This window comes from Leptothoe sp. LEGE 181152, from assembly GCF_032906605.1.
GTDB classification, from domain to species: Bacteria; Cyanobacteriota; Cyanobacteriia; order Phormidesmidales; family Phormidesmidaceae; genus Leptothoe; species Leptothoe turfae.
Genome location: NZ_JASATU010000066.1, coordinates 1 through 115,343 on the forward strand (window position 1 = coordinate 1; position 115,343 = coordinate 115,343).

The window sequence follows — 115,343 nt, forward strand, 5'->3', positions numbered from 1 at the left end:
GCTATTTGACACCCAGCGAATTTGAGGAAAAGTGGAGGAAGGAATTGTAGGATGTCTCAGATTGATACATGTCAGTCTAGACTTGCTATCATCTGATTTTACTGTCCAAATTCAGGGGTTCACTTCACACTTTCAAGACCGGTGAGTTTGCAGTTCTATTTCAGCAGGCTTCAAACACGATCGATCTCATTTTCAAAGACGGCATCAATTGGCAAGTGTTTTACCAGACTTTTCAAAGCCTTTGCAGTCAATACGCTGACAATAATTTGTCTATTCAGGCTATCGAAAGAAAACAAGGTAGGGCTTTTGTTATTCGCTTAGAAGGAGCTGAAGGTGCTGATAAGCCAGCTATAGAAAGCAGTGCGAAAGAAATCTATGAAACCAAATTAGCGTTCATTGAGGAACGCTACCGAGCTGAACTACAAACCAAAGACGGCGAGATTGTCGCTTACCGAGAACAGAGTGCAAATTTGATGAAGATAACTGAGATGTTAGCTGCGAGGCCCCCTATGTCTGAAAGTCCTAAGTATGATTTTCGTGGTGCTCAATTTGCTGGTGGTTATATCGGCGGCAATGTTGAAGGTGACCAAACTGGCGGGACCATTAACAACTATGGTTCCAGCGCTGCGGATATTACTCGTTTAATTACGGCTCTCCGAGAGCATGCCCAGGCTTTCCCTGATGAGCAAAAGGATGACGTCCTCGATACGCTGGATGATTTAGAGGGTGACCTGGCTAAGGCAGAGCCGGACCCAGGCCGTATTGGTCGGCGTTTGAAACGATTGGCTGCGATCGCAACTGCCCTCACCATTGATACTACAGGTTTTGCTGCTGACCTAGCCCAACTAGCTGAAACCCTAAATGTGCCACTACCCACAATCCAAGTAGAACAAGCCCAGCCAGAGCAATTACCACCAAGTAATTAGGCTAATCAACATTTTCATTGAGCGATTATGGCGTTCTGTTAAATTAAATCCCCCAGCACTGTGACCTGAGATCTATGGGCCAAAAACGGGCATTCAAAGCGAGTGCAAAAAGGCTAACTCAGGCTGGAGAGGATTGATGCTAATAAGAACTCGGCCAAAGGTAGAACCGGATGAAATGCCGAATCCCTGTTCTGGGGGAACGATTGAGCGTCCGGCACTGCGTTACTTCGGTGGAAAGTGGCGATTGGCTCCATGGATTTTGCAGCATTTTCCAGAGCATCGGATCTACTGTGAGCCGTATGCGGGCGCTTTTAGTGTTGGCTTACGCAAGCGCCCAGCTGCTGTAGATGTACTTAACGAGCGCAATCTGGGGGTGACGAATTTCTTTGAGGTTTTGAAAGATTGGCCACAGGAATTAATCGCAGCGCTGAATGCGTCGCCTAAAACACGGGATGAGTTCAAACGATGCATGGTAATCGAAGGAAATGCTTTCGAGCGAGCGAGGCGTTTCTATCTCTTTTGTCAGATGAGTTTTAGCAATGGGGGCGGGCGCTGGAGCAGTGGCACGAGTGAGGAACGATTGCGCCTGGTGCAAAGCCAGGACTGTGATTATCTGATGGCCGTTTCTCAACGGTTGGCAAATGTACAAATCACGCATGATTTAGCTGAGGTTGCGATCGCAGTATACGACAGTCCAGAAACACTGTTCTATATTGATCCGCCCTATGTGCAGAGTACGCGCGGCAGTAAGGACACACGCCACATTAATGGAGCCCCCAGACGGCAGTATGCCTATGAAATGGATGATGACGGCCATCGGCATCTAGCTGAGCAGCTACATGATGCGCAGGGGATGGTGGTACTCAGCGGCTATGAATCTGCTCTTTACGCTGAGCTGTATCCAGGCTGGCGCTGTGTCAAGAAACAAATCCAGACTAGTCAGGGGTTACGGACAGAATGCCTTTGGCTTAAGCCCACTGCAGGTGAACGGATTTATGTGCCTTTATCCTTTGGCAACAAGTGTGTTTGGGCTCCTAGCTTAGTTAGATCTGACGGTTTGATTGAGATTCACGCTCATACAAACGGGGAGCCGATCACGGCGTACCACCTCTGGAATGCTGTGACATCAAAAAACTGTCGACAGCAGCCTCCGACTACAGCAACGTCGGTAATCACTGACAGCAGTAAGTCTAAGCACAGAAAGCATAATCAGAAAGGGCAAGCTAGCGGCTGGCTGGAGACTCGCACTGGCAATCGAAAACGGAAGACGCCGAGTATCAGCTACTACTATCGGTGGGATTCTCCCCAGGGTCGGATTACCGAGTACGTAAGTACTTCAAAACTGTCTGAAGTGTCCCGAATGCTGGCGGAGAACTGCCCAGCGCTGGAGATATTGAGATATGTGGTGAAGGGCAAGAAAAAGCTTTCAAAATCAGTTCAGAGCTTATTAGGTAATAGTAGAACTGGAGGAGTGTAGACAGCTTTTTTAGATTCTATCCAGAACAAACAGAATTATTTTTGTTAATTACCTACGGATTTATTGCCATTCATAATTAATATTATGAGAAAACTTTTTTTCTGGTGATTCACAGAATCTTTACCAGAATTCGGGGAAATGGCTGTGACTTTTTTTTCTCAGAGCTTTTCATAATATGGGAGCTGAGAAAAGAAACTTTTTCCATGACTGAGCAGAATTCTACCGTTGAGCACCAGATTCGTCCGACTGTTTTGCAGGACCAGCTTGGTATTAAAAAGGATGATTACTATGCTTATCTGAAGCATTTGGGTATCACGGCTGAGAAGGATTCTACGGGTAAGGCATTTCTAAATTCTGAGCAGGAAAATTTAATCTGATCGCTCCGTAAGCATGTGGTTGCTGGTGGAAAGATTGAGGCTTTTGAGGTTGATGAGCAACCGGCGGCGCTGGCTGTTGCCGATGGTGGCGAATTGGGACAGGTCACTGAGCAAACCGTTGAGGAAATCAATCCAGCCCAGGGGTTAGATATGGAAGCGCTGTATCTGGAGGCTTCTGAGCTTGCGGCTCAGCGGCTCACGGCAGGGCAACAGGTGGTGATGGCGATGGCTAGCCGCATGACCTATGAGGATTTGCATCCTACCGCTAAGGCTAAGGTTGACCATGTGCGGACGGTCACTGTCCCAAAGTTCAATGCTCAGGAGGTGGCGGAAAACCTTCTGAATCAATGCCGCCAGCAGATGCAGGTGGCTTAGGGCAGACAACCGAGGGGTTTAAGCATGTGTGCGCTGCTATCGATTCGGGTAGCAGCGTTTTGGTACTGGCTGAGTTGGGCATGGTGGGGACGATGCCCCAGGACCTGGCCAAGCATTATGGGGGTGAGTATGAGATCGCAACCGCTATTTATAAGGGCAGTGGTAAGAAGTTTTTCGTCTCCATAGCTGAACAGTTAGATATCCCAACGACTGAGCCGAGGTACAACAAGGAGGGTGAGCCAGTTGGTGAAAAGGCAATGACCATGGATGCGCTCAAGGATGAAATCGCTGAAAATATTGGCTCTCAGACGTTGCTGATTTTCCCTGAGGCAAAGCGGTTGACGACGGGGGTGAGGTATTGGTTGGAGGATGCGATCTCAAATGGCGTAAAGGTCATCTGCTTTGCAGCGGCGAATCCTGGCCGGGATATTTTCTTGGAGATGCTGGAGGTTGAGTTAGAGCTGCCCAGCGATAAGTTGATCCGCGAGACGATGCAGGCCGAGGCGGAGCGGATGGGGTTGCAGTTGAGTCGGTCTCGGTTGGCGGAGCTGCAGCCGTTGGCCGGACGGAATCCGATGCTGGCGCGTAAGGTGATCCGTAATGAGCGGCTTGGATTGAATCGTGGGGCTAGTCCTCAGCACACTCAGTATGTGGTGATTATGCCGATTCTGATCGCCTGTTTGATGGCGTTTGGGGTGGTGCGATTTATTGGAATGGGAACGCGGAATAAGAGTTTGTATATCTTTGGTGGTGTGGCATTGATTGCGGGGATGACGTTGAAGCAGGTTGGTCAGGTGCGAGGTGCGAGGAAGCGGTTAGGACAATAAGACACACTCTCATGTTTCTCAAATTTCTGATTAAAAAGTAAAGACTATCTGGTGTGTTTTTCGGTTTCCGGGTTGATGCCTAGTCGTTCGCAGTCGCGATTGCTGTCTAAGAATTTGAGAAAAAAGGATTTTGGGAGAGTTGTACGGCATAGTTTGGCCATCTCAAGACCACCACCACTTCCTCCAACTTTAGCTCCGCTAAGGTTAGCGTTACTGAGATTTGCGTCGAACAGGAAAGCATCTCTAAGGTCTGCACCTCTGAGGTCTGCATAGCTAAGGTTAGCTTCCATTAGCCCAGTGTCTCTGAGTTTGGCATAGACCAGGCTGGCATTACTTAGGTCTGCTCCACCGAGTTTAGAACCGCTCAGGTCTGCCCCACTGAGTTTAGTCCCGCTCAGGTTAATGCCACGAAGATTAGCATTGCGAAGATTGGCAAATTCTAGGTTGATATCGCTGAATTGAGCCTTGCCAGTGTCTAAGAATACGAAATTTATCCCACTGAGATCGGCATGGCTTAGATTAAATATGGTTTTGCCCAAAATATCAACGTCTAACAAAAACTGGATGACAGCTTCTTTTCTCACTGGATCATCTTTAAGTCTTCGAAGGATAGATAATGTTCTAGCACGAATGACATCCATAGCAGTCGTTACTAACTCCCGTTCTTCATCTGTTGGGATGGGATGCTTGACCTGTAGATTTTTATAAGGGGCGATGGTAACTAATGTTTTGGGATTCTCATAAACTCTCGTTGATATTGCTAATAGGTTTTTTTCTATTATCAAAGATGACAAGCGGTCATAGTAGGTTTGTAAAATCTCCTCTTTTTCATTATCGGCAATACGCTTTTGTTCCTTCCGTTGGTAGTAAATACCAAGTACCGCAATGGATAATGGCACTCCCAGTAAACTGAGCCAGTCCCAAAGTGTTTTTCCTGGTTCTGATGTTGCAATGGAAACAATGTCTCCGCTCTTATCCCTTTTGATGCCAATTTCTATTGCGTCTCCCTTTCCAAATCCAGTCCAATCAGCCCAGTTATCTACGATTACCATCACTACTAAAACCTGGATGCTAATTGCAATAAGGCCAAAGATAATTGGTGTTCGATGTTTATTTATAAAATCCTGAAACTTTTCCTCAAGAAACTCTCCCAGGAAAAATAGCCTTACCAGTACTTCTGCAAACAGTTTTCCAAACATTGTTATCCTTGCTCAAAGCCATATATTTCTATCTGTAGCATTACTTCTATTTGTGTTGTAGGCATGTAGGTGTGAATGAAAACCGGAGCATAGCAACACGGAAAAATTGTTTAGCTACCAGTTGCTAGATTTTTACTATCAGCCGTCACTTATTGCAATATCGCAACTCCCTCAATCCCAACCTAACCCTCATCCCTGGGCAACTTAGGGCTGTCCCACACCGACTGCGACGATGGAGCCCTACGACGATTAAGATCGACTATCCCGAGTGGATGAGTGACGCAGAAAAACAGGCGATGGACGATAGCTCAACGCTCTGTTGGAGCATCGTCAGTTTGCCAGTGAAGCGAAAATGAACCAGGCGATTCAGGAAGCGGTGAAAACGCTGGGTATGGCTCTACATTTTGCCCCGTCACCAGCGCCGCTCTGGCTAGAGCGGTTGCCGTTGATTATCAGTGCGATGATTTTGGTGGTGGGGCTTTCCTGGCGCTATGGTTTAGGCCAATGATGGCGATTACCCATGCTGCGTTGGCAAAGCCTCTCCCCTGGAGAATCGCAACCGCAGGCGTATCCCTATTCCTAGGTACAGCGGCTCCTCTACCGTTAGGGTTGGCAGTATTAGGCTCTCAGCTGCCCGATATCGATACCACCACCAGTCTGATCGGCCAAATCTGCTTTCCCATCAGCTCATGGATTGAAGACCGCTATCCCCATCGATCCATCACCCATTCCTTAGTGGCCACGGTCACGCTCACTGCGATATCCCTAGGAATAGGGTTTGCGCTAGGGGCAATAAAACCATGGCTAGCGTTGCCATTGGGTCATGTGTTGGCCTGCTTTGCCGATTGCTTCACCCGTCAAGGAGTCCAGCTATTTTGGCCGGTTCCAGTGTGGGCTATCAGCATTGGCAATCCTAAACGCAGAATCTGTACAGGTGGCCCCGGTGAATATTGGGTACTCTCCATTGCCATCGCGATTTTGGTCACTGGCCTATGGCTGGCAGGTGCAGGTAGTGTGCAAACCCAGGTAAATCAAGGTTTGGGACTGCGAGATGGTGCGATCGCAACCTATAACCATAATGCAGCCACCGCCGAGGTGTATGCCGATATTATCGGCGTATGGAGTCATGACCGTACAGACGCCACTGGCAGCCATTTGATTCTCGGCAATGAAGGCTCGGAATTTATCGTCACAGATGGTCAAGGTGTTTATAAAACAGGTGAAAGTATCATTGCTGAAAAGCTCACGACTAAGGCAGGTGAACTAATACAGCGATCAACAAAGACTCTCACACTGAATGATCAAGACATAGCTACAGCGTTGGGAAATCTGATGAATTCCTATCCTGGTAACAGCATTTATCTCAGCGGTTCGATTGTTGTTGATTTTCCAGAGGAGATCCAGATTGTTAGCGACGGGCGGCAGCTGGAAACCATAGCCGTATCTGGTGAATCCGTGACTCTTATTATCACCTTAGGAAATAGGCGTCCCCTGAGCGGAGTCGAAGGGGGCGCTGGTTGGGGTGTAGCTTCGACTTCGCTCAGCTAGCAGAACATATTGAGCATCCAACTATCTAGACAGCCAACCATTCAAATAGCCGACTAAACCTTCTCCACCCGCCAGGATGTTGCGCGACAAGCTAGAATCCAGGCCGAGCTAGATACCTACGGCCATCTAAAACAGCGCCGCCTGGAAGGGGGCCAATCTTGAACGTCAACCGCGATACCCACGGCATCATTACTAACAAAGACTTAAACGCCCAGGGATAGGTCCGTTAGCATAGACCCACACCCCACAAACTAACCCCATGACCAGCATCACCCTCAACCTTCCTGACACCGCCTTCTCGGCCCTACGCAAAACACCTGACGAATTTGCCCAAGAAATGCGTATCGCTGCCGCTGTCAAATGGTACGAACTGGAACAAGTTTCCCAAGGCAAAGCTGCCGAAATCGCAGGATTAACCCGTGCTGACTTTATCCAGGCACTTTCCCGCTATCAGGTATCCCCGTTTCAGTACACCGAAGCTGACTTAAGCCAAGAACTCAGTAATGCCGATTAAACACGTCATCATTAATGCATCTCCTCTGATTACCCTCTACAAAAGCCAGCTCGCTGACCTATTGCCTCAGCTATTCGGTCAGGTAAGCGTCCCTCCTGCTGTATGGCGTGAAGTAACCGCTTGCAAAAACGACATTGCAGCCCAAAGCTTACCTCAAGCGACTTGGGCTAATCGACTGGAAACCATCACTATTGCCCCAAAAGTATCGGCTTGGGATCTGGGAGCTGGTGAGTCAGAAGTCCTCAGCTATGCCCTGGCCCATTCTGATTACACCGCCCTCCTCGATGACGCCGCCGCTCGTCGCTGTGCTGTAAGCCTCAAAATTCCCACACTGGGAACAGGCGGAATAATCGTACTTGCCAAACGCAGAGGCATTATTCCATCTGTTGCAGAACCGATTCAATCTTTGCAAAATGCTGGCCTATGGCTTTCTGAGAGTTTAGTCCAGTTGCTCAAACAACAAGCTGGTGAATAAGGTTTATCGATGATGTCCCTTTCTGAAATTAATCGAATCGGCTACGAAGCCCTAGTCAACGCCCTAGGCTTTGACGGCATGATTCGATTTCTGCGCCAATTTGACACTGGCTCCGGTGACTATACCCAAACCCGCCATCAACTGCTGGATAACTTCACCGTTGATGACATCTTTAACCAAATCGAGCAACGACGCAGTCAGGACAGCGGCATGTCTGGTTCGTAAGACTCAGCACTGCTACACAATAGTTCTCAAACCGCTATGGCAATCCCAAAACTAACGGTATCCTAGAGCCAAAGCCAACTTACGTCACGATGAAGCTGCTCGAACTAAAAAAACGAGTTTGGAACGCCTGGACCCGGTTTAACGAGGCCAGTGGTGTGGTGACGCAGTCCAAAAACTACGTTCAAGACGTCAAACAATTTGGGGACCGTCGCTATAAAGTCACCTGGATTAAGGCATTAGCTCATTTCTCTGCCCAGGTCAGCTACGAAAGCTGTTTAGATGCCTACATGCTGGTATTAAACAGTTTTAATTTCACCCCAGACCGTTGGGACTACGAATCTCGTGCCGGTATTCTAGATGCGTTTTTGATGTATCCCGATGGTCTAGAGCTAATCAAAACAGGATTAGAACAACTTTTAGGATTTACACCCCAGGAACAGAACGAAGCCCATGGCTTTTTTGAATTGGTGGAAGAACGAGGCACCCAACCAGGAAGAGACCGCCTCCCAATTAGATTTGAGCGGAAACTCACAGGCGCTTATTCCGCCGCGTAAGCGGGTGGATGGGGCCCTGGTAAATCGGCGGTTTAATAAGTCGTTACAAGCTATCTTGTTGTATTCGTGGGGGAGTAGGAAACCTATGGAATATTCCTAGCAGACGTCCTCCAAAAACAGGCTGGCTGATGATTGGTGGAACACTGCTTGTTGGATTACTATCCCTAGGATTTTTTGCAGGCGCTATGCATTTTGGAATCATTTACTCTGCTGAACACACATCTCTTGCGAGTGTTCGTAGCTGTCTCTTTTGAGGATATAACACCTTTATTTTATCAGCCATTATTGGGGCGTATACCTGTTTCTCAGCGATGCGAGCGCGTCAATAAACTCTTTTCACAACAGTAGCTCTAGTCATGATTAAAATTAATCATCAGGTCCAGATACAAGAGTTGCAACAGGTGATGCGCTATATTTTGGCAGCAGCGAACAACGCTCTGGTCATCTAAATACAAAGATAGGGCGTCATGATACTTCGCAACAATTTTCTGTCAAGTTATGTCAATCAACAAAAATATGTCAGCATCCAATTTAATGACAGAGGAATTATTGAAAATTAGCGGTTGCTAAATAGCGATTGCCTCCTTATGCGACCACACCATTCTAACGTTAGTTATCAAACTAAAGAAAATATTTATTCAACTCATGTTTAATTTTACATTAGATATCTTAAATGAATTCATATACGACATAATTAGTGGAAGAAGTGCTGACAATAAAAACACATCCATTCGAACTTTGATATCTCTATATGACTCAATCAAACATATTGAAGTCAAATCAGAAAAATTACTCCTAGTATTTGAAAAATATAGCAAATCGCCTCAAAATAATTTTGACGTTTCTATGCTCAGGGTAGCAATTCGAAATTTTTCATCGGTGACATGTGACTTTTCTGAACGCTTTCGAAGAGTTGAGAGATCGCTGCCACTCTCTGCTACAGAATTAACTAAAACCTTTCGAAATATTGGTCATAAAACAGTTACTTGTAGAAGTTTAATAGAAATCACAACTCCTGATATTTGCTTTGATAGTTCATTACCTTTAGCACAGCAAAAGTATCTATTTAGGGCATTAGACTACGCAAAGTATAACTTCTCTACCCATAAGGTTCAGCAACAATGGAGTGAGTTGCTGACACAAGCAAGAGCAGAAAAGAAACCGCTTTGGAAGTTAGATGATGAAGCCTCAAAAGAGGTTAATCAACAAAAATGGACAAGTGAGTCACGCACATACTCACGGTATGAAGGTACACAAAGAGATAACACGATGCGTTACGTCGTTCCCTTGGTGAAAATTAATGAGAATGTAGTAAGAACCGTATTCGGCTTCAAGATTTTAAGTTTTACTGATATTGAGAAATTAAACCAAGAAATTCAAACTGGGAGAGAAGGATTAGAAAGTTTACGAATAAGAATAAAAGAATTAGAATATTTTCTGTCAGAGAACTACAGCATATCCGATTTTTTCTGATACTTTTTTGTAGACGGTAGTGGATAAGCCACATTTGCTAGCGGCACGGCTGTCGGAACCGGCGCTGCGGTTTATTGCGTTGCGGGATGTAGTGGTGCCGTTTTAGGGGTGGGGGGTGCATCGCACTTCCCAAAGGCCTTCTGTCCACTTAAGCAGCCGCTGTATAGAAAGGTGATGGTAGTACAGGGTAAACCTTGAAAACATGTCGAAAGACTTTCTCTGCAGTTTCCTTAACCTCGTCGTCGGTATAGCTATCAACAGGTAGGCCAGTCTTATCACTCCACAGAAAATCTTCATTCGCAAATACGGCAATCGCCTCTACAGCGAATACCTCCAATGGCTAGAAGGCCAACACCAAACCCAGCAAAAGTTAGAACCCATCAACCCAGAACCCGAAACCCCAGACCAGCGCCTGCAACGTTACCAAATGCTCTGGCAAAGTCCCACCTGCCGCAAAGGCGTCCGCACCGCCATCCAAAATCACCCCGAATGGCATCTAGAAATCGGCCCTGATGGTCCACGGTTCCAGCAGTCCAAGACCCAAGCCCCATAAAATCCCGTTATCATTTGAAAGCCACATATATCAAGACAACCGACCAGGCCAGTGCTGCGGAGTATCCCATGAATACCCAGCTGATCGACTCCCTCATCCAAGTCATTGAATCCCTCACCCCCGAGGAAAACAAGCTGCTGCGCACCAAACTCCATGCCCGCACCATTCAACAAACACCTGGCGTCTGTGGCGGCCAAGCCCGCATCCGCAACACCCGCATCCCCGTCTGGACTCTCGTCTCCTTCCATAAACAAGGAGCCGACACCGAAGAACTCCTACGCAACTACCCCAGCCTTATCCCTGCAGACCTCGACGCCGCCTGGGCCTACTATCAAGAAAACCAAAACGAAATCGACCAAATTATCCAGGACGACCTAGTCCATGGTTGATCTCTACTCCAACGAAAACTTCCCCATCGACATGGTGGTCCTCCTCCGCAATCTCGGCTACGACGTCCTCACCTCCTACGACGCAGACCAAGCCAACCAAGGCATACCCGACGCAGACGTCCTCACCTACGCCACCAAAAATAATAGACAATCCTGTAATGGAACCATCAAGAATGCTTGTTCGTCTTTCCATACAGTTGCTATTTACTGCAAAACAATGCAAAGACTAATAAAGTTTGGCCTAGCTGCTCTTGGAGTAGCTACGGCTAGTGGTTTTTCAACTCAAGCTCAAGCAGGCGTAATTTTTGATAATGGCGTGTTGGGTGATAATGGCTTCCTCGACAGGGGGAGTGTAACTAATGCGCTAATAAGCGATTTTAATTTTGGCCTTTCAGCAGCCGATGATTTCCGCTTAAGTGACGGCAACAACATTATTACGGATATTCATTGGTTTGGCATCTACAATGAAATTCCAGAAGTAGATAACTTTACGATTGAAATCTATGAGGAGGATGCGGCCCCTGGACCTACCCCCTTCTTTTCACTCAATCTCGGTGATGTGGGACGACAACAAGAGACTGAACTGAGTTGTTGCGGTCTAGCCGGCTTTGATCCTGTATTCAAGTATTCGGCTAGGATTCCAGCTTTAGAACTCACCCCGAATGATACTTACTGGCTTTCGATTAGAAATGTGAATTGGGCCTGGTCTTCTCCCTTTGGTATCCCTGGAAATGCTCATAGCCGACGGGACGGTAAGGAGTGGGTAAATAGTGGTTCAGAAGCAGCTTTTTTCCTGACCGATGATTTTGTGGAGGACGGCCCTACGTCTGTTCCCGAGCCTCTCGGTTTAGTTGGCATGACAATTTTGCCGTTATTAGGGCTGAGCCTGAAACGTCAAAAGTGAGTAAGGTTTCTGTTTCTGAAGACTGCTCAGAATTAATGATGTAATTCGCAGTATATGCCAGAAAATGGGGGACATCGCCGCCACCAGGGGCGTTGGCTCATAAAGGAATAAACAGCATTTCGAAGGAGATGTGTTGCTCTTCGCTAAGCGTTTCTTGATGGCTCTGTTGCTTCATTGGCCACGCAGTTAGTTTTTGCTCTACTTATATTGCTCTACTTATATTTTATCGAGAAGACATCATCGATACTTTCGATGCTGGCAAATTGTGCGGGTAAACGACGCAATCGGAAAAAACAATCCAATACCGCAGAGGATCGGTAAAAGCGATTTTTATTCGCTAGCACGGGGTATGCCTAGACAAGAATGAGATCGCTCAATGACGGCTGGCACTGTTTAGCACGCTACAAGCCATAACAGCAATCCTTAAATTCCAGTCAATACCTAGCAAGCTACCCATCTAAAGCAGTGAGCCTGGCTTGCCACGATGTTGCACGTCAATCCATAGCCTTGATGCAAATTTCTAACAAAATCATTTTTGTCAAGCTAATTTGCAATTTGTAATAATCTGCGTTACATTGGTTTACATAAGAACAGCCACTTAAAGGACATCGCATTATGTACACCACCATTAACGAATCCGGGCAGCTCAATAACTACGCCACAGAGCCTGAAATGTACCTAGCTTCCTATCCCGCACCTGAGCAACAGCGTCGTTACATGCTCCAGGGGGGTATAGCCGTCTTACTGATCAGCGTACTGATGCTGACTGCACTAGGCGTTAGCTAGATCACGTAAACAGTATTGATAGTCAACGTGTGATTGATAGTCAACGCTTGACTACTTCACGACACACTTTCAAGTAAGGAGACAAAATTATGTTTGGTATCTTATTAGCTGTCATTATTGTTGGTTGGGTAGCCGCATCCATTATTGGAACCCAAGCCTACTTCTTCGGAGAGCAGTCTAAGCCTATCCACGAACGCAACTGGAACTCTGAAGGCTTTGAGAATCTGGCCAAACTGGTCACCGGTCGGGAAACTGATTTCAACGAACGTGTTTATCAATTTGGTGGTGATGCTTACACTAGCAAAGCTGCTAACAGCTAATTATGCTAATTTCAAGTTTCACTAAAGTTTAGTTTGAAGGGCATTAGCAAACAGGAGATTTCCTGGGCTAATGTCCTAACTTTTTACAGAATGTCAAACAACCTTTAATTTATGATCTGAGGTAGTCGCCTTGGAGCAATGACATTGTAGAAAAAGTGAGCCTGGCTAGTCTTATTCCTTGGACTCACTACAGTGAGTATTCTGATTAGCCATAAGGTTAAGCAAGGATATTAGGTCTCTACAGAAGTTCTTCTAACTGGCCCAGAACAACCTGTCACAGAAATTCCTCAACGATTCGTAGAGTTTGTCTACGGTGAGAGAATGGCATTACTTTTATCAACAATGCCCCTATTCAACTTGAGCTAAGTCAAGACAGTAGACATTGGGAAGGGATGGTACGCCCTGATGATCAAGGCCTTCTGGTAATGGCTGACAAGCTTTCCGAGACTATTCTTGGCTTTGTTGCCATGCCCCCTGTGGAGGAGTAATAGTCGCGATATACAGGAGCGCAGGTATCACAGAGCGGGGGCAGTGCGGAGAGGTGGCGACAAACATTATCGGGCGTGGCTCATGCTGGGAGTTAAGCATCGGGCAATGACTGTTCGCCCTTCGTGACCATGAACGCGCTCTACCATGGCAACACTCTCATACCAAAATGTAGAGCCGTGGGGGTCAAGCCAGTGGAGCATCACCCAACGATCAAACTCAAACCCTACAGCCACTAAGCCTGTACCACTGATACCGCTCCAGTCTTCATTACGCTGTAGATAGAACGTTCTCGCATAGCCGGCTGTGGTTAAAGGGGCATCCATTGTTTCAACAGTTCGCCCAGGACGTTTATCCTGCATTGCCTTAAAGATTTCAAAGCTAGGAAACACCCCATGACTATGACAAAGACCAAACCAGCTGAGGGCAAACTGACCTGACGGTAATTTTACCCCTGCTGCTATGGGTCTATTGTCCTGGAACACTTGAACGTACTCTAGATGCTGCATACGGATAGTGCACTCCGAACTCATATCAGATTCACAAACTAGGACAGCAACACTGGCTACCCCAGTTCGTCCCAAAATGCCCATAAAGCGTCAAAACATAACAACTTGATATGAATGAGAATCAAGCTTAAGCATTTCTTTCTACTGTGCTCAATCTAGTAGCTCTCTGAATGCTGGCTCAGAATTTATGGATTGGTACCCATAGTTCACAACATCGGGTATTGCTGAACGCTATAAATAGCAATAGCTATATGCGCAGCCCATGGCTGAAGAGAGTTTTAGCCAAAATAAAACGGTATAGCTTTAATAGCTACACCGTTTTAACTGAAGCTTTGGTCTCAGACTACAGCCTTTGACCTGAATCGGATTTTTCTATCTTAGGCAGCAACTTTTTCCTTGAATGCTTTACCTGCAGAGAAGGCAGGTACTGTTGTCGCGGGGATGGTCATAGTTTCACCAGTCTTGGGATTGCGACCTTCCCGCTGTTTGCGATCGCGAGGTTCAAAGCTACCGAACCCCACTAGGGTCACCTTATCACCGCCGGAAACAGCCTCCATAATGGAATCAATGGTTGCGGATACAACAGCATCTGCAACCTTCTTTGAAACACCGGCCTTTTCAGCCACAGTATCTAACAGTTCACCTTTGTTCATAGCAAGAGAAATCAATACTTCCAGGTATTTTTAGCACAGGTCCAAATCGAACACAAGTACTAAACCAACTAAAACGTCCATGATACAGAGGTTTCCGCATCATAAACGCCTTCGTTTTTTAAACTGAGCCTACATTAGCTCAAATTAAACCGGGGTTTTCTGTAAATCAGGTTTTTCTTCAGGTAATATCGCGCCTTCTACGGGGCAAACCTGCAGACAGATACCACAATCAATGCACACATCGAAGTCGATCCAGTACCAGTCAGTCCCTTTCTTATTTTTCTTGGGACCCTCGTGAATACAGGCTACAGGGCAGGCATCAACACAATCAGCAACGCCTTCACAAACGTCAGTAACAATAGAATGGGCCACGGCGCTCCTTGGAATAATTGTTCTTAAAAACGTACATCCATCCAGGCAACAGACTTGAAGGATCTACGGATAAATAGTTACATTTGTTTATCTTAAAGGGCGATTGGACTGAGTGCTGGGTGAGTTAGGGTTAATCGGTCAACTTCTCTACCTTGACATCCCCTTGAGCTGATACCCATGCAATATTGGCAACTCTACATTCGGTAGCAAATTGACGTAGCTGATCCTCGGGTAGGGATGGATCCAGGCTCAGCTCTACTCGGGTAAGGGTATCTGTCTGCCGCAGGGTTTGGGCATGGGTAATGGCAGCTGCGGCAGCTGAGTGGTTAATGGGAACCACTAGCCACTCACTCTCGGCCACTACAGCGGGTAAGTGTGGTTGCAGAATCTGTTGTAGGGTTTCACCATTGAGCACAAAGCCCACACCTGGATAGGACTTGTGGTCAGGGTGGAAGAGGCTCAGTAAGTTATCATAGCGACCCCCCTGACCTACCACTTCACAGGTATGCTCGGTGCGGACCACCGCTTCAAATACAACACCTGTGTAGTATTCAAAGGTTTGCATTAGGCTCAGATCGAGCACGAGCCGAGGCGGATTCTCTAGGGTGTTTTCCAACAGGTCAATCAGATTCTTTAGAGAGCTGACGCTCTGTCGTTGCTGAGCGCTGAGATCAAGCTGGCTAACTTTAGTCAGCACTGAACGGGGCTCCCCGCGTAAATCCATGATATTGAGGGCTAATGCCTTCAGATCATTGGATAGAGATAGGGTTTCTAAGGTGACCCGGTCTAGATTTGCGATCGCCACCTTCACCTGCTGCCGCACCCCAGGCGGAAACGGCTCTAGCAACGAGCTGGTTAAACTCGCTTCACTTAATAACAAATGCCAATGCTCCAGCCCTAATGCCTTCAGGCAATCGGCCATAATCAGCAAGACTTCTACATCGGCCAGGGAGCCGCTCGCGCCCAACAACTCTACCCCCGCCTGGTAAGCCTCGTGCTGCCCGCCCTGGCTACCCGTGGACGACCGTCGAAACACATTGGCATGGTAATAAAGCCGCTGGGGGTAGTTACTAATGCGGGTAACTGCAGCCCGAGCAATCGACGCTGTAAGCTCAGGTCGCAATCCCAATCGTTCACCTCGACTGTTGAGCTCGATCACTTCAGACTGTTGAATCGCACCGCCCGCCATCAGTGTATCCATGCTTTCAACGGTCGACGTAATAATCCGTTGATAGCTCCACCGTTGAAAAACGGCCTCAATACGATCTTCAATCCAGCGCTTTTGCGCTACATCTACCGGGAAGAGATCGCGTCCACCCGTGGGGGGTTGGTAGGTCATAGCTTTACTAGCTGCGGTTTCTGAGTGCTATACCAGCTTAAAGCTTTAAGGGGATGACAGACTAGCGCTCCAAACTACTTACGTTTCTTGCCGCCAAACAAACCACCAAACAGGCCACTGCCACCACTGGGCTTTTTAGGTCCCTTACTGGGGCGCTTACCAGTCGAAGGAGCATCCGGGGGAGGATTTCGCCTATTGTAGGTATCTAGTTTCTTTTTCACATCGGCGGCCATCTCGTTATCGGGTTCTAACTCTAGCGCTCGTTTAGCGTGGATACCGGCCATTGTGAGTTGCTTACTACGCATGTACATTCGTCCTAGCTCAGCATGGCATTTGGGATTTTGAGGATGGGCTTTAACGGCTTCTCTCAACTCAATGATTGCCCTTGAGAAATTTCCCTTATACTCAAACTCCTTCGCCCGGTTGATAAAGCTTTCAATCAGCTGGGCACGACGCTCACGGGAAGACATCACCGTTACTGAGCTTTCATCGTTGGCAGCCACTCCACCCTCTTGGGTGGGGGGCTGGGGGTCTTTACCCGCCTCAATTTGACCAGGAGCCCCCCCCTGGCGCATTACATAAATAGCGTTGAGTTCGCTAATCTCACCGATGGCATCAACGACATCCTCCAGGGACTCATACTGTTCAAGAGCCAACGGTTTTAGAGCATTACTATAGGCATATTCAATATTGTTACTACTGGCAACTTTCTTAAGGTGATCTGTGGAAAGTGCCAGCAAAGACGGCTGAGATTGAAGCTGCTGCCCCTTGAGTTTCAAACTCACCTTATGTTCCACTGAGGACTTTTCTTGACTGAGGACCTCATAGGCTGGGTTGACCAGCTTAGATAACAATTCGCTAGCCTGCTGCTTCTGTTCGTCAGTGGCAGTTCGCAAACTATCGGGGTGTAGCTTACGCGCAATCTTGAGATAACGCTTTCTCACCTGCTTCGCATCAGCATCTAGAGGCACCCCTAAAATTGCGTGGTGGTCGACTAGATCTAATTTGAATAGTCCGCGGTTTACCTGCATCTTTGCGATCGCTGTTTGTGACAACTTATTTTAGTTTATTCGTCTTGGCATTTAATACCTGTGATGGGATTGACGCCAAACATATGCAGATTGTGTCTAGAAAAACTCATAAATATGAAGATTAGAAATATGAAGGCATTATGCTGGCTTAAACTGCGGCAGTGGCTGTACCTTGGCCAATTCCTGAACAATCAGCTGGTGCAACGGGCCATTGGTAGCCACCAATCGACCGGAATAAATATCAAAGGGACTGCCATCATAGGCACTTAATTGTCCACCCGCTTCTTCCACTAGGACAGCGCCTGCTGCCAGGTCCCAGGGAGATAACCCCCGCTCCCAATAGCCATCCAAACACCCACAGGCCACATGGGCCAAATCAATGGATGCCGACCCTCCTCGACGCACACCCTGGGTGAGATGGGTTAAGTGACAGAATTCCGCATAGTTATTGTCACTAGTTTCTCTACGATCGTAGGCAAATCCGGTCACCAATAAACTGTCTGACAGCTGAGCCGTCGCCGATACTTGCATGGGCTGACGATTGTGGGTCGCACCCAATCCTTTGGCGGCCCGATAGAGGTCATTCAGAATTGGGTTATATACCACACCCACCGTGGGCACCCCAGCCACCAGCAAACCAATGGAAACCGCACACAGAGGGTATTGATGGGCATAGTTGGTGGTACCATCTAGCGGATCAATGGCCCAGAGAAAACGATTATCACACTGCCCAAGTTGACCAGACTCTTCGGCCAAAATGGCATGGTCAGGAAAATGACGTTTGATCACGTTCAGTACGTCTACTTCAGACGCCCGATCTGCTTCAGTCACCAGATCGCCGGACCGTCCTTTTTCTTGGACCGATGACAGATTGCCCCAATATTTCTGCAAAACAGCACCACCAGCCATGGCTGCTTCGGTGGCGACATCGAGAAAACGCCGCAAGTCTTCGGGGGCAGGGGTAGTGCTCATGGGTGGTTTTAGGAATTATGGGGTCGGGCTCTGATGCTCTAATGCGGCTCTTGGGAATCGATAAAGGCAGCGATGTCCGTCTTCGCTAATCATCGTCTAATGGCAAGCCAACCCGCACCTTACCTTTGCCAAAGTAACGGCCAAACTGCTGCTCATAGACTTCGTCTTCGTCTTGGGTTTCAACCTCTAGGTCGGTACGAGGATAGCTGACACAGAGAAGGGCATACCCTTTTTCTCGCAAAGCGGGAGATAGGCCCATGGCTTCTGGCTGATCCACTTCCCCGGACAAGATTCGCACAGCACAGGTAGTGCAAGCGCCATTCCGACAGGAAAAGGGGAGATCCACACCCTGATTTTCTGCTGTATGTAAGATGTAGTGATCGTCAGGCACTTGCGCTGTGTAATGGCAATTTTTCTGACGGTGATGGATAGAAATATTGTGAGTTTGGGTCATTGAACAAAAAAAGAAGCGGTGCCTTGCAATCGTCCCATGAAATACGTCCCACTTTCTGTTAGTATATTTTGGCTACAAGGAATTAATCCTCGTGGCCAAAATATCCCTGGAGAGATGGCCGAGTGGTCGAAGGCGCAGCACTGGAAATGCTGTAATGGGGTGACTCATTCGAGGGTTCGAATCCCTCTCTCTCCGTTGTCTAAATTTTATCTAAATTTGCTTAGAAATTTGCTTAGTAGTTATCTGCAGGCAATTGCTGTAGACAATTGTAGGCAATTACTGTCTGTAAACAATTACTGTCGACTTAGCCGATCCAACGCTAATGTCATGCCGCCAAGGGTAATAAGAATAATGCCAGGCCACTGAATTATCTGTAGAGAAGGCTGGTTAATGAGCGTGAATATCGCCAGCAGGGCAGTCACAATCGGGGTAGCCGCAGCGACTAGGGCTGTCCGTAAACCCCCCACGAGCCTTAAGCCCGTGTAGTGGAAAAAGTAACTAACACCAGCCACCAAACCTAAGGCCAAACCACCTAGCACAAACTGACCGGTGAGATCTTGAGTCACGGCCATAGGGCGTATTAATAGAATAATGCTGCTCAGGATAGCCATGATGCAGTGCTGGATCAGGCCAGCCGAGATGGGGTGGCTCTGGCGACTGTTGAGGCTATTGGTAACTACATACAAAGAAAAAGCGACTGCCGACAATAGGGCCGGACCGGCATTAGCCAGCGTTAAAGGACGCAGAATTAACACCACACCCATGGCAATGGCCAACATCACCACGCTTCTCAACAAATTGGGGCGATCGCCATTAAGCCACCACAACAGCGGTACTGCCAATAGTGGATAGGAAAACAACAGTGGCGCTGCCACTGCTGGCCCCAAGGTCGCCGCTGCTTGAAACAAAAAAACTTGGGCAAAAAAGTAAAAGACACCGCCGCCAACCAGGGCAAAAAGTCGTGGCCTTGAGCGGATTGATTGACCAACATCACGCCAAACTGAGCGATATAGTTGGGGGGCTAACAGGGCCAAAATCGGTATCAAGATGACTAACTGTAGCCATAGCAGGGTGTTGGCATTGAAGAAATTAAAGGTGTCAAGACCGGTCAACACCAGGTCAAACGCATTGGCCCCCAAACTCAGTGCCCCCACTAGCACCGTTATTGCGCTAAAGCCGAGGGTGGCGATCCCACAGAGCACCATGCCTTTTTTTAAGGTGCGATCGCGCTTTGGTTCATCCACCAAAACGGGAGCAGGGCCAATAGTCTGGCCATCGTAGGATGGCACCACTCGACGGGTAGCACCGGCCACCTGATCAAGGCGAGGACGCTCTACATAGGCACGCCCCCCAACAACATCACTGCCATCCCTCAGGGGGCGATTATCTAACCCACTCGGGAGTGTAGTACCGGCACGGGTTGGCGCTTGCCCCAACTGATAATTGCCCAACTGATCGCTAATACGCGCCACCAGACTCTCTAGAATGACTTCCCCTTGCTGCTCCATAGCTTGCATACGTGTCAGCTGCTGAGCAATGGCGCTCTGATAGCTGCTGAGATCTTGCTGTAGCGCTCTGACACTGCGATTGAGCGTGTCATCCAAAGCATGCAGCCAGTCTTGGCTGGGATTGGGTAATTCTGATGAGTTAGTCACATAGGCATGGAGATCATCGCGGAGGTTTTGAGCGAGTACACGAGCCAGTCGTTTAGCCCAGGCATTTTGCTGAGACAACTCTCGCGTAGATAGGGCAACCTCTGACTCATTCTTAAGAGATTGATAGTCAATATAAAGCTGGTCGTACTCTACACGCAGCGCATCCAGATCGCTCATCAGGCGCTGCTTTTCCGACTGCAAATATTCAATATCTTTAGCCAGTTGATCAGCGAAGTGCCGCTGCAATGCTTGAAAGTCATCATCCAGTGATTGCAGTAGTGGGTCATTCCTGCCCTGGCTATCAGACTCACCCATGTTGCTCCCTCTTATTTATGCTTCACCGACGACAGGAACCTTTTATATGCCACCTATATATCACCCCGAGCGAAGCCATACCCTGCTTTATACCCAAGTTTCGTATTGGTGTCGACACTGTACCAGGCAACCAAAGATAACGGAACAATCGCTTTAATAAAAACGGCATCCAATCCAAAAAGCATCACAACATCTAAACTTGGGAATACAGGTCCTATTTAACACTTAGAGAATCTTAATCCTGAGCCATAACCGCAGCACATTCTAGAACTTTTGGGCATCATATTGACCGTAATAGATATGCGTAGCTTAACTAACAATCTATAAGGTCATCTTTTTTAGAATCGTTTATAAGCGCTTCTTTGCCGTGGGTTGATCCAAAACAAGTTTCATTGCAAAAGTATGGCGTATCTGTAATGCAGGACATGTAATCCAGTTTCGGAGTTGTAGGATTGATAAAATAAAGTTGCGCTATACATGCCCATGGCGTTCGGTTCAAAAGTTTAGCAAGTATTCTGAGGCAGCTGACATCAGGATGAAAAAAATCCTTATTGTTGATGATGACATTACACTACGGTCTGCGTTGACCCGCTATCTGCGAGAGCGAGGCTTTCAAGTGAGCCATGCATCCTCTGGCACGGAAGGACTAGCTTTATTTGAACAAGACCAACCCGACCTCGTTGTCTCAGATGTGATGATGCCTGAGATGGATGGCTATGAGTTCTGTACCAAGCTCAGGGAAATTCGTTCGGGTCAACTCGTTCCCTTTATTTTCCTATCGGGCCGTGGTGAATTAGATGACCGGATTCAGGGCCACTCCAAAGGTGCCGATGACTACATCGTTAAGCCTTTCCATCCTAAGGAGCTGATTGCCAAAATTGATGCTCAGCTGGAACGTTCTCGGCGCATGCATGCTGAAATTATTCGTCTGGTACAGCAGATGCCAGCGCCAGAGTCAGCTCAACCACCGCCGCCAGAACCTCTGCCGTTAACCCCTGCCGAAGAAAAGGTATTTTGGGAAGTTATTCAGGGCTTTACCAATAAACAGATCGGTGAACATTTGTTCATCAGCCCCAGGACCGTCCAAACTCACCTGAGCAATATCTTGAGCAAGCTATCGTTGGAAAATCGCTCCCAGCTAATTCGCTATGCCTTTGAAAATGGCTATCGACCCGCTTCTGACGAATCCAAATAAATAGTTATAACTAACCTGTTTTATCTTGTGCTGCTAAGACATTGTGAGGTAGCCTGAGATTTGGCTCATTATAAAAAACGCTTAAAACAACGCCAGAGTCTGGTGTTGTAGATGCCCCAACATGACTAATGCATCCGCTGATTCTCCAACGGTTATTCCGATGGACGATGACAAAACGGCTAAGCTTGCCGAACAACTCCGCTCTAATAACTTAAAGCGCCAGTTAAGTGCCGTCACAGAATTAATCAGTGCTGGTGACTCTGGCGTTGCCGTCCTCATGGGCTTCCTCAAAGAGGCTAGCGAACCCTCGGTCGCTACTGGTAAAACCTATCAGGTACTCAGCACTAGTGATTCCGTTGCAGCCCAAACCTTTTTAGCGGAAGCCTATCCCAATGGTGTTGTGCCAGCAATCTCTGACAAGGGGGTCGACTATCAGCCATTGCAAGCATTGTTGATTGCCCAAGAATTTGAAGAAGCGGACCGCTTAACGTTACAAAAGCTCTGTGAACTGGCTGGTCCGGCTGCTGTGCAGCGGAAGTGGGTTTATTTTACTGAGGTAGATAGCTTTCCTGTGGTTGATCTACACACCATTGATCAGCTGTGGCGCGTGTATTCAGAAGATCGGTTCGGTTTCTCTAAGCAACGAGAGCTGTGGCTCGGTCTCAACCAGGATTGGAACCGGCTTTGGGAAAAGCTAGCTTGGAAGTCTGACAATATTTGGACTCGCTATCCGGGTGAGTTTGTCTGGGATTTGTCAGCTCCCGTTGGGCATTTGCCACTTTCTAATCAGCTACGTGGGGTACGTATGATGGAGTTTCTGCTCTCTCACCCCGCTTGGAACCCATAAAGAACAATCGTCGCTGACTTCTATGGAACTCACCAACTGCTCGATATAGATCCTCTGGGGTATCGATTAGAAACGTGGGTCCCTGGGCTTCAAGGGCGGTGCGATCGCTAAATCCCCAACTCACAGCCGCCACCGCCACCCCTTGGCAATGGGCGGCTTCAATATCGCGTGTTTCATCACCCACGTAGAGGATCTCCTCAGATGTTAGGCGATGACGACGCATGATACGGCGTAGGCTGCGGGCCTTACCCAGCAGGCCAATGTTGCCATAGACCTGACTGAACACCTGGCTTAAACCGTGACGTTCTAAAAATGGTCGAATGGTTGAAGGCGCATTGGAACTGGCAATCATAATGGTGTGACCATCCCCTTGTAGCGCCCTTAAGACATCACTCAAATGCTGGAAGATGTGAATCGAGTCAATGTCTTGATTCAGCTCGCGTCTGACCCGACGCATCAGAAACGGCACTTGAAACAGGGGCACATTGGATTGCGCTAATAGCTCAGCTGTACTCAAGGCACGCAGATATTTCAGTCGCTCCGGTGTCGTTTGCGGATAGCCATAGTGGCCTGCCAAGCGGTTAGTAATAGTAACGATCGTCTCCAATGTGTCAGCGATCGTACCGTCAAAATCAAAAATGAGAACGGTCACGCGGGTGTGGTGTAAAAAACAGTCTTGAAAGTAGTTAAGGAATAGTGGTGAAGTGGGGCGGTCCTATATCTATCTATGCCCAAACCTAGAATATGGCTAAAGAAAATGCTAAGCCAAGATAGATGGCTATAAACCTTCCATATCCAGGGTGTCCCTTAGTCAGTCGTCACCAGTGTAAATGCTCTACCTATAAACACTGTAGCCTCCGGTAAGCTTTATTGTGGTAAAAAATTATCCTACTGAGAGCAGTGGTGAACTGATTTAGCCTAAGCAGGGGATCACTATTATCGCCAGCGACCTGAGCGAAGAATACTAATAATTAACCAAATACCCAGCAGGGTGGCAGCGGCAAAGAGGCTGGTACTCAACCATTGCAGCTGCACATTGGTTTGATTGCTGGAAATAATGGCAGCACCAATAATCAGGGCGGCAACTACTGTACTAAACGAACGACGGTTGGCCGCTTGCTCGATACTTCGCTGCACGTTAGTGAGGTCTTTGATATTGACATTCCAAGTCAGGGTCTCCTCGCTTAAGCGATCGAGCAGGAAACCAAACTGACGCGGTGCGGACAGGGACAGGTTACGAAATTCTAGCCCCGTTCGCAGTAATGCTTGCAGGGGGTCATCTCCAATCAGCTGCTGGCGGAACAGATCGACCATTAATGGTCGAATCTCAGCAATCAGATTAATTTGAGGATTAAACTGACGGGCAACGCCTTCTAAGTTGGCCAGGGACTTGGTAAATAGACCTATATTGGCGGGCCAACGCAAATGATTACGGGTCCCTGCTTCTAAAATTTCGGCAAAGGCTGCCGCTGTATTGAAGCTTTGCAGAGATAAGCCATAGTAGCGGGCTAATAAGCGGCTGTAGTCAAATTCTAGCTTCGCTAAATCGACATCCTGGAGCGGCTCTGCCAATTGCAACGTGAGCTGAGCACACCGTTGGGCGTCGGAACTAACCACGGCTAATACCATCTCGGTCAACGTCGTGCGCGTACGCGGATCTAAGCGACCCATCATGCCACAGTCTAGGAGGGCAATGCGACCATCGCTGAGATAAAAAATATTGCCCGGGTGGGGGTCGGCATGGAAGAAACCATCGATAAAATACTGTTGGAAAAAGGCGCGAAACAGTAGCCGACTGAGGAGGTTACGAATTTCTGATGGTGCTGGATGGGTACCGATGGCAGCTGATAGAATGGGCTGCCCATCCAGCCATTGCATCACGAGTACTTTGGGCGTGGTCAAGGGCCAGATAATTTCTGGGATGGCCAGCTGATGGGTGTCAAACCAGCGACCTTTAGCCAGGTTTTGACGCAGCTGATCGGTGTAGGTGGCCTCCGTTGTAAAGTCCAGCTCGGCATTGAGGGCACTGCTAAATTCATCGGCCAGGGCAACCACGTTGTAGCGCTGACCAAACTGGGTGGTAGACACCAGCTTGGCGATATCCCGAATCAGCGCCATGTCTCGCCGTACCTGGATATCGATACCAGGACGCTGGATTTTTAGGGCGACGGGCTGACCGTTTTTGAGCACGGCTCGATGGACCTGGCCGATGGAACCGGATGCGATCGCACCATAATCCACCTCTGAAAACACCACATCTGGATCTAATTGTTCCTTAAGAAACACCCGAATTGTCGCTGCATCTACGGGCGGCACCGTCGATTGCAAAGCGCTTAGCGCTTCGATATAAGCTGGTGGCACCAGGTCAGGGCGTGTACTCAGCAACTGCCCAAACTTGATATAAACCGGTCCTAAATCCGTCAAAATATTTCGCAACACTGCCGGGGGCGGAATATCGGGTTCTTCTGAAGCCTTACCCACCAGCAAACGCCGCATATAATCCCAACCGTGGCGTAAAAACACCTCCACAATTTCACCCTGGCGGGAAATAAGATTTGGCGTTAACATGCAGCCCTTCGTTAAAGTAGTGTCGGTTTGATGCTAGCAAAGGGTTATAAGAATTATGAGTTATGAGTTATGAGTTCCCAGTTATTGGTTCGTTGAACTATCTAGTACGCACTGAAAGACGACTCGCACCCAAGGTTCCCAACGAATAACCAATAACCAATAACCAATAACCAACAACTCTCCCCTGCTCCCCTTCTAACCTATGTGGCTACGTAACCTCATCCTCATTTGCACAACGGCGTACCATATCTGGTGTTGTCGCCAAGAAGCTCAAACGCCGCCGCCAGGGAAGGTTTATGACATTGGAGATTGCCAGCTCCACCTGTATCGTCGGGGACGACCACGGCCTCATCAACCGACGGTAATTTTGGATCACAGTCTGGGGGGGGTAGAAGGTTATCTGCTAATTGACGAAATTGCTGAATTTGCTGATGTCTGCATTTATGACCGCGCCGGTTATGGCTGGAGTTCTAACAGCCCCAATCCACGCAACAGCAACGAAATGATGCAGGAATTTGAAGCCTTAATGCGCCAAGCGGATATTCGTCCCCCCTATGTGCTGGTTGGGGACTCGTTGGCTAGCTACACCATGCGTCTTTATGCCCATACTTACCCCGACAATGTGGCCGGATTGATTTTGACCGATGGTCTCCATGAAGACGGCATGGCCAGACTACCTGGCAGCCTAAAGCTGATGAAAGCTGTTTTTACGGCGGGCTTTTTGATGTCGGTGGTAGGGTCCGCCCTGGGATTTATTCGGATTATGCAGCAGTTGGGACTGTTCCAGGTGATTAGCCCTCGACTCAGACAGTACAGTCAGGAGCAATTAGCCCCTGTTCTACGTTCCTTTGTACGCCCCAAACATTGGTTTACCATGGCCCGCGAAATGATCAGCCTCAATGCCAGCCATGAACAGCTACGTAAAACAGGAAATTTGGGGTCCTTACCCGTCATTAATATCAAGGCCAGCCACTTCTTTACGCCAGCACCACTCGTCAAACCCTTGCCCCTGGAAACTGCGGATCATCTCTGGACCCAGATGCATCACAATCTCATGAGACTTTCAACCCAAAGCCTCAGCTTGCCCGCCCAGAGTAGTAGTCACTTTGTTTGGGTTGATCAGCCTGAGGCCATGATTGAAGCTATTGATCGGATGTTGCTCAAGTTGCAGAGGGAGCGTCAAAGCTAGAATTTTTCTATTTTTTGAAGGTTTGTAATTCTCCACTCCCTAGTCCCCAAAGCTTGCTAAGGCGAAATAACTATGGGTTAGCGATTACAATAAAACGTGGCTGGTAATAGTTCGTTAGCCTTTACTTCAGTATCGGGGTAAAGGCGCTAGGTCATAGCTAGCCAAAGCTATATATAGTAAGCCTCTACATAGCGGTAACCTGCAATGAGTACACAGCCTGATCGAGTCTTAATTTTTGACACTACCCTACGGGATGGGGAGCAATCTCCTGGCGCGACCATGAATGTCGAAGAAAAGCTAGCGGTGGCTCGTCAGCTGGCTCGGCTCGGTGTAGACATCATTGAGGCAGGGTTTCCCTACGCAAGTCCTGGTGATTTTGAGGCGGTGCAGCGCATTGCCCAGGAAGTGGGAACCGTTGATGGACCAACTATCTGTGGCTTAGCTCGGGCGACTAAACAGGATATCGAAGCCGCTGCTCGGGCAATTGAGCCTGCCAATAAAGGTCGTATCCATACCTTTATTGCCACGTCCGATATCCACATGAAATATAAGCTCAAGAAATCGCGGGATGAGGTGCTAGCCATCACCGATGAGATGGTGCGCTTTGCCAAGGGCTTTACGGACGATGTGGAGTTTTCGCCAGAGGATGCGGGTCGCTCAGAGCCAGAATTTTTGTACCAGGTGTTGGAGGTTGCGATCGCAGCCGGAGCCACCACCATCAACATTCCTGACACCGTTGGCTACCTCACCCCCAGTGAGTTTGGCGGCTTAATCAAAGGCATTGCCGAAAACGTACCCAACGTGGACCAGGCGGTTATTTCTGTGCACGGCCACAACGATCTGGGTTTGGCTGTGGCCAACTTTTTAGAAGCCGTCAAAAACGGCGCGCGCCAGCTAGAGTGCACCATTAACGGCATCGGTGAGCGGGCGGGTAACGCCGCCCTCGAAGAGCTAGTGATGGCCATGCATGTGCGTCGGCAGTACTTTAATCCTTTCTTTGGTCGTCCCGCTGACTCGGAAGCGCCCCTGACCCATATCAACACCCAGGAAATTTACAAGACCTCCCGGTTGATCTCCAGCGTCACTGGCATGCTAGTGCAGCCTAATAAGGCCATTGTCGGGGCCAATGCCTTTGCCCATGAGTCCGGCATTCACCAGGACGGCGTTCTGAAGAATAAGCTCACCTATGAGATCATGGACGCCCAAACCATCGGTCTCAACGATAATCTGATCGTGCTAGGTAAGCACTCAGGCCGTAATGCGTTCCGCACCCGCCTGCAGGAACTGGGCTATGAGCTATCAGACCAGGATTTAAACAAGGCATTTTTGCGGTTTAAGGAGCTGGCGGATAAGAAAAAGGAAATTAGCGATCGCGACCTGGAAGCCATCGTCAATGACGAAACCCAACAGGTGGTTGAGCACTTCAAACTTGAACTTGTCCAGGTTTCCTGTGGTAGCAGCGCTCGACCTACCGCCACAGTCACTATCCTCACCCCCAATGGCGAAGAATTAATGGATGCCGCCATCGGCACGGGTCCCGTCGATGCCGTGTACAAAGCCATCAATCGGGTGGTTGATATTCCCAACGACCTGATCGAATACTCCGTCCAGTCAGTGACCGCCGGCATTGACGCCATGGGTGAAGTGACCATTCGGCTGCGCCATAACCAGCACATTTACTCGGGTCATGCAGCGAATACGGACATTGTGGTGGCCTCAGCCGACGCCTACATGCAGGCCTTAAACCGTCTATACAGCGCCACTCAAGTGGGTGAGTCTCTGCATCCACAGCGGATGGCCGTACCCGCTGGCACTGGCGTTTAGGTCAGTATTACATCACACAAATCCTAAATTACCTTAGGCTCTCCCTTGGCTGAGATTACTCTCAATGCCAAAATAGAGCCTTGGAGTTGCCGTGCGTTGATGTCATTAACGTGGCGACAACCCCAAACCCACGCAGGTAGTAGGAAAAACATGAGCCACCCCACAGCAAAAATTATTTACACCCTGACTGATGAAGCCCCGGCACTGGCCACCTATTCCTTACTACCCATCATCCAAGCCTTTACCCAAGCCGCCAACGTCATTGTAGAAACCAGTGACATTTCTCTGGCGGGGCGGATCATTGCCAATTTTCCAGAAACCTTGACAGAAGCCCAACGTTTACCCGATGCCCTGACTGAACTGGGTGCCCTGGCCAAAACACCGGAAGCCAATATTATCAAGCTACCTAATATCAGTGCTTCTATCCCACAGCTAACGGCAGCCATTAAGGAACTACAAGACAAGGGATATAACGTTCCCGACTATCCTGCCGAGCCCAAAAATGAGGCCGAAGCTGAGATTAAATCTCGCTATGCCAAAGTGTTAGGCAGCGCGGTGAATCCTGTTTTGCGGGAAGGTAATTCGGACCGGCGGGTGGCAGCAGCCGTGAAACAATATGCCCAGAAAAATCCTCACCGAGTTGGCGCATGGGCATTGGATTCTAAATCCCATGTGGCCCACATGGACAGTGAAGATTTTTATGGCAGTGAGAAATCCGTTGTCATTCAAGATGCCGACAGCATCAGCATTGAGCTAGTTACTGAAAATGGTGACATCACAGTCTTAAAAGAGAAAATGACTGTCCTGTCAGGGGAGGTGATTGACGCAGCTGTGATGAGCATTAAAGCGCTGCGGGCTTTTTATGAAAAAGAGATTGATAGTGCTCAAAAAGAGAACATTCTGCTTTCTCTCCATGTGAAAGCAACCATGATGAAAGTCTCTGACCCCATTTTGTTTGGCCATGCTGTCACCGTTTACTTTAAAGACGTATTTGAAAAGTATGCTGACACCTTTGCCCAACTGGGTGTCAACCCCAACAATGGCCTGGGTGATGTATACGCCAAGATTAAAACATTGCCCGATGATCAACGTGCTGCCATTGAAGCCGATTTACAAGCAACCTATGGCAAGCGACCTGATCTCGCCATGGTCAACTCCGACAAAGGCATTACCAATCTCCATGTGCCCAGCGACGTGATCATCGATGCATCTATGGCAGCTGCCATTCGTTCCTCTGGCCAAATGTGGGGGACGGATGGCCAGCTTCATGATACTAAGGCCATCATCCCCGATCGGTGCTATGCCACCATGTACCAGGAGTGCATTAGCTTCTGCCAAGAAAATGGAGCCTTTGATGTGACCACCATGGGTAACGTCGCCAATGTGGGTCTGATGGCACAGAAAGCTGAAGAATATGGTTCCCACGACAAAACATTTGAGATTCCTGCCCATGGCATCGTGCGCGTGGTAAGTGCCGATGGGCAGACGCTGATGGAGCATGGCGTCGAAAAGGGTGATATCTGGCGCATGTGCCAAACCAAAGATATTCCCATTCAAGACTGGGTAAAACTTGCCGTTAGTCGTGCCAGAGCAACCGGTGCACCTACCGTCTTCTGGCTAGACGAACATCGTGCCCATGATGCAAATATCCTTAAAAAGGTGAAACAGTATCTCCCCAACCACGACACCACAGGTCTGGACATCAAGATTTTGCCACCTGCGGACGCCATGCGTTTCACCTGTGAGCAGATCAAGATTGGCAAAAATGTTATCTCAGTCACCGGAAACGTCCTGCGTGATTATCTAACCGATCTCTTCCCAATTCTTGAGCTGGGTACCAGCGCAAAAATGCTCTCCATTGTGCCATTGTTAGCAGGCGGTGGTTTGTTTGAGACGGGGGCGGGTGGTTCTGCCCCCAAGCATGTACAACAGTTTATTAGTGAAGGACATTTGCGGTGGGACTCACTGGGGGAATTTCTAGCCTTGGCGGTGACCCTGGAGGATGTGGGGCATAAAACCAATAATGAAAACGCCTTGATCTTGGCTGAAACCCTGAACAAAGCCAATAGTCAATATTTGCAAAATGCTAAGACCCCTTCCCGTAAAGTCCATGAGTTAGATAATCGCGGCAGTCATTTTTACCTGGCCATGTACTGGGCCCAGGCTTTGGCTGAACAAGAGAAAAATTTAGAGCTCAAAGCTAAATTTGCCAAGCTAGCGCAGCACCTGAGGGAAAACGAAGACAAAATTGTTGGTGAACTCAATGCCGCTCAAGGGACATCCATGGATATTGGCGGTTACTATCTGGCAGATGCAGAGAAAACTAGCCAGGCCATGCGCCCTAGTCAGACGCTAAATGCAGCCTTGACAACAGTTTAGCAGAGTACCTGATGTAGGGGCTGTGCCTTGTGCCAGCCCTTTACAAGACATCTGTTTCACCAGGTAACACATACAGGTACAACATATGTGTTGAGGCTCAATCGTTTAATTTTAGAGCAACATATTTACCTTGAAACTGACCGACAAGTACTCCATTTGAATAAACTTCAGAGGAGAGGCTTATGCGCCCTTTTCGACGTTTAGTCAGTGTATTGATAAAGCACTGCCAGACATTAGAATCAGGTGCGAAACAACGGGCCTGGACATCTCCTGTAGCAGGATTTGTATATTCCAGGCTATTGCTTTGAATAACAATACGACTGGGTATATTCAATGTCTTCAACTGCACATGGACAAACGTCCAGGCAGAAAGAATTGCTAAGGTCGAAATACTGCCACCAAATACCGTATTACGGTGATTGATATTGGGCGCTAAGGGTGCCGATAGCAGAACACCGCTGTCATTGATGGAGGCAACAGCTACCGCCATCGCTTTAGACATGGGAATGTGTTCGTGAAGGTACTGTTCTATGGTGATGCAATCAATGGCCATATTATCTGAGGTTTAGGGCTTGCCGTAATGGTATACGGCATTGATCAGATTTTCGGGGGTACCAATATCGAGGTAATGGCCAGTTTCAAAAGGAACAGCCTCTACCCGTAGGTTATTTGCGATCGCACTCACAATCACATCCCCAATTGGCGTTTCAGCATAGTCTGGCATCTCTTTGAGCAGCATCGGAGACTGATCGCCAATCAGCGCCTGACGTTTCGTCTCAACAAACTGGTGGAGAAACTCCGTAAAGCTAGGCCGCCACACAGCAATGGCCCACATATAGGGCAAATGGGTGAGGTTCGACTTTTCATAGATGCCAGAGACGACACCATCTTGATCAAACTCAACCAGCCCCACCTTGTCAGGCTGATCCGTGGGGAACAGACCTAACACCACATCGGCTTGGGTCGTTTGTAACCGAGTTATGAGCTGGGCATAGGCATCAGCTGGGCTAAACAAGATATCGGGAAACCCCATGGCAACAATGGCATCTTTCACAAAAGGATAGGCCTGGTTGAGGCTAAAGGGCACCCCAAAGGGCACATGCACCGTCAAATAGGCCAATCGCATCTTGAGTTGGGAGCCATCACCGAAATAATTGGGAATATCCCACTTACCAGGTCGCAAAATCAAAAAGGACTCTTGCACTCCGCCTTTACCCATGGCCTCCAGCAAATATTGACAGACCACCTTAGGCCGTAGCCCTTTTTCAGCAAGGCTTTGAAAGCCAATGGGGAATAGTTCTTTGCTCATGGATAATGGACTAATGCGGCTACCCTGGCCAGCAGCGGGGAGCAAACCAATGATTCTGGGGGAATGTGCAGTCATGATAGAGTCAGCAATTTGCTATGGACACAGCGTAAACTTGCGACGTGAGATTGCGTCTCAAAGTTCTGGGGCGCAGCAATTACCTGGATTTGATCAAACTGAATGGTGGAGCGCGGCAGGGTGATCGTTTCTGTCAGTGTTTGTTGGGTAACCGCATCAAGGCGGTGATATAATAGGCTGAGATGGGGATCTAGCCTAGGCTGTGGAGCATCGGGAATGGCTGTAACCAGATCTCTCACCAACTGCGTGAAATCAACTGTCTGCTTTAACTGAACATAGAGGGTTTTGGAAAAGTGGGTTTCATAGTTGAGAGTGATGACCTCTAGCTCTATCGGTTGTGTTAATGACAGCCCTTTAACCACGGCTGTCACGGCTAGAGAGGCGGGTAGAGAACCACTGTACAGGGTCACATGGGGATAAAAGGGTTCGGTCTTGAAACGTTCTGCCAAACCATTAATCAGGTCTTGAAAATAGGTTAAATCTGGTTCTTGGGGGACTAACCAAAAGGAATAGTACGATACTGCCATGGCTCAGGGATTCATAGGAGCGATCGCATTGTGGCTGTGGGATCCTCAATTAAACGTACAACACTCAGCGAAACAGTGATTGCGATCGCAATTAAACGTACAGCACTCAGCTAAGCAGCGATAAAGAACACATCAAAAATTTACGAAAAGCTCATAGAAGTAACCGCTAGAGCACCCAAGCACTTCAGGAATCCTCCAGCCCTTCATCGTAGTCATACTGTGAGTTTTAGCCTCACACGCCTTCTAAGCAGATGAAGAAATGAGATTTAACCTTTACTACTTTTACTGGTTCGCCCTTTTATTGATTACAGAGATTTATATCGGCATTTTTGTTAAAGATGACTTTATTCGCCCATACATGGGGGATTTCCTGGTTGTCATCCTGATTTACGCATTTGTGCGAGCATTCTTTAAATACTCAATAAATCTCACCGCCATGGGTGTTTTATTATTTGCGTTTTTAGTTGAGATTCTGCAACATTTCAACATTGTAGACGTGCTTGGTCTCGGATCTTCTCGCCTCGCTAGAACCGTGATTGGTACATCGTTTAGCTGGGAAGATTTTATTGCCTATAGCCTTGGCATTATCATAGTTTTAGTATCTGAGAAATTTATCGGTCCCAGCCTCAAGAAAGAATCTCCCAGCAGTACTTGAGTTAAGAGCCCGTGTATTACATACATCATCAAAATAGCTTTACGGTCTAACACTTAAAGTATTGTCAGCATTGAGATATGAGTAACCTCAAAAAGGTAAATCACAGTTAAACGTTTGCTCAAGATAGTCCTTGGCTTCCGTCACCATCATACCCGTTCGACGTTGGACTAAATCGATGGCATCCATGTGTCTTCTGTCAGCTAGTAGTTGCTTGAGGTGTTGTTTGACAGGCCCACGTTCGGTAATCGGCAGAGGAGCAACATCAGGGTAGTGATCGATATAGTTTTTCGCCTCTTTGAGACTCCAGTTTGTCACAGTTCTTACCAGCTTAATGGCATCAATCTTGCGCCCTCGCTGCATAAACAGCCGCACACGGTCATTAATATCATGGTGGTCTATATCGAAGGATTCTATAGGGGGTGTAGGATTGCCGTTACCCATGCCCTCGGTGATAGGTAAGGGGGCCAAATAAGGAAAAGCATCTAAATAATCTTTAGATTGTTTTAATCCCCATCCTGTTGTAGACCGAATGAGCTTAATGGCATCAAGTTTACGATTCTGTTGCATAAGCGTTCTTATGCGATCTTCGACGTTAGAACTATCAACAGCCTTTGTTTCAACTGATTGTGTATCCAACGATGTTAGTTCAGAGGGTGCTTCATAGGATACTTGACGCAGCTGTGGAGTAGCTGGCGATGGACGAGATAATGGTGTTGCTGGGTTACCAGATGGGTCTTGGGGTTTGGGTAATTGATAGGTAGAGTCATCAATGGGCTCAGGGGCATTCGAGGCTTTGGTCCCCTGTTTGGGCTGTAGTGCTAGCCAAATGATGATTAGGATAAAGAGTAGTGCGATCGCAATATATATCAGTGACATAACACTCTCTCCTTCAAAGGCCTCAACAACACACATATAGCCTATATCCACGGGCTTATTTTAAGTCCCACTATTAACACACAGGCTACGTATAACTCTATCAGCCCACCTGATAGTGAAGCATCAGCACACCATTGTTATAAATTTCCCTGTCAATGAGTTGCAAAGCTGTTTGATTAATTACTCCAGAAAATAGTGGAATACCGTCCCCCATCAAAAATGGGTTTACCTTCAAAATCAACTTATCAATCAGCTTCTCAGACAAAAGTGCTGTCGCTAAAACACCCCCACCACATAACCAGATCCCTTTACCCTCTTCTTGTTTTAATTGCCTAACAGTGTCAGCAATATCCTCTGAAACAAGAACAACATCTGTATGGGGACTCGCGTGCATACTACGAGAGAACAGATATTGTTTCAGATGAGAATAAGGACTGAGCACACCTTCCTGCAAACCAATTTCATAGGTTTTGCGTCCCATCAAAACAACATCAAACCATTTATTTTCAGCATGCACACCCATAACATCACGCAAATGAGAGGGCACAGTTTCGGGGAAGGAGGTAAATACTTCCGTAAGATATTCAGAATCCTGGGAAAAGCCATCGTGGGAACCATCTCTGTGGGCAATAAAACCATCCAGGCTACAGGCTACGTAGTAAGTTAGTTCTCGCATTATGCGTTCCTCCTATTAGATGCACGTCAATTGAGCTAATGTGAGCTGCACAATGTGCAGCTTAGTCAATGCACCTCCTTTAATCGCATCACCATGGCCTAAAACATGGAAGTATCCGTATTAGTGAATCGCCCTATAACAAGGCGATTCCGCAAAATCACTGATTCAATCTTCATAATCTCTCAAACATAGTGATTTCCACAAAAAATACTTCAACTTTAGTAATTTTCTTAAAGTTACTCCCCTAAAGATAGGGGAACTTTTAGATAGCCCTAAAAATTGAATATGAGATATGACAGTCTCTATAGTGCACATTATAAACACTAGCCACAGTCTATATTACAGATGCGTATAGCCCCTGCATAAAATAGCACAAGTACAATCTTCTTTAAAGATTATTCTCTGTCAAGCTATCTAATGCCTTAGCATCGCTCAAATACTTCTGTGCTTCCAAAAAAGTAGAGTCTACAAAGAGAATTAAAATTCTGCTTTGCGGTATAAGTATTGGGGGGTTTTAAAAGAAAAAGTAGTTGTAGATCGACAAACAAGGCAATTTAAAATACAACAAGCCATAGCTTTTCAGCTTCCACTACAGAACACACCGAAGCATCTTACGGGTTCACAAAAATTACTGAGGCGTTGCGTTCCGAAACATGCCCTCATGTTTTTACGCTAAACTCACCCAGAATATCTCCAGGACATGCCTATAAAGTCTTCGTCCTTGACATGCCCTAACACCAAAACAAACAAACAACGATGGGGTCAACCGTGTTAGCAAACTCATCTGCTAGCAGGGGGTTAGCAGGTCATCACTTATGATTGTACATATAGAGAATCTTCAACTACCGTTAGCTTGTGAGCAGCTATTGAGCTATCTCAAAAGTATCACAGACATGCCATATCAACCCTTTAGATGCGGATTTACGCATCTTTATGAGATTAAGAACTTCCAAAATTTTCGCTTACTAGAAGGGGTCGCTGTTCCATCCCACAGTGATGGCATTGCCGGGTATCGGCCAATATTAATGCTGCATAACCCTGGCAATAGTTACATTGTTCGCGGGACTAGCCAAACGTTTCCCCCACAGCAGCAGGGCACCATGATTGTCTTAGATATCGACGCTCGACACGAAGTGCGCAGCAAAGACCCTAAGGGCGGCTTTGGCGCTTGGGCCGGACTAGTATGGGGAAACTGTGGTGAACCCTTGCTGAAAACAGACTGGGAACCCCAAAATGTGGCAGAGCAGGCGAGAAAAGAATTTACCAACTTTTGTCACACTATTGAAAGTTAATTGATTTTGCGTTCTAAGTCAGTGCGCTAGTTAATTTCAATACTTTCAATCATCCAGTTTCCTGGTGAATGGTTAAATGTAGCGACAAAATCAGTTTCACTCCATGGGCTAACTGTATCGATAGCAACGGTTTTAATAGTCTCTGATTGATCGTCTTGTTGAGAACGGATAGTTAAGGTGACATTCTTAGCAGCTGTCAGTCCATTATTCAAGACAGTTCCTCTAATACTGTTGCCGTCCACCCGAGTACCCACTGTCCACAAACTGGAAAGAGTAGTGCCATACAAAGCCTTCACCGATGTCGTTCCTACGGAGACACTAGACCGATTACGATTGGAAAATCGTGGAGTAGCCCCTTCATAGAGTGGAGTCTGTGTTGCAATGGAAGGGCGTTTGACAATACCTTTACAGCTAACCGTTTCCTCAGGTTTAGCCCCATCTTTAAGGTGGCCATACAAATTGCGTCTTAATTCTACAAGTGTCTGACGTTCATCAGGGGTAATCGTTGCAGACGCAATTAACGTACTCGATAATTCTATGGCCTCATACCAGTCTCGATGACAGATAGCTTCTCTCAGATTATTTGGAATCTCTACGTCTAAAACCGCAGCATCAGCACTTTCGGCAGCAGCAGCAGTACCAGCTAACGCTAATAATGAAACAAAAACAGTCGAGGCTTTCATAGTAGAAGAGCTGGAAGAACACTACTTGCTTAAGCATTCAAAAGAACGCAGCAAGCACAGGATTAAGTCTATGAAGATACGATGTGATTGCTGCTTTACGTTCGGAATTGCTTCAAACATCAGCATTGCTGACGCTCGGGATAACTTTAAATGTGAGATACCGTCAAATAGCAATGGATCTAACCGACTCATCCCCTAACTCAGCAATCACAAAAATCTTGTGCACCATCGGCGTGCGCCCCGTGATATAAATATACCCGTAAAACAGCCTAATAAGTTGATAGCGCATCCACTTTTAGTACTGTAACGCTTAATTGCTCACAAGGAAGTTCTATATCACGAGCAGTCTAGGCAAAATCGCTCTTTGCTTACATATCCTTGGCCTACCCTTAACTAATTATTGGCGATTCAACTCTCCATAACAAGAATGTTTGTTAATAGTTCAGCCCTCAGATTAAGGTTCAAACAGTGGAGTGATAGGAGTCCCCGTTAGGGAGATAGTTGGCTCAAGGTCACATAGTCCAATCATCGCTTCCCAATGAGAGGGAAAATCTGGATCGATAAATGTGATTTCAAATCCACCCCAATAGTAGGTGGGTTCACCATTGGCGTCTTCTCTAAAGGTGTCGCAGCGTAGGGAAGAAGACTCTTGCACCCAGTAACCAGAATAGGAACCTCGGCCAGTATACACTCCAGCTAAACCATCTATAAAAACAGTACCGAAACCATCACCATAGGTCCAGATAGCAGTTCTATTTCGTTCGTCTTGATAGATAACGTCATATTCTTCTGTAGACCATTTTTCGTCAGCTATAGCTTTGTGGGGCAACAATGCAGTAGACAGCACAAATGCAGCAAGAAATATAATGCTCTTTTTCATCATAGTGACCTCGATAGATGGCGCAACCAAGCCTAAGTCAATAGGCAGGCAACTGTGGATAATTTTAGCTGTCTTTTGCTAAGAGAATGCAAACTATTGTTGTCAAACATCCCTCCACCGTCCAAATCGAGAAGCCTTACGAGCAAGATCCAATGCAGAATACATCAGCAAACTGGAGGTTGGCTTACAAGAGCTAGAGGAGACAGGTTACTGGTTAGAGAGTTTCCCATATTAGAGATAAAAGCTGGCCCTTGGCTAATAGAAGAGGAACCCGTGATGCCTGATGTAATTTTGGAAGCAGTATTAAAATCTTGTAGAGAGTGCGATCCCACAGCATAGCGTCTCAGTTTTTGGGTTGTCACTCAACAGCAGTGATCAGGTGGGTTTAAAAGCACAACACCCAACCGTCTTCCTGAGGAACATCCTTTCTAATCATTCGCTAGGACTTGGAGATACGTCTTGTTGTTGGTAATTACCCTTTGAGCATCTTACTCAACAACTTCAGCATGGCTCCCAAAATGTCAGCGATAGGATGTATCAGCTTGACCCGTTGGGTGTTGGGTTGAACGAGACAGAATATGCAACAGCGTTACCTCTTTGTTGTTTTCTCTAGCTGTTTTATCTGCCAGGGAAGCGATGTCATCTCGCTTCAATATCAATATAGCCTGCCTTGAATTCTGTGGGTGTTTTGTAGACCAAAGTTAACAATCTCAGGAAAGAAACGGGGCGCTATATATCTCCCTGGCTTTGCGAGAAGAGTCGTGTTTAAAGACTTTAAAAGCACAACACCCAACCGTCTTCCTGAGGAACATCCTTTCTAATCGTTCGCTAGGACTTGGAGATACGTCTTGTTGTTGGCAATGGCCCTTTGAGCATCTTACTCAACAACTTCAGCATGGCTCCCAAAATGTCAGCGATAGGATGTATCAGCTTGACCCGTTGGGTGTTGGGTTAGACGAGACAGAATATGCAACAGCGTTACCTCTTTGTTGTTTTCTCTAGCTGTTTTATCTGCCAGGGAAGCGATGTCATTTCGCTTCAATGACAATATAGATCATTGTGTTGCCGGTTAGGGGCTTGTAGACCAAAGTTAACAATGCCTGAGAGTGTATACTTCTCTCTTTAAGGAGCCCTGGAGTTACCTCTGGGTGAGATTTTGGGTTGTTTTTGCAGGAGGTTAAACCATAAACTTACTCCTGGTTAAGAGATGCAGTCATGTCAGGTAAAACAGGGTTTTGTATAAAATATGTAACCTTCACGAATTTTGATTAAATCACTGATCGATCGGCAGTCTTTTGTGGCATATGCTTCCCGCTGATTGCGTCTTGTTCCATTTCTGCTACGTTGACTATCGATGGAAATGGAGAGGTTCTATGGGTGGAGTCGTCGCGGCGGGCCATGGGAAGACGGCAGCGGCTGCTGTAGAAATGCTGAAGCAAGGGGGCAATGCTTTTGATGCAGCAGTGGCGGGGGTGCTGGCCTCCTGTGTGGCTGAGTCGGTGCTGACATCCCTGGCGGGCGGTGGCTTTCTACTGGCCCATACAGGAGCGGGTGAGCATGTACTTTTTGATTTTTTCACCCAAACGCCTGCTGATAAAACTTTGGAGCATCCGCTAGATTTCTATCCCATCTGTGCAGATTTTGGCGATACGGTGCAGGAGTTTCACATTGGCTTAGGGGCCATGGCTGTGCCAGGGGTGTTGAAGGGGCTGGTGCATGTCCATCAGCGCCTGGGCCGATTGCCCTTAGAGAAGGTCGTTGCCCCAGCCATTTATCTGGCGCGTCGGGGTGTGGTGGTCAATGGGTTTTTGGCCTATGTATATGGTGTGCTTAAGCCTATTTTGCTGGCAACACCCGGGGCGCGAGCGATGTATGCACCCCAAGGTCAGTTATTGAAGGCGGGGGAAATATTGCATATGCCTGCTTTTGCTGATGCCCTGGAGCGTTTGGTAAACCAGGGTATAGACGCCTTTTGGCAGGCCATGGCCGCCCAGGTGACGGCCTCTAAAGGTGGGTATCTGGCGGTTGAGGATTTTGAGCGATACCGGGTAATAGAGCGTCAGCCATTGTGCCTTGACTACCATGGCACTCAGTTACTGACCAATCCGCCACCTAGTGCTGGGGGTGGGCTAATTGCCTGTTCATTGGCGCTACTGGCTGATTGTGAGTTGGCAGGTTACGGTAGTCCTGAGCACCTGCGGTCTCTCAGTCAGGTGATGCGATTTACCAATGTAGCCCGTCGCGATGGCTATGATGCGCGACTCCATCAGTCCTGTGTGGCGGAAGAGTTTTTGTCGGCGGGGCATTTGGATCAGTATCGGGGGCAATTGGCGGATGCGATCGCATCCCTACAGTCGCCCGTTGCCAATAAACTTGGCAGCACCACCCACCTCAGTGTGATTGACGATGAGGGCAACGCCGCCAGTGTGACCACGTCTAATGGTGAGGGCTCCTCCTATGTACTGCCGGGTACCGGCATTATGGTCAACAACATGCTGGGCGAAGAAGACCTCAATCCCCATGGCTTTCACCAGTGGACGCCTGACCAACGCATGTCGTCCATGATGGCCCCCACCATGGTGCTGCGCGACGGACATCCCTATTTAGTGTTAGGGTCTGGCGGCTCCAACCGCATCCGCACCGCTATTCTGCAAGTGATTTCCAATCTGGTGGACTTTCAGATGCCCCTAGAAGCCGCCGTAGCTGCTCCCCGTATCCATTGGGAAAATGATGTATTTCACCTGGAGCCAGGATTTAATCAAGCGCTGCTAACCCCAATTATTGGCGATGCTAAACCACTCTGGTGGCAGGCTCAGAACATGTTTTTTGGGGGAGTCCATGCCGTGGGTCTGGATGAAAATGGTGTGCTGCACGGTGCCGGAGACAGTCGCCGCAGTGGAGCCGTAGCTGTGGCACAATAGGCTATTGGTCAAAATTTTTGCCTGAATTCCAGTATTTTCTTGAATAGACCCCATGGATAAGCGTCGTTATCACATCACTACGTTTGGTTGCCAGATGAATAAGGCCGACTCTGAGCGCATGGCTGGCATCCTCGATGACATGGGGATGAACTGGACAGAAAACCCATTGGAAGCGGATGTGGTGCTGTACAACACCTGCACCATTCGTGACAATGCCGAGCAGAAGGTGTATTCCTACCTGGGTAAGCAGGCAAAGCGTAAGCAGTCAGACCCCAATGTGACACTGATTGTGGCAGGTTGTGTGGCTCAGCAAGAGGGGGAAGCGCTGCTGCGTCGCGTCCCTGAGCTGGACCTGGTGATGGGGCCGCAGCATGCCAACCGTCTGAGTGACTTATTGGAGCAGGTCTTTAGCGGTAATCAGGTGGTGGCTACCGAGCCGGTCCACATTATGGAAGACATCACCAAGCCCCGACGCGATAGCAAAATTAGTGCTTGGGTAAATGTCATCTATGGCTGTAACGAACGCTGCACCTACTGTGTAGTACCCGGTGTGCGTGGCATTGAGCAGTCCCGCACCCCTGAGGCTATCCGAGCTGAAATGGAGCTGCTGGGTCAGCAAGGCTACACCGAGGTAACGTTGCTGGGCCAAAATATTGACGCCTATGGCCGTGACTTGCCCGGTATTACCCCTGAGGGCCGCCGTCAGAATACCCTCACAGACTTGCTTTACTACGTCCATGATGTCCCCGGCATTGAGCGGATTCGCTTTGCCACCAGCCATCCCCGCTATTTTACAGAGCGTTTAATTAAGGCCTGTGCTGAGCTGCCCAAGGTATGTGAACATTTCCATATTCCTTTCCAGTCCGGTGATAACGATGTGCTCAAGGCCATGGCACGGGGCTACACCCAGGAAAAATATCGCCGCATTATCGACACGGTGCGTCGCTATGTGCCAGATGCGGCCATCAGCGCCGATGCCATTGTGGGTTTCCCCGGGGAAACCGAAGGGCAGTTTCAAAACACCCTAAAACTGGTGGAGGACATCGGCTTTGACCAGCTAAATACGGCTGCCTATTCCCCTCGCCCCAATACGCCAGCCGCCCTATGGGAGAGCCAGCTAGACGAAGCCACTAAGAGCGATCGACTGCAACGGCTGAATCATCTGGTCTCCATCAAAGCGGCTGAGCGGTCCCATCGGTATGCAAATCGGATTGAACGGGTACTGATTGAAGATGTAAACCCCAAAAACCCCCACCAGGTCATGGGTCGAACTCGCACCAATCGTCTGACATTCTGTGGGGGGGATATCAATGAACTCAAGGGCAAAATTATCGAAGTAAACATTACCGAAGTGCGGGCCTTTAGCCTCACAGGGGAACGGGTAAACGTGTTGGTCGAGGCTTAATCAACTTCCGTTTGTACGAAATTTTGCATCTGAGTTTGAAGTACTAACTTTGGGAATGATCTCAGCGTCTACAGGTAACTTCGGAGGATGTGATGCGAGCTTTACTTCAAAAGTTATTCAATCGGCAGCCCAATAGTGTTAACCAGATGCAGCGGGAGACTTTAGGCAAACGGCCATGGATGCTTTGCAAGAACTGTTGGAGTCTGATGGCGTGGCCGAGAGCGAGTCAAAGTTTATGGCGGATGTTAGCAAAGCATTGACTATGTGAACTCGCTAACTCAAACCATGCTTCCTCGTGTTTATATTCGGTCCCCGGTCGATGATGATTGGTCAACGCTGCTCGATCTACATCAGCGTAGTGCTGACTATCATTCTCCTTGGGCGGAACCGGCCAAAAATGAGGAAGGATGTAGGCGCTATATCCATCGCTGTCACACGGAGCCCTTTGAAGGCATGCTGATCTGGCATGCCGTTGACCATCGCTTGGTAGGGGTGGCCAACTTAAGCCAGATTTTTTACGGCAGCTTTCAAAATGCCTATCTGGGCTATTACGGCAATGTGGACTACGCGGGTCAGGGATTGATGACTGAGGGGGTAAAGCTGGTGCTTAACCATGCCTTTAATTCCCTGAAGCTTCACCGTATCGAAGCGAATATTCAACCGGGCAATACAGCGTCTATTAAGTTGATCAAACGATTGGGATTTGCCCATGAGGGATTCTCACGCCAATATCTAAAAATCAATGGAGAGTGGCACGACCATGAGCGCTGGGCATTGACGGTGGATAACTGGCTGCGGTAATACCGTTGTGTGATCACTCTCAGATACTTGGATATCAGAGTTTGAACTCAGGGGCACCCTAATCAGGGTACGGAACACTATACGGAATACTATTTACTATAAGGATTCTGACGATGGTACAGACCAGTACTAGCCTGCCTGCACAGTTACAAAACCGTAATTACACATTGATCTATGCCCCTACTCAGTTAAAGCGTCTGGGTATGACCCCTGGATTTGACCAGCGATGGCAACAGGCTCGCCCCCAGGTTTTAGAGATTGCTGCACAGTGTCACAGACTAGCACCCAATGGATTAACGGTGTATCGAGGTACAGGCGATACTTTTCAGGCCCACCAAAATGTAAATGTTGAGAACTTTCAGTCCCTGATGGATTCGGCCCCCATGCCAGAGCAGGTGGCGTTGGCTCCAGTCTTACAGACGGTGTTTGATCGGTATTTTGATGAGAAGGCGGCGGGTCAGCAGCCTGCAAATGGTGAGATTGTTTTGATTCTGATGGACAATGAACCCACGGATCGGCTTGCGATCGCAAAACAAATCGTAGCCGCCTCCCAAAAGCTTGACCATAACAATGAGCTGGGCATTGGCTGGGTTCAAGTGGGGGATGACTACATTACTAAAGGGTTTTTAGTGACCCTAGACAACAATCTTCGAGAGAAAGGTGCAAAATTTGACATTGTTGATCACAAGATAATTCAACAGATCGCCTCAGAGGACTTGGTCACATTCCTGATGGGTGTGTTGACGGACTAGTCGTGATGGCGGTTGCACAAATATAATCTCTTTTTTTCTTAAAACTCAGACCTGAAACTCAGGCCTAAAACTGAGGTCTATAGTCCAACAAGAAATATAGGCCATCTTCTTGTAGTGAATCGCCTGTATTATCCACATCCACTAGGGGAATACCATAGTCAAGCCGCATGGATAGCCAGGGACTGACGGCCCAACGCACCCCTAACCCCAAACTAGCCAGAAAGGCGGGATCGGGATCGGGGATTTCATTGTTCCAGCCCACTCCAGCTTCAAAGAAAGGCGTCAGTTGCACCTTGTTTGGGTCTTTGGTGATCGGAATCCGCAGCTCAATCGAACTGGTAATGGCATTATCAGTGACAATTTGGTTTTGGCTGTAGCCGCGTATGGTGCTAATGCCGCCTAAGCTAAAACGCTCAATGGGTAATAGAGCATCTGGTGTCAGTTGAGCACCGACCCGGGTCAGCATCAAAAATCGAGGAGACACCTGCTTAATCCACTGAAACTGGCCTAGCCAACTAAAGAAACGACCATCAATGCCAGAATCATTGACGGTGGCATCAAACAAGTCTAACCCCACACTAAATTGAGAGCGGGCTGCTAATACCTGAGACTGACTGCGTTTCACCCAGTCTTGATAAAATCGAACCGCACTGACCTGAGATCGCCCATCTTCAGGACCCAGGGAGAATGAAAATGGAATGTCGTCAAGAATAAAACTGCGACTACGTTTCCAATCAAAATCTAAGCCCAGCGCAAACTCTTCTGACGGCGTACGCACCAGGGGCTGACGAAATCCAGCGGATAATGTTGTGGTTTCACTGCGAATGTCGATATCGCGGAAGGCATCCTGCACAATGCGGCTATCGCTGTTGCTGGCCCTCAGGCGCAGCGTACCGTCCTGGGCATTCACCGGAACAGAATAGCTCACATCATATAGGTCAAGACCTTCTGTCCTGCCATAGCTAGCATTGAAGCGATCGCCAATACCCAACGGATGACTAACAGACAGTCCTACATTAATACCTTCAGAGCCAATGCTGGGAGAACGATAGTTATCGCCAGCGAAAGAGAGACCAAATGTGTCAGCTTCTTCTAAATCTAAAATTAACAAGCTTTTGCCAGGACCATTGCCCGCTGTTAATTCTGCATTAACCCGCTGTAGCATCGGGTCAACCTGGAGTAACTGTAGCCCTCTTTCTAAATCTTGTTGTCTAAAAGGTGACTCCATGGCACGGGCTAGACGATCGCTCACATACCCCTTCCGTAAACGATCTAAACCATTGATCTGGAGTTCTTCAATTTCTCCTTCAATCACCTGAATCTCGACACTACCATTGGTCAATTCCTGATTGTTGGGGACAAATGCGCCAGACGTAATATAGCCTTCGTCCAGGTAAAGTTTGGTGATTCGCGATCGCAAATTAAACAAATCCGATAATTGAATCTCTTGACCTAAATAACAATCCACCTGCTTAGCAATTTGGTCTGCTAATACCGTATTACCAACCACCCTAATTTCAGTCGCCAGAAACGACAGTTCTGAGGTCTCAGCTAAGGGTGGACAGACATCTAAATTTAAGACATTTGGCGGATTGACAGATGGCTGTTCAATTTCTATTTGAACCTCTTCTGGAGACGATGGAACCTCTTCTGGAATCGTCTCTGGAGACGGTAGTGATTGCTCTTCGGGAGATGGAATATTGGGTGGAGGTGCAGGCTGTGCAGGGGCAACCGTCTGTGCGGTAACCGGCATGCCGTAACTCGTAATGGCTAGACAGCTAAAGATGGCGAATACTATGGGAGGGCTATGCACAACCGTATTTGTCCGTACTAAGCAAGATGAATCGTTGCATATCATACGATATTCGCAAGATATGAACTATTTAGGGGCCTACTATTGTTGAAAAAATTGATGTAATACCTCTATTAAGGGGGGAGCTGGATTGTAGTTAACAGCGCAAGCAGCTCCCAAGCGAATCTGTTATGCTCAGATGCCACGGAACTTATCTCACGGAACTTATCTGACATTGCCGATTTATGCCAGGAACGCTTCTGTTTTGAACAGCCATCGTTTCAGGATCCTGAGCTAACTAGGGGTTTCAATACTTCTATCGTTGCTACATAGCAATGAGATAACTCATTCTCATTGGTTGCTTCCCCGGCCTTACCCATGAGAGAAAATAAGGTTAAAAAAATCTTGCCAGCTCTTATCATGATTGCTGGCATGGTTGCACTGTGCTGTGTTGTTTATGCAGAAATATCAACAGGAGATGTGGCTATGTTTCTTGTCGATGCTGATTGTTATGATGCCCCATTAATTAGTCGGTAGAGCCCTCAGGTATTTAAGGGAAAATTATCACTCATCCATTCATCTCCAGCCCCAACCTGGGTCTTTATTTTTGTGTAGTTCCTTAAGGTGACATACAGCCATATATCTGGAGAATCATAACGACGTATTGCAAAAATGTCCCGTCACGCCCATGCCCAAAAGACATCTGATACCCTGAATAACAAACTCGCTTTTGCCTTTTATCCCCAGCTGTTTAAATGCGTTGCTCTGGTTTACGGTTATCTATCCATCGTGTCTATATAGGGCTATGTGCGTTGAGCTTGTGCGTGGCCCTGTGGCTAGGGCATCCGTTTACGAGAGCTGCCCCCATTGCCCAGGCAACGGATGCACGTCAGCTGGTGCAAACGGGGGTTGACTACTATCAAGCTGGTCACTTTAGGGCAGCCATTGACCCTTGGCTTGCGGCCCACAAGGCCTATGCAACTACGCAAGACTTACCCGCCTTAGCCATTGTTAACGAGAACCTGGCACGGGCTTATCAACAAATGGGCCGCACATCGGCAGAAATTAGCCATTGGCAACAGGCCATTGATACCGTTCAAACCCTTGGGGATCGCCAGAAATTAGGTCGCTTAATCACTGAACAAGCCCAGGCCCATAGCCGTTTGGGTCAACACCGCCGAGCGATTTCCTTACTCTGTGGCACTGCCTTTAACCAGGGAGATTGTAAAACTGGCAGTGCGCTCCAGATAGCCATTGCATTAGAGGATGGTCTTGGTCAAATTACAGCTTTGGGGAGTTTAGGCGAAGCCTATCGTTCGAGTGGCAATACAGAGGCTGCACAAACCTACCTCACGCAAGGATATGCCTTGAGCCGTGAGACTGGTGCCCAAGCGTTAGAGGCATCACTGCTTAACAGTTTAGGGAATACCTATGTGAACCTGGCTTTGGTAAATTATCGCCGAGCAGAGGAAGCGACAGAGCGCAAAGCTACAAAACGAAGTATCGCTGTATTAAGGGCTAAAGCTGACGATTTCAACGGCCAAGCCATTGCTTATTTTGAAGAAAGCTATGGGCTAGCCACTGGGCAACAGCGAAGCGCAACAGAGTTATTGACGTTGCTGAACCTGATTTCAGCCTATGAAAGGGCGGAGGATAACCATGCCGTTGACCGCTATCGTCAGTTGGCGCTATCGAGTCTCAAGCAGTTGCCCGATTCAAAAGCAAAGGCATTTGCAGCCATTAGACTCGCTGACTTGTTAGATCCGTTAACTGTACGTCAGTCCCAGGCAATTTTAAGCCGTGAACCGCTTTCTGCGGTGACTGAGAAGGAGGCTACGGCACTGTTGGAACAGGCCTTAGCCATTGGCAAAGCAACTGAGAACCCCAGAATTACATCATTTGCCTTGGGGAAACTAGGTACCTTAGATGAACGGGCTAAACGCTATGAAGCTGCGATCGCAAAAACTCAACAGGCCCGTTTAGCGGCGGATCAAGATCGGGCTGCCCAAGATAGCCTGTATCTTTGGGAATGGCAGTTAGGTCGAATCTACACCGAATTAGACCAGCAGCGTGAAGCAGAACAATCTTACAGTCAGGCCGTTGCATTATTAGAAGAAATCCGTAGTGATATCTTGAATGCCAATCGCGATCTACAGTTTGATTTTCGAGATACGGTAGAGCCGATCTATCGGCAGTATGCTGCTCTAAGTCTGGAAAGTGTGCCTAAAGCAGTCACCCTAAATCAGGATGACGTTGCCTTTGCAGAGTTAGAAAAGGTATTGACCACGCTAGATTCTCTCAAGGTGGCGGAGCTACAGAGTTACTTTGCCAATGACTGTGTGATTGTGCCTGCCGAAGTGCGAGCTGATGCCGTGGGCCAGAGCCATGCAACGGGGGTTGTGAGCACCGCACTATCTGATGATCAGCTCACGGTGATCATGAGTCTTCCGGGAGGAGCCCGAGAAATTGTGCAAATTCCAGTTGCTTCAGCCGTGGTCGAAGATCAGGTCAATGAATTTCGCCGTAGCTTAGAACTGGGGGCACGGGACTATAGCTTTAATACCGAGCCAGCCCAGCAGTTGTATCAGTGGCTAGTTCAACCGTTTGAGACAGATTTGGCAGATGTAAAAACCCTGGTCTTTGTCAATGATGGACTGCTGCGTAGTGTGCCGATGGCTGCCTTATACGACGGCAGTCAGTTTTTGATTGAAAAGTTTGCAGTGGCGACAACCCCGAGTTTGACCCTGACTACACCAGAAAAATTAGAACGCCGTGGGTTAAACGCCTTACTGGTGGGGGTGAGTGAACCCTCTGAAGTGCCCCAGCGACCCTTTGCTGCCTTACCTGCCGTAGAGCGAGAGCTGGACTTACTCTCTAAGCAGCTACCCAATACAAAAACGTTATTAAACGACAATTTTTCTATCGATACTTTGCAGGCGGCATTAGTCGCAGACGATTACCGGATCTTGCATATGGCTACCCACGGTACCTTTGGCTTTGCACCGGAAGATAACTTCGTAGTGGTAGGCGCTAAGGATGCAACGGAGCAGTACAACGAGACTCTCACCATTGGACAATTGGATCAGTTGATTCGGAATGTCAATGACCCGACCCGAGAGCCCATTGAATTATTGACCCTCACAGCCTGTGATACGGCTATTGGCGGCAATCGGTCTACGTTAGGGTTGGCCGGTGTTGCGGTGCGGGCCGGTGTTCGTAGTGCGGTGGCCACCCTATGGGCCGTCAGTGATGATTCCACGCCTGAGATTGTTTCAATGTTTTATGATCAGCTGCAACAGCCAGAATTAACTAAGGCTGAGGCTTTGCAACAGGCCCAGATAGCCATGTTAAAGTCAGGTGATATTTTGAAAGCCCACCCCTACCGTTGGGCTCCGTTTATCTTGATTGGTAATTGGCTTTAAGGGCTGGCTTTAAGGTGCAGTCGCTTCGATGATTTCTAAAATGTCTTGACGGATCTGATCTGACTCTGGCGGTAAGGACATGGCTAAGTCCGTGAGCAGACCGCTGCGGGTTTCTTGTTCGCCTAAGCTTGTTGCTTGGGCAACCTGTGCGATCGCATCGTACCAAACCCCAGCCTGTCCATAGGCTACGGCTCTTTCAGTCGCTGTAGTAGCGGTTGCCAATGCCTGAGAGAGCTCAACAGTATCAGGGACCACCTCAAACGACAGCTCCTGTAGCATCGCTTGGGCTGGATACTCAGGATTACACTCAATAATCACCTGCCAACGATATTCCACACCCGTTGATAACGTAGCTACCGAGGGAGGTAGCTGATGGGTCATAAACCCAGCACTATAGGTGAGGCTGCTCTCATAGATGGGAATGGGAATATCGTTCTCATCTGGGGCCAACAGGCGAAAAATAATTGGAAACGTTGCGTCGATTTCAGGTAGATGCCAGACAAATACAGGAGACTCAGATGTAGTACGACCCAAAATTGTATCGGGAGTATTGGGTCCAAAGATGGTAAATGCTGTGGCCGTGGGACCTAAGCAGCCGCCACGACGAGTGCCTGTAGACGTGCGGGGAGCCGATGTTGGCGTTGGATCCGTAGGGGGACGAAAATACGTGCCAGTGGAGGTAATAATGGAATCCCTGTCGATGTCAGCATCATCAGGCGGTGTGAATTCAGCTTGAGCGTGATGATAAGTATCGGTTTCTACGGTGTTAAATTGCGGAGCCCCATCGCTTACAGGTGATAAATACCAACTACTAAGGATAAAAAACGACGTAAACCTTAGCAATGCAGAACGATATTGGGGCGCAATCATAGTCGTAGATGAACTGACCTAAGCAACTAAACGATTTCAACTCTGGGCACACAGTGCTGACGTTGAAGATGTTTGCAGTATTTCCAGAGACGGATACTCCAATACACCAGGGTAATGATTAGCAAAGCTGTACTTAACCACTCTAACCAAACCCACTGCCAACCTAAACGAGTCAGTGTAAAAATTGCAATGTCATCCACAAAGTTTAACAGGAGTAAAAATCCTTTTTGAATTAGATCACTTAAACTGTCGATTTGCATGGCCTTAACTTCCTTACGTCGTTGACTTTACTGTACGGAAGCTGCTGACCAGACACATGCAAGAAACCAGACAAATTCGTTGCCAAGTTTGTCTAACTTCGTGGCAGAAATATGCAACTATCGGCTACTTAAGGCAACCATCGTTGCCAAAGAGGCCGATAAATAGGCCAGCGCAGCTCACAGCAAACACCCTTAGGTTTGTGGTGGGTGCGGTTGAATGTGCCATTGAGACTACGGGCTAAGGTTTCTGCTTGTTTAGTGCCATACCCTCCTAACGTCTTGGGTGCAGACGGTTTAAGGCCGCTCCCATTATCGAGGACGCGAATAACATTGTTGCCATCCTTTTGACGACAGTCGATGGTGAGTCGGGTTGTACCGTGAGCGTATTTCTGAATGTTGATCAAGGCTTCTTCTAAAAAGCGTCCCAAATTTCGTTTTTGATCAATACTCAACTGCTGATCGTCCAGGGGTTCAAAGGCAACAATTTTCAGTATGGGTTCAAAAAACTCTCGATGGCGCTCTAGGGTGATTTGGTATGCTTCGCGCAGTAGCTCGTCTAAGGGCATTTGCAAATCAATGGATTGTTGCCCGGTTAATACCAGCTGGCCTGTGGGCAACAATATTTCCTGACGCATGGTGTCATAGATGTCGCGCAGTTCCCGATTTAGGGTGTGTAGCTCAGGGCGTAGGGTATCTGGGGCTGGCTGGCTTTCTGGCCAGGTGCTGATCATTTTGGCCAGGGTTTGCAGGGGGCCATTGTGAATGGTGTTGTAGGTTTGGTTAATCAGCTTTTGACGATCGTTGAGTTGCGATCGCAACTGAGCCTGGGCTTGATAAAACGGGTACAGTACAGCCGCATTCAATAAAAATGCAGCCACGACGGGGACAACGGGCAGCCACCAGCTCGTCAGCAGCAGCCCGTAGCTGACGAGTAAAATAACGCCGCTGATGACGATAATCACCAGAAAATGCACGGCTGGTTTCCGTTCCCATTGGGCCAGAATCATACCGCCTAAGCCACTGCCCAAAATTAAAAGATATTCAATCCCATCTGGCATCCCACGCAAAAAAGGTCGACCGTCGATGACGGCACTCAAAATTTGGCTAACTGCATGGGCCTGAGCATCCATACCAGGCACCAGGCTGGGAGTAACCCCCGCAATGGCCGCTGAGCTGACAAAGTCCTTAACACTTTCTGCCGTGTAGCCAATGAGCACCAGGCGATCCTGTATTAGCGTTGCTTCTACCTGACCCGCCATCAGGGCTTTATAGGTGATTTTTTCAAACGGTTGAGTCCCCGCTCGAAAATTGATTAAGGTTTGATTTCCCCCTCGATCGGCACGAATATAGCCCCCTGTGTTGCTCTGAAAGCGAGGAATTTCTGTTGATCCAAATCGCATGGTTTCAGGATCGCGCATGCCATTCTCGACGCTGAGGCCATCGTTAGCCAAATAGGAGGACACCAACTGAATGGTGAATGAAAATTGATAGTTTCCCGCTTTGTCAGCTGCCCCTAAAAGGCTCCGTCTTAAGAAACCATCTTGATCGACGAGGGCATCGGCAAACCCTACCTGACTGTCGGGTAACGATGGGGGCGGTGGGACGGTGGCCCGGGGATCGATTTTGTGAATGCCAACAATATTGTCGGAAGATTGTAGCGTTTGGGCCAAAGCCGTATAGCCATCACCCACCGGCTGATCCCGGAAAATATCCAGGCCCACTACGCGAGGGCTATAGGATTGCACAGTCTCAAGAAATTCTGATAGGGCTTGATCCGAGATGGGATAATCAAGGGCTGTTTGAATGTCTTCTTCGGTAATCGCAAGTAGGGTAATGCGCGGGTCAGTGGCTTCAGCAGGCCGCCATTTTAGACTGAGGTCTAAGGTTTTCCACTCTAGGGGCTGTAGCAAACCCAGTAGTCTTGTCAAAACAATGAATCCAGTGATTGATAACCCTGGCAAAAGCCTGAGTTGCCAACTAGGAGAAGACCAGGAGACTTTCATCGGTAACTACGCTCAGTCCAACAGACCCATCTGACGGGCCTTATTGTAGGTTTGGATGCGAATATTGGTGCCTTCATCAGGATAAACGCCAAGGGCATCCTGCACTCTAGTCCAATAGTGACGGACGGTTCTTTCCGCCACATTCATTTGCTTGGCAATAGCTTTGTCAGTTAAGCCGTTGGTAAATGCTAGCTGTAGCACCTGCAACCATTCGGGTTTGACCTCGATACCCAATCGCATTTCGGGGGGGGTGTAGAGGAGTCCATTCAAAGCCCAGTCAATTTTAATGAGCATTTCAGAACTCGATAGACTTTTGTCGGCAATGGTGAAGCCAGCTTGGTGTTTGTCAATCATGGACTTGAGCCGCACCAGGCTTTTTACATGGGCACTTTGTATGACGAAGTGGAGTGTAGGATGATTTTGCAGTAGCGATCGCAATAAATGTAAGCCCGTCTCAGTCTGTGCTTTATCTCCTTCTCGTTCAGGAATTGATAAATCCATCACTACCAAATCAGGCTGAACATCCTGGATCAAAGCTTCAACCCCATCTGCTTGACCCGTAGTTGCAATGTGCGCATCCGGATATTGAGCTTTTAATACACGGCAGGTGCCCTCTAAGACCGAATCGTGATCATCTACCACCACAAATGTCTTTGTAGATGCTTGAGCCATGTTCCAGTGATCTCCTTGGAGTTACCCATCCTTTATATAGACAAGTGGCCTATCAAAATTAGTTAGATTGTAAAATAAAGAATACGATTAACCCCAGTGCTGCTGGCATCCACACGGTAATTACGACTGATTTAAGTCAGATGTCCGTGATATTTAACATCATGGAGTACCCATTTCAGTCACTCAAATTAACGGTTAGTCATCTGCTGGCCATTGCAGTTGGCCTTTGAGACCAAATTTATCAGTGACAATCTCTAAACGACCTGCTGCTAAGGTATGGAAAATTTCCTTAAGATGTTTTATCTCGGGGGTATTTATCAAAGATTTGCCATCCATAGACGGATAGCCGGGGTATTTCAAGGTCAGAGTGTATCGCTTATGGTGATGCTCTAGGCTTATGGAAAGCTGCTGCGCACAATTTTCCATAGGTATCAGTAATTCAATCAATCCCGTAATCACTGAGAGAATAATCTGATTCTTGTTAAAGGATTGTTCAGGCCAGTCTGATAAAACCTCTAGCTTTACGCTCAGACCGGGTTGAGTGCATTGCCAATTTTGTATCATCAGCTGTAGTGCTAAAGGAAAACTGTCAGCAATAAACGGTGGAGATAGCTGATTACTCAGTTTTTCTAAGTCAGCGTAAAACAGTTGAAAGCGTTCTAACCATTGTTCAGCTTGTTCTGCATCGGGCTGGGTTGTTAACGTGGTTTCTAAATAGCGTCGAAAGGCAAACGTTTCTTGTAGTAAGTTATCTCGAATGGATTCTGCCTGTTTATGGAGTCGGGCGATTTGTTGATCGTGCCACCACTGCCAGGCTTGACGCTGACGTAGCCATCGTTGAATGAAGAGATAGAGTGCGGTTGGCCCTACAAGTGCTTTTATCACAAAAACCTCAACTTACTGATGTAACTCTTTGTTGCGATCGTAACGAGCCCACAAACCTATGATGTTCCGCTTGTGCCCAAGCTCAGTGCTGATTTGAGCCAAGCCCCATTGCCTGTTTCTGCCATCGCCGCTGTCTATTTGTGCATATGACAGCTTTATCATCCGTAAAGTCAATGGTCATGACAAAAACAATAGATGCTTGCAACAGGTGCATACAACGTTTTGTTGAGTGACATCTGTCCGTAGCATCGGGCATCAAAAAGCCATGGTAGATTTCTGTTATTGCCAGTTACTGACTTGTGTATGTCAAGCCCTCAATTATATTGGTCCTGGTTGCTAGCAGCGGTTGCAACCCTTTGGAGTGAGCCAATCCAGGCACAGCTCATTCCAGATCAAACCCTAGGGGCAGAAGGTTCTGTTGTCTCAACTGACGTGTTGGTAAAAGGTGGTCTCGCAGACTTAATTGAGGGAGGTGCTGCACGAGGTCCAAATTTATTCCACAGCTTTGATGAGTTTACGGTCGCTAACAATCAGCGAGTTTACTTTGCCAACCCAGCAGAGATTGAATCCATTTTAAGTCGGGTGACTGGCAACAATCGCTCCGACATTTTTGGCACATTGGGTGTGGATGGCAATGCTGATTTGTTTTTAATTAACCCCAATGGCATTGTGTTTGGGCCAGATGTCAGCTTAGATGTGACCGGTTCATTTTATGCAACAACAGCGGCGGCGGTCGATGTTGGTCAGAGTATGTTTAGTGCTGTTATGCCTGGGCAAAGCCAGCTGCTAGCCGTTAGTCCCAGCGTCTTATTTTGGAACCATCTAACTGATAACTCAGGCGATATCACCAACCGTGGTCAGCTAACAGCGGGCGCAGACTTAGTACTGGCAGGCCAGAATTTGGATCTGGCAGCTCAGGTGGCTGGTGTGGGAGATGTCTCGCTGTTAGCCACTGATATCGTTAAAATTCGAGATACGGCAGACAAGCCATTTATTGCCCTGGCAGGCGGAGATTTGTTAGTGCAGGGCAACCAGCAGGTGGATATTGTTGCCTTAACCCACCCAGATAGTCAGTTATTTTCCTATGGAGATATGGTGCTGCGTTCACCAGCACCCGTTAATGGTGACGCCTACTTTTTTAGTGGTGGTAATTTCCGTATTGAGAATTTAGACAATACTCCAGGTAATTTGAATAGTCCAGTTGACCCCATTATTCGGAGCCTTGGGGATGTTGAGTTTGACAGTTATTTTGGTAGCTCGCTACATATTCTTGCTGGAGGGTCAGTAACGTTCACGAGTGCGATTATCATAGCTCCCGACCCAGGCATTGCAGGTGTCGATTTTTTGCAAGAAACCATCGTACTTTCTGATGGAACAATTGTTGAGGTGGATGGTAGTGCACAGCCAACCATTGATATCAGAGCAGGCCTTAGACCAGATGCTGTAGGTGTAATCCCTGCTGAGAACCCATCAGGTCAAGGGATCTTCGATTTATTTTTTGATAGTTTCTTTTTGCCACTTACCCCTTCCATAACAGCCAATCCATCTAGCGCTGACATTGAGATTGGGAGTATTACTATTGGTCAATCCAATGGTCTGGTGTTAATCACCAATCTTTATGAACCTAATGGCCAACTGTCAGGAGATATTCAGATTGTAGGTAATGATCTGCTGGGGCTTGGTTTTAGCCGAACTGGAATAAGCATTATTCCCATTGCTGGAACTGGTAGTTCTGCTTTTTTAGAGTCGCGTGGTGATATTGATATTGTTGGCACTAGTATCAATACAGGTAATGGAGGTGATATTACTTTAGTTGCCGATGACTCAGTTAATCTTGTAGGTGGTGATGAGATACTACGAACGTCAGGGCTCTTTACCAGTTTTGTAGGGCAAGGAGAGGCCGGTAATATCAATATTACTGCTCAAAGTCTCTCAGTCGTAGATGGCGCTTTAATAGCTAGCGAAACATTTGGGATAGGTCAAAACGGCAACATTATTCTTAACATAGAAGAGACTGTTCTCTTTGAAGGTCCCAATCCTGTCAATCGTTCTCCTAGTGGAATTTCTACGGTGCTTCCATCGGGTAGTCAAGGGCGTGGCGGTGATATTCAAATTTCAGCTAAAAATCTCCTTGTTTTCGATGGTGCCCAGCTTGATGCATCTACCCTGGGTCTAGGTGATGCAGGTGATATTATATTAGAGATTGCTGAGACGACTCGGCTCGAAGGTATTAGCTCAGTCTCTGGGCTTCCCAGTTCCTTACGTAGCCGTATTCTTTCAGATGCTATTGGAAATGCAGGAAATATTCAACTCAAAACTCGTAATCTAGAGGTTTTGAATGGTGCTTCTATAGAAACTTCTAACTTAGGAGGCGTAGGTGACACAGGTAATATCACTCTAAATGTTCGTGAGACGGCACGTTTTGATGGATTCAGTGATATAGTAAGTATCTTTTTTGACGGTCAAACAACTCAAATGAATGGTGATATTCGCTTGACCGCAACCAATTTAGAAGTTCTAAATGGATCGGCCATTAGCACTTCTGTCCGCTCTGATGATGGTTTTGCTAATGCTGGCAACATTTTCTTGAATGTTCGAGAAAATATTACGATTGCCGGGCAGAGTCAAGATTCCCTTTTGCCCTTCCCTAGTAGAGTCCTGACTTTCGTTGATCCTGGCGCATCAGGTCGAGGTGGAGATATCAATATTACATCTGCCAACTTAGACCTTATTGGAGGTGTAATTTCTGCTAGCAATACTGGTACAGGTGATGCAGGCAATATCCTGATAGTTCTCCAAGATACCTTTCGGGCTAGGAATAGCGATGTTGGTACGACCTCTGAAAGTAATGCTGGAGGACAAATTGATATTTTGGCAGATAATATTTTTCTCTTCGGAGACAGTGATATTACCTCTGCCGTTCGTTCTGGTGTAGATGATGGTGGCAATATTACCCTTGTTGCTGATGCGTTAGTAGCTTTTGATGATAGTGATATTCTTGCCTTTGCTGCTGATGGGAGAGGTGGCGATATCGATCTAAGTCGCACTGCATTCTTTGGTGAAGACTTTCAATTTGCCCCACCAGGTACTGAGCCAATTACCCTAGACGGTAATGACCAGGTAGATATCAATGCCACAGGGGGGATTGCGTCAGGAACAATTTCTCTAGCAGACGTCAGTTTTATTGAAAACAGCATTACCGAACTGCCGGATGAGCTGGTTAATCCTGAAACTCTGGTTGCCGCTAGCTGCATTGCCCAGAGTAGTGATATCGGTAGTAGTGTTGTTTTTACGGGGAACGATAGCCTACCCCAACAACCCGACAGTACTCAAACTACCTACAGTCTTAGAACCGTTCAGCCCATAACAGAGACGGCAACTAACAGTACGTCTATTGCTGAACCACAAAATCTTTATCGTCTTGCCGACGGTCGTTTAGTTATCAGTCGTGACTGTGCTACATCTACTGTAAATGAATGATTTCAAGTTTTATTTAATTAGTGGATTAAATACTTAATTATGTCACTACTCTAAAAAACTATCTTCTGATTCTATTCAAGCTAACTTTTACAGACAGCAACTTTTGTGTCGTCTCTGCTTAGATATAGAATTTATTGGTTAGGACTTCTACAGGTTTAATCTCTAAGGCTAATGGTCATGATTAATTTTAAGGAGAAGTTTTAGCATGAGATTACAATGGGCATTGGTTACCATTTTCTTCGTTAACTTTTTTCTTCTTGTTTTAGAAATTGTTGCTGGAAGATTGATGGCTCCGATTACCGGTGTCAGCCTTTATACATGGACAAGTATTATTGGGGTTATCCTTGCAGGTGTTAGTGTTGGTAACTATATTGGTGGGCGTATTGCTGATAAATGTGGAAATCGGAGTATCTTAGCCATACTTCTAGCGTTGTCTGGAATTAGTAGTTGGACAATTTTAGAGACAATAAAAGTTTCGAAGGCTCTTATACCTGTCCTTGAAGTTTCTTTTGTCTTTCAAATAATTATTGTTTTCTCTACTGTTTTTCTTTTTCCAAGTCTGATGCTAGGAACAATTAGCCCAATTGTTGTGGCTCTAACTCTCACCGAGACAGAGCATTATGGGGATGTCATTGGGAAAGTATACGCTGTATCAGCACTCGGTAGCATTATCGGAACATTTTTGACAGGTTTTGTATTGGTTGGCTCTCTGGGCAGTAATTTGATTGTTCTTATTGTTTCTAGCGGCCTGCTCTTGCTAGGCTCTATTGTTGGAATGCATGCTAATGATCAGCGGATCCAAAGATCTTTCTTATTGATAGGTGTTCTGCTGTTACTGCTATTTAGTTTCTTGATTGGTACTAATAATGTAGCTTGGCTACGTAGCAGTTGTTTGCAAGAGACGGACTACTACTGTATCAACATAATTAATGACCCTGAAAAGCCAGCCGTTCGTCTTCTAGTTTTAGATAAACTTGTACATAGCTACATTAATTTAGAAGATCCCACGGATTTAGGCTATGGCTATGAATATGTATATGCTGATACGGTTGATGAGCTTTTAGGTGATACTTCTAAATTGAAGGCCTTGATGATAGGTGGAGGTGGATATACCTTTCCAAGATATATAGATGCTACATATCCAGAAAGTGACATATCTGTGGTAGAAATTGATCCGGGAGTAACAAAGTTCGCTTTCGATGTACTAGGAATTCACTTTAACTCAGAAATTCAGAACTTCAACGAAGACGCTCGCTTTTTCTTGGCAAACCTTACTGAAACCAAAAAATATGATTTCATAACAAATGATGCATCCAACTATTTCAGTATGCCATATCATTTGACTACAATTGAGTTTGATAGGTTGATTGAGGAGCATCTTACTAATGAGGGTTTATATTTATTGAATATTATTGATGGTCAAAAAGGATTACTGCTTCGAGCTCAATTAAACTCATTAAAACAAGTCTTTCCATATGTTTATCTCTCTCCTATGGACCAAGAGATAGGGAAGCCCAAACGCAGTACGTATGTCGTGGTCTCTTCGAAATATCCCTTGCAGCTTTCTTCAAAGTTGTCTGAAGTTTTTGTGTCAAATGATGAATTGAATCTTTATTTGAGTGGAGAAGATTCTGTGATTTTAAGTGATGATTATGCCCCCGTCGATAATTTGATTATCCCTATGGTAGCTGATTCTGGTTGGAACTAATTTTTGATTAAATTGGAGAGAAAAATGTTGCTCAGAAGCTTAAGATTTATTTTGATTGTGTTGTTAGTTGGCACCTGGTTGATTGGGATTAATTTTTCTCGCATAGGCTATGCCCATACCCAAAGCCTACGTCAAGACGCTCAATTTTCAGGAGGTTTAGGCGCATCTGAATCTAAACTTCCTCTGTTAGAAACAAAGTTGTCTGGCCTTGATGCTCAAAAGAATCTCAGTGAAATCAATGATGTTAGGCAAGAAATTAGTAGGTTGATTTTTGATTTACGTCAGTTGCTAGCATCTGGTAGTCTCGATGCGCGCTCAGAACATATTGTAAATGATCGGATATCAGCGCTTCAATCACTAGATAAGCAGATCGAACGGGAGTTAAGGAGATCAGATACTCGCAGACAAGTGATTCAAACTGAGCTTAATGCTGTGAGGAAAGTGATAGCAGATAACGTTAACAGTAACTTTAAATACATTGACTGACAGTGAGATAGGTTCTTATCTGCTATATGGCATTGTTGAGATGTAATATGTGATTCCACTAGGCAGTACAAAATTCGTTCTTAATCGATCGAGTCCATCAAATGAATTCGATCGATTAATAGTTATTGTATTTCTGAAGCTGGTGGTGTTTGTTAATTAGTAGATGATTGCTTAGTAGCAAATCAGGAATATCGCTAGACATTTTAAATACAACTACTACAATCATCAAAAGCTAGATAGTATTAGCTATCCATGCTTAGACATAGGTAAACTGGTTAGAATTCGCTAAATTCAGCTGAGAAGCACTTACTCCTTGGATAATACCAATTAGGTCATTAACAAAACTGATGCCTGCACCACTAATACCATCGACTCGCACATTAGAAATCGAGTAAGATGCAGCGCTGCCCATCAGCTGGATCGTGTCTGCAATATCGCCAGCAAAATCGTAAACATCAAAATCTTGAAGTATTGCATAATCACTGCGACCTCGGTCATTGTAGAAAACACGACCACTCCCATTTTGGCGTTCTCCTAAAACAAAGCGATCTCGATCATTTGTACTACCACTAACTAAAGTATCTCGTTCACCAGTACCCTGGGAAAAATGATTAGTTCCATTTAAATAATCATTACCAGTCCCACCATTCACTAAGTCATTTCCATCACCACCTAACAACACATCGTTTCCTCCACTGCCATAGAGGCTATCATTTCCTCGCATGCCCACTAGTTGATTACTCACAGCGTTACCAATGAGATAATCAGCCCCATCACCAGTAAACACATTCTCAATGCTGTTAACATTAACTGCAATGCCATCTATAAACCCATAGCCAACTGCTAAGTTCACAAAGGTACTAGAGTCTATGGCGGCTGCATTAATGGTATCTATTCCCAAGCCTCCATTAATAGCCCGGCTATGCCCCAACCTGCCAGCATAATCAGAATACTCTTCAGTAAAGATAAATGTGTCATTGACTGAAGTCGTTTTGCCATGAAAAGTGATATCAACATCGTTAATGGTTATAGGAGATGACAGTGAACTGTCGGCATCAAATAGTTCTAATCTCCAGGTGCCAGATGTATCTTCTCCACGAAATGCATGGGAATAAAAACTCCAGCGACCTGTGCCAAACCCCCCAGAAGAGAGACCGTTATTTTCACCACTATTCTGGATCAGCACACTAGATGTCCCATCAGGTGAAATTAAACGCATTGATAGATCACCAAGGTCATCCCATCGGGCAAAGCTTACGTCTACTTCGACAAATTCAATATCGATATTAGTGGCAACTGTTTGACTTAATGCAGTACCGCCAGTATTAATCGTGACGGAGGTATCTAAGAAGTCTCGAAATATGGCAATATCATTGGCGCTCGTTTGGGGGGTATTGAACCAGGTCTCAGCGAGACGTACGGCTGCTTTTGCATCGACTAAGCCAAAGCCATAATCATTGGAAAAATGTAAGCCGCCACCATTCCAATTAGTTGCTGCATTAAAGTTCCATGCATATTCTTCATCCCCACGAGTGCCTGTGCCAATGGCAGAGCCAACATGCCGAGCAGAATAGGCTAAAATCTCTTGGACATCTCGCCATCCTAACCATGGATTTGCTTCAAGCATAAGTGCCACAACACCAGACACCATAGGAGCTGCCGCTGAAGTGCCATTAAAGTTAGGTCTATAATCACCTGGAGTCTCACCACTTCTGCCAGTTCGATCTGTGGTTACTACTTCTCCAGGAGTGCCAAAAGCAGATACCAACACTGAAGCTCCATAGGTACTATAGTCAGAAACAAATCCATTCTGATCAACGGCTGCAACTGAAATAGTATGGGGATTGGCATTCCATGAGACAGCGTTGGTATCGTAATTGAGAGCCCGTGAGTTACCGGCTGACTTTATTAAAATTGTGCCTAGTCCATTACGTCCTGCTACGACAGCATTGTCTATGGCGGTATTGAGTGCAGCCATAGTGGCAGGGTTGAAGGGCCTATCAAAGAAGTTAAACTCGCCCCTTCCTGTTCCTAGGCTCAGATTGACAATGTCAGCCTCACGATTTCTGCCGGATGTTTGTCGTAGACCAGACGTATTATCAATGGCAAGCGCTAGTTGTCCAATAAACCGATTAGAGATTAACCCATGGGTCTGAAAACCAAACAGAGTTGAATTGTAGGCTATGCCAACTCCGCCAATACCATTGTTTGCGTTAGCACCAATAATTCCTGCTACTGCAGTTCCATGGTTTTCGCCATCTACGCCAGTTGGGTCTGTATCATTATTATCAAAATCCCAATCCTTATCAATAGAGTAGTTTTCATCTAAATCTGGATGCGATCGCTGCACAGCATCATCAATAACCGCGACATCAACTCCAGCCCCTGTATAGTCATCCCAGACATCAACTACATTGAGGTCAAGTAATCCGGGGGTTATGTTCTGAAGATGCCACTGAGTTGAGAAGAGAGGATCAGATGGAATTCTAGCCATGATGTTTTTTGTTTTGAGAGCAGTAGATAGAATTTTCTTGCCTATCTGTTTATAGGTTCACAATAAATCTCCTTAAATGTAGAGATATGGAGACTTTAAGTCATTCCTTGTGAAGAGATATGCCATCGTTATTGCATAAACCTGCAAAGCCAATAGTCTTCGTTCTTACATATTTATGTAATGCTCAAAATTTATCTCAATGAAGACCAAACCAGGAAGACGATACATCTTGTAAAAAGACTAAATCTAACGGACCTACATCCCTAGGCACCACAGTAACAGTTGGTGATTTCGAAACAAACGTAGATGTGTGATTTTTGGGACACAGATTAGCATGCTACATAAATCAATGCGTCACCATTGCTGTTGTTTGATATAGTCCTAATTTTTGCACCAAGTCTGTAGAAAACTTGGAGACTGGTCGTTTCAACTCTTGGTTAAAGATGTGTTTCAGTTCTTCATATTGTTGTTTAGCAGAAGCATAGTATCCTCTGGCTACATATACCTTGATTAAATCAAGATGTGTACGCTCGCTATAAGGCTCTGTGCTAACAGCCAGGTGAGCATAAGCAGTAGCTGCAGAAAGCTTCCTCAACTGCAAACAAACTTTAACCAGTTGATGCAAGACCGCTAAATATAGGGTATGTAGATGTTGACGTTCTGAGAGTATCCAATTATCTTCGAACCGACTTAGGAAGATACCGTAATCTTGCTGGATAACTTGCTGTAAATAAATTAATTTTTGCTGAGGCGTACTACAATGATTGGCCTGTTGAATGAGTGTTTTAACGTTTAAGATATCGACATCAAAGTGACGAATATTCAACTTGAGCTTATTTCCTTGACAGATAATGACTGGCTCTTTAGCAGTAAAAAACTCTTGGCTTAAGGCATTTAATGCTATTTGTAGCCTCTGTCTTCTTTCCTCAAGGCTTACATCAGGCCACAAAATTTCTGCAAGCTTTACACAAGGATGTGTTTGCTGGTGAAAGTATAAAAGGTAAGCTAGCAATCTGATGGCTTCAGGTGTTGTCAAGGATTTTGTAACATTGGTGGAGTCTTTTATCTGAAACTCTCCCAGTAGCTTTACTGTCCAAGTGCTCATATCGATGTCACCCCATAAACTATGAACGATTACCTCAAACTGTATAAAACTCCTGTAAGTAGACCATTGCTGATGTTGCCCAACCTGTATGCAGTTTTGTGTAATGCGACTGACCAAAAATGTCATTGACTGTCATAGTTCAGCGAGTTGTTCGCGGGAACGTCTTGTTTTATAGAAGTAGACTAAAAAAGCTAACAGTTTTGTTGTTTTTTGAGTGCGGAAAGATTGTATTACGCCAGCATAATTCTTTACCTGGAATTGCCCCAGTAGCTGAAGAGTCCAAATGCTCATCTATTTTGATGACTCCATCGGTGTCAGTTATGGCACCAATGTAAAAACTAAATAACACTGTACCTTTGCGAGTGATTGCGAATGTTCTATGCACTTTTCTGCAATATTCATGGTTGAAAAGTACAGCCAATATCACAGATAGATTACTTGATTTATAGGTTGGATCTTTCTACCTTTAGAGCCAAAGACATTGCTGGGTCAGGGACTCTAGGGGCTGCCGTATGTGTATTTATGGTTACCGTTATTGGACGTTAGGTACCTTACATAGATTGTTTGGACAATTTGATATTGCACTAAACCATTACCAAAAAGCATTAGCTACATTTCGTAATACAAATGACATTCTCAACATGGGTAGGATGCTGAATTGTATTGGTGGCTTACATGGCTCTCAAGGTAATGTTGATTGTCGAAAATGGTTTTGCATGGAAGCTATTCGAACGGTTTGGCAGTTGCAACATGAAATTGCTGCAATTCCAGCACTCGCCAATGTAGCCATGGTCTATCACCATCAAGATTGTCATCGGTTAGCCATAAAGTTGCTAAAACAGGTGTCTGAACGTTGTCAGACAATGGGTGATTTATTGAATGAGGCGATTACTTTAATCTACATGGGGCAGGTGTATGCGGCTTCTCATCAGTATTTGTTTGCGATCGCATGTCATCAAGCATCGCTAGAAATTCTGCAAAACTCTCTTGCCCTGAAGCACCGTGAAGAAGCCGTTTGTTTGACGGTACTTAATTTATGCTACGCGGCCAGGCTCTATCAGATGACTTACCACTCGGAGGCGGCTGAGCAAAACTATCGACAAGCAATGTATCTGCTGGAAAGAATTGAGTTGAATGAAGGCCACTATCTATTATTAAATCGGCCATCAAAAGTAAGTAGGTCAGCATAATCTTTCTGTTCACTCGCCTTATACCCATCTCAATCGAGCATCATCACAGCGAAGGGAGCGTCAAGGCCTGTATCTGCTGCTTACCTGGAGTTTACTTGTTACAGTGAAGACGCATCTTAATAAATGTCTTTTTCATGAGTCAGACTATTTCTAACCTACCCTTGCCCCCTGGTGATTTTGGCCTGCCTCTAATTGGCGATACGTTAAGCTTTTTTCGCGATCCAAACTATGGTGAAAAACAACATAAAAAGTATGGACCGATCTTTAAAACCCGTCTGTTAGGCAGCCCTACATTATTTGTTCAAGGAGCAGATGCCAATCAGTTTATTCTAACCAATGAGAACAACTATTTTGTAGTGAGCTGGCCGCCGAGTACAAAAGCGTTATTAGGAAATCTATCCCTGGCATTGCAAACGGGGGGCGAGCATCAAAATCGACGCAAACTACTAGCCCAGGCGTTTATGCCCAGAGCCCTGTCTGGCTATATTGATACGGTCCAGTCGATTACTCACGCCTATACAGAAAAATGGGCGGAGTCAACTACGCTGATCTGGTACCCAGAACTGCGTAACTATACCTTTGATGTGGCCTGTAAGCTTTTAGTGGGTTTAGATCAGGGGGCACAAACTGATCTAGGACATTTATTTGAAACCTGGTGTGCAGGTTTATTTTCGATTCCTTTGACACTGCCCTGGACTCGGTTTGGTAAAGCCAAAAAAGCTCGTACCCAATTACTTCTACTGTTAGAAGAAATTATTCGTAAACGACAACAAAGCCAACATTTGGGCAATGATGCTTTGAGCTTATTGGTTCAAGCAAAAGATGACGATGGTCATAGCCTGAGCATAGATGAACTTAAGGACCAGGTATTACTGCTCTTATTTGCAGGCCACGAAACGCTGACATCGGCTGTTGCCTCTTTTTGCCTATTGGTGGCGCAGCATCCTCAGGTCTTGGCGGCATTAAGGGATGAGCAACAGACATTTGATCCTCAGCAGCCCATCACCTTAGATGTCTTAAAGCAAATGCCCTATCTAGAGCAGGTACTACAGGAAGTATTGCGGCTGATTCCTCCTGTGGGCGGTGGTTTTCGTAAGGTGCTAAAAACCTGTGAGTTTAATGGTTACCAAATTCCTAAAGGTTGGACGGTGCTCTATGAAATTAATCAAACGCACCTGAATCCTACAGATTATGAGGCTCCTGATGATTTTCGACCGGAGCGCTTTGCTAAAGGGGAACAGCCTAATAAGTACAGCTATGTGCCGTTTGGCGGTGGGATTCGTGAATGCCTTGGGAAGGAGTTTGCCCGCTTGGAGATGAAGCTATTTGCGGTGCATTTGCTGCGGGGCTATGGCTGGGAATTATTGCCTGATCAAGATTTATCCATGGTGGTGGTGCCAACGCCGCACCCTCGCGATAACCTGCGGGTACAGTTTGGGCGGATGTGAGGCTTGTCAAGAGGTCGCTAGAAACGGTTTCTTTGCTTGTAGGGTTAGCCCTCACCCAAAATCCCTCTCCCTAGGGAGAGGGATTTTGAGATAATTTACTCGTAAATCCAGCTCTTAGCGCAGGATTCCCAATTGGCTAGCTCTTCGTCGGAGAACCATAGGGCGATCTCAGTCTGAGCTGTTTCGATGGCGTCGGAACCATGGATAATATTGCGGCCAATGGTAACGCCGTAGTCGCCACGGATAGTTCCAGGGGCAGAACTAATGGGGTTGGTGGCACCGATCAGGGTGCGGGCAGACCCAACGACACCTTCACCTTCCCAAACCATAGCAACTACGGGGCTAGAGGTGATAAATTCCACCAGGCTGCCAAAAAAGGGACGCTCTTTATGAACGCCGTAGTGCTTTTCTGCCAGTTCACGGGAAACGGCCATGAACTTCATGCCTACTAGGGTAAATCCCTTAGTTTCAAAGCGGCTGATGATGTCGCCGATCAAACCACGTTGAACACCGTCAGGCTTGATCATGATGAAAGTGCGTTCCACAATTTTGCTCCTAACAATACATCTATTGAGTTAATGGGGTCACTAGACCCTTGGGTAGGGATGTGACCTACACTACGCTCAGCAGTAGGCAACTATGGTCCAACCAACCATAGGGACTGTCTACTCGGCAATAGAGCCAGATCTAGGGTATATCCCTTTGTGGTCATTTTACGTAGGCACCTTTAAAGATCAGGTGTGATAGAGATTAAATCTGTGCATGGCCTTAGGTTTTTGGGGGAGTGGGGAGTGGGGGCCAGGGAATAGCGGCGTGGTCTATTGCCTCTAAATCCATCTGCCACCTACACAAGTTCTTTAGCTATGGAAATTAGCCAAGCGGCAATGAGGCTGATCCAAATGGCGAGTTCTAGTTTGGGGCGATGGGTGAGTATATGCCTCCAATTTGGCCAGGTATCAAGTTGAAAATTTTTCCACCAGGCGGTGATGTGATTTTTCCAAAGTCGAGGACTATCTTGGGGGCGAAATTTCCACGTCATCATGGAGAGTAACAAGGGCGTGCCACCGACTTTTGCATTCATCAGAAGATGAATGGCGATCGCAACCACCATGACGACCCACGATACCAAATGACCGTAATACCAAAAATGCTTCAGCTCTCCGTTCGGCAGCCATTTTTCATCCATCATTTTGCCGCTAAATAGGGCAAATGTGAGAGCTATCAGGGTCAGCGTATTGACAAAGCGACTGAGGTTAACCCACCAAATAGGCTGACCAATTTTCTGAGTCAACGTTGTTAATGCCTCGGGCTGCACCAGACGATGTTTTCCACGGTTAAACGCGTAGAAAACAAATGCTGGAAAGATCAAGAGTGTATAAAGTCCGAAGGTGCCATGGATCCCTTCAATCGCTTTATAGGCTGGCAGTGGAATCGTGCCCCAACGACCATCGTACGTGTTATAGGTCCAAAAAGCAGTCAGGATTGCCAACACCAGGAATGCCCCAGTGAGGCCGTGTAAAAGGCGTAGGAGAAAAGGTTGATAGGGGTAAGTGGGCTTCATGGAAGCTTTAAGGGGAGGGCTTACACGTTGGCATAGATTCAGTGACACTCAATGATAACAAAATGTTCCATAGATGAATATCAATGAGATTTTCAGGAGATCTCTATACTACGGATGTTTCTCTTAAAGTTTCTGGTTTACTTTGAATAATTATTTGAAGCTCAAGTATTTATCTGGTGAAGTTGTTACAAAGCCGTTCACAAATAAACGGATTGCCATCAACAATGGTGCCAGTAGGTAATAACCGTAAGTGTTATTTTTGCTGGTTTGCAGAGTGAGTAATCTGCGAAAATGGTTGTTTTTGTCTCTTTTTGGCCGATAAGCCCCCCATAGGCCTTTATAGAGAAGCGTTACATCCAAACAGTTTTAACAACGAAGTTCTTGGACTGAAGTTCTTGAACTAAATCCTACTGATTTTTTCCCTGTATTTTCCTATATTATTATGCCTTCTGAATTATCGAGTGCTACACAGGCTGGATCGTCTGCTGCTTCCGAGATATCTATTCACACAAAACAGCAGCAGAGCCTAAATCAAACGTTGATGGGATGGCTGCAATTAAATTCGTTTGGTGGTCGTCTGTTTTGGATGATTATGGTAGGTGCCCTAACGGGTATCGGCGGCATGGCATTTCTCTTTAGTGAGATGATTAAGTATCAGGCTGAGGATCAGGTGCGGAGTACCCTGGATGGTAAAGTGAATGCGATCGCGTCGGTGACCGCAGCCGCTGAAACGTTGGCCAATAGCCTGGGCATTAGTGCGACTACGCTCCATGAGCGGCAGGCACAGTATGCAGATACCTATCGGGAACTGACGCTACAGCTCTTTGAGCGCCGTCCAGAGTTTATTGTGGGTCTTGGGTTAGGGCAGCGAGAAAATGGACTGATTGTGGATCAGTCCTGGTTATTTCCCTACTATTGGGTGGATGCTTCAGAAAACGAGCCTGCGGTTAATCAAACTATTCGCTATGAAGACTTTGCCGACGGTGAGGGCGAGTTTTATCCGAATAGTCAACGGTATCGAGACTACTTTGTTCCCCAGACGACTGTCTGGACAGAACCCTATGAAAACGCTGCTAACCAGTTATTGACCTACTATGTGCCCCTATTTGCCAGTAATGGCCGCTGGTTGGGTACAACCCTGGTGGACATTGACGGACAGTATTTAAGCAATCTTCTCAATCAGCCTGTTTTTCGTCAGCAGGGACATTTTATATTGGTGACCCGTGAGGGGAATATCGTTGCCGATCCGGCCAATCCTGAGAACAATCTAAAAACCTATCAGGATATTCCTGAGTTAACGGCTATCTGGCCGCAGATGAGCCTCAATGAGACCGGTTTCTTAGAAGGAGAAACTGGATACTGGGCGTATGCGGTTGTTCCTGAGCACGATTGGTTAGTGTTGGGGTATGTCCCTTACTCAGCCGTATTTAACCGTATTGCTCTGATTACCCTGGCAGCGACAGTGATCATGGTGGCCCTGCTGTCAACAGCAATTTTCTTGGCAGTTCGCAGCCTCAACCGTCGCCTCAGACCCGTTCTGAATCAGTGCAATCAACTGGCTAAGACCGATACTACATTGTTGGCTCAATGGGACGGGCAAGATGATCTAAATCAGCTGTCCCTCGCTTTTTTCAATATGCTAGAGCAGCTCAATTTAAATGAAGAAACAATCCGTCGCCATGCGCTCAAACTTGAAACAGAGACGTCCCGATCTACTCAAGTTTCTGCGCAGTTTACAGAATTCACAGCCCTCTTGAATCGGTTGGCGGGTGAACAACAGATACTGATGCGTGATTTGCAACAACTGATGGCCGATATTGCTAAGAGTTCCCAAACAATTGATATTCAAGTAGATGCCATTAACACCATGGGGCGTGCACTAAATAGTGAACTGCGTCGGATACCAACCCATTCAACAGAAACATTAGCATTGGTAGAACAACAGGTTGGTGCTTTGACCCGTGTCCTGGGCCATGGGGCTAGTGAACAGCAGTCCGAACAGTTACATACGCTGATAGAGCAACTGACGAAGAATATTGTTACGCTCAAAGCATTGGAACGCCGCTGGCCGTCTATAGATAACCTACAAAAACAAATGGGACATATTACCCAGGCCAGTGGGGTGGCGATATCAGAGTCTCGTGCTGTGGTGGATTCCTTGCAGTCGATTGCCCCCATGTTGTCAGATATTGAGCAGATCTCAACAACATTGTTGAAACGGGTAGAAGGTGTAAATTAAGACCCAAAGGCGATCGCAGTCATCATGTTCCCCGACAGAATATAGTTGTTGATTTAAATGTATTTTGTCGGGTTTATTTATTTATATGATGAAGTCGCTCATTCTCTAACACATATGGTGATCTAGTGAACCTCAATCTACAAGAGTTATGAACTACTATGGGGAATGGCCAAGGGTTTGCTCTGTGGCTTGGATCTGCTCTATAGCCTCATCTATATAGAACTTGTTATTCAACGCATATGTGTTCCTTTAAATTGCCAACGTCTAAGCAGTCAATTTCACCGTTTAAAGAACTCCCGCGTACACCCCAAAGTTATCAGCCGACTTTAGTGGATAAGGCTAAAGGATGGTTCAAACTAAATTCGTTTGGTGGTCGTCTGTTTTGGATGATCATGCTGGGTGCCCTTGCTGGCATGGGGGGCATGGCATTTCTCTTTAGTGAAATGTTAAGACGTCAGGCAGAAGACCAGGTGCGTAGCAGTATTGATAGCAAGGTCAATGCGATCGCATCAGTTACAGATTCAGCTGAAACGCTGGCCTATAGTTTGGGTGTCAGCGCCACTACGCTGCATGAGAGAGGGGCGCAGTTTCCTGATACCTATCGTGAGTTGGTGCTGCAGCTGTTTCAGCGTCGCCCAGAGTTTGTGGTTGGCTTGGGGCTAGGGCAGAGCAAAAATGGCATCCTGGAGGAGCAGCCCTGGTTATTCCCCTACTATTCAGCGATTACGTCTGCGGAGTCGACATCGTTTGATCCAGACGCTATCCGCTACGAAGACTTTGCCGATGACGTTGGCGAGTTCTACCCTGACACTGATCGCTACCGCGATTATTTTGAAGCCCAGACCAGTGTGTGGACGGAGCCTTATCAAGGGGACCGAAATCGGTTACTGACTTACTACTATCCTCTGTTTAATTCTGAAGGTCGTTGGTTGGGCACTAGCCTGGTGGAGATTGACAGCGCCTATTTAGGGAATTTGCTAGATGATGTGGTCTTTCAACAAGCCGGATATTTCTTGCTACTTACCCAGTCAGGCCAGGTGATTGCCGATCCCACCAACCCAACGGCTGAAGCCCAAACCTACCAAACTATTCCTGGGCTGGAGGCTATTTGGCCGCAGATTGACACAGAGGCACCGGGCTTTTTGAAGACCGCTTCTGGCTACTGGGCCTACGCTACGGTGCCTGGCCAGGACTGGTTACTGTTTGGTTTTGTGCCTTATAAAGCGATCTATGGTCGGATTCTACGCATTGCAGCTGTGACGACTGGGTTAATGGTGTTATTGCTGGCAGTGGTGGTCTATCTGGCCATTAGAAAGTTAAACCAGCGGATCAAACCCATCCTGCTGCAAGGCAAACAGTTTGTGGGCACCCATGGAAATTTGCTGGAGGAAGTTGCGATCGCTCAGAAAGACGAGCTAGAGCAGCTATCGGTTTCCTTCTTTAACATTCTCAACCAGCTCAACCTGCACCAGGAGACGATTCGTCGTCATGAAGAAACCATTACCCAAAGCTACTTTCATGCTGATCAACTGACTGAGAAATTTTTAGCGTTCACAGCGCAGGTGGATGAAGAAGCGCGTGAGCAACAGGCGTTGATTCAAAAGGTGCAGCAGCAGTTGGATGAGCAATCTAATCAGTATCAATCTATAGACAGACGATTAGATGCCCTATTTAGCCTGGCTCAAACCCTGGGGGGGTATCTGGAGAGTATGCCGTCAGAATCGGAAGCAAACCAGATATTTGACATCCTAGATCAACGGATTATGGCGCTGACAGGCTCTGTCAATCAGTCAGCTCAGTCGGCAGACAAATCCCAGTTTCAAGCCTTGATCGCTCAACTGATTGCGGATGTGGCCAATCTTAAGGCGTACGATCGCCAGCGTCACTCCTTAGAAAAGCTACATCATCAGACGAGCAATCTGACCCAATCTAGACAGGCAACTATTGCCAACTCGCAAGCGATGGCAACTGCGGCCCAAACGATTACCCAGATCCTGACGGAAATTGATGCGATCACCGATACCCTCAACCGAGATGCTAAACAAGTGTCAGAAATGCTTTGGGGCGATCTGCAGCAGGGTAGCTTAAAGCTGCCTGGTCAACCGGACATATTGGCTCGGTCCCAAGAGACTGCATTGCCGCCAGCGGTTGATCCGCTAGCTACGGAACACTATGGGGTGGCAAATTCATGGCAAGAGGGAATGGTTAATGCGGTCGAAAAAGCAGGCTAGCTGAATGTCGGTGTGAGCCACCTGCGGTCGAAAAAGCAGGCTAGCTGAATGTCGGTGTGGGCCACCTGCGGTCTCCTAAATTCGCCTATGATTAGACTTGGCGCAGACAGGGAGTACTTGCAGATGATTAGATGGCAGTGGCTGAGTCTCAAACTAGTCGGAATACTCGTTGCGATTTCACTGCTACTAACGACGTTGCCATCGGTTGCGATCGCAGAACCTGGCGTCGTCAACTACACCCTGACCGACCTCACCGGGCGCAATTTCGAAAATGCCAATTTAGCGGGTACATCCTTAGCGGCAGCGGAGGTGCGAGACGCTAATTTTCGAGGTGCAGACCTCAGTGCCACCATTTTGACCAAGGCAAAATTTATCCGTACTGACCTAACCGGCGCTAACCTGTCAGAAACCTTTGCCGACCGGGTAGAGTTTACGGGGTCTGATTTAACCAATGCCGTTGTTACTGACGCCCTGATGACCAGCAGTACATTTGCTGACGCAACGATTACGGGGGCAGACTTTTCCTATACGATTCTGGACCGATTCCAGGTGAAGTACCTGTGCGAACGAGCTGACGGGATGAACCCAGTTACAGGTGTGTCAACACGGGAAAGTCTAGGTTGCGATGGGTAGCTTTACCTGACTTCTCTCACCTCATACATTTGGCGTAGTTAAAATCAGCCAAATGTACTAGGCAAGTTCCCTACGTAGGCGCGTGGTGGGATGCATATTTCTTTTAAACCAACCGTATTTACCGCAATAGAGGTGGCAAGACACTATTGCAATAAAAAGACTCGCCCCTTCACGCAAAGATGGCGAGTCTACGATAGCGAACATGTCAACGAAATGCGCTTGTTATTAGCGTAAGTCTTGACAGCTCTGGGGCCAATTGGTCAAAGGTCTAATAGCCATAACGCCTAGTCTGCTGCGTAGTGCATCTCAGCCTGAAAATCGAAGGAGGTTAAACGTTAAAAACAAGGCAACCCATCAGGAATTTCAAGGGCGAGAGAGGGGATGTTTTTATGAATTTGAAAGACTGCGTGTTTACACCCAAATTTCCTTTAGACGCTTGCATATTGACAAAAAAATGTTGATTCTAGATAAGGACACAGGTATTCATGATCAGCATAAACACCACAGTTCCCAGGTGAAGTAGGAGTGGATTCAAGATGTATACATCGCCTCCTTCAATAGCGAGTCACCAGTCAAAATTGGCATCTGCTGACATTCGCCAGCTGTGCCAAGCGCAAATTGACCGCCTAAGCGAGAAGTTATCAGCTTTAGACGTTTGGCTAGTTCGTTGGGATCAGCTTGAAAATAGGCGCGATATGATGTCTTATCGTCGCCATCATGTGATAAACAACGAAATTACGTCGTATCTTGAGCCAGAGCGCTGGATTACTAAGAATTTGCCGTTTTTAGAGCTGATGCCCCTATCCCTCAATTCAAGTGATTCCTGTGCCTATGTGTGTGGTTTGCGTCAAACAGAAACTCAATGTGAGTATCTACTGTTGTGGACCGAAAAGCATATTTCCCATCCACAGCAGACGTTAATTAAGGAGTACGCGCAGCTACTCCAGCAATATCTCATTTTGTATCAAGAGAACCTGCGTCAGCAGGAAAAGATTCAGCTATTAGAGCAGACATTGCAACAGGCTGACCATCAATTGCGTAATCCCCTCTCTTTGATTCAACTCTATGCAGAGACCCTTGCTTTGGGTGCTGAAAACGAAACTCAAAAGGCTCAGGCGGACTGTATTCGTCGAACGTCTGAGACGCTTTTAGCCCATTTAGTAGACTTACTCAACTGTGGTAAACAAGCGTGTCTGAAAAAACGGGACCATGACTTACTCACCTTGTTGAAAAATGCACTCTCCTTATTGCAACCGCAGATTGAGCAAAAGCAGTTGAAGATAGTGTGCCCTGGGCAATCTATTTCTGTTGTTGTTGATGGTTGGCAGTTTGAACAAGTTTTGCAAAACTTGCTTGACAATGCCGTGCACTTTAGTAATACGGGCGGGACTATTACCGTTGATTGGCAAATCGCTGACGAGGCGGTGTTGGTGACTGTCAGCGATCAGGGGCCTGGTCTGGAAGATGTGGATATCTCTGAGCTGTTTAGACCGTTTTACTCACAACGATCTGGGGGGACTGGGTTGGGACTGGCGATCGCAAAGAAAATTATTTTGGACCATCAGGGTAGTATTGGAGCTGAAACTCTCCCCCAGGGAGGGGCTCAATTTTCGATTTTTCTGCCACGCCCATAACTTACTTGTTTTTTGAATGCTCCCTTCATATGTTTTTCAGTATTAGGTACATTCTCAATGACTGATGCTGTTTCTGTTTTATTAGTTGATGACAATGTTGACTTTAGGCAAGGTTTGCGTACCTTGCTGGGGTTTTATGTCGATGGGCCTGCTAAGTTTGAGGTCGTGGCAGAAGCTGCATCGGTGGCGCAAGCCATTGAGATGGTTGAGGCCCATAATCCTGTCATCACGCTGCTAGATATGGAGTTAGACCAGGGGACTGGCATTGAGGTATTACGGCAGCTGAAAACCTTGGGGGCAGATACGCGCGTACTGAGTCTGTCGGCCCATCGAGAAGATAAATGGATCTTTCAAGCTATGCAGGCTGGAGCCAAGGGCTACGTCGCCAAGGATAAGCTAGGCAGCCAGCTCTATGAAGCCATACGAACAGTACTGCAGGATGAAGTGTATCTTGATCCTGCGTTAGCCAGTGGTTTTTTTCGGTTATTTCATGCCACTTCCAGCCCTCTGCCTCAAGTGTCTGAAGATATTCACTTAACAGAGCGAGAACAGGATGTGCTGCATTGGCTGGTGCAAGGGGCCTCGAATGAGACGATTGCAAAACAGTTATATATCACTGTTGCAACAGTGAAAGCCCATCTGACGGCCATTTTTGAGAAGCTTAAAGTGCGTAGCCGAACCCAGGCAATTGTGAAGGCGATCAAGCTGGGATTGGTGAAGGCTTAGGTTGGAGAGTTGTGAATTTTGAGTTGATGATGGTTTAACGGGTGTGAGCAAAGTAGATAAAAAGTAGATAATGATGACTCAACACTGAGCCTTTAAAACTCAAACCGTCTTCTTGCTATCCGTGCATTCTACTTTTTACAATTTTCTGTCTCGACTGCGACGTTCCTATCAAAACTTCCTGAGCTTGCTGGGGAATACCCCCCGGCTCGTGCGGCTAGTATGGTCGGCGTCTCCAGGTTGGCTGATGCTCAGTATTAGCATCACTCTGGTCAATGCGTTAATACCAACGGCCCAGCTTTATGTGAGTAAGCTGATTGTTGATCAAGTGGTGTCGATTCTGGCCAGTGGTACGGCTGATTTTACAGCTTATCTGTTGTTCCTGGTGATAGCAGGATTTAGTCTGTTGCTGTTGCAAGAAGTGCTGAATAAACTCAATAGCTATGTGAGCCGAGTGCTGAGCGATCAGTTTTTGCTCCATGCCAATGTGCAACTGTTACAGCAGGCGATGCGCCTGGACCTGGCCCATTATGAATCACCTGAGTTCCATGATGTGCTAAATCGGGCGCAGCAAAGTGGCAGTAACTATCCGTTGCGGGTCGTGGAGCTACTATCTCGGCTGTTAGGTTCCATTACCCGGTTGGTGGGACTGCTGGCATTACTATTGCGGTTTAGCTCTGGTGTGATGGGCCTGTTGTTACTCAGTGTGTTGCCGACTTTCTGGGTGGGTATTCGTTACTCCTATCGGCGATTTTGGATGAACCGTCGCCAAACACCGTCTCGTCGTCTGTCAGACTACTTTTACGAGATTCTCACGGCTCCTCAGTATGTCAAAGAAGTGCGGCTGTTTAACCTGGGACAACATATGGTGGAGCAGTACCGCACGATTCGTCATGAATTTAATCAAGAGTCACGGCGGTTGGCGCGGCAGCAGTCGCTAGCCCAGTTGAGCACTGAACTGCTGGGCGCTATTGGATTTTATGGAGCCTATGGTTTAGTGCTATGGCAAACGCTACAGGGGATGGTGACCCTGGGTGATCTCACGCTATACACAGGTGCATTTCAACAGGCCCAGGGATTAATTGAGTCCACTCTCCTGAGTCTTGCCACCCTCTATGAATACAATCTCTACGTGTCACAGTATTTTGAGCTGTTGGATATCTCTCCCCAGGTGGTCAGTCCTCGTCACCCTAACCCCTTTCCCAAACCCATGGAACAGGGGTTGCGGTTTCAGGATGTGTACTTTACCTACCCAGGGGCAGAACAGCCCACACTACAGGGGATTAATCTGACGGTTGCCCCAGGGGAGTGTATTGCGCTGGTGGGGCTGAATGGCTCTGGGAAGACAACCTTATTAAAACTGCTGACCCGTCTTTACGACATTGAGCAAGGGCAAATTATCATCGATAATATTCCGTTGCAAAAATTTTCTCTCAGCGAACTGCGTAGTCAAATTGGCATTATGTTTCAAGACTTTGCACGCTATGCCTTGAATGTGCAAGACAATATTGGATTTGGTAACTTGCCCCAGCGACAGAATATTGATTTAGTGGCTCAAGCCGCCCAGGGAGCTGGTGCCACCGAGGTTATTGAGCGGCTAGAAGAGGGCTATCACACTATTCTTGGCAAAATGTTTTCAGGGGGTGTGGATCTTTCCGGGGGGCAGTGGCAAAAAATTGGTCTGGCGCGGGCATTTATGAGTGATGCCCAAATTTTGATTTTAGATGAACCGACAGCGGCGGTGGATGCGATCGCAGAGCATGATCTTTTCCAGCGTTTTCGGCAGCTGACCCAGGGCAAAATGACCTTCCTGGTCAGCCATCGGTTTTCCACCGTGCGCATGGCTGACCGCATTGTTGTGTTAGAGCAGGGGCAAATCATCGAAGTGGGCACCCACGACCAGCTCATGGCCCAACAAGGGCGCTATGCTGAAATGTTTGACCTCCAAGCCGAGAGCTATTTGGGTGAGGCAAAATAATCCAATCGGCCCCAATGTCGGAGCGTTCCATGGAATGCCCCGACATTGGGCGATGCCCTCGCCCCGTATAATAAGTTCCCATGGAAATCATCTTTGTCCTTGTCGACCCCGAAGAACCGGAAAATATTGGCGCAGCAGCCCGTGCGATGCATACCATGGGCTACAACGCTTTACGTTTAGTACGACCCCAGGCCGATTACCTGGGTGAAAAGGCCTTTGCCCTGGCCCACGGCTCTCAGCATGTGCTCAAAACCGCTCAGGTATATGAAAATCTGGGGGATGCGATCGCAGATTGCGACTTTGCCTGTGCAACCACCGCCCGCCACCGCTACGAAAAACACCACTACACCTCCGTGCGAGACCTCCCCTCCCATCTGCAAGCAAAGGGAGAATGGCTGCATCGAGTGGCCATTGTTTTTGGTGGGGAGCGCTCCGGACTGAAGTCTGCCGATATTGAAGCCTGTGATCTGCTAACAACCATTCCCCAGCATCAGCTACAGCCGTCCTTGAATCTCGCCCAGGCCGTAATGGTGTATAGCTTTGTGCTGTCAGCTGAGCAGACCCAGGTACAGATTACGGATCAACGGCTGAATAGTGAGCCGATGCCTGCTGCAGAATATGCCAGCCTTAAACAACTGTTACAGCAACTAATGACACGGGTGAGTTTACCAGAACGCTATCAAAGCTATGTCATGCATGGTATTGCCCGCTTAGACCGTGAGGATCTCTATGTTATCCATAAGCTGAGATCGGCGTTCAACCACGCCTTAGATCAGGCCCTCACTGGGCAAGAAACCCCGTAAAAATTAAGGGCAGCAATATCAACAGAAAGCCAATAAACAACAGCGTTGCCGGGTCAATGTCAATGACAGGAGGCTTCTTAGACATGGTTCTGATGGTGATGATTTAATGATCTGAGGGTACTGCATGTTAGCTGTCCTCAACAATTCATCTGTTGGCATGCCCATGGTCTGGGGTGTTGACGTCCCTAGCTAGCAGGTGATTTATGAAAAACTACGGATAAATTTGGCCCAGTTTTGCCACCTTGATCCATGATGGAATGGTCTAGGAGTGAGACATTTATGGTGCATCAGAAAAACGGTCTGCTTAGCGATGATGCCTTAACCCGCCCCTGGGATGGGGCCAGTTATGAGTGTTCAATTGCGGTGATTGGGGGTTCAACAGCTGCCTATATGGCTGCTTTGACCGCCCTTAAGCTCAAATTAGATGTGTGTTTGGTGCAGCCCCAGCGAATGGTGGGGGGCCAGTTTACCGCCCAGGCATTGCCCGCATCTGACGATGGGGACCTACTGCGCCACAAGGCCGATCTGACCACGCTGAATGGAGAAGAATTTGCCATTTCCAAAAGCCAACGCCTGTTCCGTCGACGACAGCGACAGTTACAGCCTGTGGCCGGTCAGATTGTAGAGGATCCAGGTGGCTCGTGGGTATGTCCCCTCTCGACTACCCCAGTGGCGGCGTCAACGGCCTTAAATGAAAAGCTATTGCCCTATCTAAAGTCCGGCAAGCTCACCCTAATTCCCTATGCTGAGCCCACTTCATTAGTGCTGGCAGCGGCCAGTAACGAGACGAGTGTGCGCCGTGTGACCGGGGTGATGTGTCAAGACACCAAAACCAAGCATGGGTTTACGGTGTATGCCAAAGTCGTGGTAGAAGCCACTGATTTAGGCGATCTGCTAGAGGTGGGCGATGTACCCTCACGGGTGGGACAAGAGGCCCGCAGCGAAACAGACGAAGCAATTTTGCCAGAGGACGCCCGACCCCAGTGCCAACAGTCATTTACCTTTGATGTGTTAGTGGAACGTACGCAGCCTGGAAAAGGGGTGCCCATTGGTATGCCAACAGAATACGGACGGGTACCATGGCTCAACCTACAAGAATTTACTGGAGACTTTTGGGTCCGCAAAAACACAGTTTGGAAAAAACGCGATTTCTTTAATGCGTTTGGTATTTTTCGCTATCGTCGCTTGTTACGACGTTCTCTGTACAAAAAAACAATCTCCCCTGGCGATGTGGCCGTGATTAATTGGGGAACATCGAGCCACCCGGAGCGGGGTCAGTGCTGTGGTAATGACTATCGCACTGGCTACCTGGTGGGGCTTGATCGCTCAGAGCGACAACAACAGATTGCCCGGGCACGTACCCGAGCGCAGGCCTATATTCACTACTTGCAAACCAATGGCTCACCTGATCTCAAACCCCGAGGAGATCTCACCTGGACCAAGGATGGCATTGCCCTGGAACCCTACATTCGAGAGGCCCGTCGAGGCATTGCTATGACCACCATTCGCCATGAAGACGTGGCTGCTAGCTTTTTTCCGAATCAGGCACGTGCCCGTACTTTTAACGATACGCTGGGCATTGGTCAATATCACTACTTAGACCTCCATGGCAATCTGGTGGATGGTCATGTGAGCCCTACCGGGAAGGATGTCATTGCCTTACCCTTCACTTTACCAGCGGGGGCACTGGTTCCTATCAATACAGATGGCTTAGTTTTATCAGCTAAAAGTATTGGCACCACCCACATTACCAATGCCGCCTATCGGATGCACCCGGTGGAATGGGCGATTGGTGAGGCCGGTGGCTTTTTGGCAGCCTTTAGTGTGTGGACTGGAAAACAACCTCGTGAGATTGTTCGGAATGAGTCCTTATTACGCAAGCTACAGGGCTTTTTGACCCGCAATGGTATTCCCATTGTATGGTTTGATGATGTAGCCCATACGGACCAAGATTTTGAAGCCATTCAGGTAATGGCAGCGGCGGGAATCGTCAATAGCGAGAATGAGAAAAACCTGCATTTTCGCCCCTATGCCAGCGTTAGCCGTGCGGTTGTTTGTACAGCCTTAGTTAGTCTCTTAGGGCTAGAAAAAAATACTCCAGCTCAGCCATCTTTCAGAGATGTACAACCTGGCCAGCACTGGGCCTATAGCAATATTGAAACCCTTAAGGCCCAAAATATGGTGGCGGGTGTGGGGCGGGGGCGGTTTGCTCCAGACCAGGCCATGACTCGTCAGCAGCTGGGCTTCTTAGTCAAAAAAGCAATGCCTAAGCACCATGAAGCCGCCTTTGTCGGTACGCCAAGGGATCGGCGCATTGTTCAGCGTCGAGATCTCTCACGGATATTGTATGCGTTATTGAAAGCTAAGCTCGCGATCTGAACATTTTTTTGATAACAGGACTAGTTGCGCCTTTGTGACGACTAATATCGGCCATTTGCCCGTACTGTTGCCTAATTGAGTGTCCTAAACTCAATTTATAAGTCATAGCCAGAACGAACCATGCCAACTGAACAAATGACAATTTATGTACCCCCTCGGGTGAAGAAGGCAATCAAGCAACTAGCGTGTGATAAAGAACAGTCTATGAATACAGTTGTTGTTGAAGCGCTAGAATTGGCAATTGCCGCCTGGTCTGCTCAAAATGTTTAATAGACACCTAGCGTAAAAATGCCATGTAAGCTTAATTCTGGGCTCAGTTAGTTAACAACTCTGGGCCTAGTTAAACGATACTGTGTTTAGCTAGCAACAAACTTGTGTTCTATAAGTGAGAGCAAGGAGTAAAAGAGATGCACCCTAAATGGTTTGTGTCCTGCTCATAAGAGCTGCTTGTTGGTAGTACACTCTGAGTCCGAGCTCAGATGGCTTACTGAGCTTTTTACGCTTGTTAATAATAATAGGAGAAAACGATCTCCTGTAAACCCTCATGTCCGTTATTCTGAGCATTCTTTATGGTTGCCTAAAGTAACTAGATGTAATGTCTAGGAACTATGAAGTGTTACTAAGAGATTTGCTGTTGATACCATGGGTGAGCATTCTCTCGTATTGTTGTATATTCTTCTGCGGACATTTTATCCAGGTTCTTGAGAATACAGTTCATCCGACCCTGGGTTTGCATAACATGTCTCGATGGCGGTGCGTTGCTTAGGGGGGATACTGACGCCCTTTACAGGGTCGCTCTTTTGTATACATTTTTTAACTTATGGTGTTTGGATGAGCACGCGCTAGTATTTGCGTAGTAATAATCCGCGAATTTAAAGTTACAGTTTGCGATGCGCGTATACAAAGCGGGAGGTTGATCCTATGGGTGCATCTGATGCGGCCCCCTGTGTTTTACTAGTGGAGGCCAATGAAGAATTGGCCCAGGATGTCAGTAACGATCTGCGTGAGTCCGGTTACATTCCGTTGGTAGCGACCACGATAGATTCAGGCATTAAGGAAGTTCAAACTCGTCACCCGGCGCTGATTGTGGTCAATCGGATGTTGGCGGGCGAGTCGGGATTAGACCTGTGTCAGCAGTTGCGATCGCAAGGTGATCGTACCCCCATGCTGCTACTGATGGCTCGTGACAACCTGGACGACCGGGTGGCCTGTATTGAGTCTGGGGCCGACGATTATTTTCTCAAACCCTACCGCAGCGATGAATTTCTAGCCTTGGTCAGCGCGTATTTACAGCCTAGTGAGTACGGTGTTGAACAGTTAGTGTTTGGTGAGCTTACCCTCAACATCACCAACCGTCAGGCCATGCGCAGCAGCCGGGTCATTGACCTGACCATGAAAGAATTTGAGCTGCTCAAATATTTAATGGAGCACCCTCGCGAAGTCTTGACCCGCGAACAGATTCTAGAAAATGTGTGGGGCTACAACTTCATGGGTGAATCCAACGTGATTGAAGTGTATATTCGCTATTTGCGCTTAAAAATCGATGGAGAAGGCGAAAAGCGCTTAATCCAAACCGTTCGCGGCGTTGGATACGTATTACGTGAAACGTAGGGTGGGCAAATCTGGTAGGGGCATACTCTTGTGGGTGCCCTGAGGTAACCAGGAGCCGAAGGGACATAGCCACGTAGCCTACAAAAATTGTGATGTTCATTAGAGGAAGACAAGCGTGGCCGATTGGCATAAGCAGCAATATTTTCTGTTACCCGCTCTATGTTGTCTGCTGCTGGCCTGTAGTAGCACAGAACCTACAGCTTCCTCTGGCACTTCTGTGACAGACGCTGCCTCTGATTCAATCGTACTCACTGGACCTGGCCAAGTGCTTCCCATTACCGCTCAAGCGACCATTGTCGGTGAAACCTTTGACTTAGAGGTGGCTGCAACCCCGCGCCAGCAACAGCTAGGTCTGATGTTTCGCGAGGCTCTACCCGATAACCGGGGCATGTTATTTCCCTTTAGTCGACCACGACCTGCCCGGTTCTGGATGAAAAATGTGCCCGTGGGGCTGGATATGGTGTTTTTATATCGAGGTGAAGTGCAGGGCATTTTCGAGGCCCCGCCCTGTGGGGCAGACCCTTGCCCTACCTATGGTCCAGGCAATCTGCTGGTGGACAATGTCATTGAGCTGCGCCTGGGTCGGGCAGCGGAGTTGGGGTTAAAAGAAGGTGATCAAGTTGAGATCACGTTTTTGGCGGGGGAATAGGCTTAGAGGTTTTGTCAAAAGGCAAACTTGGTTGGAGGCCCCCACCCCCCAATAATGGGGGCTTCAGCAATTTAATTTCCTTAGGATTTATCATCGTTAGGGAACTCAAAGCCCCCCAACATATAGCCCAAGGGGCATTCAAGAAAGGGGGATTTAGGGAGCCTGGACAACTGAAAGCATTAGCATTTTGCCGAGACCATTGCTCTACCGCAATACCTGGCTTGCCGCCGATACGCCGCTGCCGGGGGCAAAGCCTTCATACCCGAGGATTTGTAGCGTCGTTTCTAGGGACGCGATGGTGGTGAGGATGTCGCGATCGCACACAAACCCCAAGTGTCCAATTCTGAAGATCTTGCCCTTCAGATGGTCCTGACCGCCTGCTAGAGCAATGTCAAACTGCTTGCGCATAGTGGACCGAATATCCTCAGAATTCACAACGTCACCAGGGATGACGGAAGTGACTGCGGGGCTGCTGTAATCATCGGGAGCCAGCAGTGGCAGCCCCAGAGCCTTCATTGCCGCACGGCAAGCCTGCTTCTGACGTTCGTGGCGAGCAAAGATATTTTCCAGTCCTTCTGCCTTCATCATTTCCAGAGCGGCCTGGAGGCCAAAGTACAGGTTGACCGGTGGGGTAAAGGGCGTGCTGTTTTTGGCAAAGGATTTCCGGTACTTACCCAGGTCCATATAGAACTTAGGCAGCGTAGCATTCCCATAGGCAGCCCAGGCTTTTTCACTGACGGAGACAAAACCCATGCCAGGGGGGAGCATAAAGCCTTTCTGAGAACCGGAAGCAACCACATCTAGACCCAGCTCATCCACCTTCAGATCGTAGGACGCCAGACTGGTCACAGCATCGACAATGATGATGGCTTCACCATGGGCTTTGACGTGCTCATTGATAGCTTCTACGGGGTTGAGCACACCGCTGGAAGTTTCGCTGTGGGTGACGATGACGGCCTTGATCGCCTTGTCAGTATCGGCGGTCAGGGCTGCGCCAAAGTCCTCCGGCTTTAAGGGGACACCCCAGTCTTCTTGAATGACTTGTACATCCAGGCCAAAGGCTTTAGAAATCTGGGCCCAGCGATCGCCAAACTTACCGTTACTACCTACCAGGACCTTATCGCCAGCGCTGAGGAAGTTGATAATGCCTGCTTCGACAACGCCGGTACCACTGGCGCATAGGGTTAAGACTTCATTCTTGGTTTGGAATAACCACTGCAGACCTTCGTTGATTTCGCCGATGATTTTGCTAAAGTCGCCGCTGCGGTGGCCGATGGGGTGTTTGCCCATCGCTTGGAGGACCTTCTCGGGCACCGGTGTGGGTCCCGGAATCATGAGCATTGCTTTATTATCCATGGGGTTGGGAGAGCATATCAAAAGTGCATTCCCCAGAATCGCATAAGTTCTGACGTACCTTGCTGCATTTTTGATGTGTTGTAAGGTTTGGGTGCGATCGCAAACGGCACAATCGACGTTGTCCCTTGAGTGGACAGCCATCAATTAGCGCTAGGTTTTGAATCTGGTGCGGGATTATGGCCCCTGACCGATCTTTGAATATATAAGCGTTAGTGGAAGATGACGTACCGTCAAATTGACTTGTTGCAACTTGAAATAGTCAGCAAAATATAGGGATTGCTCCCCCTAACATCGCCATGGAAACTACTTTGCAACAGCTGACGGCTCAACCTTTGACTGCTGAATTGTTTCGGCCCTTTGGGCAGGTGCTACGCCCCCAGTGGGATGGTAAATCCTATGATTCTGAGGAGGCTCAACTAAAACTGGACGGGGGTATTCCGCGTTTTTACATCATGCAGCTAGAGCGTAAAGGTAGGCGGTTTGATCAGATTACGCGGCATTTGGCCTGTACGCAGTGTTTGGGTTCGCTGGAGGGAAAAGAGTGGCTCATGGCAGTGGCTCCTGCCTGTGAGGGCAGTGCACCGGACCCGGAGCAAATTCGAGCGTTTAAGATTCCTGGAGATTGTTTTATTAAACTTGAAGTGGGCACCTGGCATGCAGGACCTTTGTTTGAGACAGATGTGATTAATTTCTATAACCTAGAACTAAGTGATACAAATATTGTGGATCACGATACGTGCAATTTAAGTCAGACCTATAGGATGAGTTTTGAGATTGTTGAATAGCGGTCAAAATCGTAACAAGGTGGTTTGATTTTGATTTGGGTATAATTTGGGCAAGCCCTTAAGTAGGTTTGGAGTAGTGTGATGACCACCAAAGAGTTAATTTTGCGAGAGTTGGAGCAGCTACCTGAAACGCTTTTAAAGGCTGTGCTGGACTTTTTGATTCTTTTAAGGCCAAAGCAAACTCAGGCTGCAAACGATAAACCATGGATGCAGTTTGTAGGCATTTTGGATGATGCTGAGGCTAAAGATATTCAAGAGGTTATCACTCAGGAATTTGAACAGGTTGATTTAAATGCGTGGTGAAATCGCCTTGGATACTTCAGTAGCGATTCAGCTGCTTAACGGTAACGAGGCTGTTGTTGAAAAAGTGAGTCAGCTATCCAATGTTCTTTTACCGTTGCCTGTTGTTGGCGAGTTGTTGTTTGGAGCTGAGAACTCTGGTAGGCCACTTAAAAATCTAGCTCGGTATTTACAGTTTATCGAAGCGTGTACTGTGGTTCCTATGTCCCGTGAGACAGCGCTTTGTTACTCACAGGTACGGCTGAGCCTCAAGCGAAAGGGTAAACCCATTCCCGAGAATGATGTTTGGATTGGTGCTCAATCGTTGGAAAATCAATGGACTCTGGTAACTCGAGATAAGCATTTTGAGCATATTGATGGTATTCAAATTGCTTCTTGGTAAAACAAGCTTTTCTATTAACTTCCAGATGTTTTTTGTAAGGCAAATTTTTCAAGTAAAACTTTGCTCGGTCTGTTAGATAGAGATACTAATTTGTTAGCTAAAGCCACTGGCACAATAGCATCGTCATACATATCGCATTTCAACTTCTGGATACTTACCAAAATAGGCTCAAGTTTTTGATAATCCTCTCTGCGTGGCTCCATTACTTGAGTAACTTTTTATTCTCATTATCCTAAGTAAATTCAAGGGTTTTCAATCTAGACCTTGAGCTACATCACCTAAATACTTCTGAACAAATGTTTCAGCGGCCTCTGAGTTAAGTGTTCGTAGCGCTTTAACAATATCCACCAACGTCTCAGAGGTAGGATCACGCATCTCATGTACCCAACGATACACATTTGTACGCTCGATACCCAATGTGGCAGCGAGGCTGTATTGACTAATGTCGTAGGTTTCTAAAACCTGCTTTAAAACACGTCCAGCTTTTCCCATGACACACATCGTGTCAGAGGATCATGCACCACAAAAGTATACCTACTAGTTGACGTATACCTAGTAGACAACTAAATTAAAAGCGTGAACCATTAGGTATGTGTGTCGACTATGCAACTCCGAAGCTTTGTAGCCTTGTCTGATCCTGCTATTTCTCCTGAGTCAGTTCTCCAGCTCTACTCAGTTCCCAAACCTGATCGCGAGCCCGTCAAAATCCTTATCATCGGTTCCCAGGCCGCCGTCAACACCATCATCCACAGCCTTCACCATCACCACTTTGCCGACCCCTATAGCCCAAGGGGCATGCGCTAAAGCGTAGCGAATGGACTCAGTTTTTACCCACCGACCGCCCCATTCAGCCCCAATCCGGCGAATCTATGCGGGCACTGGTGAAGCATTTGCCCCGTTAGTAGACTATTAAAAGCTTTTCGCTAAACACCCTATGGTTCGCTGGTTTAACACAACAGGTCCCTGTGATACCGAGATTCACTACACCGTGACATCCAGTAGCCGTTTACCAAATCTAGAACGCCTCATCGCTCAGCGCAACTATTTTGTCCTCCATGCCCCCCGGCAAGTGGGTAAAACGACCGCTATGCTTGCCCTGGCTAAAAAACTAACCGACTCAGGGCAGTATGCCGCCCTGGTCGTCTCCGCAGAACTAGGGGCTCCCTTTTCAGACGATCCAGGAGTGACCGAGCTAGCCATGCTAAACAGTTAGCGCGGCAATGCCCACATGCACTTACCCAAAGATTGTCAGCCGCCATCCTGGCCAGAATCATCAACGGGGCAACGCATTGAAGCTGCTTTAACAGCTTGGAGTCAGGCGATTCCAAGGCCGCTAGTCCTTTTTATCGACGAAATAGTTTGCCAATGATTGCACCCACCTGGCTGACGGCAGCAGGCCAGCTGGATACTAAAGCGCTGCTAGATGCATTTTTAGCTTTTTGGCGACAGCATGGTGAACCATTGCTCAATAGTGCGGCGTATCACGAAATTGCTCCCCATCTGATGTTGATGGCATTTTTACACCGGGTGGTAAACAGTGGGGGCACATTGGATCGCGAATAAGCCATTGGTAGCGATCGCATGGATCTTTGCCTATGTTATGGCGATATCATCCTGGGTATTGAGCTAAAAGTATGGCGAGACAAAAAGGCTGATCCTCTAGAACAGGGTTTGGAACAGTTAGATCGCTATTTAGCCCGCTTAGATCAAGACCACGGTTGGCTAGTGATCTTTGATCGTCGTACTCAGGCACTCCCCATGGCAGAACGTTTAGCCACAGAAACTATACGGTCAAATGGGCAGCGGTCAATTACCATCATTCGAGCGTAGAGGTTAGAGTAATGAATCGGGTATACCAAACCTGATCACCCCATAGAGGTTCGCCTATCGTCGCTTTGTTATCGATAAAGTAGTTGTGGGGATTGGTGTTTGGCGAGCAAGCGCTGTTAAACAAAACCCTGAGAGCGACTATTCGCCCCCAGGGAACAGGTGCGTTGCAGCAGCTAGAGCTGTTTTGCCGTGACTCTAGCTGCGTAACGTAGACTACCCAATTGGCAGTCTATGTCCTATAGTACGATCATGCCGCTCACTTATGCGCAGATAGTACTAACGCCCGGCCAAGTGCTGGGCTTTTTCTTGTCTGCCTGTGCTTCACGCCCTACAAAAAGACTCCAGGGCTTACTCGTTCCTAAGGGGCAGGTGTGCTATGCAGGTTTTCCGCAGGCTTCAGTCCCGATTGTCGGGATTAGTGTTTGGCGAGCAGTCTCGTTAGGTGATACTCAGATCTTGCACCTGGCGATGAAGCGTCAACCCGCCTTGGACTCAAAGTCGCAAGGCTAACTGGATCGAAACCCACTAAAGGGGTTAAGAGATCGGTAAACGCTATATGTATAGAGCTGCACAGCCAACTTTGTCGCTTTAGCGACAGCACTCGATTAGCGCTCGGTTTTGAACCGGGCGTGGGTCTGAGGCTCGTCTCCAACGTTAGTGCAAGATCTGAGTGATATTGAATTTGTTCGACGGGCGTTTCAGTCCCGATTGTCGGGATTAGTGTTTGGCGAGCTCTGACCAGTGAACGGACCACTGGCACAGAACAATAGTTTCAGTCCCGATTGTCGGGATTAGTGTTTGGCGAGCAGAAGCATGATAAACAGCTCTGGAAAGAGATTGTTGTTTCAGTCCCGATTGTCGGGATTAGTGTTTGGCGAGGAAACAGAAGCCTTAACAAAGTCGATGCAGGCTTGCGTTTCAGTCCCGATTGTCGGGATTAGTGTTTGGCGAGTCTCAGACGGGTTGCCAGAGGAAGGGATGACAACATTAGTTTCAGTCCCGATTGTCGGGATTAGTGTTTGGCGAGCCAGTAAAGGACCGCTCACGCTTGGTTCATTCTTCACGTTTCAGTCCCGATTGTCGGGATTAGTGTTTGGCGAGCTTCAGGGGGCAGGGGAGATACAATCGAATACTTCAGTTTCAGTCCCGATTGTCGGGATTAGTGTTTGGCGAGGCTTGTGTGAGGGCATCCTCTGAGGAGAGTATCTTGTTTCAGTCCCGATTGTCGGGATTAGTGTTTGGCGAGTCCCAAGGGAGTTTAGGGAAGAGCTTGGAGTTCCCGTTTCAGTCCCGATTGTCGGGATTAGTGTTTGGCGAGCAAACTGCAAGGACTGTCCCGTCTCCAGGTCCTCAGTTTCAGTCCCGATTGTCGGGATTAGTGTTTGGCGAGCACAGGAATTTTTGTGTCTTCCTCACCCCCAGGAAGGTTTCAGTCCCGATTGTCGGGATTAGTGTTTGGCGAGCCTGATTATTTAACTGATTAACTCTAATAATTTCAAGTTTCAGTCCCGATTGTCGGGATTAGTGTTTGGCGAGTATATTGTTATTGATTCTAAGTTTTCTTTAGTTTGAGTTTCAGTCCCGATTGTCGGGATTAGTGTTTGGCGAGGCCCGTAGGCCCAAACGCTTATCAGATAAGGCTTCTACCTATAATTTTGGCAAAGGTCAAAACCAAGCAGTAGATTTATCTGATTGCGATCGCAACCCATCCATCTAAGAAACCTAAAACTATTCAATTATCAAGGTTCTAGCCATTTGGCAAGCCCCAAGGGATTTTGCCCTCACTTCAGTTTGCCAAAAAAATCAGAAATCAGGCATTAGCCATTTAGAAAAATTAGCATCACAGAATAATAGCCGTCTCCTGACGCGGTTGCTCAGACCCATAGGTAATCGTCCGCTTAACGGCTCCCGAATCCAAGACATAGACTCTAACAGAATCCTCATCTGGCTTGATCAACGTCTCTACTTGAGTCTGTAACTTAGCAAACTGCATAACTGTCAAAAAACACTCAAACACACTGTACTGAGTCCAGGTACCATAGCCAGATAAGAGCTTATGCAACCGATTACGGCGCTTATTAGCAGCTTTAGAATCAGGTAGGTCGTAAATAATTAGGTAAAAGAGCGTTGTCATTATCGCAACATCAAACCCTTATACTCAATTCCCTCTTGCAAATATTTAGCCAACAATCTTGCCTGTAAAATAATTGCCCGTCGATAGCTACACCGATAACCAAAAACAGGATGCTTAAACTCATCATTCATTTTACGATCAAAAGCCTGCGAAAACGACTTGCGACCATTATCTGATAATCGATAGGCCCCTAAACTCTCAGTAAAATCTTTTTGTTGAATCGCACGATTGTTGATTGCTGCTAGAACCAAGTTATCAGCGATCAATGGGCGAAATTCTTCCATCAGGTCTAGCACCATAGCAGGCTGGCCATGATGAACCTCATGAAGATAACCAATATAGGGATCAAGGCCAGCAATATGGACCGCCGCCGTAACTTGACTGCGTAAAAGCGCATAGGCAAAACTCAACAACGCATTGACCGGATCAGTAGGCGGTCTACGATTGCGTCCTGTAAATTGCCAGGACTTGTCTAACATGTTTGCCCAATTTGCAAAATATTCGCGAGCCGCCAACCCTTCTATCCCACGTACTTTATCCAAGGTTTTCTGTTGATCAACCAATCCCTTGCGTTGTTTTAGTGGATTATCTTTTTGGCCATGGCGATAAAGCACCGCATACTGGTTATGGATTTTGGCAGTAATCATTGCCTTCACCAGGAGTAACCGTTGCTCAGTATCGCGATACATTCCATACTGAGCAAGCCGTAGCTGACCATTCCGTGAGTGGCCAGGCAACGCAGCACCCAAATACTTACCAAAAGTCGATAGATAGTGCACTGGCATGCCTAGCTCTAAGGCATACATTAAAGCATCGCCCGTTACCTGGGGATTACCCATTAACACCACCTGCTCTACAGTCTGAGCAGGAATCGATTGTTTTTTCCACGAACCATCCTCTTGTTTGAGAACAACATTGAAAGCTTCGTACTTTTTGCTAAGAACAGCGTCTGGTTGAGTAATATAAAGAGAAGACATGGTGAAGAATTAGCGGTGGACACTAGCTTGGAGAGATTTGGTCTCCATCGGAAGACAAATTTCCTGAAGGCTGCATGCTTGACATTTTTTGCGATGATCGATGGGGGCAGGAATCGATTGAGTAACGGCTGCTTGAGCATTCGCGATCGCACCCTCTGTTGCCTGTCTTAACGCATCGGTAAAAGCTACATGCTCGCGTCGACGATTAGCATGGTAAAAAATCTCGCCATGGTCAATCGTTCGACCTGTACGTTCTTCGATGCATAGGGCAGCGGCACAGAGCTGAAAGTGATCGCTAAGGTGTTGGCCCATACGACCTTTTTTATATTCGAGGGGAACAAGCTGACCATGGGTTTCTTCGATGGCATCGATTTTGCCGGAGACCATCAGGCGATCGCTCCAGACCCATTGTTGTTGGTAAATGCGCGTATCGCCTTCTTGGCGAATAGTTTCTTCATCAATGTTACGATGGAGGTGACGACCCATAACAAGATGGGCATTGTCTTGCATTTCGCCAAGTTCGTATTCCAGGTAAAACCGGCGAGGACAATATTCCCACGCATTTAGATATGCGAGGGGAAGGAATTGTTCATTCATGATTAGGGTGAAAGAGCAGCGACTAAAATACGCATAAGATCGTCTAAGTCTTCAGGAGCACGATAACTATCAAGCCCCTGCTCGATATGTTTAGTGTTACGGTCGAGCTGACCAAATTGCCAAACTGTTCCGGTTGTTATAGCTCCAAGTAAAATCGATTGTTCTGGGGTTTTCTCCCATTGATCCAGGGCGATCATTTCTGCAACAAGCTGGGTAAATCCGTAGTCTAAATCTTGGCGCTTTGCTTCGATAACAAGTAGTTCTGTTTGGGTTCTGAGTAAATAGTCTAGATAACCTTGAAGTTGGGTACTGACTTTAATGGGGTATTCGATCCGTAACTGGGCTTTTGTGTAATGGACTAACTCGGATACCACACGTGAAATTAGTACTTCGCGTCTTGAAGTTTCGCTGGCTAGGTTTACGTAGGGTAGGATTTCTTCGATGCGATCGCACAGTTCCTGAATCCGGTCTAGTCCACCTGGAAAGCGAGGTAGGTCCAGCCGTTTGCGGCTCAAGGTATAGCCTAGCTCCTGGGCCAGTTCATCAGCCGGTATCTTCAGCTCAAAGATTTTGCTAAAGGTATAAGACTGATCGGGCTTAAGCACCTGAGTCATGCTGTACTCCTTGACTTGCTGTGGGCTTGATCTGGTTTCATTATCGTTGTTTAAGACGGGTTTGGCCCATACCCATGGCGGTTTTACGGCCTACGCCTGCAAAATAGGCAAAGTGGGCCAATATATTGGCAATCCGAGCTTGCTCTGGATCGGGAAAGTTATATTTAACCCAGCCAACTGAGCCGATTTGGGGACCTCCTTCCATTCGAATGGCTTTGGTTTTAAGGTCGTAGGCAGCAACCCAACCATTCCATTGGATTTTGGGAAAGGCTAAGGCTTCTGGGGCAAAGGTGTTCCAGCGTTTGAGGAGGCTACCGAAGACGCTATGGGCTAAAGGAAAGGGTTGAATGTGTTGGTCTTGTTTGAAGCTGGTGGGAGAGAGAAATTCAAGGGTAATGTCCTGACCAAGACTGGGGGCTTTCGCTAAAAGTGAATACTGGGAAGAGCCGACATGAGGATGACTTCCTGGCATGGCATATATTGCCTTGATGGAAAACGGGAAATCTACCATGACAACTTTCCCTAGTCCATGATTTTCTAGTCCCTTTAGTAGGGGTGAAATCAGGTCTCCATGCAAAATGCCTGCTCTTAAGGTGAATTCATCACCCGCCTTGACAAAGTTTTTTTTACGGCGATGCCCAATCAGCCCTGAAATACTCAGGGGGGCTCCCTGGATGTTATGCACTTGACTACCCAACTCAGGATCCGCATTACTTAGCCAGGTCATAATCTGAGCATGGGTGGCACGGTTTAGGTTTCTGGGTAAGGCACCTTGTTTTGATGCGACTAGTTGTATTGCGATCGCATGCAAATTATCTGATTCACTAAGCTGTGGCAGCATATCCAACTCCATAGGCTAAATCAGCCGGTAATTTTTTTCCGTCAGGCAATTGCCAGTAGGCTCCTTCTAGCTGGGCCTGACTCACCAGGCTCACAGGTGGCATCACAATGCGGTCATAGAGCTTTAGCTGGGTCTGTGGTGGTAAATCCATAGGGTTCAAAGGATGAGTACAGAGGAAGGTTCCTTGTTTTCGCTCGATATCAGCCAGAGGAAAATATTGCACATGGATTTTCCCAGCCCATTTTCCTAACCGAATCCATCGAGGTAGAGTCTTTATCTCTAGCGCTTGAGGTGAGATTAAATATGTGCGGTAGGTACTCCCCACCGCTAGCTCTTTGGCACGACCAAAATTGATTGGATAGTTACGCTTGGCTCCTTTGGCACCAAACTGTTTAGACTGGCCATAATAGGCAACCTGAGCCGCCTTAAACGTATTCACTTGATAGCTCCACCGCAATGGTTTTGCAGGAAAGAGATACAGCCCTGAACCATTCAATTGCAATAGATTTTGCTCATGGTCTGGATCAAGATAGCCTGGTTGTTGGGCTGTCTTACCCTGCATCCGATAGGGACGGGGAATGTGAGTTTCTGAGAAAAAAGCATAGGTTAATGCCCAATTATGTAAGTACTTCTCAGTTTCATAGAGTGTCCCCATTTCACGGGTGGCAAAAAAAACATTGTCATGGAGTGTGAGATTGCATTGATAAATATGCATGTCTTTGACTCCCTATTTCTTCTTTTTGCCTTTGGCCATTGCGCCATAGATTGTGGCATAGGCAGTAGTTTGCTCATATAGGGTCTGAAGCTTTTCGCTAAGTTGAGCTTCATCCTGATAAATGACAGAAACCTCTCCAAGTAACTGGGTTAACTTATCACCAAGAATGACTTGATTCTTACGCACAGGTTCATTCCCTAATAGTGGCTCAATTAGTCCAGTTGCACGTTGGCAGAGTGTGTCAATCGGTGCTGATAAATCTGACTTACTGGCATCGTATAGGGCCTGGGTAAAATGTAAGTTACTGAATATTTCACCATCAGCAAAGACAATGCCAACAATGTGATTCTTGACCGTTCCAGTTCGAGTCTCTTGAGCCCCATACCGTCGCGTACGCAGTAAATTACCTAATACATATATAAAGCCCTCTAAAGTCGAATCCTTCAGAGTTTCAACCGTTGGAAAGGTGACTTCAGGCAAAATATGGTCCAGCTCATTAATAGAACTCCGCATCTCACCCTTTTCACTCATGGTTCCACCTTCAAACGGTGCATTAAAGGTAAAACTTTTGTGAGAGGTTTCGTAGGGGCTTAACGAAAAAGCAGAATCCGAATAAACCTTAGATCGTTCAGAGCCACTATCACCAATGGCAAAGCCGTAAATAATACAGTCTGGACAATGTTTACAAGATTTTTCGCCATTGTATTCACAATATTTGGCTTTATCAGTTTCGTCTGCACTGGTCAGGTCCAATGCCCTTAGCAGTTCTCTTCCAGCTAGTCGTTCCGGTGTCGTCTGTTTCCGTTTGAACATGACTAAGCGACTAATTGTCTCTTTAGTTTTAGCACCAGCCTGTGTCCTTGCTGTATTTAGCACACCGTCCGTTTGGAAAACTGGAAATGACTGACTATGACGTAGCATCAAAAAGTGAATGTATTTACCAGAGGCAAGACGGGGAAAGGCACTATGCAATTCAGGCTTTAACGTTTCGAGAATAGACATAACACAAAGTTCCTTTGATGAATTTTGGTGGGCTTCTTTGGACAAAATTAGGCTGCTGATTCAGTTTCTGTTTCTGATTCCGCTTCTTGCTGTATGTCTTCTAAATTCAGCATCAGATAGGCGAACTCAACACCAGACTTGATTCTGTTTCGGTTTTCTTGCAGTAAGGCAATATCCTTTTGGTACTGTTCCTTAAACAGCTGCTCGACACAGGTAGTCATAAATTGTTGAATGGCTTGCAGTTCCAGTGCTTTGCGTAGAGCAATATCTTTGGACTTATCTAGCAAGAGAGGTCTGGTATAAACTTCCTGACGCTCAAGCGCATCTTTGAGCTGGCCAGCCCCTTCTAAAATCAAGTCTTCTTCAGGAAGATCTGGCGGTACAGACAAAATAGTGTCAAGAGCTTTTGTCAGAGGCAGCAAAATTGCATGACTTGATGCGGTGCTACGGACTTTATAAAACTGTCGATATTCCTGAGCTAGGCGCTTAACGAGAGATATCTGTTCTTCCATGATGGCATCTCCTTGAGACCAAAGTTGAGCATATTTCCAATAACGTTGGGCGTCGTCTGGAGTAGGATCACGTTTTCGTTTACGACAGCCTGACTCTGCCAGGCTAAAGAGATTCAGGACATTACTCATTAGCTGTCGCACGGTGTCTGGCAAGGCGCGCCAGCGTGGATCTGGTTTATCAGCCTGGTTTTCTAAGTGAACACTGTAGGCGATCAGTAGACGCTGCATAAAATCTTCGATGCGTTGAATACGTCCCTGGTGATGTTCCTCTAGGTGAATAGCATCAGGTAAGTTGAGAACACTCCAGAAGTTAGCAAGGCCATCTAATTTGATAGATTCTCTAAAATCGCTGTCACTTCGATATAAAGGTGTTTGGCTAGCTGTGGCTACCACTTTAATCCCTAAGAACTTGGCAATTACAAGGGAGAGAAAGGCAGGCTCTGCCCAAGCATCGGTATGGGTTTTACCTCGTGTTGTGGTGTAACTAATACCCAAGAAGGGTAAGTCTTGTTTAGGTCCTGTGCTGCCATATATCTGTGTATTCTTTAGTTTCCATTCTTCTGGATCAGGTTCTGATAGCCAAGGAAACTGATGTAAGGCATGTATGTCTAAGTTGTGATTAATCCAAAATTTGTGTAATTCCCAAAAGTTAATCTGTCTAAGATCTTTGGCAAATACTCTCACCGCTTGAGCAACTTGGGGAGAATAAACATACGCAGGGTACATGTATAAGAAAATGGGGTTTTGATCTTCCATTTTTCCAGGAGGTACAGCCCATTTTGACTGCCGTAATAGCATTTCAAGGGACCATATTTTGGAAATGCCTCGTTTGATTTGGCCACCACCTAACGGATTCTTATTACTGTATTGCTGAGGCTTAAAGAGAACGACAGAGTCCATCTGATCTTCTGAGATAAACTCACCTGAACTTAGAGAGCAAATGGGCTGTTTGGAAGCTTTGGTTTTAGCAATGGTATAGCGCTCTAGTTCTTGCTGAAATGAACCTCCTATACTATCCCAACCAGATATTTCAAGATACTGATCGAGGTAACTGAGAAAAGCATCTTTAGTCGAATTAACAGTTTCTGGTAATAGTTGTTTCTCTATCGCCCAGTCAGCAAGCGCGGTAGAAAATTGGCCCAACATTTCAGCAAACTGCTCTGTGTCCAATGTTTGATGTTTTAGAACATATTCAGCGGCAGCTCGGTACCAACCATAGTTAACACCACCTTTTTGTACCTGGGTTTGTTCAGTCGTTATTTCATCCTGAATTTTTAGCTGCTCTAGAACCCATGGTGTAAATTCAGGCGTTTTACTAAAAAATTCCTTTTGAACAAGACCAATGAGCTCTGCTAACTGGTCGCTCCGTATGTCAGATCCTGCTGCTAAGCGTTCTAGCTCAGATTCACTTAGCTCCAGACTAGCAAGTCGTTTTGGTGTTGCTGGGGCCTTATCATTTCTGACTTTGGCTGTAATTACCTCTGGTAATCCTCGAATAAGCTGCTCAGGGGAAAATAGCTCTAATGTTTGAGGGGAAACCTTTACACCCTTACCATCACGTTTGAAGCCAATATTTCCCCCTAACATAGCACCAGAAAGTATTTTTTCAATGGCATTCCATAAAACACTTTTCAGTTTTTCAGATTCTGGAACTTTTGTTCCTTGGGGTGCTAAGTATACAGCTCCCTGAGCAAAATATAAGATTGGCTGCCACTTTTCCTGTTTGGTAAATGCTAAAACAGCATTATGTATACCATTGCTTAAAATGCCGGTCACATCTCGCAGACGATGATAAACAAGTTTCCGAGGTATACAGAGGTCATCTAAACAATCTTGCAATCGATCACCACGAGTTGTTGTGATAACTTCAGCTGGATTAGTCATATGAACTGCCACATCACCAAAAGTGAGTAGCAGTCGTAATGGATTGAGCAAGCGATGACGACGTAACTTAAAATTTGGCCAGTTTGCTAGGACTAAATTCGAGCCATGTTTACGTTGAGTATTTTGAGCTAAAAATCCAATTTCTGATAAATAGCTTTTCCATTCAGGCCAGAAACTTCCAAAATTGAGTCTTTTCCCCATTTCCTGACAAAGCGCCAAAATACTGTCTACTTCGTAGGCTTTTGGAGAGTCTTTTTCTTCTCCCTGGCAGTATTTATTATAGTCATGCAAGGTTAATCCCAGACATAGTAACCGTTTTTCGTCATCATTTAATGGATTATCATCCAGAAATGGAATTAGGTTCCAGGCAGTTAGTAATCCATTTAGAACGTGTACTAGTAAGCTTTGATCAGCTTTTTCTGACCATCTCTTCGCTGTCTCTTTATGCTTTAAGCGCGAAAGATGAACCTCATAGGAACCACCTAAAGCAGTAATCGAACTAAACTCTTGCTCCATTGAAGGGAGAACTGTGTCAATGAACTGCCGAAGGGTTGGATCTGTATCAGAGGATAAAGTGCTAATCAGTAGCATTTGTAGTAGAGTCGCCATAGTAATAATTAGAAAGGGTGTAAGTGAGTAAATTAGAAGAAAAAAGAATCTGCCTGCTGGCAAATTTTTTTCAGACGACAGTTTTTTTCAAAGGCTTTTAGAAGGAGTGCATCTTGATTAAATGCACAGGCATAAGACTGCTCAGAAGCATCTGTTAAGTGATGCAGTCCAAATAGAGGGCTGAGATATAATATTTTCCCAACATCCCAGTGACGTTGATCTTCTTTAAGGCGTATTAGGAAGGCTAAAACTTTTCTTTGACTAAGAGCACGAACAACTTCAATTTGTGGGTGATTTTCTATCCGCAGACCTTTAATCTGAATTAGATCGCAGCATGTTAGCTGACTACCGTCATAACGGCAACTTAAACGAATATTTAAACGTTCATCTAGCCATTGTTGAACTTTAATGTAGACCTTGGCATAGCTGAAAAACTCTTCTCCATATCCAGCTTTTTCAGCAGCAGCCAAAAAGTCAGACTCTTCAATGATTTCTACATGCGTATAGGGCAACAGCCTGAGCAAATCATAAGTGTAAAAGCGATGGTCATCCCATACAGCGGCTTGTAACGTTGTGCCACCTCGAAATCTCAAAAGCTCTTCCTGGGTAGCTTTGCCAATAGAGTCATTGCCCATGGCATGCCAACATTTGCGGGCACCCTCTAACTTGGCTTCGCTATAGACTGGGATGAGGGCAGAGAGGATGCGATCGCAAATCGGTTCCATCACCTTGGCAGACTCACTCACCTGTTTAATCTGCCAGAGCATTCCTTGAGCCTGTAATGCACCCCACTGTTGACGATATTGCTCAAACTCCTTCGGTTCTTCAAAGGCAGAGCGAATCGCATCATTAAGCATTTGTCGCTCAACGACCTGACCCTCATTTAAAGACTTTTCAAGTCGCGAATAAGTCCAGGGTGCATGACCAGGTAATAAACAAAACGCATGGTACTTGTGAAATCCTTGATGACGCCCCAAACGTCCCAGCCGTTGAATCACAGTTGCCGAATTGTTACTCTCAAAAATCAGCAGGTGAATCTTAAAATCAACACCCACATCCACTGTAGATGTACCCACAACAAGAACAGGATGTGGAGAGTCTTTTAACCTTTCCTGAGTCTTATTTCGTTCTTGCTTATCAATCCGTCCACTGATTTCAGCAATTTCAAAATTATCAGGCAGCAACGTTTGCAATAAACGTACAACCCTCCCTGCCTGGGCCACAGAGTTCAAAATCAGCAGACCCCGGCCTTTAGCTTCAGCAAGCAGTAAATTTTGGAGTAGCCCTACATTATCCTGTAGCCAATCTAAGATTCCTTGCTTTGGTTTTAGTTTTACAAACTCCAGCTCTACAGGCTGTAGTATCGGTCGATACCCCGTCCTAGCTTCGCTAGCGTACTGCCCAGAAATAGACTTCACCTTAAACCCAGAGGCTTCTAACTGCTTAATAAATGTTGTCTTTGGGGTTGCCGATGTAAACAGAAACTTACGCTTTCCCTGGGCAGATGCCCGTATAAAACAGAGACTGTTGAGCACAGCCGATTCCTGATGGGGGCCAAAGATATGAAACTCATCAAAGACCCAATAATCAGGAAATGTGGCCATCAACATGGGGAGTTCCGCATTGTCATAAGCGGCATTGCGATACCGAAAATGCAGCATCAGATGAAACAGGTCTGGATTCGTTAATAAAACGGGTTTATGTTGAATCGCTAGTTCTAATTCTCGAAAACGATTTCTGTCATTGGCCTTTACCCGACGAGCTAACTCCTGGCCGTAAAGCAAATCAATTCGTTTTTGAGCATTCAGTCCAAATTTTTGGTGATAATCTTGCTGCCCTCGTAGCTGATCTTCAACTAGCTCATTGGTTGGGTATAACCCCACCATGCGATATTGCGAATCAAGCAAAATGGGCAGAGTTGCGGCCAATGATTTACCATCACCCGTCACACTCGTATTGAAAATAATGTCAGCTTCACCATCAAAAACGGCAGCTGCCGTTTCTGCCTGATGACTTGATAGAGGGCAGCTACAGTCAGTGATTGGCTGAAATGTGGAAGTTTTATCAGTAACCCGGCATAATTTCTGACAGCCTAAGGGACAGTTGCCAATACCTGGATTAACCTTTGAATAAAAAGGCTGAACTTGAATTTTCATGGCTGACTTTTCGTGACGAATAAAGTCTATAACCGCCTCAAAAATAGATGTCATCTAAAAAAGACAACATCTCAGAAATTTCTTAAGAAGCTGTGCAGTTCCACATCATATGGAACTGCACAAAACCTTTTCTAACGTGTTTAAGCTGAAATTAATGAGGGTAGATAATCTATGTCCCACAGATATCGTCGGTTTTGCGACGGTTGATGCGACTGCCTGATCAGGAGTTGGCCTAAATGACTGTTGACTTCGAATGGACCTGACTTTCCCCTAGCCAGAATTTCGGATGAGGAAAGCTTTTCTCCTGTAACTAGACAGACCAAATCCCGAACTTGCTCGGTTCTTACCCCTGAGACAAGCTGGGCTTGAGTAGATTGTAAATTGAGGGTATATTGCATGAAATGCCTCCTTTTGGCATTACTAAGTGATTCACTGAAGCGCCAACTTCCGTGAATCGTTTACATAATCGATAGGGCCGCAGTTCTAGATATAGAATTGCGGCTTCTTCATTATTGTCTATCATATTTTTGGAGATTTGGATAGATTATAATTTTGGTAGATACCCTACGTGGCTATGCAGGTACCTCAAAATCACTTGCTAGTTTAAAAACTGAACAGTTAACATGTGTACGAAGTACTTACTCATATGTTAGGTTTCTGCATGGATGGGCTGCTCTCACTGCTTTTAATTTTGATAGCAGTAGAAAAAATATCGTAATTCAACCAACTCTATATTTTAGCGAGGTTGAATTTTGCTTACTGCTAAGGCATAACCTTAATCCTGGTTACCGGGACTGAAACCCTGCTTAGCCCAGTAGTGTTCTGCCCATCCTATCTCATCAATAACGAATTTGAGCGATGAGACCAGTATCTTGAAGCATTCCTTAGATCAGTTCGCTTTTGCATTAGAACTCCTTAAGCATCTTTCTAAGAAACCTCTACAGCGAGATGAGTTAGTTAAGAAGCTAGAATTTTTTTTGTCTCAACAAAATCTATCTCTTGAAGATCCTGGGCAGAAAGTTAGCCGTACAATTCGCAAGCTCCGGCAGTGTGGGTTTGATATCAAGAGTGCTCCAAACCGTCCCTACGAATTAGTCCAATCAAGTTTTCCAGTTGTCCTTACCCCTGACCAACGAGAGGCATTAGCGCTAGCAGCCTATATTCTGGACGATATGGGCTTCTCAAGCCAATCTAGTCAGATACTTCAAATCTCAGGCTTCGAACAAAGCCAACTACCATCACAGGTAAAGGTCAACTTTAGCCCTCCAGTAGACTACGGAGAAGATCGCCTAGATACCGTTGTCCAAACCCTGCAAGACCGTTTCCAAAAACATCGCCGTTACACCATTCGCTATCGCAGTAGCAGTGGCCAAGAACGTCCCTGGGATCTAGACCGTTCAGAATTACGATTACACAATGGAGTCCTTTACTTATTTGCCTATGCCCCTGACTTTTCAGCTCGTCATCATGATGTCGAAAAAAATCAAATCTTTCGAGTAGATCGCATTCTCACTGTAGGAGCGGCCTCCAATATCCCCTGGGGCAGATTGACATTCCCATCCATCGACTTAACCTACCGAATGACCGGACCACTCGGCAGATATCAACCACGTCGAGCCAATGAAACAATAATCAAACGAGATTCTGCCAAAACTTCCCAATGGGTTGAGATCAGCACAACAGAAGAGTCTTTATTTTGGTTCCGCCAGCGTCTACTCCAGTATGGAGAGAACATACGGCTTCTAGCACCAGAATGGTTTGTCAAAAAGATAGCAGCTGAGATGCTCCGCTCTGCCCAAAATTACCAGACTAATTGAACTAAGTTTCATGGAACAGAAAATTTCTCCCACCAACAATGGGAGTTTTGGATTTCTGCCACTACTGGTGGCAGATTTAGAATTTCTCGCACCATTATCGCGAGTTTTAAACAGGCTAACCGCCAAGGGGTGATGGATTGCCCGAAACAGCTGAATAGCTAAACCTCATCCCCCAAGTAACTTTGCATAAAAGCGTTTGCTGATTCAGGATTCAGAGTCTTTAACGCCCTAACAATCTCAACTACCGTTTCCGCCGTCGGATCACGTTTTTCATTTACCCAACGGTAAACATTGTTGCGCTCCACATTCATCGCAACTGACAGACTATATTGACTAATTTCATAGGACTCAAGCACTTGCTTGAGCGCCTTTCCCGCTTTTCCCATGGGCACATCCTGTCAGAGGTTTTCACCACTGTACCAGCCCAATGGTTGACAGTCGTCCTAGTGGTCGTCTAATTTGATTCTAGACATCCAAATGGACGACGTTTCCATGTACACCAGCTTTCTGGCTACACCCGCTCTAACCACTGAAATAACCACCCCTGAGTCAGCCCTCCAGCTCTACTCAGTCCCAAAACCTGACCGCGAGCCCGTCAAAATCCTTATCATCGGCTCCCAGGCAGCCGTCAACACCATCATCCACAGCCTCCACCATCACCACTTCGCCGAACCATTTGAGTGGACCCAATTCCTCCCCACCGATCGCCCCATCCAACTCCAACCCGGCGAATCCATGCGAGCCTTGGTGAAATACCTGCCCCGTTAGTAAATTATTGACTAGCCGCACTAACATCTACTATTAGATACTTGAGTAGGTTCCTGTTGCTCATCAATCGACGGCTTCTTCTCATAGAAAGTAAGCCCAACTCGATTAATATGAGCAATCACATCAGGATTCTCAATATGGCTAAAAATCGATAGGTCAAACAGATATGGCAACAGCAAATCGTCTAGCTGATGTTCGATAGCCAATAACTGTTCATGGGAAATATCCCTACCCATGAGGGTCAAATCAATATCCGACCCTGGCCGATAATTACCTTTGGCTCGTGATCCGTACAGGACAACCCGTTCAATTTTAGTGAACTGTCTTTTATATTTTCTGCAATAGCTTGAGCCGTTGCCTGATTATAAGTATGACTAGTCCGATTCCGCTCTCTAATCATATCCATCCAGCTTCCACCATCTTCAATCAGACCCACATTAAAAGCAAGACAGGTGGCATCCCGTGAACCATAAATGTTCTGATTACCTTGATACTGCAAATAATCTTTCAAGACATTCCAGGCTAGCTCATGGGTATATTCAAATGCCTGGATTAGCCCTTGCTCTTCCAGTTCATTCAATTCACCCTTATCAAGAAACTTGGTAAGCTGCGCCAGAGCTCTCTCGTAGTTGGCAAAACGCTGCTTCCATCGAATATCTGGATCTATCATCGGTTAGCCTATCTACCCAGCATTAAATTTCGTCCGGCTCAATCCCAAGGGCGGCTAATCGCTCTTCTAAAGCTTTTGCTCGGCGCTCTGCCACATTGTCTTCATTGGCTCAGTGCTACTTCACCCTCATCACAGCAATAGCTCACCCCGCAAAACAGAGACAGCCTTGCCACTGATATAAATTCGCTTTGGTGTGCATTCTACGTGTAGTACGCCACCACGGGATGATGCTTGATAAGCGACCATGGTATCTTTGCCCAGTTTTGCTTGCCAATAGGGGGCTAAAGAACAGTGGGACGAACCAGTTACCGGATCTTCAGGAATACCGATGGCCGGTGCAAAATAACGGGAGACAAAATCGTAGGGAGAGTCTCCAACGCTGGTGACAATGACACCTTGGTAGGGTAATTTTGCGAGTCTATCCAAATCTGGGGCGAGGTTAGCAACAGCTTGATGCGATCGCAACTCTACCAAATAATTCACATCATTACGCGCCCCATGGACAATATCCGCATGGTTCATGGCCGCCACCATAGCTGGAGAAATAGATGCATCATGGACAGGCTGAGCTGGAAAATCTAGCTGAATGAAATTACCGTTGCGAGAGGCCAACAGCTCTCCGCTCTTGGTCTGAAAACGGGCTGTAATGTCAGGCGATAGGTGTCCTTCGCTCCAAAGTACATGGGCACTGGCCAAGGTGGCATGGCCACATAACTCAATTTCATCCGTTGGTGTAAACCATCGCAAACTATAGTTACCCTCATCTTTAAGGGCATAGAGAAACGCCGTTTCTGACAAATTCATTTCCTTGGCAATCTGCTGCATTAGAGATTCATCCAAAGGGGTTTCACTCACACATACGGCAGCTGGGTTACCGCCAAAGGGGCGATCTGTAAAGGCGTCTACCTGAATGACGGGCTGTTTCATCGGTTAGCTGTTAAGGGGACCTGTGGGAAATAGTATCGCGCTGTGGGTAGGGATGGCGGGGAACGGAAAAAATGATAATCATAAAAAGGCCTGGTTTTCTTTTTTGAGAAAACCAGGCCTCAATCTGACCTAAACAAAGTTGTCATTAGAATAAACGAGAATGGGGCACTCCTTGATCATCAAAGCTGCTTAAAGATCTAAAACAGTTCTAACTGATTTCGGAGCGCTGTAGCACGATAGTCATGGCCTGTCGCTTCATTCATTTGAAGTATCTCACTGGCAATGTCTGTTTGCGATAGATAGGCATCCCTGCGCTGGGCATAAAACTCAGCAATGTCAGGATTGAGATTAATGGCACGGGTGTAGGTTGAGCGCGCACCTTCATAGTCCTGACTAATCTGCTGTGCTTGAGCCTCTAACAACAACCGCTGAGACACGGTTGCTGTTTCTACTGTCATTCGATAGCGCACCGTCGATGGCGAGGTTGTCTCAGCAGCTGCAACATCAGTGTCTACAGCGAATTGAGGCTCAACTTCATAGTCAAACAGAGGCTCAATCTCGTAGCTCATCGGAGTACCCTTATGCTCACCGGGTAGGGTCAAAACAACAAGATGACTAATCTGTGATTTCTGTGTGGGATCAACCGTGCGATAGCTCACCTGGTTCTCAACAAAAAGAGGCGTATGCTTGCCAGCAACATAAACTGCAACACGACTAACAATACCAGGATTGTTATTGGCTAACTTGAGTTTAATCGCCACCGTTTGCCCCACTTCAGCCGTCAGCTGATGCCTTAGGGGTTGGTAAGTATCCTCTGTTACCAACTTTGTTTCTGTTGCACCGGCCTGTAGCAGCACCTCGGCTGATACGGGCATGGCTAATCCCAGCAATACGCCCATCACACCTAAACTACTGACTATGGACCGCATGTTGGCCTCCTAAGGAACACTGAAGAACATTGATATGGATTACTCCACATGGTAAAGCTACCGTTCCAGAACAATCAGGACGGTATTTGAAACTACATAGGAACTTTATGGCAAAATTTTATGGTACCCAGGAACCTTTGTAGAGCCGTTCCATGGAACGTCCCTACATGATTGCAACGACCCTTCATTTGCATCATTTACTCCGTTAGCTGTAACCCATTCTTACAAACCGTTGCGAATCGTTTAGCGATACCCGTGTCTGATGAAGGACTCCCATATTCTGAGGGTTGGGCTCCCCATCATCGGGACATTGCCCTAACCCATCCCAGAATCTTTCCACCGGAGCGCTGTCTATGAAACTGGCCTATTGGATGTATGCAGGTCCCGCCCATATCGGCACCTTGCGTATTGCCAGCTCATTCAAAAATGTCCATGCCATCATGCATGCCCCACTAGGGGATGATTATTTTAATGTCATGCGCTCTATGCTGTCTCGTGAGCGAGATTTTACGCCAGTAACGACTAGCGTTGTCGATCGTCATGTGTTAGCGCGAGGCTCTCAAGAGAAAGTTGTCGATAATATTACCCGTAAAGATAAGGAAGAAAATCCTGATCTGATTGTTCTCACACCGACCTGCACCTCCAGCATTTTGCAAGAAGATCTGGCTAACTTTGTTGAGCGCGCTCAGATGGATGCCCAGGGCGATGTCATGCTAGCAGATGTGAATCACTATCGCGCCAATGAGCTACAGGCGGCTGACCGCACGCTGCAACAGATTGTTGAATTTTATCTAAAGAAGGCGGCCAAGCAGGGAGACTTACCTGTAGAGAGAACGGAAAAGCCGTCGGTCAATATCATCGGCATTACCACCCTGGGTTTTCACAACAACCATGATGTGACCGAGTTAAAGCGGCTGATGGCAGACCTGGGGATCGAGGTCAATGCCGTAATTCCTGAAGGTGCTTCGGTCCATGACCTTAAGAATTTGCCCAAAGCCTGGTTTAACCTGATCCCCTATCGGGAGATTGGCTCACTCACTGCCGAATATTTGCAGCGTGAGTTTGAGATGCCCTATGTGGATATTACGCCCATGGGTGTAGTCGAAACGGCCCGCTGTATTCGTGCAATCCAAAAACTCTTAAATGAGCGCGGTGTTGCTGCCAATTATGACCAGTTTATTGATGACCAAACTCGGTTTGCCTCACAGGCGGCCTGGTTCTCTCGCTCTATCGACTGTCAAAATCTGACGGGTAAACGCTGCGTTGTCTTTGGTGATAATACCCATGCTGCGGCCCTCACCAAAGTTCTCTCGCGGGAAATGGGGCTAAAGGTGGTATTAGCGGGTACTTATTGCAAGTATGACGAAGCTTGGTTCCGCCAGGAGGTGGAAGGGTACTGTGACGAGGTGCTGATTAGTGAGGATAATGGTGCGATCGCAGATAAAATTGCCCAGCTAGAACCCGCCGCCATTTTTGGTACCCAAATGGAACGTCATGTGGGCAAGCGTCTCAACATCCCCTGTGGGGTGATTGCTGCTCCCATCCATGTCCAAAATTTTCCCGTTGGCTATCGTCCTTTCCTTGGCTATGAAGGCGCTAATCAGCTAGTCGACTTGATCTACAACTCCTTTACCCTGGGCATGGAAGATCACCTGCTAGAAATCTTCGGTGGTCACGACACCAAGGAAGTCATCACCCACACACTGTCTGCCGATGCCGACTTAAACTGGACAACCGATGGCCTCACCGAGTTGAAACGCGTTCCAGGGTTTGTCAGAGGCAAGGTCAAGCGCAATACTGAAAAATTTGCACGCGAGCAAGGCTATACGGAAATTACAGCTGAAGTCATTTATGCGGCCAAAGAAGCGGTTGGAGCCTAGAAATCGTGTAGGGATGTTCCATGGAACGTCCCTACACAATTCACCGTAAAATATCTGAGCACCAGGATATTAGACCAGAGACTAGCCGCAATGCCAAATGCAGCCAATCAACGTGCCCAAGCCGCCTTTCAATTGGGGCAACAGGCCTTTGAGCGGGGCCGCTATGCCGATGCCGTCAACGCCTTTGAACAGGGCATCGCTGAGCAACCGAGTATCGCTTTAGATGGGGAGTTAAAACTATGGCTCGTGAATGCATTAGCCGCTTCAGATCGGCGTCAAGAAGCCATTGAGCTATGTGGCAAGCTGGCCCTGCATCCAGACTTGGACGTCAGAAAACAAAGCAAACGGGTGCTGTACATTATCCAGGCTCCAAAACTACAGGCCAGGGAAGAATGGCTCACTAAGATCCCAGATCTGGCGACCCTGGAAAGTAGCGAGGAAAAACCCTGGCAACCCCGTCCACCCAAGCCCCGTCGCCTCAAGCCACCACCGCCGCCCCTGCCCCTCAGTGAAGTTAATACTGAAGATAATGGCTTTGTATGGTTTGCCTTGATGGGTAGCGCCATTGTACTGGGGGGGCTTTGGTGGCTAAGTTAAGACATCTGATCGTTCGACTACTGGTGATTACAGCCCTATCCCTGGGGTTAACAGGCTGTGTCGATTATCAATTGGGCATACAGTTTGGCAGTCAAACCCACGGTGTTTTAGTCCAAACTCTGCACCTTGACGATCAGTTTGTTGCCCTCAATAACAATGTCCGGCAGCAGTGGCTGGAGATTTTTATCGAAGAAGCTAAAGTCTTTTCAGGCAAGGTAACCTCTCTAGACGATGGCACACTCCAGATACGCATCGACTTCTACAACGGTGCTGACTTAGTGCAGAAATTTAATCAACTTTTTGCCGAAGATGGACTGATGACCCAGGTGCCAGGGGCTCCACCTGTACTGGCCCATTTGGACCTTACCCAACAAAATTGGGGTATAGCTCTGCTCAATCATCTCCAGGCTGACATTGACCTGGGTGCCCTAAAAGCCGATAGCGCCATTGGTGATGGTGGAGCCTTAGATCGCTGGCGCACCTTAACCCTCAGTTTTCAGTTAGGGTCCCTGGGTAAAACCCACCAGTGGCCCTTGAAACCCGGCCAGGTGAACACCATCGACACCACATTTTGGCTCCCTAGCCCGATTGGAATTGGGGCTGTGGTCATTGCCCTGATCTGTGCTGCTGGCTATGGGGTGCGGTATGGATTTAATCGAAGGTAACGCCTGATAATTTTAGGGTTTGATCAAATAATGCCAGCCTGACAGTCTTTTAATAAATAAAAATGTTCTCCCGATTCTGACTGTCCTGTAGTAGCCTGTACCTGACCTATATAAAACACGATTTGAGGTGACTGCTATGCGGCAGATTAACTTTGTCGTTATCTTTGTCATTTGCTTAGCCCTCGTACTGTTTGGCATTGAGAATACAGAGTCCGCTACTATCCATGTTGTGCGTGGGGTGAATATTGAAGCACCACTGTGTATCGAGCTCATGATTTCTCTGGGTGTCGGTGCGGTTCTCGCCTGGGTATTTAGCGTGTGGGTGCAGGTACAGGGATATTTCAATATCAACCCTCAAGTCCAGCAGCGGGAAATGCGCATTCAGCAGCTAGAAGAAGATGTCGAGCGCTATCGAGTGGAACTGGAAGACCTACAGCCCATGCTGCCAGGTACTGCCAATAAAGATGCTGGTACTGAAGAAGCGGTTGCTTAGGTAGGCGTCGCTAGCAGGCGCGTCGCTATGCGGGTAGCCTGGGCGTTGCCCTACTCACATGAGGTAAAAAGGGACGTGAACAGGGCAATGGGATATTTCCCACCCGGCTCAGGTCTCTTTTTTCATTTTCGATAAATAATTGGTTGATCTAAACCTAGTGCTGTAGAACATTTGTTCAATGGTCATTTTTTACTCGTTTCTAAACCGGTCGATGGGTCTTTGTAACTGAATTGGACAGTTTTTTTTGAATTTTCAATTCTTCTAAGCTATAGTGCATCTGTTCACGCTAGATGTAGCGTCAGCTAATAGTAGCGTCGGCTAAATAAACTACCAGGCTGTGTTTATGGCTAATTCTTTAGCTCAACGTGCGATCGCATTTCTGATTGACCTTTCCGAACGCGGTGAAATTGATCCGTGGGATGTCAATGTCATCGACGTGGTTGACCGCTTTCTCAAAAGCCTCAAGGAGCAAGCGCCCATCGCCCATAACGGTCGGTCGCCCTACGAGAAAAATCTAGCTGAATCAGGTCAAGCCTTTCTTTACGCAGCAATGCTGGTGCTACTTAAGGCCGACACCCTCATTCGCGCTGAGATTGAAGAAGAGGTTGATGAGTTCGAAGATCCTGAAGAAGCGTTTGAGCCCCAAGGCTACGCTAAACGCCTGCCTCCTAATTTAGAGCGCTACATCCATCGTCGGGCGGTGGCCAACCCACCGGAACAGCGTCAGGTCACCCTCCAGGAACTGATCTCCCAGCTGGAAATGATGGCCGTCGCCATGGCTAACCCCACCCCCCGCAATCGTCATCGCGGTGCTAAGCCCCATTCCAAACGCAAGGCCATTAGCACCATTGCCCAGCTAGCCCACCAGGAAAACCTATCGGAAATTGCCGACGCTCTTTCCTCCTTCCTAGACCGATATTGGGAAGAACTAGAAAGCGCCATTGAATGGATGGACTTTGAGCGCCTCTTAGAGCATTGGGCCCATTTTCGCCCCGATGTTTTAGGCGGTCCCATTACCACAGAACTAACCGACGAAGACTATCGCCATGAAAAAGTTGGTGTTTTTTGGGGGCTGTTATTCTTATCGTCCCAATCTAAGGTAGAGCTGGCTCAAGAACGATTTTATCGCGACCTTAAAGTGAGACAGCTAAATGAGGCCACCCTGAAAGATGTTCCGGCGTATGTACTACCTGATTAGGCAAGACAGATTGAGACAGATTGATTGATATTGCATTTAGCCGCATGTCCGTAATAAAGTACACTTGGCTAGTGTCAGGCGATGTCATAAATCTACAAAAATCAATATTTGTCCGGGGCTCTGTAAGGCATCAATGAAGACCATCAATAAGCGTGGGTATACTATAAACATGCTTGCTACTATCTTGACATTGCCGAGCTTTTACTTGCTTGCAGGTGTCAGTTTTTGTCGGTAATGGCAAATTTTAGGAACTTACTTAAATTTGTCTTTCGATAGCTCTTGTCAGTTCGTGCATTTAAGCCACGTGCTTGTTGCCGTTGCAGGTTATTTGCAGCTGCAACGTTTTTATTTTTACCTCTTACGCTGTTAGTTAAGGAATAGAGAGAGCATTTATGAAAGCCATGATCTTGGCCGCAGGGAAAGGTACTCGTGTACGTCCCATCACGTACACCATTCCAAAGCCGATGATCCCCATCCTGCAAAAGCCAGTGATGGAGTTTCTATTAGAATTGCTAAAACAGCACGGCTTTACGCAGGTTGTGGCAAATGTGAGCCACCTCGCAAATGAAATTGAAGGCTATTTTAGAGATGGTCAACGCTTTGGTGTTGAACTGGCCTATTCCTTTGAAGGTCGCATTACCAATGGTGAGCTAGTGGGCGATGCCCTGGGCTCTGCTGGTGGTATGCGTAAAATTCAGGACTTTTCACCGTTTTTTGATGATACCTTTGTCGTTCTTTGTGGTGATGCACTCATTGACCTGGACCTCACTGAGGCGGTTCGGCAGCACAAGGAAAAGGGCTCCATCGCCACCATCGTGATGAAGTCGGTGCCTCTAAAGCAGGTGCCTAGCTATGGTGTGGTGGTAACTGATGATACGGGTCGTATCAAGTCTTTCCAAGAAAAGCCCAAGGTCGAGGAAGCTCTCAGCACCAGTATCAACACAGGTATCTACATTTTTGAACCTGAGATCTTTAAGTACATTCCCTCCGGTCAGGAGTTTGATATCGGTGGCGACCTGTTCCCCAAGCTGGTGGCAGCTAACGAAGCGTTCTACGGTATCACCATGGACTTTGAGTGGGTGGACATCGGTAAAGTGCCTGATTACTGGCAGGCCATCCAAGATGTTCTGACTGGTCAGGTAAAAGGTGTTGGCATTCCTGGTCAGGAAGTAAAACCTGGTGTCTTCACGGGTCTGAATGTGAAGGCCAACTGGGACAAGATCACCATCGAAGGTCCTGTGTACATCGGTGGGATGGCTGAGATTGAAGATGGTGCCACCATCATCGGTCCTAGTATGATCGGTCCTAATTGCTGCATTTGCAGTGGTGCCCTGGTGGATAAGAGCGTGATCTTTGAATATTCACGCATCGGTCCTGGGGTGCGCCTAATGGACAAGCTGGTGTTTGGTCGTTACTGCGTGGATAAGACCGGCGCATCCATCGATATGCAAGAGGCTGCCCTCGACTGGTTGATTACGGATACCCGTCAAGCAGTGCTGGCTGAGCCTCCCATTGAGCATCGTGCCATTACTGAGCTGCTCAACGAAGCAATTGTATGAACGTTTCGTTTTAACCAGAGTTAAGAACACGTTACCCCCCCGAGTGCGATCGCACTCGGGGGGTGCTTTTTGTCTATCTCATCTCCCAGGCCTAATCTCCCAGACCTCATCTCCCAGACCTAATCCAGGCCTAATCTTTAACGGGCACACCGTAGCGCGCCGACCCAGCTGCAGCGATGGAAATCAAGACAATGGCAATGAGCGATCGCACCGTTAGCGTTTCGCCCAAAACTAAAAAGCCAGAGGCTGCCGCCAACATCGGCTCCACACTCAGTAAAACGCCAAACACATTCACCGGTATCCGTCGTAGAGCCACCAGTTCCAGGGCATAGGTGGCCGAAGAGAGCGCGGCCACAGCCAGGCCAGTCACCAGCAGACGTCCATCCAACAACGCTGTACCCGCCGCACTGATGCCAATGGGCGTCAATATACAGGTACCAAACACCATGGCCCAAGCCAATCCTTCTATGCCGGCCACCACATTCCCCGTTGCTGCCGCCAGCAGGATATAGCCAGCCCAAGCCATCGCTGCTAGACCCGCAAACCCTAACCCCAGAGGGTCTAAGCCGCTACCCTGCAAAGGTGCCAGCAAGATTATCCCCAAGGCTGCCAGGGTTACCCACACAACATCTAACCAGCGTCTCGACTTGATCACCGCCAGCCCCAATGGTCCAATAAACTCAATTGCCACCGCCACCCCTAATGGGATGCGGTCAATGGCCAGGTAGAAAGACGTATTCATTAACGTTAAGACACCGCCATAGGCCATCACTAAAGGCCAGTGTTTACGGGTCGCTTGCCAGCCTGGACGCCACAGCACAAACAACAACACTGCCGAGAGGGCCACCCGTAGAAATACGGTGCCCAAGGGACCCGCCAGTTCAAATACAGACTTTGCCAGGGCAGACCCTAGCTGCACCGTCACACCCGCCAAAATAACCAGCGTTGGCGCTGGAATGCGGTCTGCCAATGATTTCATGAATTGTCGTAATAAGAGTAATGAACCGTGGGGTTAATCGTATATCTGCCTGGTGACGAACTCTTATTCTATGCTTGATGCCAGCCTAGGCAGCAGACGACTGCTGGCTCGCATTATTTTGGTTGTTTTCTGGGGAGAGTCTGTTTTCTGAGGCAACCTTACACAATGCCAGTAGCTGAGCTGGGGAGAGCCGCCCCTGTAGGTACAGCAACCAAACGCGATCGCACGTAACAGCAGCTTTTTCTTCCATAGTGCACCTTCCAGGAACTCACGGGGTCATCTCATCTACTCTAGCTAAGCCTCCGTAAATGGAAGGTTGAGACGTGCCAAATGCTACACCGGTCGATATGAAACCAATGGAGCAGATGCCTATCGTTTCCCAAATGGGCCACAAGAGTTGTACTCGCTGTTCCTGAATTGTTGTTGTTCAGATAGCCGAACTGCTTATAAAATTAGGTGTTCTAAGATTGTTTGTTAATTTTCCAAGAGAGCCATAGCGAGCCAACAATGCCAGCAAAGTGAGAAATCAAGGTATTGATGGTTGCTTGCACTAAAAACACATCCAGCGGTTCCACAGCCAGGGTGGGGTTTGCCACCGCAATGCTCGACTGGGGCTGAGAAATCACCTTTAGCATTAGGCCACCCACGACACCGCCAGCACCCAGCAAACCACAAAACATCCCTAAAACACTGATGATTAAACCTGTGGCAATCATCTTGGCCGCATTCTTAGGCTTCGGCCTTAAATCTGGGTTGCTAGATTTGAGCCTATGGGCAAAGCGTGTGTATTGAAACGCCCAGAACACACCTACATACACCGCAGCTAAACCGACGGCAGCCAGAAAGAAACCGCTGCCTGCGGCAGCATTCTCGGCACCACCGCGATTACTGACCGACTGTAGCCCCAACAAAGACGTGACAAATAACAGCGTGGCAATCACACCACTCACTATTTGCACCCAGAAGCTAACCCAGCCTACGAGGCGAAAATTGTTAGCAATCCGACGGACAGCTGGGGGTAAAGAATAACCAAGTTCACCGGTCATAATGTATTCCAGAAGCGTCTACATATCTTAGGCATTCTTGAACCAATTGGTAAACCTTGCTTGAACGTTACACTGGCCCAGCACAGATCCAGCACCCTTAATGCCTTAGACCATAGATCATAGCTAAGGCTAACCGTTAGTCCGTAGGCAGATACTTCTCCAGTAATAGCTTTAATTTATCTTTTGTCGTTGCAGGTGCCATGTCCAACGGCGTAATCACAGCATACTTCAGAGCGGCATGGGCTTCTGACGACGGTGGATTCTCTGTTAACCGACGCACAACATCACGAATGACAAGCTGGGCATTAACCGCATTCTTTTGTAAATTACCGATCACCATTTCCACTGTCACATTGTCATGATCGGGATGCCAACAATCGTAGTCAGTCGCCATGGCTAAGGTGGCATAGGCAATTTCCGCCTCCCGCGCCAATTTTGCCTCCGTTAAATTGGTCATGCCAATTACCGTCGCCCCCCAGCTGCGATACAGATTAGACTCTGCCTTTGTAGAAAACGCAGGTCCTTCCATACACACATAGGTGCCACCCCGATGGAGTGTCACCCCATCCAGGTCTAGACTTTCGACAGCATCACCTAGAATAGTCGCCAGATTTTTGCAAACCGGATCCCCAAAAGCGATGTGGGCAACGATGCCATCCCCAAAAAATGTAGCCGCCCGATTTTTTGTCCGGTCAATAAACTGATCCGGGATGACCATATCCACCGGTTTCACCTCTTCTTTTAGAGAGCCCACCGCCGATGCCGATACCAGATACTTCACCCCCAGACTCTTCATCGCGTAGATATTTGCCCGAAAGGGAAGCTCCGTAGGCATCAGCCGATGGCCCCGACCATGACGTGCCAAAAAAACGACGGGAGTACCGTCTAATTTGCCGTAAATAAAGGCATCGGAGGGGTCACCAAAGGGGGTATCGATTGTCATCTCTTCGACATCGGTCAAGGCATCCATTTTATAGAGACCGCTGCCGCCAATAATGCCAATATCTGCCTGCACCATAGAGATCCTGTTCTGAAACTGCGTTGAGTTACTCGCACGCCATAGTACAGGAGTGAGACCTGCTAAAGCCGATTTTTTGGGATCTGTTTATAGATGAGCGATGGCTAAGTTGCCTGAATAACGGCTGCTGATAAGAGAACTTTTTGGGGTTGAAAAAGAAGCCAAACGCCAGGGCTATCAATACCTATTGCTAATTACCAAAAACTTCCCCTCCAAGGAGGGGCTCCGGGGTGGGTTGACCGCTTACGCCATCGGTCGAAACCCACCCCGTCTAACCAGCACCTCTCCCGAGAGGGGATGACCTTAGATGTGGTTGGTTGTCCTTAGGGGAACCAATCCCTATGCCATGCCGACTAGCTTCTCGCTTAGCTCCCACAGACGACGCGCTTTCACATCGTCTAGAGCCTCATTCGACATTTCCTGCACAAAGGACTTACGGCCCTCCTGCTGGCGGTTACCCCAGCTCCAGTAGTAACCCGATTGCTCATAACCAGGATCAGCAGCCACAGCAGCAACGCGATCGCCAGCGACGGCTTCGGTCACATAGCCCTTGGTAATGTTCTTTTGGAACCAGGGGAAAATGGTCCGAAATGCTGGGTAGTGGTTGCGGAAAAGTTGGGTTTCGGCAACGCAACCAGGATAGAGAGAACTAAATACAATATTGGTAGACTCGCTATAGCGACGATGCAGCTCGCGCATGGTTAGCACATTGCACAACTTGCTGTCTTTATAGGCCTTACCGGGCTTAAACTTTTTGCCGTTGGCCATAGTGACCGGTGCTTTGAAGCCCTGCTCGAAACCTTCAAGGTTACCCAGGTCTGGTGGTGCAGGGAATGGGATCTTGCCGCCTAGTTCCTTGGGATTAGCAGTTACAGTACCCAGGATGACCAGACGAGGATGGGACGATTTTTTCAGGTCCTCCAGCATCAGGTTGCACAGCAGGAAGTGCCCCAGGTGGTTGGTTGCCATGCTCAGCTCGTAACCGTCTTCGCTACGCATGGGTTCCTTGAGCAGTGGTAAATAGACAGCGGCATTGCAAACAAGGGAATCTAATGTTCTGCCACTGGCACGAAAGTCTTTTACAAAGCTACGTACACTATCTAAACTGGCCAAGTCTAACTTGATAATGGAATAGGAACCATCGGGCATACCGACTTCCTTTGCCACTTTTTCAGTTTTAGGCAGATTGCGACAGGCCATTACCACGTGCCAGCCTCTATCAGCCAAAGCCTTTGCTGCGTATAGGCCAACGCCGGAGGAGGCCCCGGTAACTACCGCCGTTGATTGCTGAGATTGGTCCATGGGTGTTGATGTCTAAAAGCGAGTCTAAAGTGGTTTTGATCCGTTAAGTACCCTAGGATCTCATACGGTTGAGCGCTAATAGCTATCTGAAATAAACCTTAAGCAATATGGGGCTAGGTTAGGGCTTATGGAGATATATGAAGTAATGTTACGGCTTCGAAGATCGCACTTTGGGTCATAGGATACAAAATACGGGAGATAGACGTTTTCTCCGATCTCCCGTATGCGTTTATTCAGAATGGCTGTTGTATCATACAGGTAGCCCTAAGCTTCAATTTGGATAACATTTAGGCGCTTGCACTTAAATTAAATAAGCACCCCATTATTCCATCACTCATCCACCCATCTACAGCCCCAACCTGGGTCTTTATTTTTGTGCAGTCCCCTTAACTCTTAGGTGATCGTGCAACTTTGCCGCCAGAACCACCGGTAGCGCCCCAAGACGGGGAAGAACCTTTGCCTTGGGTCTTGCAAAAGGTACCTTGAAATCGTTCGGGATCGCCAAAGACCAGTTTGGGCTGATGTTCGACTTTTTGTTCATTTGGTTCCTGTACCAAGCCCAGAGCTTGTAACGCCTTAGGGGTCCAGGGTTTACCCATAAACATAAACATGCCGGGGGAGTTAGAAATGGGCAGGTACATATGGCAACGGCGTTTGGTATGCCAAAAACGTTGTTGTTTCATGACAATGCGCTGTAGAAGAACGGAGAAAGATTTGCGGGCAATAGAAAGTTAAAGAGGCTAGAAATATACGTAAAAGTGTTGATGCTAGGAGAAAAATAGTCTGAGATAGTTAAATGATTACAGACTATTTTCTAGCAGGTAGCACTAGCGTTTGCTTACCCAAATCAGGGCCAGCATTAACAAAAGAAAGAATTTTTTTGATAAATATCCAGCAGGCAACAACAGCTATCGAATTCGATAGTGTTGGTTGGCGATCTCGGGCTTCCCGGGGCAAGGAAGTTGACTAAGCCGGTGGTGATT

Annotated in this window: 110 protein-coding genes, 1 tRNA gene, 2 pseudogenes and 1 CRISPR repeat array; of the genes and pseudogenes, 61 read left to right on the forward strand and 52 right to left on the reverse strand. The window is 47.1% G+C overall.

The annotated features are described in order from the left end of the window. Positions 1-266: 266 nt before the first annotated feature. The 5 genes from QGP82_RS30600 to QGP82_RS30620 all read left to right on the forward strand — a co-directional run bounded on the left by QGP82_RS30600 (position 267) and on the right by QGP82_RS30620 (position 3,982). Positions 267-926: a hypothetical protein gene (locus QGP82_RS30600; RefSeq protein ID WP_499061900.1), complete on the forward strand. Its 660-nt coding sequence runs from the start codon at positions 267-269 to the stop codon at positions 924-926. 136 nt (positions 927-1,062) lie between these two features. Next, positions 1,063-2,403, forward strand: coding sequence for a DNA adenine methylase (locus tag QGP82_RS30605; protein WP_499061901.1), 1,341 nt, complete (start codon positions 1,063-1,065; stop codon positions 2,401-2,403). Positions 2,404-2,606: 203 nt separating this feature from the next. Beyond that, complete coding sequence (locus QGP82_RS30610; RefSeq protein WP_250565883.1) at positions 2,607-2,780, forward strand: hypothetical protein; 174 nt, start codon at positions 2,607-2,609, stop codon at positions 2,778-2,780. Positions 2,781-2,795: 15 nt separating this feature from the next. After that, positions 2,796-3,155, forward strand: a complete 360-nt coding sequence (locus QGP82_RS30615) for a hypothetical protein (protein WP_499061902.1) — start codon at positions 2,796-2,798, stop codon at positions 3,153-3,155. Next, positions 3,128-3,982, forward strand: coding sequence for a hypothetical protein (locus QGP82_RS30620; RefSeq protein ID WP_499061903.1), 855 nt, complete (start codon positions 3,128-3,130; stop codon positions 3,980-3,982). Before QGP82_RS30615 ends, QGP82_RS30620 begins: the two co-directional genes overlap by 28 nt. Positions 3,983-4,026: 44 nt before the next feature. Here the strand turns inward: QGP82_RS30620 and QGP82_RS30625 are convergent, their stop codons facing one another. Further along, a complete protein-coding gene (locus tag QGP82_RS30625; protein WP_499061904.1) occupies positions 4,027-5,181 on the reverse strand; it encodes a pentapeptide repeat-containing protein in 1,155 nt (384 codons plus the stop codon). A 352-nt stretch (positions 5,182-5,533) separates the two neighbouring features. Between QGP82_RS30625 and QGP82_RS30630 the strand changes: the two genes are divergently transcribed. The 7 genes from QGP82_RS30630 to QGP82_RS30660 all read left to right on the forward strand — a co-directional run bounded on the left by QGP82_RS30630 (position 5,534) and on the right by QGP82_RS30660 (position 9,970). Next, the gene (locus tag QGP82_RS30630) at positions 5,534-5,689 is read left to right on the forward strand and encodes a hypothetical protein (protein ID WP_499061905.1); all 156 of its coding nucleotides are present in this window, start codon (positions 5,534-5,536) and stop codon (positions 5,687-5,689) included. Continuing rightward, the gene (locus QGP82_RS30635) at positions 5,686-6,729 is read left to right on the forward strand and encodes a metal-dependent hydrolase (RefSeq protein ID WP_499061906.1); all 1,044 of its coding nucleotides are present in this window, start codon (positions 5,686-5,688) and stop codon (positions 6,727-6,729) included. Before QGP82_RS30630 ends, QGP82_RS30635 begins: the two co-directional genes overlap by 4 nt. A 259-nt stretch (positions 6,730-6,988) precedes the next feature. After that, positions 6,989-7,243: a UPF0175 family protein gene (locus QGP82_RS30640; protein WP_163665898.1), complete on the forward strand. Its 255-nt coding sequence runs from the start codon at positions 6,989-6,991 to the stop codon at positions 7,241-7,243. Further along, on the forward strand, positions 7,233-7,718 hold the full coding sequence (locus QGP82_RS30645) for a PIN domain-containing protein (RefSeq protein ID WP_499061907.1): 486 nt from the start codon (positions 7,233-7,235) through the stop codon (positions 7,716-7,718). The genes QGP82_RS30640 and QGP82_RS30645 overlap by 11 nt, the downstream gene beginning before the upstream one ends. A gap of 9 nt (positions 7,719-7,727) precedes the next feature. Continuing rightward, a complete protein-coding gene (locus tag QGP82_RS30650; RefSeq protein ID WP_499061908.1) occupies positions 7,728-7,943 on the forward strand; it encodes a hypothetical protein in 216 nt (71 codons plus the stop codon). Positions 7,944-8,032: 89 nt separating this feature from the next. Next, the gene (locus QGP82_RS30655) at positions 8,033-8,497 is read left to right on the forward strand and encodes a hypothetical protein (RefSeq protein WP_499061909.1); all 465 of its coding nucleotides are present in this window, start codon (positions 8,033-8,035) and stop codon (positions 8,495-8,497) included. Between the two features lie 645 nt (positions 8,498-9,142). Beyond that, on the forward strand, positions 9,143-9,970 hold the full coding sequence (locus QGP82_RS30660; RefSeq protein WP_499061911.1) for a hypothetical protein: 828 nt from the start codon (positions 9,143-9,145) through the stop codon (positions 9,968-9,970). 148 nt (positions 9,971-10,118) lie between these two features. Here the strand turns inward: QGP82_RS30660 and QGP82_RS30665 are convergent, their stop codons facing one another. After that, on the reverse strand, positions 10,119-10,307 hold the full coding sequence (locus QGP82_RS30665) for a hypothetical protein (protein WP_163696477.1): 189 nt from the start codon (positions 10,305-10,307) through the stop codon (positions 10,119-10,121). 43 nt (positions 10,308-10,350) lie between these two features. Continuing rightward, a complete protein-coding gene (locus tag QGP82_RS30670; protein WP_163671299.1) occupies positions 10,351-10,521 on the reverse strand; it encodes a hypothetical protein in 171 nt (56 codons plus the stop codon). 70 nt (positions 10,522-10,591) lie between these two features. Between QGP82_RS30670 and QGP82_RS30675 the strand changes: the two genes are divergently transcribed. The 4 genes from QGP82_RS30675 (at position 10,592) to QGP82_RS30690 (ending at position 12,922) form a co-directional block, all read left to right on the forward strand. Then, positions 10,592-10,912 carry a DUF433 domain-containing protein gene (locus QGP82_RS30675; protein WP_163671894.1) on the forward strand — a complete coding sequence of 107 codons (321 nt, stop codon included), beginning with the start codon at positions 10,592-10,594 and terminating at the stop codon, positions 10,910-10,912. Further along, complete coding sequence (locus tag QGP82_RS30680; RefSeq protein WP_431732041.1) at positions 10,905-11,816, forward strand: DUF5615 family PIN-like protein; 912 nt, start codon at positions 10,905-10,907, stop codon at positions 11,814-11,816. The genes QGP82_RS30675 and QGP82_RS30680 overlap by 8 nt, the downstream gene beginning before the upstream one ends. A 615-nt stretch (positions 11,817-12,431) precedes the next feature. Next, positions 12,432-12,602, forward strand: a complete 171-nt coding sequence (psb34, locus tag QGP82_RS30685; protein WP_163671300.1) for a photosystem II assembly protein Psb34 — start codon at positions 12,432-12,434, stop codon at positions 12,600-12,602. Positions 12,603-12,691: 89 nt separating this feature from the next. After that, positions 12,692-12,922 carry a photosystem II protein, Psb35-related gene (locus QGP82_RS30690; RefSeq protein ID WP_163671301.1) on the forward strand — a complete coding sequence of 77 codons (231 nt, stop codon included), beginning with the start codon at positions 12,692-12,694 and terminating at the stop codon, positions 12,920-12,922. 554 nt (positions 12,923-13,476) lie between these two features. Here the strand turns inward: QGP82_RS30690 and QGP82_RS30695 are convergent. The 7 genes from QGP82_RS30695 to QGP82_RS30725 form a co-directional block, all read right to left on the reverse strand. Next, the gene (locus tag QGP82_RS30695) at positions 13,477-13,941 is read right to left on the reverse strand and encodes a hypothetical protein (RefSeq protein WP_499061912.1); all 465 of its coding nucleotides are present in this window, start codon (positions 13,939-13,941) and stop codon (positions 13,477-13,479) included. 353 nt (positions 13,942-14,294) lie between these two features. Next, entirely contained in the window at positions 14,295-14,582 is a 288-nt protein-coding gene (locus tag QGP82_RS30700; RefSeq protein WP_431732058.1) for an HU family DNA-binding protein, read from the reverse strand. 132 nt (positions 14,583-14,714) lie between these two features. Continuing rightward, positions 14,715-14,942 (reverse strand): ferredoxin family protein, encoded by a 228-nt coding sequence (locus QGP82_RS30705; protein ID WP_163671302.1) that lies wholly within the window; start codon positions 14,940-14,942, stop codon positions 14,715-14,717. A gap of 130 nt (positions 14,943-15,072) precedes the next feature. Further along, positions 15,073-16,281, reverse strand: coding sequence for an ATP phosphoribosyltransferase regulatory subunit (locus QGP82_RS30710; RefSeq protein ID WP_499061913.1), 1,209 nt, complete (start codon positions 16,279-16,281; stop codon positions 15,073-15,075). Positions 16,282-16,355: 74 nt separating this feature from the next. Next, positions 16,356-17,312: a J domain-containing protein gene (locus QGP82_RS30715; protein ID WP_499061914.1), complete on the reverse strand. Its 957-nt coding sequence runs from the start codon at positions 17,310-17,312 to the stop codon at positions 16,356-16,358. A gap of 138 nt (positions 17,313-17,450) precedes the next feature. After that, a complete protein-coding gene (locus tag QGP82_RS30720) occupies positions 17,451-18,284 on the reverse strand; it encodes an inositol monophosphatase family protein (protein ID WP_499061915.1) in 834 nt (277 codons plus the stop codon). 85 nt (positions 18,285-18,369) lie between these two features. Continuing rightward, positions 18,370-18,738 (reverse strand): 2Fe-2S iron-sulfur cluster-binding protein, encoded by a 369-nt coding sequence (locus tag QGP82_RS30725; protein WP_006518716.1) that lies wholly within the window; start codon positions 18,736-18,738, stop codon positions 18,370-18,372. Positions 18,739-18,846: 108 nt separating this feature from the next. Between QGP82_RS30725 and QGP82_RS30730 the strand changes: the two genes are divergently transcribed. Beyond that, positions 18,847-18,933, forward strand: a tRNA-Ser gene (locus QGP82_RS30730). A 98-nt stretch (positions 18,934-19,031) separates the two neighbouring features. On the opposite strand, the gene QGP82_RS30735 is transcribed toward QGP82_RS30730, so the two are convergent. Further along, positions 19,032-20,708 (reverse strand): DMT family transporter, encoded by a 1,677-nt coding sequence (locus QGP82_RS30735; protein ID WP_499061916.1) that lies wholly within the window; start codon positions 20,706-20,708, stop codon positions 19,032-19,034. 535 nt (positions 20,709-21,243) lie between these two features. Between QGP82_RS30735 and QGP82_RS30740 the strand changes: the two genes are divergently transcribed. Together QGP82_RS30740 and QGP82_RS30745 are read left to right on the forward strand one after the other, a co-directional pair. After that, positions 21,244-21,903, forward strand: coding sequence for a response regulator transcription factor (locus QGP82_RS30740; RefSeq protein WP_163671307.1), 660 nt, complete (start codon positions 21,244-21,246; stop codon positions 21,901-21,903). 121 nt (positions 21,904-22,024) lie between these two features. Then, positions 22,025-22,750, forward strand: coding sequence for a GUN4 N-terminal ARM-like repeat domain-containing protein (locus QGP82_RS30745; RefSeq protein WP_163702949.1), 726 nt, complete (start codon positions 22,025-22,027; stop codon positions 22,748-22,750). Here QGP82_RS30745 and QGP82_RS30750 read toward each other — a convergent pair. After that, positions 22,686-23,402, reverse strand: a complete 717-nt coding sequence (locus QGP82_RS30750) for an HAD hydrolase-like protein (protein ID WP_490793219.1) — start codon at positions 23,400-23,402, stop codon at positions 22,686-22,688. The two genes, QGP82_RS30745 and QGP82_RS30750, sit on opposite strands and share 65 nt — an antisense overlap. A gap of 284 nt (positions 23,403-23,686) precedes the next feature. Beyond that, entirely contained in the window at positions 23,687-25,318 is a 1,632-nt protein-coding gene (locus QGP82_RS30755; protein WP_499061917.1) for an ABC1 kinase family protein, read from the reverse strand. Positions 25,319-25,520: 202 nt separating this feature from the next. On the opposite strand from QGP82_RS30755, the gene QGP82_RS30760 reads away from it, so the two are divergent. The 3 genes from QGP82_RS30760 (at position 25,521) to QGP82_RS30770 (ending at position 30,710) form a co-directional block, all read left to right on the forward strand. Beyond that, positions 25,521-26,507, forward strand: a complete 987-nt coding sequence (locus tag QGP82_RS30760) for an alpha/beta fold hydrolase (protein WP_163671311.1) — start codon at positions 25,521-25,523, stop codon at positions 26,505-26,507. 204 nt (positions 26,508-26,711) lie between these two features. Then, positions 26,712-28,331: a 2-isopropylmalate synthase gene (locus QGP82_RS30765; RefSeq protein ID WP_163671312.1), complete on the forward strand. Its 1,620-nt coding sequence runs from the start codon at positions 26,712-26,714 to the stop codon at positions 28,329-28,331. Between the two features lie 150 nt (positions 28,332-28,481). After that, a complete protein-coding gene (locus tag QGP82_RS30770; RefSeq protein ID WP_499062081.1) occupies positions 28,482-30,710 on the forward strand; it encodes an NADP-dependent isocitrate dehydrogenase in 2,229 nt (742 codons plus the stop codon). A 97-nt stretch (positions 30,711-30,807) separates the two neighbouring features. Here QGP82_RS30770 and QGP82_RS30775 read toward each other — a convergent pair whose 3' ends face one another. From QGP82_RS30775 to QGP82_RS30785, 3 genes are read right to left on the reverse strand one after another with little or no spacing between them, the layout of a single operon-like run. Then, complete coding sequence (locus QGP82_RS30775; RefSeq protein WP_499061918.1) at positions 30,808-31,263, reverse strand: thioesterase domain-containing protein; 456 nt, start codon at positions 31,261-31,263, stop codon at positions 30,808-30,810. Between the two features lie 12 nt (positions 31,264-31,275). Beyond that, a complete protein-coding gene (locus tag QGP82_RS30780) occupies positions 31,276-32,094 on the reverse strand; it encodes a nucleotidyltransferase family protein (RefSeq protein WP_163671315.1) in 819 nt (272 codons plus the stop codon). Beyond that, positions 32,091-32,621 carry a 2'-5' RNA ligase family protein gene (locus tag QGP82_RS30785; RefSeq protein WP_163671316.1) on the reverse strand — a complete coding sequence of 177 codons (531 nt, stop codon included), beginning with the start codon at positions 32,619-32,621 and terminating at the stop codon, positions 32,091-32,093. The genes QGP82_RS30780 and QGP82_RS30785 overlap by 4 nt, the downstream gene beginning before the upstream one ends. 259 nt (positions 32,622-32,880) lie before the next feature. Between QGP82_RS30785 and QGP82_RS30790 the strand changes: the two genes are divergently transcribed. Continuing rightward, complete coding sequence (locus tag QGP82_RS30790; protein ID WP_499061919.1) at positions 32,881-33,276, forward strand: ribosomal maturation YjgA family protein; 396 nt, start codon at positions 32,881-32,883, stop codon at positions 33,274-33,276. Between the two features lie 87 nt (positions 33,277-33,363). Here QGP82_RS30790 and QGP82_RS30795 read toward each other — a convergent pair whose 3' ends face one another. Together QGP82_RS30795 and QGP82_RS30800 are read right to left on the reverse strand one after the other, a co-directional pair. After that, positions 33,364-34,152, reverse strand: a complete 789-nt coding sequence (locus QGP82_RS30795) for a ribosomal protein L7/L12 (protein WP_499061920.1) — start codon at positions 34,150-34,152, stop codon at positions 33,364-33,366. Between the two features lie 100 nt (positions 34,153-34,252). Beyond that, the gene (locus QGP82_RS30800) at positions 34,253-34,828 is read right to left on the reverse strand and encodes a dihydrofolate reductase family protein (RefSeq protein ID WP_499061921.1); all 576 of its coding nucleotides are present in this window, start codon (positions 34,826-34,828) and stop codon (positions 34,253-34,255) included. A gap of 815 nt (positions 34,829-35,643) precedes the next feature. On the opposite strand from QGP82_RS30800, the gene QGP82_RS30805 reads away from it, so the two are divergent. Beyond that, positions 35,644-36,120 (forward strand): hypothetical protein, encoded by a 477-nt coding sequence (locus tag QGP82_RS30805; RefSeq protein ID WP_499061922.1) that lies wholly within the window; start codon positions 35,644-35,646, stop codon positions 36,118-36,120. A gap of 26 nt (positions 36,121-36,146) precedes the next feature. On the opposite strand, the gene QGP82_RS30810 is transcribed toward QGP82_RS30805, so the two are convergent. Then, on the reverse strand, positions 36,147-36,803 hold the full coding sequence (locus QGP82_RS30810) for a hypothetical protein (protein ID WP_163671321.1): 657 nt from the start codon (positions 36,801-36,803) through the stop codon (positions 36,147-36,149). A 454-nt stretch (positions 36,804-37,257) separates the two neighbouring features. After that, entirely contained in the window at positions 37,258-37,683 is a 426-nt protein-coding gene (locus QGP82_RS30815; RefSeq protein ID WP_499061923.1) for a hypothetical protein, read from the reverse strand. Between the two features lie 124 nt (positions 37,684-37,807). Between QGP82_RS30815 and QGP82_RS30820 the strand changes: the two are divergent. From QGP82_RS30820 to QGP82_RS30840, 5 genes and pseudogenes are all read left to right on the forward strand, one after another. Further along, positions 37,808-37,903, forward strand: a pseudogene (locus QGP82_RS30820) (four helix bundle protein); the annotation flags it as partial. A gap of 1,153 nt (positions 37,904-39,056) precedes the next feature. After that, entirely contained in the window at positions 39,057-40,604 is a 1,548-nt protein-coding gene (gene ggt / locus QGP82_RS30825) for a gamma-glutamyltransferase (RefSeq protein WP_499061924.1), read from the forward strand. A gap of 52 nt (positions 40,605-40,656) precedes the next feature. After that, positions 40,657-42,009 (forward strand): tRNA (N6-isopentenyl adenosine(37)-C2)-methylthiotransferase MiaB, encoded by a 1,353-nt coding sequence (gene miaB, locus QGP82_RS30830; RefSeq protein WP_163696536.1) that lies wholly within the window; start codon positions 40,657-40,659, stop codon positions 42,007-42,009. A 285-nt stretch (positions 42,010-42,294) separates the two neighbouring features. Then, the gene (locus QGP82_RS30835; RefSeq protein WP_499061925.1) at positions 42,295-42,810 is read left to right on the forward strand and encodes a GNAT family N-acetyltransferase; all 516 of its coding nucleotides are present in this window, start codon (positions 42,295-42,297) and stop codon (positions 42,808-42,810) included. A gap of 113 nt (positions 42,811-42,923) precedes the next feature. Next, on the forward strand, positions 42,924-43,562 hold the full coding sequence (locus tag QGP82_RS30840; RefSeq protein WP_163696531.1) for a vWA domain-containing protein: 639 nt from the start codon (positions 42,924-42,926) through the stop codon (positions 43,560-43,562). A 64-nt stretch (positions 43,563-43,626) separates the two neighbouring features. On the opposite strand, the gene QGP82_RS30845 is transcribed toward QGP82_RS30840, so the two are convergent. Beyond that, positions 43,627-45,315 (reverse strand): ShlB/FhaC/HecB family hemolysin secretion/activation protein, encoded by a 1,689-nt coding sequence (locus tag QGP82_RS30845; RefSeq protein WP_499061927.1) that lies wholly within the window; start codon positions 45,313-45,315, stop codon positions 43,627-43,629. A gap of 417 nt (positions 45,316-45,732) precedes the next feature. Here QGP82_RS30845 and QGP82_RS30850 point away from each other — a divergent pair, with 417 nt between their 5' ends. Continuing rightward, positions 45,733-45,891, forward strand: coding sequence for a hypothetical protein (locus tag QGP82_RS30850; RefSeq protein WP_163671329.1), 159 nt, complete (start codon positions 45,733-45,735; stop codon positions 45,889-45,891). Positions 45,892-46,178: 287 nt separating this feature from the next. Beyond that, positions 46,179-48,776: a CHAT domain-containing protein gene (locus QGP82_RS30855; RefSeq protein WP_499061928.1), complete on the forward strand. Its 2,598-nt coding sequence runs from the start codon at positions 46,179-46,181 to the stop codon at positions 48,774-48,776. Between the two features lie 9 nt (positions 48,777-48,785). Here QGP82_RS30855 and QGP82_RS30860 read toward each other — a convergent pair whose 3' ends face one another. From QGP82_RS30860 to QGP82_RS30880, 5 genes are all read right to left on the reverse strand, one after another. Next, positions 48,786-49,646, reverse strand: a complete 861-nt coding sequence (locus QGP82_RS30860) for a DUF928 domain-containing protein (RefSeq protein ID WP_499061929.1) — start codon at positions 49,644-49,646, stop codon at positions 48,786-48,788. A 26-nt stretch (positions 49,647-49,672) separates the two neighbouring features. Then, positions 49,673-49,906 (reverse strand): hypothetical protein, encoded by a 234-nt coding sequence (locus QGP82_RS30865; RefSeq protein ID WP_163671332.1) that lies wholly within the window; start codon positions 49,904-49,906, stop codon positions 49,673-49,675. 128 nt (positions 49,907-50,034) lie between these two features. After that, positions 50,035-51,909: a CHASE2 domain-containing protein gene (locus tag QGP82_RS30870; RefSeq protein WP_499061930.1), complete on the reverse strand. Its 1,875-nt coding sequence runs from the start codon at positions 51,907-51,909 to the stop codon at positions 50,035-50,037. 12 nt (positions 51,910-51,921) lie between these two features. Beyond that, the gene (locus QGP82_RS30875; protein WP_163671334.1) at positions 51,922-52,581 is read right to left on the reverse strand and encodes a response regulator transcription factor; all 660 of its coding nucleotides are present in this window, start codon (positions 52,579-52,581) and stop codon (positions 51,922-51,924) included. A gap of 195 nt (positions 52,582-52,776) precedes the next feature. Continuing rightward, positions 52,777-53,466, reverse strand: coding sequence for a hypothetical protein (locus tag QGP82_RS30880; protein ID WP_499061931.1), 690 nt, complete (start codon positions 53,464-53,466; stop codon positions 52,777-52,779). A gap of 303 nt (positions 53,467-53,769) precedes the next feature. On the opposite strand from QGP82_RS30880, the gene QGP82_RS30885 reads away from it, so the two are divergent. The 3 genes from QGP82_RS30885 (at position 53,770) to QGP82_RS30895 (ending at position 59,140) form a co-directional block, all read left to right on the forward strand. Beyond that, entirely contained in the window at positions 53,770-56,946 is a 3,177-nt protein-coding gene (locus QGP82_RS30885) for a two-partner secretion domain-containing protein (RefSeq protein WP_499061932.1), read from the forward strand. A 205-nt stretch (positions 56,947-57,151) separates the two neighbouring features. Continuing rightward, a complete protein-coding gene (locus tag QGP82_RS30890) occupies positions 57,152-58,654 on the forward strand; it encodes a fused MFS/spermidine synthase (RefSeq protein WP_499061933.1) in 1,503 nt (500 codons plus the stop codon). Between the two features lie 24 nt (positions 58,655-58,678). After that, positions 58,679-59,140: a hypothetical protein gene (locus tag QGP82_RS30895; RefSeq protein WP_499061934.1), complete on the forward strand. Its 462-nt coding sequence runs from the start codon at positions 58,679-58,681 to the stop codon at positions 59,138-59,140. 256 nt (positions 59,141-59,396) lie between these two features. On the opposite strand, the gene QGP82_RS30900 is transcribed toward QGP82_RS30895, so the two are convergent. Both QGP82_RS30900 and QGP82_RS30905 read right to left on the reverse strand, forming a co-directional pair. After that, complete coding sequence (locus QGP82_RS30900; protein WP_499061935.1) at positions 59,397-61,634, reverse strand: S8 family serine peptidase; 2,238 nt, start codon at positions 61,632-61,634, stop codon at positions 59,397-59,399. 346 nt (positions 61,635-61,980) lie between these two features. Further along, complete coding sequence (locus QGP82_RS30905; RefSeq protein ID WP_499061936.1) at positions 61,981-62,739, reverse strand: AfsR/SARP family transcriptional regulator; 759 nt, start codon at positions 62,737-62,739, stop codon at positions 61,981-61,983. Positions 62,740-63,455: 716 nt separating this feature from the next. Here QGP82_RS30905 and QGP82_RS30910 point away from each other — a divergent pair. Together QGP82_RS30910 and QGP82_RS30915 are read left to right on the forward strand one after the other, a co-directional pair. Next, the gene (locus QGP82_RS30910) at positions 63,456-63,929 is read left to right on the forward strand and encodes a tetratricopeptide repeat protein (protein ID WP_499061937.1); all 474 of its coding nucleotides are present in this window, start codon (positions 63,456-63,458) and stop codon (positions 63,927-63,929) included. A 134-nt stretch (positions 63,930-64,063) separates the two neighbouring features. Next, entirely contained in the window at positions 64,064-65,377 is a 1,314-nt protein-coding gene (locus QGP82_RS30915; protein WP_499061938.1) for a cytochrome P450, read from the forward strand. A 95-nt stretch (positions 65,378-65,472) separates the two neighbouring features. On the opposite strand, the gene ndk is transcribed toward QGP82_RS30915, so the two are convergent. Both ndk and QGP82_RS30925 read right to left on the reverse strand, forming a co-directional pair. Beyond that, positions 65,473-65,922 carry a nucleoside-diphosphate kinase gene (ndk, locus tag QGP82_RS30920; protein WP_499061939.1) on the reverse strand — a complete coding sequence of 150 codons (450 nt, stop codon included), beginning with the start codon at positions 65,920-65,922 and terminating at the stop codon, positions 65,473-65,475. Between the two features lie 299 nt (positions 65,923-66,221). Next, the gene (locus QGP82_RS30925) at positions 66,222-66,938 is read right to left on the reverse strand and encodes a cytochrome b/b6 domain-containing protein (protein ID WP_499061940.1); all 717 of its coding nucleotides are present in this window, start codon (positions 66,936-66,938) and stop codon (positions 66,222-66,224) included. 442 nt (positions 66,939-67,380) lie between these two features. On the opposite strand from QGP82_RS30925, the gene QGP82_RS30930 reads away from it, so the two are divergent. The 11 genes from QGP82_RS30930 to QGP82_RS30980 all read left to right on the forward strand — a co-directional run bounded on the left by QGP82_RS30930 (position 67,381) and on the right by QGP82_RS30980 (position 81,818). Beyond that, on the forward strand, positions 67,381-69,177 hold the full coding sequence (locus QGP82_RS30930; protein WP_499061941.1) for a PDC sensor domain-containing protein: 1,797 nt from the start codon (positions 67,381-67,383) through the stop codon (positions 69,175-69,177). A gap of 239 nt (positions 69,178-69,416) precedes the next feature. After that, the gene (locus QGP82_RS30935; RefSeq protein ID WP_499061942.1) at positions 69,417-71,408 is read left to right on the forward strand and encodes a PDC sensor domain-containing protein; all 1,992 of its coding nucleotides are present in this window, start codon (positions 69,417-69,419) and stop codon (positions 71,406-71,408) included. A gap of 123 nt (positions 71,409-71,531) precedes the next feature. Further along, positions 71,532-72,041, forward strand: a complete 510-nt coding sequence (locus tag QGP82_RS30940) for a pentapeptide repeat-containing protein (RefSeq protein WP_499061943.1) — start codon at positions 71,532-71,534, stop codon at positions 72,039-72,041. 536 nt (positions 72,042-72,577) lie between these two features. Next, on the forward strand, positions 72,578-73,675 hold the full coding sequence (locus QGP82_RS30945; RefSeq protein ID WP_499061944.1) for a sensor histidine kinase: 1,098 nt from the start codon (positions 72,578-72,580) through the stop codon (positions 73,673-73,675). Positions 73,676-73,732: 57 nt separating this feature from the next. Beyond that, a complete protein-coding gene (locus tag QGP82_RS30950; RefSeq protein WP_163700080.1) occupies positions 73,733-74,401 on the forward strand; it encodes a response regulator in 669 nt (222 codons plus the stop codon). A gap of 121 nt (positions 74,402-74,522) precedes the next feature. Continuing rightward, the gene (locus tag QGP82_RS30955) at positions 74,523-76,376 is read left to right on the forward strand and encodes an ABC transporter ATP-binding protein (protein WP_499061945.1); all 1,854 of its coding nucleotides are present in this window, start codon (positions 74,523-74,525) and stop codon (positions 76,374-76,376) included. Between the two features lie 80 nt (positions 76,377-76,456). Then, positions 76,457-77,179: an RNA methyltransferase gene (locus tag QGP82_RS30960; protein ID WP_490793320.1), complete on the forward strand. Its 723-nt coding sequence runs from the start codon at positions 76,457-76,459 to the stop codon at positions 77,177-77,179. Between the two features lie 279 nt (positions 77,180-77,458). Then, on the forward strand, positions 77,459-79,558 hold the full coding sequence (locus QGP82_RS30965; protein WP_499061946.1) for an FAD-dependent oxidoreductase: 2,100 nt from the start codon (positions 77,459-77,461) through the stop codon (positions 79,556-79,558). A 120-nt stretch (positions 79,559-79,678) separates the two neighbouring features. After that, positions 79,679-79,828 (forward strand): hypothetical protein, encoded by a 150-nt coding sequence (locus QGP82_RS30970; RefSeq protein ID WP_006518404.1) that lies wholly within the window; start codon positions 79,679-79,681, stop codon positions 79,826-79,828. Between the two features lie 651 nt (positions 79,829-80,479). After that, entirely contained in the window at positions 80,480-81,169 is a 690-nt protein-coding gene (gene nblR / locus QGP82_RS30975) for a response regulator transcription factor NblR (protein ID WP_006518405.1), read from the forward strand. A gap of 115 nt (positions 81,170-81,284) precedes the next feature. After that, positions 81,285-81,818 (forward strand): DUF192 domain-containing protein, encoded by a 534-nt coding sequence (locus QGP82_RS30980; RefSeq protein WP_163671351.1) that lies wholly within the window; start codon positions 81,285-81,287, stop codon positions 81,816-81,818. A gap of 204 nt (positions 81,819-82,022) precedes the next feature. Here the strand turns inward: QGP82_RS30980 and QGP82_RS30985 are convergent, their stop codons facing one another. Beyond that, positions 82,023-83,174 (reverse strand): pyridoxal-phosphate-dependent aminotransferase family protein, encoded by a 1,152-nt coding sequence (locus QGP82_RS30985; protein WP_163671352.1) that lies wholly within the window; start codon positions 83,172-83,174, stop codon positions 82,023-82,025. A gap of 296 nt (positions 83,175-83,470) precedes the next feature. Between QGP82_RS30985 and QGP82_RS30990 the strand changes: the two genes are divergently transcribed. The 3 genes from QGP82_RS30990 to QGP82_RS31000 all read left to right on the forward strand — a co-directional run bounded on the left by QGP82_RS30990 (position 83,471) and on the right by QGP82_RS31000 (position 84,641). Continuing rightward, complete coding sequence (locus tag QGP82_RS30990) at positions 83,471-83,959, forward strand: ureidoglycolate lyase (protein WP_163696331.1); 489 nt, start codon at positions 83,471-83,473, stop codon at positions 83,957-83,959. Positions 83,960-84,040: 81 nt separating this feature from the next. Next, complete coding sequence (locus tag QGP82_RS30995) at positions 84,041-84,262, forward strand: hypothetical protein (protein ID WP_163696329.1); 222 nt, start codon at positions 84,041-84,043, stop codon at positions 84,260-84,262. After that, on the forward strand, positions 84,252-84,641 hold the full coding sequence (locus tag QGP82_RS31000) for a type II toxin-antitoxin system VapC family toxin (protein ID WP_163696328.1): 390 nt from the start codon (positions 84,252-84,254) through the stop codon (positions 84,639-84,641). Before QGP82_RS30995 ends, QGP82_RS31000 begins: the two co-directional genes overlap by 11 nt. 252 nt (positions 84,642-84,893) lie before the next feature. Here QGP82_RS31000 and QGP82_RS31005 read toward each other — a convergent pair whose 3' ends face one another. After that, on the reverse strand, positions 84,894-85,133 hold the full coding sequence (locus QGP82_RS31005; protein ID WP_163696326.1) for a helix-turn-helix domain-containing protein: 240 nt from the start codon (positions 85,131-85,133) through the stop codon (positions 84,894-84,896). Between the two features lie 111 nt (positions 85,134-85,244). Between QGP82_RS31005 and QGP82_RS31010 the strand changes: the two genes are divergently transcribed. From QGP82_RS31010 to QGP82_RS31020, 3 genes and pseudogenes are all read left to right on the forward strand, one after another. Continuing rightward, positions 85,245-85,445 carry a hypothetical protein gene (locus QGP82_RS31010; RefSeq protein WP_499061947.1) on the forward strand — a complete coding sequence of 67 codons (201 nt, stop codon included), beginning with the start codon at positions 85,245-85,247 and terminating at the stop codon, positions 85,443-85,445. A 130-nt stretch (positions 85,446-85,575) separates the two neighbouring features. Continuing rightward, a pseudogene (locus QGP82_RS31015) lies at positions 85,576-86,471 on the forward strand (hypothetical protein). A 249-nt stretch (positions 86,472-86,720) separates the two neighbouring features. Then, the gene (locus QGP82_RS31020; protein ID WP_499061948.1) at positions 86,721-86,981 is read left to right on the forward strand and encodes a hypothetical protein; all 261 of its coding nucleotides are present in this window, start codon (positions 86,721-86,723) and stop codon (positions 86,979-86,981) included. Between the two features lie 185 nt (positions 86,982-87,166). Continuing rightward, positions 87,167-88,080: a CRISPR direct-repeat array (repeat unit 37 nt; unit sequence GTTTCAGTCCCGATTGTCGGGATTAGTGTTTGGCGAG). A 231-nt stretch (positions 88,081-88,311) separates the two neighbouring features. Here QGP82_RS31020 and cas2 read toward each other — a convergent pair. From cas2 to cas3, 9 genes are read right to left on the reverse strand one after another with little or no spacing between them, the layout of a single operon-like run. Further along, positions 88,312-88,605: a CRISPR-associated endonuclease Cas2 gene (gene cas2, locus QGP82_RS31025; protein ID WP_163671356.1), complete on the reverse strand. Its 294-nt coding sequence runs from the start codon at positions 88,603-88,605 to the stop codon at positions 88,312-88,314. Continuing rightward, positions 88,605-89,582, reverse strand: coding sequence for a type I-D CRISPR-associated endonuclease Cas1d (gene cas1d / locus QGP82_RS31030; RefSeq protein ID WP_499061949.1), 978 nt, complete (start codon positions 89,580-89,582; stop codon positions 88,605-88,607). The genes cas2 and cas1d overlap by 1 nt, the downstream gene beginning before the upstream one ends. Before the next feature lie 9 nt (positions 89,583-89,591). Then, a complete protein-coding gene (cas4, locus tag QGP82_RS31035; RefSeq protein ID WP_499061950.1) occupies positions 89,592-90,179 on the reverse strand; it encodes a CRISPR-associated protein Cas4 in 588 nt (195 codons plus the stop codon). A 2-nt stretch (positions 90,180-90,181) separates the two neighbouring features. Continuing rightward, the gene (locus QGP82_RS31040; protein ID WP_499061951.1) at positions 90,182-90,793 is read right to left on the reverse strand and encodes a hypothetical protein; all 612 of its coding nucleotides are present in this window, start codon (positions 90,791-90,793) and stop codon (positions 90,182-90,184) included. Between the two features lie 40 nt (positions 90,794-90,833). Beyond that, positions 90,834-91,634 carry a CRISPR system precrRNA processing endoribonuclease RAMP protein Cas6 gene (gene cas6 / locus QGP82_RS31045; RefSeq protein WP_250565576.1) on the reverse strand — a complete coding sequence of 267 codons (801 nt, stop codon included), beginning with the start codon at positions 91,632-91,634 and terminating at the stop codon, positions 90,834-90,836. Next, positions 91,618-92,349, reverse strand: a complete 732-nt coding sequence (gene cas5d, locus QGP82_RS31050; protein ID WP_499061952.1) for a type I-D CRISPR-associated protein Cas5/Csc1 — start codon at positions 92,347-92,349, stop codon at positions 91,618-91,620. Before cas5d ends, cas6 begins: the two co-directional genes overlap by 17 nt. A 12-nt stretch (positions 92,350-92,361) precedes the next feature. Continuing rightward, positions 92,362-93,351, reverse strand: a complete 990-nt coding sequence (gene cas7d / locus QGP82_RS31055) for a type I-D CRISPR-associated protein Cas7/Csc2 (protein WP_499061953.1) — start codon at positions 93,349-93,351, stop codon at positions 92,362-92,364. Between the two features lie 47 nt (positions 93,352-93,398). Beyond that, on the reverse strand, positions 93,399-96,356 hold the full coding sequence (gene cas10d / locus QGP82_RS31060) for a type I-D CRISPR-associated protein Cas10d/Csc3 (RefSeq protein ID WP_499061954.1): 2,958 nt from the start codon (positions 96,354-96,356) through the stop codon (positions 93,399-93,401). A gap of 32 nt (positions 96,357-96,388) precedes the next feature. Then, positions 96,389-98,566 (reverse strand): type I-D CRISPR-associated helicase Cas3', encoded by a 2,178-nt coding sequence (gene cas3 / locus QGP82_RS31065; RefSeq protein ID WP_499061955.1) that lies wholly within the window; start codon positions 98,564-98,566, stop codon positions 96,389-96,391. A gap of 818 nt (positions 98,567-99,384) precedes the next feature. Between cas3 and QGP82_RS31070 the strand changes: the two genes are divergently transcribed. Next, positions 99,385-100,329, forward strand: coding sequence for a helix-turn-helix transcriptional regulator (locus QGP82_RS31070; protein ID WP_499061956.1), 945 nt, complete (start codon positions 99,385-99,387; stop codon positions 100,327-100,329). 158 nt (positions 100,330-100,487) lie between these two features. On the opposite strand, the gene QGP82_RS31075 is transcribed toward QGP82_RS31070, so the two are convergent. Continuing rightward, positions 100,488-100,715 carry a helix-turn-helix domain-containing protein gene (locus QGP82_RS31075; RefSeq protein ID WP_163696305.1) on the reverse strand — a complete coding sequence of 76 codons (228 nt, stop codon included), beginning with the start codon at positions 100,713-100,715 and terminating at the stop codon, positions 100,488-100,490. Between the two features lie 91 nt (positions 100,716-100,806). Here QGP82_RS31075 and QGP82_RS31080 point away from each other — a divergent pair, with 91 nt between their 5' ends. Next, positions 100,807-101,097: a hypothetical protein gene (locus QGP82_RS31080; protein WP_499061957.1), complete on the forward strand. Its 291-nt coding sequence runs from the start codon at positions 100,807-100,809 to the stop codon at positions 101,095-101,097. A 20-nt stretch (positions 101,098-101,117) separates the two neighbouring features. Here QGP82_RS31080 and QGP82_RS31085 read toward each other — a convergent pair whose 3' ends face one another. From QGP82_RS31085 to QGP82_RS31100, 4 genes are all read right to left on the reverse strand, one after another. Next, positions 101,118-101,408 carry a nucleotidyltransferase domain-containing protein gene (locus QGP82_RS31085; RefSeq protein WP_499062082.1) on the reverse strand — a complete coding sequence of 97 codons (291 nt, stop codon included), beginning with the start codon at positions 101,406-101,408 and terminating at the stop codon, positions 101,118-101,120. Next, positions 101,339-101,767 (reverse strand): nucleotidyltransferase substrate binding protein, encoded by a 429-nt coding sequence (locus QGP82_RS31090; protein WP_499061958.1) that lies wholly within the window; start codon positions 101,765-101,767, stop codon positions 101,339-101,341. The genes QGP82_RS31085 and QGP82_RS31090 overlap by 70 nt, the downstream gene beginning before the upstream one ends. A 129-nt stretch (positions 101,768-101,896) precedes the next feature. Continuing rightward, positions 101,897-102,694 (reverse strand): PhzF family phenazine biosynthesis protein, encoded by a 798-nt coding sequence (locus QGP82_RS31095; protein ID WP_499061959.1) that lies wholly within the window; start codon positions 102,692-102,694, stop codon positions 101,897-101,899. A gap of 197 nt (positions 102,695-102,891) precedes the next feature. Further along, complete coding sequence (locus tag QGP82_RS31100; RefSeq protein WP_499061960.1) at positions 102,892-103,623, reverse strand: tetratricopeptide repeat protein; 732 nt, start codon at positions 103,621-103,623, stop codon at positions 102,892-102,894. A 353-nt stretch (positions 103,624-103,976) separates the two neighbouring features. Here QGP82_RS31100 and bchB point away from each other — a divergent pair, with 353 nt between their 5' ends. The 6 genes from bchB (at position 103,977) to QGP82_RS31130 (ending at position 110,015) form a co-directional block, all read left to right on the forward strand. Continuing rightward, positions 103,977-105,503 carry a ferredoxin:protochlorophyllide reductase (ATP-dependent) subunit B gene (gene bchB, locus QGP82_RS31105; protein WP_163671371.1) on the forward strand — a complete coding sequence of 509 codons (1,527 nt, stop codon included), beginning with the start codon at positions 103,977-103,979 and terminating at the stop codon, positions 105,501-105,503. 90 nt (positions 105,504-105,593) lie between these two features. Further along, the gene (locus tag QGP82_RS31110; protein WP_499061961.1) at positions 105,594-106,100 is read left to right on the forward strand and encodes a tetratricopeptide repeat protein; all 507 of its coding nucleotides are present in this window, start codon (positions 105,594-105,596) and stop codon (positions 106,098-106,100) included. After that, on the forward strand, positions 106,088-106,765 hold the full coding sequence (locus QGP82_RS31115) for a DUF3153 domain-containing protein (protein WP_499061962.1): 678 nt from the start codon (positions 106,088-106,090) through the stop codon (positions 106,763-106,765). The genes QGP82_RS31110 and QGP82_RS31115 overlap by 13 nt, the downstream gene beginning before the upstream one ends. A 136-nt stretch (positions 106,766-106,901) precedes the next feature. Beyond that, positions 106,902-107,258 (forward strand): lipopolysaccharide assembly protein LapA domain-containing protein, encoded by a 357-nt coding sequence (locus QGP82_RS31120; RefSeq protein WP_163696301.1) that lies wholly within the window; start codon positions 106,902-106,904, stop codon positions 107,256-107,258. Positions 107,259-107,601: 343 nt separating this feature from the next. Continuing rightward, positions 107,602-108,456, forward strand: coding sequence for a segregation/condensation protein A (locus QGP82_RS31125; RefSeq protein ID WP_163671375.1), 855 nt, complete (start codon positions 107,602-107,604; stop codon positions 108,454-108,456). Positions 108,457-108,848: 392 nt separating this feature from the next. Beyond that, positions 108,849-110,015 carry a nucleotidyltransferase family protein gene (locus QGP82_RS31130; protein ID WP_163671376.1) on the forward strand — a complete coding sequence of 389 codons (1,167 nt, stop codon included), beginning with the start codon at positions 108,849-108,851 and terminating at the stop codon, positions 110,013-110,015. Between the two features lie 130 nt (positions 110,016-110,145). Here QGP82_RS31130 and QGP82_RS31135 read toward each other — a convergent pair whose 3' ends face one another. The 6 genes from QGP82_RS31135 to QGP82_RS31160 all read right to left on the reverse strand — a co-directional run bounded on the left by QGP82_RS31135 (position 110,146) and on the right by QGP82_RS31160 (position 115,043). Further along, positions 110,146-110,994 (reverse strand): EamA family transporter, encoded by an 849-nt coding sequence (locus QGP82_RS31135; protein WP_163696299.1) that lies wholly within the window; start codon positions 110,992-110,994, stop codon positions 110,146-110,148. A gap of 85 nt (positions 110,995-111,079) precedes the next feature. Then, a complete protein-coding gene (locus QGP82_RS31140) occupies positions 111,080-111,244 on the reverse strand; it encodes a hypothetical protein (protein ID WP_163671378.1) in 165 nt (54 codons plus the stop codon). Positions 111,245-111,455: 211 nt separating this feature from the next. After that, a complete protein-coding gene (locus tag QGP82_RS31145; RefSeq protein ID WP_163671379.1) occupies positions 111,456-112,040 on the reverse strand; it encodes a DUF3611 family protein in 585 nt (194 codons plus the stop codon). Positions 112,041-112,176: 136 nt separating this feature from the next. Further along, positions 112,177-113,058, reverse strand: coding sequence for an S-methyl-5'-thioadenosine phosphorylase (locus tag QGP82_RS31150; RefSeq protein ID WP_163696296.1), 882 nt, complete (start codon positions 113,056-113,058; stop codon positions 112,177-112,179). 339 nt (positions 113,059-113,397) lie between these two features. After that, positions 113,398-114,360 carry a protochlorophyllide reductase gene (locus QGP82_RS31155; protein WP_163671381.1) on the reverse strand — a complete coding sequence of 321 codons (963 nt, stop codon included), beginning with the start codon at positions 114,358-114,360 and terminating at the stop codon, positions 113,398-113,400. Between the two features lie 386 nt (positions 114,361-114,746). Continuing rightward, entirely contained in the window at positions 114,747-115,043 is a 297-nt protein-coding gene (locus QGP82_RS31160) for a hypothetical protein (RefSeq protein ID WP_006518424.1), read from the reverse strand. Positions 115,044-115,343 lie beyond the last annotated feature (300 nt).

Bases quoted from the DNA above. Each gene is read 5' to 3' on its own strand.
- QGP82_RS30960 (WP_490793320.1), top strand. From the start codon at position 76,457: ATGGAAATCATCTTTGTCCTTGTCGACCCCGAAGAACCGGAAAATATT.
- QGP82_RS30910 (WP_499061937.1), top strand. From the start codon at position 63,456: ATGGAAGCTATTCGAACGGTTTGGCAGTTGCAACATGAAATTGCTGCA.
- QGP82_RS30680 (WP_431732041.1), top strand. From the start codon at position 10,905: ATGGTTGATCTCTACTCCAACGAAAACTTCCCCATCGACATGGTGGTC.
- cas3 (WP_499061955.1), bottom strand. From the start codon at position 98,566: ATGACATCTATTTTTGAGGCGGTTATAGACTTTATTCGTCACGAAAAG.
- QGP82_RS31110 (WP_499061961.1), top strand. From the start codon at position 105,594: ATGCCAAATGCAGCCAATCAACGTGCCCAAGCCGCCTTTCAATTGGGG.
- QGP82_RS31095 (WP_499061959.1), bottom strand. From the start codon at position 102,694: ATGAAACAGCCCGTCATTCAGGTAGACGCCTTTACAGATCGCCCCTTT.
- QGP82_RS30890 (WP_499061933.1), top strand. From the start codon at position 57,152: ATGAGATTACAATGGGCATTGGTTACCATTTTCTTCGTTAACTTTTTT.
- QGP82_RS30905 (WP_499061936.1), bottom strand. From the start codon at position 62,739: ATGAGCACTTGGACAGTAAAGCTACTGGGAGAGTTTCAGATAAAAGAC.
- QGP82_RS30810 (WP_163671321.1), bottom strand. From the start codon at position 36,803: ATGAAAGCCTCGACTGTTTTTGTTTCATTATTAGCGTTAGCTGGTACT.
- QGP82_RS30780 (WP_163671315.1), bottom strand. From the start codon at position 32,094: ATGACTGCACATTCCCCCAGAATCATTGGTTTGCTCCCCGCTGCTGGC.
- cas10d (WP_499061954.1), bottom strand. From the start codon at position 96,356: ATGGCGACTCTACTACAAATGCTACTGATTAGCACTTTATCCTCTGAT.
- QGP82_RS31120 (WP_163696301.1), top strand. From the start codon at position 106,902: ATGCGGCAGATTAACTTTGTCGTTATCTTTGTCATTTGCTTAGCCCTC.
- cas4 (WP_499061950.1), bottom strand. From the start codon at position 90,179: ATGAATGAACAATTCCTTCCCCTCGCATATCTAAATGCGTGGGAATAT.
- QGP82_RS30935 (WP_499061942.1), top strand. From the start codon at position 69,417: ATGTGTTCCTTTAAATTGCCAACGTCTAAGCAGTCAATTTCACCGTTT.
- QGP82_RS30765 (WP_163671312.1), top strand. From the start codon at position 26,712: ATGAGTACACAGCCTGATCGAGTCTTAATTTTTGACACTACCCTACGG.
- QGP82_RS30720 (WP_499061915.1), bottom strand. From the start codon at position 18,284: ATGAGCACTACCCCTGCCCCCGAAGACTTGCGGCGTTTTCTCGATGTC.
- QGP82_RS31075 (WP_163696305.1), bottom strand. From the start codon at position 100,715: ATGGGAAAAGCGGGAAAGGCGCTCAAGCAAGTGCTTGAGTCCTATGAA.
- QGP82_RS30965 (WP_499061946.1), top strand. From the start codon at position 77,459: ATGGTGCATCAGAAAAACGGTCTGCTTAGCGATGATGCCTTAACCCGC.
- QGP82_RS30660 (WP_499061911.1), top strand. From the start codon at position 9,143: ATGTTTAATTTTACATTAGATATCTTAAATGAATTCATATACGACATA.
- miaB (WP_163696536.1), top strand. From the start codon at position 40,657: ATGGATAAGCGTCGTTATCACATCACTACGTTTGGTTGCCAGATGAAT.
- nblR (WP_006518405.1), top strand. From the start codon at position 80,480: ATGGGTGCATCTGATGCGGCCCCCTGTGTTTTACTAGTGGAGGCCAAT.
- QGP82_RS30850 (WP_163671329.1), top strand. From the start codon at position 45,733: ATGAGAGAAAATAAGGTTAAAAAAATCTTGCCAGCTCTTATCATGATT.
- QGP82_RS30650 (WP_499061908.1), top strand. From the start codon at position 7,728: ATGATGTCCCTTTCTGAAATTAATCGAATCGGCTACGAAGCCCTAGTC.
- QGP82_RS30945 (WP_499061944.1), top strand. From the start codon at position 72,578: ATGTATACATCGCCTCCTTCAATAGCGAGTCACCAGTCAAAATTGGCA.
- QGP82_RS30625 (WP_499061904.1), bottom strand. From the start codon at position 5,181: ATGTTTGGAAAACTGTTTGCAGAAGTACTGGTAAGGCTATTTTTCCTG.
- QGP82_RS30870 (WP_499061930.1), bottom strand. From the start codon at position 51,909: ATGAAAGTCTCCTGGTCTTCTCCTAGTTGGCAACTCAGGCTTTTGCCA.
- cas7d (WP_499061953.1), bottom strand. From the start codon at position 93,351: ATGTCTATTCTCGAAACGTTAAAGCCTGAATTGCATAGTGCCTTTCCC.
- QGP82_RS30970 (WP_006518404.1), top strand. From the start codon at position 79,679: ATGCCAACTGAACAAATGACAATTTATGTACCCCCTCGGGTGAAGAAG.
- QGP82_RS30655 (WP_499061909.1), top strand. From the start codon at position 8,033: ATGAAGCTGCTCGAACTAAAAAAACGAGTTTGGAACGCCTGGACCCGG.
- cas5d (WP_499061952.1), bottom strand. From the start codon at position 92,349: ATGCATATTTATCAATGCAATCTCACACTCCATGACAATGTTTTTTTT.
- QGP82_RS30635 (WP_499061906.1), top strand. From the start codon at position 5,686: ATGATGGCGATTACCCATGCTGCGTTGGCAAAGCCTCTCCCCTGGAGA.
- QGP82_RS30630 (WP_499061905.1), top strand. From the start codon at position 5,534: ATGAACCAGGCGATTCAGGAAGCGGTGAAAACGCTGGGTATGGCTCTA.
- QGP82_RS30740 (WP_163671307.1), top strand. From the start codon at position 21,244: ATGAAAAAAATCCTTATTGTTGATGATGACATTACACTACGGTCTGCG.
- QGP82_RS31155 (WP_163671381.1), bottom strand. From the start codon at position 114,360: ATGGACCAATCTCAGCAATCAACGGCGGTAGTTACCGGGGCCTCCTCC.
- QGP82_RS30900 (WP_499061935.1), bottom strand. From the start codon at position 61,634: ATGGCTAGAATTCCATCTGATCCTCTCTTCTCAACTCAGTGGCATCTT.
- ggt (WP_499061924.1), top strand. From the start codon at position 39,057: ATGGGTGGAGTCGTCGCGGCGGGCCATGGGAAGACGGCAGCGGCTGCT.
- QGP82_RS30755 (WP_499061917.1), bottom strand. From the start codon at position 25,318: ATGTTAACGCCAAATCTTATTTCCCGCCAGGGTGAAATTGTGGAGGTG.
- QGP82_RS31100 (WP_499061960.1), bottom strand. From the start codon at position 103,623: ATGCGGTCCATAGTCAGTAGTTTAGGTGTGATGGGCGTATTGCTGGGA.
- QGP82_RS31000 (WP_163696328.1), top strand. From the start codon at position 84,252: ATGCGTGGTGAAATCGCCTTGGATACTTCAGTAGCGATTCAGCTGCTT.
- QGP82_RS30785 (WP_163671316.1), bottom strand. From the start codon at position 32,621: ATGGCAGTATCGTACTATTCCTTTTGGTTAGTCCCCCAAGAACCAGAT.
- QGP82_RS30640 (WP_163665898.1), top strand. From the start codon at position 6,989: ATGACCAGCATCACCCTCAACCTTCCTGACACCGCCTTCTCGGCCCTA.
- QGP82_RS30895 (WP_499061934.1), top strand. From the start codon at position 58,679: ATGTTGCTCAGAAGCTTAAGATTTATTTTGATTGTGTTGTTAGTTGGC.
- QGP82_RS30605 (WP_499061901.1), top strand. From the start codon at position 1,063: ATGCTAATAAGAACTCGGCCAAAGGTAGAACCGGATGAAATGCCGAAT.
- QGP82_RS30710 (WP_499061913.1), bottom strand. From the start codon at position 16,281: ATGACCTACCAACCCCCCACGGGTGGACGCGATCTCTTCCCGGTAGAT.
- QGP82_RS30950 (WP_163700080.1), top strand. From the start codon at position 73,733: ATGACTGATGCTGTTTCTGTTTTATTAGTTGATGACAATGTTGACTTT.
- QGP82_RS31145 (WP_163671379.1), bottom strand. From the start codon at position 112,040: ATGACCGGTGAACTTGGTTATTCTTTACCCCCAGCTGTCCGTCGGATT.
- QGP82_RS30875 (WP_163671334.1), bottom strand. From the start codon at position 52,581: ATGGCTCAAGCATCTACAAAGACATTTGTGGTGGTAGATGATCACGAT.
- QGP82_RS31040 (WP_499061951.1), bottom strand. From the start codon at position 90,793: ATGACTCAGGTGCTTAAGCCCGATCAGTCTTATACCTTTAGCAAAATC.
- QGP82_RS30940 (WP_499061943.1), top strand. From the start codon at position 71,532: ATGATTAGATGGCAGTGGCTGAGTCTCAAACTAGTCGGAATACTCGTT.
- QGP82_RS31140 (WP_163671378.1), bottom strand. From the start codon at position 111,244: ATGGAAGAAAAAGCTGCTGTTACGTGCGATCGCGTTTGGTTGCTGTAC.
- QGP82_RS30885 (WP_499061932.1), top strand. From the start codon at position 53,770: ATGTCAAGCCCTCAATTATATTGGTCCTGGTTGCTAGCAGCGGTTGCA.
- QGP82_RS30840 (WP_163696531.1), top strand. From the start codon at position 42,924: ATGGTACAGACCAGTACTAGCCTGCCTGCACAGTTACAAAACCGTAAT.
- QGP82_RS30620 (WP_499061903.1), top strand. From the start codon at position 3,128: ATGCCGCCAGCAGATGCAGGTGGCTTAGGGCAGACAACCGAGGGGTTT.
- QGP82_RS30610 (WP_250565883.1), top strand. From the start codon at position 2,607: ATGACTGAGCAGAATTCTACCGTTGAGCACCAGATTCGTCCGACTGTT.
- QGP82_RS31135 (WP_163696299.1), bottom strand. From the start codon at position 110,994: ATGAAATCATTGGCAGACCGCATTCCAGCGCCAACGCTGGTTATTTTG.
- QGP82_RS30775 (WP_499061918.1), bottom strand. From the start codon at position 31,263: ATGGCCATTGATTGCATCACCATAGAACAGTACCTTCACGAACACATT.
- QGP82_RS30805 (WP_499061922.1), top strand. From the start codon at position 35,644: ATGATTGTACATATAGAGAATCTTCAACTACCGTTAGCTTGTGAGCAG.
- QGP82_RS30690 (WP_163671301.1), top strand. From the start codon at position 12,692: ATGTTTGGTATCTTATTAGCTGTCATTATTGTTGGTTGGGTAGCCGCA.
- QGP82_RS30725 (WP_006518716.1), bottom strand. From the start codon at position 18,738: ATGACCCAAACTCACAATATTTCTATCCATCACCGTCAGAAAAATTGC.
- QGP82_RS30770 (WP_499062081.1), top strand. From the start codon at position 28,482: ATGAGCCACCCCACAGCAAAAATTATTTACACCCTGACTGATGAAGCC.
- QGP82_RS30990 (WP_163696331.1), top strand. From the start codon at position 83,471: ATGGAAACTACTTTGCAACAGCTGACGGCTCAACCTTTGACTGCTGAA.
- QGP82_RS30915 (WP_499061938.1), top strand. From the start codon at position 64,064: ATGAGTCAGACTATTTCTAACCTACCCTTGCCCCCTGGTGATTTTGGC.
- psb34 (WP_163671300.1), top strand. From the start codon at position 12,432: ATGTACACCACCATTAACGAATCCGGGCAGCTCAATAACTACGCCACA.
- QGP82_RS31010 (WP_499061947.1), top strand. From the start codon at position 85,245: ATGCAACTCCGAAGCTTTGTAGCCTTGTCTGATCCTGCTATTTCTCCT.
- QGP82_RS30745 (WP_163702949.1), top strand. From the start codon at position 22,025: ATGACTAATGCATCCGCTGATTCTCCAACGGTTATTCCGATGGACGAT.
- bchB (WP_163671371.1), top strand. From the start codon at position 103,977: ATGAAACTGGCCTATTGGATGTATGCAGGTCCCGCCCATATCGGCACC.
- QGP82_RS31125 (WP_163671375.1), top strand. From the start codon at position 107,602: ATGGCTAATTCTTTAGCTCAACGTGCGATCGCATTTCTGATTGACCTT.
- cas6 (WP_250565576.1), bottom strand. From the start codon at position 91,634: ATGCTGCCACAGCTTAGTGAATCAGATAATTTGCATGCGATCGCAATA.
- QGP82_RS30695 (WP_499061912.1), bottom strand. From the start codon at position 13,941: ATGAGTTCGGAGTGCACTATCCGTATGCAGCATCTAGAGTACGTTCAA.
- QGP82_RS31090 (WP_499061958.1), bottom strand. From the start codon at position 101,767: ATGATAGATCCAGATATTCGATGGAAGCAGCGTTTTGCCAACTACGAG.
- QGP82_RS30795 (WP_499061920.1), bottom strand. From the start codon at position 34,152: ATGTCACTGATATATATTGCGATCGCACTACTCTTTATCCTAATCATC.
- QGP82_RS30760 (WP_163671311.1), top strand. From the start codon at position 25,521: ATGTGGCTACGTAACCTCATCCTCATTTGCACAACGGCGTACCATATC.
- QGP82_RS30860 (WP_499061929.1), bottom strand. From the start codon at position 49,646: ATGATTGCGCCCCAATATCGTTCTGCATTGCTAAGGTTTACGTCGTTT.
- QGP82_RS30985 (WP_163671352.1), bottom strand. From the start codon at position 83,174: ATGGATAATAAAGCAATGCTCATGATTCCGGGACCCACACCGGTGCCC.
- QGP82_RS30645 (WP_499061907.1), top strand. From the start codon at position 7,233: ATGCCGATTAAACACGTCATCATTAATGCATCTCCTCTGATTACCCTC.
- QGP82_RS31020 (WP_499061948.1), top strand. From the start codon at position 86,721: ATGCCGCTCACTTATGCGCAGATAGTACTAACGCCCGGCCAAGTGCTG.
- QGP82_RS30930 (WP_499061941.1), top strand. From the start codon at position 67,381: ATGCCTTCTGAATTATCGAGTGCTACACAGGCTGGATCGTCTGCTGCT.
- QGP82_RS30865 (WP_163671332.1), bottom strand. From the start codon at position 49,906: ATGCAAATCGACAGTTTAAGTGATCTAATTCAAAAAGGATTTTTACTC.
- QGP82_RS31150 (WP_163696296.1), bottom strand. From the start codon at position 113,058: ATGGTGCAGGCAGATATTGGCATTATTGGCGGCAGCGGTCTCTATAAA.
- QGP82_RS30800 (WP_499061921.1), bottom strand. From the start codon at position 34,828: ATGCGAGAACTAACTTACTACGTAGCCTGTAGCCTGGATGGTTTTATT.
- QGP82_RS31005 (WP_163696326.1), bottom strand. From the start codon at position 85,133: ATGGGAAAAGCTGGACGTGTTTTAAAGCAGGTTTTAGAAACCTACGAC.
- QGP82_RS31080 (WP_499061957.1), top strand. From the start codon at position 100,807: ATGGACGACGTTTCCATGTACACCAGCTTTCTGGCTACACCCGCTCTA.
- QGP82_RS30815 (WP_499061923.1), bottom strand. From the start codon at position 37,683: ATGAAAAAGAGCATTATATTTCTTGCTGCATTTGTGCTGTCTACTGCA.
- QGP82_RS30675 (WP_163671894.1), top strand. From the start codon at position 10,592: ATGAATACCCAGCTGATCGACTCCCTCATCCAAGTCATTGAATCCCTC.
- QGP82_RS30790 (WP_499061919.1), top strand. From the start codon at position 32,881: ATGAGATTTAACCTTTACTACTTTTACTGGTTCGCCCTTTTATTGATT.
- QGP82_RS30925 (WP_499061940.1), bottom strand. From the start codon at position 66,938: ATGAAGCCCACTTACCCCTATCAACCTTTTCTCCTACGCCTTTTACAC.
- cas1d (WP_499061949.1), bottom strand. From the start codon at position 89,582: ATGTCTTCTCTTTATATTACTCAACCAGACGCTGTTCTTAGCAAAAAG.
- QGP82_RS30715 (WP_499061914.1), bottom strand. From the start codon at position 17,312: ATGCAGGTAAACCGCGGACTATTCAAATTAGATCTAGTCGACCACCAC.
- QGP82_RS31160 (WP_006518424.1), bottom strand. From the start codon at position 115,043: ATGAAACAACAACGTTTTTGGCATACCAAACGCCGTTGCCATATGTAC.
- QGP82_RS31130 (WP_163671376.1), top strand. From the start codon at position 108,849: ATGAAAGCCATGATCTTGGCCGCAGGGAAAGGTACTCGTGTACGTCCC.
- QGP82_RS30835 (WP_499061925.1), top strand. From the start codon at position 42,295: ATGCTTCCTCGTGTTTATATTCGGTCCCCGGTCGATGATGATTGGTCA.
- QGP82_RS30735 (WP_499061916.1), bottom strand. From the start codon at position 20,708: ATGGGTGAGTCTGATAGCCAGGGCAGGAATGACCCACTACTGCAATCA.
- QGP82_RS30670 (WP_163671299.1), bottom strand. From the start codon at position 10,521: ATGGGGCTTGGGTCTTGGACTGCTGGAACCGTGGACCATCAGGGCCGA.
- cas2 (WP_163671356.1), bottom strand. From the start codon at position 88,605: ATGACAACGCTCTTTTACCTAATTATTTACGACCTACCTGATTCTAAA.
- QGP82_RS30845 (WP_499061927.1), bottom strand. From the start codon at position 45,315: ATGCCGGTTACCGCACAGACGGTTGCCCCTGCACAGCCTGCACCTCCA.
- QGP82_RS30995 (WP_163696329.1), top strand. From the start codon at position 84,041: ATGACCACCAAAGAGTTAATTTTGCGAGAGTTGGAGCAGCTACCTGAA.